Source organism: Bacteroides ilei, from assembly GCF_900128495.1.
GTDB classification, from domain to species: Bacteria; Bacteroidota; Bacteroidia; order Bacteroidales; family Bacteroidaceae; genus Phocaeicola; species Phocaeicola ilei.
Window position 1 is genome coordinate 3,672,366 of the sequence record NZ_LT635801.1, and the last position, 115,343, is coordinate 3,787,708.

Genomic DNA, 115,343 nt, shown 5'->3' on the forward strand with positions numbered 1-115,343 from the left:
GCCATGTACATGATGACAAACAGAACGAACAGGGTGAGCAGTCCGCCGGCGAAGATGAACAGGTACTGGCTTTTCAGCCCCTTGAACTCAGGGCTGCGGCCGATTCCCTTGTTGATAGAATACTCCGCCATAATCAGAGGAAGAATGAGCGTAAGATGGTGGCGGCCACGATTAAAAAGATGCAGGCGCCGAACCAGCTGGCTGCCGTCTTGGAGGTGTCGGGATCTCCCGAGGAAAACTTGGAATAGACCTTCACGCCCCCGATAAGGCCGACCACGGCTCCGATGGCATAAATCAGTTTGGTTCCCGGATCAAAATAGGAAGTGACCATGTTGGTGGCTTCAGTGATGCCGCCGATACCGTTACCCTGGGCGAAAGCCCCTGTCGTTGCAAGCAGCGCCATGGCTGCAAAAAAGAATCTTTTTTTCATGTGTCGAAACTTTTAATTGGTGAGACAAAAAATGATTTCGACCACGAATATATAATACGTAATTAATTGATTTACAACACTGACGATGCGTGACATCGGGTGTCATTACGTTACATCGGCAAGGGGATTCCAGCAACGGAAAAACAGTGGAAAAACGGCTTTTGATCCTTCCGGCGAAGGTAGCTCGTGCCTTCGCTACTTCTCGACATGCGACAGCCGGAATAGCAGAGAATCATAATCCGTACATACGACGGATTTCATAAAGGACAAACGGTATGTAAAAGGAGATAAAAAGGGACGCATTTCCCGATAGCTGAAACAATGGCTGATACAGGAAAATGCGGACTAAAAAAACTCTGTGAACTAATCAGGAATAAGGTCATAAAACACTTGGTCATCAAAAAGAAATCCGATAATTTAGGGACGTATTTTGATTTCTTGAAGTGCTAATATGAATTTTTGTTAGAAACTTTCAAGGAATATGTGTAAATACGAATATATAAACATACATAAGAAAATATAATGCTTTTGTAAAATGACTTTTATATGAAAATGGATACATTTAACACATATATGTCCAACATACCTACTGAATTTTTTAAGAGCTTATGCCTAAAATATGGAAGCGCATATACCTATAAAAAAGGGGAATATATCTCAAAAGAAGGAGAGATATTTCCTTATTGGGGATATATAGAATCAGGTATCATAAAATACACTTGCTACAACGTGACAGAAAAAAAAGAATATAATACAGGATTTTCCTTTGCAGGTGAATTTATGGCTGACTATCCCACATGTCTTTATAATATCAAGTCTGAGATTTCCATACAGGCTTTGACAACCTGTAGAATATATATTTGCCACTCTGATAAACTAAAAAAAGAATTTGAAAGAAGCATAGAAAATCAATATATAGCACGTATCGCAGCAGAACAAATGTGCTTTCAAACCTATTCAAGATATACCGACTTTTATAGACTGACCCCTGAAGAACGGTACAGACAACTTATTAGAAGAAGCCCGGATTTACTTCAACTCGTTCCCCTAAAGGAGATTTCTTCTTACTTGAGAATAACCCCCACCCACATGAGTAGAATAAGAAAAATGGCAAGTTTTGACAAGTGAATCTCAACATATGTTGAGATTTTGATTTGTAGCCTGCAATTGAATAAGATATATTGTTCTCTATAAATATTTTATAGTACCTTTATGTATTAAAAAAACAATAGTTGTATGAAGACAATAAACTTATATGGAATACTGATGCTGTTCCTTTGTGTATTTAGCTTTTATAGCTGTAAAGATGATGACCAAACACCACAGTTTGAATTTACACCGGAATCATTAAATCAAACGGTCTGGAAAGGTAATATAACTGATCCAACCTATAATGGAGAAGTTGGTATAAATTTTGAGACTAAAGAAACAGGAGTAATAAATTGCGTAGATCCAGAAAATCCGGAATATACTATGGTGGAAGGTTTCACGTATGAGATAAAAGGGAAGTACATTTACTTCAAGAACTCTATTATACTTAAAAGCCAACCATGGAGTTTGATAGAAATATCTAATGACAAAATGATACTCAAATACAATCTGGTTGATATAAAACCTCAATATCAGTCAACATTAGAACTTACAAGAATTGATTAGTTAATCTGACAAGAAAAGCGGCAAGAAATAACTTTGTCGCTTTTTTATTCCAATTCCTATTTAAAACCAAATGCGTCTATCAAGACATAATCATTAATAAAAAGCTTATGGGTACTTTAGGTTGTATAAATGATATGATGCGGAGGGACAAAGAAAACCGAGAACTTCGCAAATTAAATAGGGAGAGAATTAAAGAACACCATAAATATCTTATGGGAAAAGGGAAAAATGTTGATTTACCGAAGATGTCAGTTGAAAAGTTAGAGGAAATACATAAAAAAACTTTAGAAAAAGAGAAATTGGATAAAGCCAGTATATTCAAGGCTAAACTTGTGATTTTAACAAGTACCTTGTTTTTATTTTTATTATGCTGGATTTTATATCAATGTTTTTTTTAATAAACCTAAATTCCGCAGCATTTTAGTTTAACTTATTTTATAAGTACCTGAGCAACAAAAAGTTGCTCAGGATTTTGCCATGTCAGATTTTTCACCTATCTTAGTGTTGCAAATCAAAATATGTATCAAACCCGACAGACATGGCAAAGGTAGCAATAAAATCTGAGAAACTCTCTCCTTTTGGAGGAATTTTTTCAATAATGGAGCAATTTGACTCCAATCTCTCATCTGTAATCGACTCAACCCTCGGTATGAGATGTAGGCTGTATGGTTATCAATACAGCGAAATCATCCGTTCGCTTATGAGCGTTTATTTCTGTGGCGGCTCATGCATAGAGGATGTCACCACTCATCTGATGTATCACCTCTCGCTTCATCCGACACTTCGCACATGCAGTGCCGACACGATTCTCAGAGCCATAAAGGAACTGACCCAGGATAACATTTCCTACACATCCGACACTGGCAAGACCTACGACTTAAACACGGCAGACATGCTGAATACACTGCTCCTCAATTGCCTATTGTCCACAGGGCAGCTGAAAGATGGCGAGGGGTATGACGTTGACTTCGACCACCAGTTCATAGAGGCTGAGAAGTTTGATGCGAAACCCACATACAAGAAGTTTCTCGGATACCGTCCTGGCGTGGCGGTTATTGGCGACTTGATTGTCGGCATTGAGAACAGCGACGGCAACACAAATGTCCGTTTCCACCAGAAGGACACGCTGAAGAGGTTCTTTGAAAGGTTTGAAAAGAACAAGCTTATGATCAACCGTTTCAGAGCTGATTGCGGCTCGTGTTCTGAAGAGATAGTGGAAGAGATTGCTAAACACTGCAAGACCTTCTATATCCGTGCCAACCGATGCAGTTCGCTCTACAATGACATCTTTGCCCTCAGAGGTTGGAAGAAAGTGGAATTGGGCGGCATTGAGTTTGAGCTGGCCTCCATTCTCATCGAGAAATGGAAAGGGAAGGCATACCGTCTTGTGATTCAAAGACAGAAGCGGATAGACGGCGAACTCGACCTGTGGGAAGGAGAATACACCTACCGCTGCATCCTTACAAATGACTACGAGTCTTCCGAGAAAGAGATTGTCGAATTCTATAACCTCCGTGGAGGGAAGGAACGCATCTTCGATGACATGAATAACGGATTCGGCTGGAACAGGCTTCCAAAATCCTTCATGGGAGAAAACACGGTGTTTCTTCTGCTTACGGCACTCATACGCAACTTCTATAAATTCATCATGGCGAGGCTTGACGTGAAGAGGTTCGGACTCAAAGCAACAAGCCGCATCAAGGCGTTTGTCTTCAAGTTCATCTCTGTGCCAGCCAAATGGGTCAGGACATCAAGGCAGTATGTGCTGAATATCTATTCATGCAACAACGCTTATGCTGATGTGTTCCAGAATGACTTTGGATGACACCGACAACTTATGGTCGTGATTTTGCGTATTGCCTCAAGTCGCATGGTGGGGTAAGGGGATTTAATGCGTCTTTGTGGCGATTTTTGCTGCGTTGCACCCTCTTTTGCCACAGTGTCGCTACCTTTTTGACCTCTGTGTCATCTTATGAGGGCGGTTGCGGATTTGAGGATAAACAAACTTCTATAAAAGCAATATGAAGACAAAGAATCTATTTGGAATACTTATGCTATTCCTGTTGACATTCACCTTTACCAGTTGTGATAAAGATGATCTGACAGACAAAGTAGAAATTGTAACAATGTATGTTTCTGCAGAAACAGATACTTATACACCTTGGGGAAGTGAGACTCCTATAGAGTGTATGCTTGTTAAAGAAGAAGGAAATGCAAGCTATTCAAAACTTCCTTTCAGTGGTATAGATGGATTTGTTTATAAGAAAGGGACTGAATACACTCTTAAGGTTGAAAAAACGATCTTAGCAAATCCTCCTGCTGATGATAGCAATGTCAGATATAAACTGATAGAGATTTTAACAGAACAAGAAAAATGAGGTAATAATACATAATTCTAAATCATAGTGATGTGGATATAAAACTTATTACTTCTAATAAGAAACAATTCTTGGATTTGCTGTTGTTGGCAGATGAGCAAGAGAGCATGATAGACAAATACCTGGAACGTGGTGAAATGTTTGCTCTTTATGATAATGATCTTAAGGCGGTCTCTGTTGTTACATGTGAAGGAAGGAGTATCTACGAAATAAAAAATATAGCCGTTTATCCCTCTTCCCAACGCAAAGGATACGGGAAACGGCTCATTGATTATCTTTTCGAATATTATCAGGGGAAATGTTCCATCATGTATGTCGGTACGGGAGATACGCCTTCCGCTCTCTCTTTCTACGAGCATTGTGGCTTTCGTATCTCACATCGACTGAAAAACTTCTTCTTAGACAATTATGTTAAACCTATTTATGAAGACGGAAAACAGCTTACCGACATGGTGTACTTACGAAAAGACTTCTCTTGATTCATGTCTGATAAGTAATTCTCTACATATGTTATGAAATTGGTTAATAGTCTGTAATTGAATAAGATCTATTCCCTACTATAAAAACTTTATTATACTTTTGCTATAGTTTGTATAACGAAATCAAAATTCTTCAGGTGTATAAAGATAAAGAACACAGGGGACTTGATGAACAAAAGACTTTCGAGAAAATACACGTGAATACGGAACTATAAATCAACGCAATATGAGAACAAATATCATCTTATTCAGTCTTGTATCACTTTTATTCTTTACGCCAAGAATGAAAGCACAATCAAATACGGCTAAACATGATTTTACACATAAAGAAAACGGCTGGTATCTTGTATTAAGAACAGACAGCATATCTGCTAAACCAATCATAACGGTAAAAGATATAGTTGGATTAAAACTTGAAAAGGACTATTACGGCAAATATGCCATTAGCGGACGAATTAGCAAGCATAAGATCAATAAGTGGGCAGATGCTACAGAAAAAGCAATAGGGAAACAGATTGCATTCGTATATAACGACTCCATTATCTCAGATCCACAGGTTAATGGCAGGATAGAAAGCGGTGCATTCATGATAACGTCCCAATCAGACCAGAAACTGCCTGAAATCTATAAAGGCATAATGAAAGAAAAATCAGACTCGATTGAAGTCATTTTCGATGGCTGGGAAAAAGATTCTCTATACTATGAACTATCCTCTGAAGAAAGAGATTCTATAAATATGGGTATAGACTATTGGGAGGCGAAGGCATGGGTAGATATGTCTTCAAAGCCTGATGAGCACTACTGGTACAACATAGAGGATTCTTCTGAATATGTGAAACTGGAAAAGGCTCTGGAGGATGAGCTTGATAGAACGAACTACAACAGCAACTCTTCGGACTATATGAAGTCTGAAGCCTACAAAGCCTACAAACAATATCTGCACGAGAACAAAGACTATATAAACCTGATGTTCCAAGGCTTTCTGTTCAATAACCTGAAGGGACTGCATGCCTATCTGGTTGATGACATAATACAATCCAAGTATCCTTCTGCGCCAAGTATAAGAAGCTATATTGACAAAACAGACAATGCGGATGATGAGAGGTTTGCCGTATATGAATGGCAACGGAAAGTCTGGTTTCTGATGAACACGACAGGAGAAAACAATACAGTAATGTCTGATGACCAGAAAGCAAGGAAAAGAATTGATAAGATGATGGAGAAGGCAAACAGGTATAGAGAATCCATTACCGATACTACATATCTGCAAACTACTGTTGAAATGTCGTATTCTGCAATAGACGCATTGAATGCTGACGGTTATAATGACGATTATCTATATAATCAGGTAGCATATCTCGCAGCCTTAGACAGAGCAAGAAAATACCTGTCGGAAAAGGATGGAAAACTGATATGCTCATTGTCTTCACCGGAAGACATTAATGTACGAAAGGACTTGTATGACTTTATTTTAGATTTATTCCAGCAATGGAATGAAATGCTTGATTCGGGAAACTTCAAGATTATAAAGGACGAAAAAGGGTTACTAACAGTTGTTTATAAAGATTATGGAAATAAATAAAATTATCAATGATATTTTCAAGATAGTTCTGAATATCATCCTAATAACTATAGCGGTATCCTGTTTGGTTCAGGTATTTTCAGGTGACTTTACCTCAATCGGTATATTATACCGATTAGTAATAGTGGGCTTATGCATATTTACCATATTCAATAAGAAGTACAGATACTTTGGTGCTTCTTTATTGTTGTTACTGATATTTATCGCATATATATTTCAGCAAAATAACATACCAGGTTGAAGGAAGCCGTTTCTACTTTTCTTCCGAATGTGCACGTAAACCTCATATACAGCTCAATTGCTGTACAGGGAGCTTGAATGGCCAGCAGAGCTTCATTGGTAACAGCATATTGGGACAACGTATGCAACAGAGGCACATATTATACCGTGAAAAATGCTATGGAAACCAGACGAAAGGTCACCAATCTACATACAGGAGAAATGATAACTGTGGACTCATTTAAGGGAAATAGCAAGACTGTCATAAAAAATGAACTATGTCCACAGAGGGCAAACAATTCCATTGGAAGCATCATGCATACAAAAGTTGAATAACTTACTGAATAGTAAATTATAAACTTTCCTTTAACCAATCAGTCTGTCTTTTCCCCCTTCTTAAAGAATATGGGTGTTGTCCATACAGAATTGCGATATTCCCCTTTGCCATAATAATTGATAGTGGCGTCCAGCGAGGCATGTCTTTGATTATTTCCAATACTTGATTATCCCATTCCTGTATTCCACAACTTCGCACAACATCAGCCTCATATACTTCTCAACACCTCATGTTACATCATAAGGAGGACGTTGACGGATAAACTCACCATAAACCCGACCGACAAGCGTGTATTTTGCAGAATCACCCTTATCATGCGTTATATCTTCCTGCAAAGGCATAACAAAATTCCGATATTCCATAGTGTACTTCCCATTGATAAAAAACACCTCCCAGGGATAAATGGATTTCAGCGTTTCTTTGAGGGCAAGAGCCAGCGGATGATTCCCGTCATTTATCATTTCCTGCGAAGAACGCAGATAAATGAAACGTACGTCACAGTCTATAAAGTGACCGTCGGCTGTCAATTGGATATCACTTAGCGAAAAACGAATCCGTTCTCCACGGTACTCAGGAAACCGCTCCCAAGGAAACCGACGCACAATCTCCCCATATGCCTTTGTCAAATTCATTCCGGCTCTCCGGTAATTATGATAAGTCTGCGTTTCCAGCACTTTACCGTTCCGGACGGTCAGTACCTGTTCCGTTTCCATGTTACGGTCGAAACCGTCATGCACGTATCTCACCAAATCTCCTTTTCCGGCCCGAAGTTCCCCACTGAACCAGCGGGCTTGAATCGTCCCCGCCCGACAATAGGACGCAAAAATCGGCTGCAAGTCCTTCACCTCATACACCCGTGTAGATTTCTTCTTACCGACCTCTTCATAGACATCCGCCTCTACCCGTTGCAGGCAAAGATACCCGTCACGCACCTCCCAGAAAGCGGTATATCCGCTATAATTACCCGTGGACCGACTGACATTTTCTGGAAGAAAATCTCCCATCCGCCTGCGCAGCAGGGAGTCGTATCCTATGGGCTTTGCCATCAAGACCCATTCCTTTCCTTCCAGGCGAATCACATCGCCCGATTGCCCTGTGGCCTTAAGCGGCAGCACGGCGAGCCACAGCAGGATACACAGCACCATCTTTTTCATACGCATCTGACTGTAAGGTAAATCTTGTCCTGAAAGATACGAAAAAGAAACGGTTTTTCAAAGCTGTGGAAGAAATTGGCCAGACGCCTCTTCGTTTTCCCGGGAACATCCTTCTGATATGTACGTCTCCCTTCCCGGAGACGTATGTTTCCCGAGGCAGAAACGTACGTTCTACGGCAGGGAAACATACGTTTTCCTTGTGGGAAACATAGAAAACGCCTTGAAGAATTCCTCACTCCTTCAAGGCGTTTCCAGCTTATCCGTAACACGGAGAGAAGCCCTTTAATAACCGAAAGGAACCCATCAAGAACTCGTGAACAAAAGCTTGTGTACAAAAAACGATACTTGCAAGATGGATGAAAAACTTTTGGCCTTCAAAAATAAAATAGATAATTTAGGGGCGAATGATTGAGTGTCAAAGTGACAGAATTAATGATTTCCATAAACATGCTAAAAATCTACTTTCTAAAATATCAATCATCACCATTCCAACAGTATTCTCATCACCTGGCAGCACAATCTGTTTCAAGATGCTTTTCACCTGACCAATCAGTCTGTCTTTTCCCCCTTCTTAAAGAATATGGGTGTTGTCCATACAGAATTGCGATATTCCCCTTTGCCGTAATAATTGATAGTGGGTGTCCAGCGAGGCATGTCTTTGATTATTTCCAATACTTGATTATCCCATTCCTGTATTCCACAACTTCGCACAACATCAGCCTCATATACTTCTCCATACGAATTGATTCGTATCGTATAAAGTCCTCTTATTTGCTGTTTGTCGCCCAACAATGAAGGGTCATACACCAGGCGTTGAGTGATGTAATCTTGTGCGGCCCCCGGTTTACCATCTTGAAAATAAGACACGGCTTCCCATTCTACAAAGCTCTGTTTTGCATTTTCTTCTGCAATACTGTCTGCCTTTACTCTGTCTCTATAATGTTGTGGCAGGAATGGAACATATACCGTGTATAGACATTCCATGCGTTTGCCGTTCTTGTCCCTGCATGGCAGACAGTGTGGAAGCTCCTTAACCAATCTGATTACTTCCTTGTCAAAGTCTTTATGCCTGGTTGTCAGAATACTGACATTATGAGGCAGGCCTAAAGTATCAAGAGAGAACATGACGATGGAATATCCGGCCTGGTTCTTTGTCAACATATGTTTGGGATAAACCATCCGGGAAGTAAAATATTTCTCCAGATCATAACCCCATACTGCCCATCTTGGAGATTCGATTACGGACAAGTCTTTAAATGGTTTTCCCGATATGTCCAAAACGCCCAAATTCCAAATGTTCTCTGCACGCCAAATACTGTCCAGACATTTTTCTTTCATCCTTTCTTCCTGCATCTTGCTTGCCGACAAAACGGATATATCAGCAAAATGGTTGTTCTGGGCAGAAAGTCCGTTCACTACAATCCACGAAAGCAATATAAACAAAAGCGTCTTCATAACCAGTCATAATAATGATACTCAAAAATAAGAAAAAGAAACAACCTGACTAATTATCAGACTATTCCTTTTCTGTTAAGTTTAAGACAATTAACTCTTATTGTTTTATCTAAACTGTTTTGATTCCACGACAATACAATTCATTTAACTACAATTTCTACAGTACTTTTTACTTCACTTATAAAAACACTTCCTGCCTGTGTAAACCGGATAAAGGCTTCATATCCCTATTCATGAAATACCCCCACTTCTCCCTAAATACGAAAAGGGGAAGCAGGGGTATGAAACCAAAGTTTTCATATGCGTATCACTCTTTCAGATTCAACCTGTATCTCCTTCAATGGTTTGACAGTTTCAGGCTGGCCACTTTTGAACTTCTTGATCACGCATACTTATCTATATCGAAAGGCTCATCTTCCTTACTGCCTTTTCTCCCTGATACGCCCCTCCGGTTTCCCAGATACTTGTCAAGCAAACCGTTCACCTTCTCCAAGTTGCTCAGCTTGTCGGTCAGGAAAGCCAATATCTCCGTTTCACTCAGTTTGTAATGGATGGTTCTTGCGGCACGCAGGGCTTTCTGGTCATCAACAATCCCGGAAGTAAGTACTTCCGCTACGTTGTTTATTTCCTCGATTGTCAATGCCGTGTTGAAATCCGGGTCGGGTTCGGTATCTACGGGAGCCATCAGTTCCTCACGCTCTTCTTCCGTCAGCCCTTTGTTTTCCTGCTCCACATCATCAGAACCGATATCCTCGTCTTCCTCCAATGGAATTTTCTCCATCGGCTCGGAACGGGTTGGAGTCATCCTTGCAACTTTCGGGTCTTCCAGATAGATGACCTTTGTCTTGCCTATCACATCATCGTCATCCGAAGAAGAGGACGGAACAACCGTTTCGGTTTTTCCTTTGGAGTTATCCGTTTCCGGCTTTCTGCGCCTTGCCTTTCTGCGGGCACGACGCTCCGCCTCTTCCTTGCGTTGTCTGCGGTATCTCCACACTCTGACACGGGCAATCCGCATCAGTCTTAAAATGCGGTCCCATATTCCGTACATACGTCTGTGGAAAATGAATGTCCACAAATGGCACAATATATAGACAGCACATACTGCCTTTACGGTAAAATAAAATATCTCAGTCATAATTATAAAGGTTTGGTAATACATTCCATGTACAGCTTTGACATCTCATGCTCGTACTTCTTCAAATGTTCATCTATAATCCTGTTTACAAAACCGGAAATAGAAACCTCGGGAGCGGTAACTGCCAGAAAACGCTTGATGTAGGCATAACTCTCCCGGTTGATATATACTTGTATCCGGTTGCCTACAGGATAACTTACCAGATAGGAGAATTTATAAGAACCAGTTCCCGGAGACTTGAAAGCGGATAGGTTTTCCAGTACCTCAAATGTTATTTTGGAAGCATCATCATCCCCATTGTCATGTCTTTTGATGTCTGCCGTTTCAACAGAAACGTCACGGACATCCTTTCCGCTTTTCCTGCCCTTGAACAGCCTACGGAAAATAAACAAAGACAATCTGTAAACAGAGTAAATGCAGCAACAGGCAACAATGGCCTGAAAAATAATCTGTGTCATAATCAAAATGGTTTTAATGGTTTATAATACTCTTTGTTATACAATTCGTTGATTTCGTCCCAGTGTTTCTGCAGATGGTCCACAAGGATATTGCTGATAAAGCCGGATATGCTCATCTCCGGGGCGATGACAGGCAGTACCCGTTTGATGCACTCGGCCACTTCACGGTTGATATACACATGGGAACGGTTTGAAGCGGGTATATTGACCAGAAACCTTTCCCGGTATCCGAAGGATTCATCCTTTTTCCTTTTGGGCTTCTCCGCGGCGGGCTTTTCCGCTGGAGCATCTGCCGGTACGGTTGCGGCAGGGCTTTTCGCTTCCTGATGTTCCACTGACTTTTCTTTCGGGGCGGGGCTGTCCTTGCCGAAAACAGGTATGTCGCCGACGATGATATCCTTCAGGACATCTTCGTCCACCTCTACGATTTTCTTTTTCATGACTGTCCGAGTTTAAGTTTGACAATAAGCTCTTCCGCAAGTTCCACCAGTCCGCTGCCTTCCAGTTGCCTGGCCGGAGGTGGCATCAGCGTGCAACGGAAAAAAGCACGCTTGGCATGGGTAATCTCCTTTTCATAACGGCACAGGTCAGGAAGCGTGCTGTCAAGGACTGTCAGATGCAGCTCCCTCATGACTTCCGAGTATGACCTGAGAATCTCCACATTGGTACGTTTTTTCAATTTGTTCCAGAAAAAGAAGATGTCCTTGAGCAACGGGGTATTTTCCATCTTCTTGATGTGGTCAAGCACGGTCGTGGCAAATGCCAGCGTACTCTGCATCACAATCAGGTCCGGAACGGTGGGAGTAAGCACGTAATCCATATTGACAATCGTACGGAATACCCCGGTGGACTCGACCGTTCCGGGAAGATCCACAAAGATGAGGTCGTAATCTCCGCTTGCCGCAATCTCATCAGCCGCCTCCCTTGCCTTTTCAGCGGTAGAACCTACAATGGGATAGGCCTTTTTCTGCACTTGGCTCCACTGCTGTTTGATCAGCTGCCGGTAATAGGCACTGTTGGAAACAGCCTTTTTGTCACGCTCCCTCATACGTACGAGACTGTGTTGGGGAGAGTCACAGTCAACGATGGCCACATTCAGCCCCTTCTCGAAATGGAAGTAACTGGCAAGCACTACGGACAGGGCCGATTTCCCGACCCCTCCTTTCTGGTTGCTGATCGCAACGAACAAAGTTTCTTTACTCATAAGTCTTTCTTTTTAATTGTTATTGAATAAATACCGGTGTCATCCACTAATCCGTGAATCCGCAGACGTTTCTTTCCAACCATCCGAATCCGCATCCGTTAACGGTATCATCCGGTGTCATAACCTTTAATGCGACTGTTACCGCATCTTTCCGACATCGCTTTCATCCGCGGTCTGTCTGTTGGTCATGACAATCCGTCAACAGTCCCGTCCGATATTGCTTCCATCATCCCGACCGTTACCGGAATCATCGGATAATATGACCATTATTCCGCTATCAGAAGGCCGGTCGCAACCGTCCGCACTGCAAATAAAAGGGGATTTTCTCGAATAACCACCATCATCTAGGGACGGTGACGACTCTTGTCACCGTATGACATCTTGTTACATATAATCAACTGTTTTACAGATAGATATACCATCGTAACTTTGCCACCGACAACGGAATGGATGCCGGATGGAGCTATCCCGAAGCCGAAGAATGAGGCTGAAGGTCAAACCTCAATTTGACTTCAGGCAAATTCATGTTCAAGCGAACATAGCAAGTTGTGTTTTGAGGCACCCGAAATAAATTCGGGCACTCAAAACAAACTTGCCGCTCGCCTGAAGGCTCGGGAGGGATTTCCTCCAAAGTCGGAAATCCATGACGGAAAATCAGCAACAGAAAATCTCAATGCGTATGGAAGAAAACAGTAAAAGAAAGACAAGAAAAGGTGCGGGACGGAAACCGAAAACAGACCCGGCGGTACACCGCTATGTGGTACGGCTGAACTCGGAAGAGAACGGCCACTTTGAAATCCTGTTCCAGAAATCTGGACTGAAACAGCATTCCAAGTTCATCAAGGCGATGATTTTCGGACGCGAAATGAAGGTGGTCAGAATCGACAAGGCGGCGATGGACTACTACATCAGGCTGACAAATTTCTACCACCAGTTCCAGGCCATCGGCAACAACTACAACCAGACGGTGAAGGCTGTCAAGTCCAATTTCGGCGAGAAACGGGCATTCTCCCTGTTACGAAATCTGGAGAAAGCTACCATTGACCTGGTGGTACTGAGCAAGCGGATTGTCATGCTTACCCGGGAATTCGAGGAGGAATACCTGATAAAAAGAAGGAAGGAGGAACAGTAGAATGGTGGCTAAAATCAACCGGGGTGTATCGCTATACGGGGCGGTCATCTACAACCAGCGTAAAGTGGACGAGGCAACCGCCCGTATCATCGCGGGCAACCGCATGATTACCGACCTCAGCGGAAATCCCCACAATGTCATGCAGCAGACGCTGTGGGCTTTCGAGAGCTACCTCGCCGCCAACAGAAACACGGAGAAGCCGGTACTGCACATCTCCCTGAATCCTTCGGTGGACGACCGCCTCACGGACGGGCAGTTCGCGGAACTGGCACGCGAGTACATGCAGAAGATGGGCTACGGCGACCAGCCCTACATCGTCTATCTGCACGAAGACATTGACCGCAGGCATGTCCATATCGTCTCCACCTGCGTGAAGGAGAACGGCGAGAAAATCAGTGACGCATACGAATGGAACCGCTCGATGAAAGCCTGCCGGGAACTGGAAAACAAATTCGGGCTCAAACCTGTGGCAGACAAGCGGAACGAACTGCTGGCACCGTATCTAAAGAAAGCGGACTACCGGGACGGGGACGTGAAACGTCAGGTCGGCAATATCCTCAAGAGCGTGTTCACCGCCTACCGCTTCCAGACATTCGGGGAGTTCAGCGCCATGCTCTCATGCTTCAACATCGAGGCCAAACAGGTTCGGGGAGAATTTGAAGGTTCACCATACAACGGTATCGTATATACCCTGACAGACGATACGGGCAGGCCGGTATGCACGCCTATCAAATCTTCGCTCATCGGCAAGCGCTTCGGCTACGAAGGGATAGAAAAAAGGATTGCCGTCAATGTCCGTGACTTCAGGAACCGGAAGTGGCAGCCGAAAATCCATGACACCGTCGCACTGGCCATGCACGGATGCCGTGGAAACCGGGAAGACTTCATCCGGATTCTCGGGGAAAAGGGTATCGATGTGGTGTTCAGGGAAAACGAGGAAGGCCGCATCTACGGCGTGACTTTCATCGACCACAAGAACCGTGAGGTATATAACGGCTCCCGTCTGGGCAAGGAATTTTCCGCCAACGCCTTCGAACAGTTTTTCAGCAGGCCGCAGGAATTTCCGGAACAGGAAGCTCCCGGACAATATGCCGGCACCCGGGAAAGCCTTTCCGACAGCATGGAAAGTACCATCGAGCAGGCTTTCGGGATATTCAGTCCCGACATCAACGATCCTGACCCACAGGAAGAGGCACTCGCCCGCAAACTGCAACGCAAGAAAAAGAAGAAAAAACGCCGTTCACGCGGCATATCCTGATTGTCAATTACCAACCATCAAAATTTTTACAGTTATGCAACAAGAAGATGATTTGAGAGGACTGGCCAAGGTCATGGAGTTCATGCGTGCCATTTCCATCGTGTTTATTGTCATCCACGTCTACTGGTTCTGCTACGGGACATTCGTGGACATGGGTATCAACATTGGAGTCGTGGACAGAATCCTGCTGAACTTCCAAAGGACGGCAGGACTGTTCAGCAACCTGCTTGTGACGAAAGTGTTTGCCTTCATATTCCTGGGCCTTTCGTGCCTGGGTACGAAAGGGGTCAAGAACCAGAAGATGACGTGGCGGAAGATATACGCCGCCTTCCTCGGCGGCATCGTCCTTTTCTTCATGAACTGGTGGATGCTCGACCTGCCGTTCAACCCGACGGTGAATGCGGCCGCATATACGCTGACGCTCACCGCAGGCTACATTCTCCTGCTCATGTCGGGAATATGGATCAGCCGTATGCTGAAGCACAACCTCATGGAGGATGTGTTCAACACCGCCAACGAAAGTTTCATGCAGGAAACCAGGCTTATGGAAAACGAGTATTCCGTCAACCTGCCCACGAAATTTGTCTATCAGGGCAAGGAATGGGACGGCTGGATTAACATCGTGAACCCGTTCCGAGCCTCCATCGTGCTGGGAACCCCGGGCTCGGGAAAGAGTTATGCCGTGGTGAACAACTACATCAAACAGCAGATCGAGAAATCCTTTGCCATGTATATCTACGACTACAAGTTTCCTGACCTCTCGGAAATAGCCTACAACCATCTGCTCAAACACAGGCAGAGTTACAAGGTCAAACCGGAATTCTACGTCATCAATTTCGACGACCCCAGACGCAGCCACCGCTGCAATCCGATCAATCCGAGATTCATGGCAGACATCAGCGATGCCTACGAATCAGCCTACACAATAATGCTCAATTTGAACAAGACCTGGGTGTGACCTGGAAAGTCACGTAATTGATTGTTAAACAACAATGTATATTGTAAGATTTAACCCGCTGTTCCGTCAGCGGTAGCCTACTATAAGGTGCATCTCCAGTGATGGGTTGTGCCAAGCTTATAGGACAAAGTACACTTTCCGAAAGGACAAGACTGAACCGTGAGGGAAAGTCAAGGGTGGTTAGTATCATACTGCCAAGTGGCGAGGCTGGATAGCATGGTTAACGTAAGTGAACTGACTTTAGCCGTCGTAAGGTTTGAAGGAGCGCAAGATACTTTAGCTCTCACCAAAAGGTAAGCAGTCGGATAACCCTTGCCCATGTTAGGGTTACACGGACATAGAACTGCCGGCGGACTTGGCAGAACCTAAACTATCCGTTTGTCAATTACGTGGAACAGGGCAAGCCTGTATCTCTCTCGTAAGAAAACGAGTAAGCAAACCGCAAGGCAAGCCGAATGGGGTGCAGGTATGAGATAACGGAAAAAGCGAACGCCATCCTGTAATGGGGTGGATACGGATTGAATCGACATCACGGGTTGCTGTTGGTGACATCATCCGACACGAAAGTGGGCAGACTTCCGTATATGGTAACTCTTTACAAGATAACTTATAGAACTTTCAAAAGGAGGAAAGCAAATGAACGAAACTAAAACATCGTGTGCGCCTGCTGACAACAGGAATCAGACTTGGGACGGTATGGACTGGTCCAAGTGTGAAACCTATGTCCGAAAGCTACAAGCGCGTATTGTAAAGGCTCAGAAAGAAGGCAGACATAATAAGGTAAAAGCCTTACAATGGATGCTTACTCACTCTTTTTACGCCAAGGCATTGGCGGTAAAGAGGGTTACTTCCAACAAAGGGAAGAATACGTCTGGAGTAGATAAACAGCTTTGGGATTCTCCCAAGCGCAAGTACAAAGCAATTGATGAACTCAAACGCCGTGGTTATAAACCTCAACCGCTCCGTAGGGTTCATATCAAGAAAAAGAACGGCAAACTTCGACCGTTGGGAATACCGACAATGAAAGACAGAGCGATGCAAGCATTATACCTAATGGCTTTGGAACCGATAGCCGAAACGACAGGCGACCGTTTTTCCTATGGTTTCCGCAAGAAACGCAGGACAATGGACGCTATCCGTCAGATTGACACGGTTCTAAACCGCCAACATTCCCCCGAATGGATTTTGGAGGGAGATATTAAAGGCTGCTTCGACCACATCAGCCACGACTGGCTTCTTAATCATATTCCTATGGATAAGACGATACTCAGAAAATGGCTGAAATGTGGAGCTGTATTCAATGGCAAACTGTTCCCGACAGAAGAAGGTACACCACAAGGAGGTATCATATCACCGACACTTGCAAATATGGCACTTGACGGACTTCAACCACTCTTGGCCGAAAGATTCAAAAGACGTTTCATCAACTATAAGACATTCCACTACAAAGTGAATCTTATCAGATATGCGGACGATTTTATAATCACTGGTCGGGATAAGGAGCTTTTGGAAAACGAGGTCAAACCTATAGTAATAGAATTTCTCAAAGAACGAGGTCTTACTTTATCCGAAGAGAAAACTACCATTACAAACATACACAACGGTTTTGATTTCTTAGGTTTCAATATAAGGAAGTTTGGCAAAAGGCTATACACGTCACCGTCAAAAGAGGCACAGAAACGCTTTAGAGCTAAAATCAGTGACATCGTTAAAGGACATAAAACGTGTAAGCAGGAATCACTGATACGAATGCTCAATCCTGTAATTACAGGCTGGGGAAATTACTACCGATATGGTGCATCAACCGCTGCTTTTCATGATTGCGACTACCACATTTATAACCTCACGAAACAATGGGCTTTACGCCGTCATCCGAAGAAACGCATAACCTGGGTGGCAGACAAGTATTGGCACGAAGTTCGGGGGCGTAAATGGACATTTGCATGGAAATATGAATCAAAGAACAAGAAAGTAAATTACTTGACTCTTAAAAGGTTGTCGGATATACATTATACTCCGTATAAACAAATCAAGGGTGAAGCAAATCCTTTCGACCCTGAATATGATGATTATTTCTATCAGCGAAAGGAACAACAAATGCTGGAATCTCTCAAGGGACGTAAGTCTCTCTTATATTTATGGAACAAGCAGAATCGGACATGTCCGTTATGTGGAAAAGTTATAGATTGTACAAAAGCATGGAACGTCAACGAAATACATGTTAACGGTTCGATTGTACGACAACTTGTCCACAACAACTGCTACAAGCAAAATAAACGAAAATGTTGAAAGTATGAGCCGATTTCTAATAACAAATAGGAATATTGAGTTGCTTGAGCCGTATGAGGGGAAACTCTCACGTACGGTTCTTAGGGGAGGAAGAGGCAGCAATGCCTCTGACTTACCCGATATACAGAAACAGGGTGACTTTTTCGTGGAATCCCCGATTATTCTGCTCGCTGCAATTATCTGGTATTTACGGATTTATAAGGACGGAAAGTATTGTACGTTTCCTCATGCAATCGAATTTCTTAACAAGCCGTATGCGGATATTTTCACGATTCTGACCTCGTATCCGTCCCTCGAAAACTACCTTTCCCCATTTATGGACGCATGGCAAGGCGGAGCTCAAGATCAGCTCCAGGGCCAGATAGCAAGTGCGAAAATCCCGCTTTCACGCATGATTTCACCACAGCTTTATTGGGTGATGACAGGGGACGATTTCACCCTTGACCTGAACAATCCCGAACACCCCAAAATCCTCTGCGTGGGTAATAATCCTGACCGCCAGAATATCTATTCTGCGGCATTGGGACTGTACAATTCCCGTATCGTGAAGCTCGTGAACAAAAAAGGACAGCTCAAGAGTTCCATCATCATCGACGAGCTTCCGACCATCTATTTCCGCGGTATCGACAACCTGATTGCGACCGCCCGAAGCAACAAGGTGGCCGTCTGTCTTGGCTTCCAGGACTTCTCGCAGCTGGCACGCGACTACGGCGACAAGGAAGCGAAGGTAATCCAAAACACGGTGGGCAACATCTTCAGCGGACAGGTGGTCGGAGAAACGGCAAAATCATTGTCGGAACGGTTCGGCAAGATACTCCAGCAGCGGCAGTCCATATCCATCAACCGTCAGGACACTTCGACTTCCATCAATACGCAGCTCGATTCCCTGATACCCGCCTCCAAGATAGCCAACCTCTCGCAGGGCACATTCGTGGGTAGCGTGGCAGACAATTTCGGAGAAGAGATAGACCAGAAGATTTTTCATGCCCGCATCATCGTGGACAGCGCAAAGGTATCGGAGGAAATGAAAGCCTACAAGAAAATCCCTGTCATCAACGAGTTCAGGGACGCGGACGGAAACGACATCATGCAGCAACAGATTGACCGCAACTACTCGCAGATAAAGGCGGACGTGTTGCAGATAATAGAAGAAGAGATGGAAAGAATAAAAAATGATCCGGAACTGAGACACCTCATCCCGCAGCAAGAGGGAGAGGGAAACAATGACGGTGAATAGACGAAAGCGGAGACCGCTGTTTTATTTCCGCCTGCAAAGGTCGTCCCGTGCCCGCTGGATCGCGCAAGGCCGGGCCCCTCCGGGGTTTGCTGAAAAAATCATCCTCGCCCGAGTGCTCCGGTATTTTTTCGCAAAGCCTTGCACAATCCGGCACGGGACAGAAAGGCAGGCAAGAAATAAAATACCGGCTTGACAAGCCGCAAATGTCTAACTCAAAAAAATGAAAGATATGAGCAGAAGCAACTTCACCCCGATGGAAAGATTCCATGAGATTCTAAACGGACACGAACTACAGGCCATGAACGTGGGTATAAACCATATCCGCATCTTCAGGGACGGCCGGAAAATGTTCGATTACTATCCGCTAAGAATGAAACTCTTCGACTACCACAACTGGTACCAGCTTACCTATCCATCCTTCGGCAATGGCGACGGGAAATGGGAACAGGAACTTCAAGAGATAATCGGCAGACTTTCCGCCGCATAAACGGTATATTATGGCAGCGCACATGAAACAGACGGAATGGGACAACATCCCCGAATGGGCCATATATGCCCTGGAATACGGAACGGAAGAGGATGGCAGCCTGAACGAAGAGGAACGGGCTATGATTGATAAGTTTGTCGGCACACATTTCCCGAAAGGATACACGATGAGCGTGGATTGGAACGCCTGCAACGAGTTTGACCGCTATCCCGCATTTGGAGAGCCTTGCAAGACCTGCAAGGTTCTTTTTGTTTCACCATAAATAGACAGAAAGATGAAAAGAATGACACTGAGCGAATATCTCGCAGTCCCGGAGGATTACCGGGGAGTATGGACTACCGAACGATGGGACATTCCCGATTGGGAGACCAAAAGAAAAAGCCACATGGGAAAACGTACACTGATGGTATATGACAGAGGCACGTGCCTGCTTGTCGAGGGACTGAGCCTTGAAATTGTGGACGACAGTGCCTGGAAGAAGCCGGAGGAAATCAAGAAGGAAATCCGTGAAAAATATCAGGAGTACCGTACTGAAAAAGGACATGAACCGTATTTTCTCGAATGTGTCATACGCTGGAATGACACCTTGGAAATGCTGGAGGCAAGAATCGTCCTGAACATGGATTCCGACACGAAAATGGATGGTGAAGTCTTCTTCTACTGCGATACTTTGGACAGCCTGCTGTCGCTGGCTGACAAAAGCGGGGAAGATTTTGTCATAGCAGGATGTTTCGGCTTCGGTGAATATGAAGAACTATACAGGCAAAATAAAAAGAGAGGGTGCATCAAATATATTGCAATTTGATACACTCTCAAAATTCAGAGGTTGAAAATGCGCTCTTATTGTTAACAATCAATTAGGAAAAAGAATTTTCCTCTTAATGCATATGGAATGATAACAGTTTTATAAAGTATAACATAAAAAAGTATCCCTCCAATTACACTTATCGGTAATATGCTATATATTACATAGTTATGTATTGTTCTATTGTATTTCGAATGTTTGTACTTTTCTAATATAGAATTGGTTTGCCTAATATACTTTATCAATGAATGCATAAGCATTAAAATAGCATATACTAAATATAACATTAAAGTCATATTATTTTTGTCACTCTCGAAAAATGCTATTACAATCCCCATAATGGGGAAACACAAAAAGAATTTAACAGAAGTTATAAATAATATACTATTTACTATGGCACAATCATTTTTTCTCTTGTACCATACATACATTCTATAATATATATAATCCATTCTCACCACTTTAACAAAGCTCCGTTATTTTTATCAAAATTATCATCGATATAATAATCTAAATGTTCACCTATAGAATTACCCGTAAATAATGTCACCATTCTTTGAATGAGTAACTTCCAAATGAGAGAACCGCATTAACAGTTTTTCCAAATCTTTTTTATCCATGATTATTCTTTTATCTGACGGTTAGTACTATTCTTTCCGAGTTATCGCCAAAGATACTGTAAATCAACGGCTATCTACAAAGATATGAAACATTCCATATAATCTCTCATAAAAGACAGACTATCTTTATAATGATTGGAAATTATTCAGAATCACATATTTAGTTGAATCTTCTACTCGTATTTATGGGGAAATAATGGTATTACTGTGTGCTGGAAATCTTAAGTCCTTGTTTATAGAAATATATCAAATTAAATATAGCTTGTCCAAATAGAATATAAATCAAAGCCGAAAGGAAGATTGTCAATAATTTTATACTCATTCATGAATTATTGCTTTTATCTTGTTACGCTCCAGTGCCTTTAATAATGGAGTTGTGGCTGTCGTAAGTCATTCTATGGCACCTGTTCCGTCCTCGGGTGATACTGGTAACACGTTCCATAACGTCATACTTGAATAATAGAGAATCACAATTTAAGAAGTTGTATAATTGCACTGTTATAATCGCAAATATCGAAAAAAGCTTTTATTTTAGTATCTGGAAATACGCCTTTTTGCGTATACACATATGGTGTAATAATTATTTTATTTTCAGTTAAGGACAAACTGATTATTTTATACGTTTTATACAATGTATTCCAACTTTTAATGTGCAATTCTTTTAGGACATTTTTTTGTATCTCATTTGTAATTTGTAGCCCTGAATTACTATATTGTAAAGCTCCATTAATTATATTCTCAATATTATGAATTTCACAATTCGATGTAATAAAACAAGGTGTATGCGCAACCCATAATCCTATTTCATTTTTCGATTCTGGATAAACAATAAACTCTGTTGCCGATTTACATATTGTTATTTGTTTATTTATAGCCATATATAATTTTATAATTGATTAAAATCCTGTAATTTGTAAATAAACACTGGAATAATAGGCCCGTACCGTCATTGAATAATCTGGATTGGTATTATCATATACAATTCGTACAGAATCTCCTGGTAATATAGTTGAGTTTCTATAGAAAATATCATGTCCTTCATATTCTTTTCCTGAAACTTTGAATTTATAAACATAATAGTTTCGGCCTTTTACCATGAAAGTTTCATCTGTAATAATAGCAGTCGTATAGACCTTGTTCTTTCTTAAAGAATTAATGGGGGCTATGCCTTTCGTATAACCCACATAATATACAGTCCATATTGCTATCAATATGATGAAAATAAAAGCAATTTTACCTTGGTTCATTATTTTCATATTCCTTTATACTCTAAATAATGAAAAATATCTTCAAAACGGTCATAATAATCCAGTATATTGGGTTCTTGGTGTGCGTACATTTTTTCAACATGAGACAGTATAATCTGTTTCAACTTGTCAAAATTGGCGGGAGCAACCAATTTGCACAAAGCCATGTCTATGAATATCCAATCAGCTCCTACATCAGGAAGTCCAGTCTCTCCATCCAATACAGGCAAGATAGTCTTATTGTACAGTTTATCAAGCGACGAATATTCGGAGAAAACATATTCTGCACATTTTAGAATGATTTGAAAGTTTTCGAATTCATTCGAATATCCGTCTCCATTTGTATCAAAATTCAATTCATCCTGCAGCCCCAACATACTACCTGAAAAGCTGATGCTTGCCCTGTCTCTTTGATCTTGTAAGGTCTTCACGCTGAATTTTTCAAACCATTTATGGAGAACATCAAACCTCACACCATAGATAGGATATATGACGAGTGACGATGTTGTGTCTCTTTCTCTCCAATGGTCTAACTCAATAAACTGCTTCCCACTTTCTGTTTTGAAGAAAAGAGAATAGTCTCTTTTTCTGAATTTATACCCAGAGAAAAAATCAAGTTGAGCTAAATCATTTACTATTTTATCGAAAGTAGTAATCATAATTTTTGAACTAACTAAGTTTTATCTACCTTACAATCTGTCACTTTGCAAAATTTACTCTATCTCTCTTGTAGGAGAATCTTGACCATATCTAAGTCATCAATTTGTTTGGCAAAATCCAATGGGGAACGTCTTGCTTTATTCAAATGGTAAATATTTGCATTGTACTCGATGAATAGTTCTACCATTCGATAGTCTCCTCTTGCATTAAATACCGCAGTCCACAAGGGATTATTGCCGTAGGCATCCTCAATATTTATATCCGCATTTTTGCTTAGCAGCAGCCTTGCTATCTCAATATTGAGGTATTGGGCACAGTAATGCAAAGGTGCTTGCCCATTTGAATCCTGATGATTTAGGTCTATATTCCTATTTATTAAATCTTTTGCTATGTCATTCTTGCAGGCGGCAATAGCCTCTTGCAGCAGATTTTGCTTATACTCATTAAAGCAATCAATATCTACCCCAGCAATACTTTTTTCATACTGTTCGTATGTACCAATTCTAATTATTGAGAAGATTTCATTATAGCTCATATTTATATCTTTAATTTGTTGTTTCAGATTGATGTTACGATTATTGTGATTCTTATTTTTTAAAGGATCATCTCTTTTTAACAGCTTGAACATCAGGATTATCTTTTAATTTCAAAATCGAAATTATGAAATAAAATCCTTTTTCCGGCACAATCTCCATAAGTATAATTAAGAGTGATGCGAATATAGTGTTCAACCATAAAAGTGTCTTTTAGAAAACCAGTCAGGTCAATCACACATCCATGATTTTCAGCCACTTTCATCAGCTCAGGAAACGTGAATTTAGATGGTAAATCATTTTTTATTCTTTCCAGGTCTTGAATTGCCTTCATTTTTATGTCTGGAGATATCTCGTACTCTAATAATTCCCATCCTTTCATTTCTTGGGGATTTTCTAAGAATTTGACAAATGAGGCATATTCTTTAGGATTGTCTTTAATGCTTCTTTGCAGCACTCTTTTGAGTTTTACATTCATTGGACTACACCAACTCATGTTGAAAATCTTACAGCGATTTCGCCTTATAAGATGTCCGTCAAAATCACAAAACAATTTATATTTTACTGCAGATAACTTATAGTCTCCTACTTTTTTATTTTGAGGAATATGGTCATATTCCTCAAAATAAAAATTATACACTTTTTCAGCAATGGCAAAGCCTTGAACAGCGCAAAACCATTCGCCTTCCTTTATTAAATTCCTTTGATCTAGATTTTTCTCAGAATCCATATAGTTAGCATTAACTGGTTAAAAGCTTCATCCCCTTAAATTAAACTCTTCACATTAATCTTATGAATAAACCTTCATCTATATTACAACCGGCGTTGTAGGAGCCATTCTATTGAATATTCGCCCATCCGTATCAAATAGACTAAATATCCTTTCTATTTCAGAAGTAATCATGTCTGATAACGAATCCCATGATTTAAGCGGAGTCGCATCATAGCGGTCACAATAGTATATCTTATTATCCGATGTATTAAGATAAAGCTTTGAACAGTCATAATTATAAGAAGCAAAAAAGAACATCTCCTGTGTGGCATTTTTAGGCCGCTCATATTTCTGAATATCTTCAAGATTAAACGGATACCATGAATCCAAATCTGCCCTGTTATATGATGTCCGGCAGCCATGCAATGCCAATGTGCAATTCATTATATCAAAGCCATTGGATACATTCATCAGAAAATCCTTGTAAACTTTAGGAATAGCGCATCCCAATCTTTTCTCCAGATCGTAGATCTCAGTTTCGGTAGCACATGGATACATAACATTAAGCCAGGCATATTCAGCAATATGTGGAGCTTTTCCAATCAATAATGCGCCATTCTTTGAATGAGAAATTCCCAAATGAGAGAATCGCATTAACAGTTTTTCCAAATCTTTTTTGTCCATGATTGTTCTTTTGTCTGACGGTTAGTACTATTATTTCCGGATTATCGCCAAAGATATTGTAAATCAATGGCTATCTACAAAGATATGAAACATTCCATATAATCTCTCATAAAAGACAGACTATCTTTGTAATGATTGGAAATTATTCAGAATCATTCAATTAACTTCTCTTTTACGGTGTCGTTTGAATACCTCTGATTTCCACGACAGACTAAATGAAATGACAGACAGATAGGCTTCTGCAATCCTTATTCAAAAACATACGGTCATAAGCCCCGCTTCACTTGATAAGTCCCTTCAGAGAAGTTAACTCGGAGGGCGAATACCTCCACGTTCAAGCCTCCGGTTTTCGGGACACAAAATTCCCTGCGGTAATTTTCCGCCCGAAAAAACGCTCCGGTATTGCCGTCCGAGTTGAGGAAAGGACCGGGACTTAGCAAGCGAAGCGACCTACGACGCATAGATACAGGTCAACATAAAAAAGAATCTGGCGGGAGAACCATGCTCCCGTATGCCTTCCCAATGGATTACGCGATCCGATTATTCCCGTAAACAGAAATCCGCCTCCTGTCACAAAAGGACACATCAATGGGGGACAAAAGCAGCTCGCTCCCAACTCTGCATAATTACAGTTTTTCCTTTTCTTCCGTGCGGTAGTGCGTACCGCCACGCCCGTGTCTGTCCGGCATGTTCCCGTCTTTTCCCTTTCCTTTTCCGTCCCTTGTTTTTCTTCCTTTCCTGCCGTTTTCTCACGCATTTTCGCTCCGTTTTCTCCGGCCTGCGGTGTAATGTGATGACACATGATGTAATGTATATCCTAACGCATTGCAAATCAATTATTTATCAAATTTTCTCCTATATATTTGCAGTGACAACATGAGTTATCAACACTAAAAATCAAATGTTATGGCAAAAAAAAATGCAAGGGAAGAACCCCCGAAACCGCAGGTCACCGAAAATGAGCAGATGAGTGACATCGTGTTCATCCTCGACAAGATGGAGCTGATTCTTGAAGCGGTATCTCAAATCGGAAAGGACGGAAAATTCAACACGGTAGCCGCCGACAAGCAGCACCGCAATTCCTTCCTGAAGATTGACCGCTATGCCGACGCCTTCGAGAACTTCATCAAGAACTTCTGGAGCCAGTTGAAAGACCCGACACGCTTCGGAATCCTCTCCGTCAAGGAAGACAGGCTGGACGACCCTGCCGTGCAGCAGGCCATCGAGGACATCGCCGCAGGAAAGAAGACAAAAGCCGTGGAGGAATTTCTCAAGCAGTACGAGATTGTTCCGCGCAACAAGGAAAACCAAAGTTTCAACCAAAAAAATCAAGAAGAAATGGCAAAGAAAAATGAAACCCAGCAGCAGGCTGCCGCAGCCGACAGCCAGCCGCAGACCCAGTCCCCCCAGTACCGTTACAACGAGTCCATGATCAACTGGGAACAGCTCAAGAATTTCGGAATCTCCCGTGAATACCTCCAGGAACGCGGACTGCTCGAACAGATGCTCAAGGGCTACAAGACCAACCAGGTCGTGCCCATCAGCATGAACTTCGGCTCGGCCGTCCTGAGAACGGACGCACGTCTGTCCTTCCAGCAGTCCATGGCGGGCGAAGTGGTGCTCGGCATCCACGGTATCCGGCAGAAGCCCGACCTTGACCGACCGTACTTCGGACATATCTTCTCCGATGAGGACAAGAAGAACCTGCTTGAAACGGGCAACATGGGGCGTGTCGTGGAGCTGAAAGGACGCAACGGGGAATACATCCCTTCCTTCATCAGCATCGACAAGCTGACCAACGAGGTGGTCGCCATGAAAGCGGAGAATGCCTTCATCCCGAGGGAAATCAAGGGCGTGGAACTGACCGAGCAGGAGCAGAACGAACTGCGTGAAGGCAAGAAGGTCTATGTCGAGGGCATGATCGCCAAGTCCGGCAACGAGTTCAACGCCTTCATTCAGGTGAACGCAGAGCGCAGGGGTGTCGAGTTCATCTTCGAGAACGACAAGCTCTTCAACCGCCAGACACTCGGGGGCGTGGAACTGACGCAGAAGCAGGTCGAGGACCTGAACGCCGGAAAAGCCATCTTCGTGGAAGGCATGCAGCGCAAGGACGGCGAGGTGTTCTCCTCCTACGTGAAGCTGGACGAGGCGACGGGCCGTCCGTCGTACACCCGCTACAACCCGGACTCACCGGAAGGCGCACGCGAAATCTATATTCCCAACGAAATCAACGGAGTGAAGATTACGGCGGAGGAACAGCAGCAGCTCCGTGAAGGCAAGGTGATTTTCCTCAACGACATGGTGAACCGCAAGGGAGAGGAATTCTCCTCCTTCATCAAGGCCGACCTGGAGACGGGACGCCTGAGCTACTCCCGCACACCCGACGGATTCGAGCAGCGGGCGGACTTCAAGATTCCCGACAAGGTCTGGGATGTGCCACTGACCAGAAAGCAGCGTGCCGACCTGCAGAGCGGAAAGGCCGTGCTGGTGGAAGGCATCAAGGGCTATGACGGGAAGACCATCTCGCAGTACGTCAAGGCCAATTTCAACCAGGGACGCCTGGACTTCTACAACGAGAATCCCGACCGCAAGCGTGACGCCTCGCAGCGCAACGTGGTGGCCAACAATCAGCGACAGGAACAGGGCAACCGCAAGTCAAAGGGAGCCAGCATCTCCTGATGGCAGGCAACTGAAAAATGAATGTTGAATCAAAAAAGAAAGAAATATGAAAAAGGAAAACGGAAACGACATGCCTTTCAAGGCAGGAGACGTGAACTGGGACGAACTGCACGACATCGGCATCATGAAGGACGAGCTGGAACTCTCCGGCGAGCTGGACACCCTCCTCAAAGGAGAAAAGACGAAAGTGATGCCCCTGAAACTGGTGCTCCTCGGCGTGGACGTGGTGATGGACGCCACGCTCCAGCTGGTCCGCAAGGGCGAGGCGCCGCTGCTGGAGATTCAGGGCGTGACGCCGCTGGGCAGATAGCCTGAAAACATTTATCAAGTAAACCGATGTCTTACCGCCGTTTCCTGTCTTCCCATGGAAAACGGGAAACGGCCTTAATTTTATCCGAACATTATGATAGCAATCATCGCAGAAAAACCGAGCGTAGGCTTGGACATAGCCCGTGTAGTCGGGGCTGATACAAGAAATGACGGCTACTGTTCCGGCAACGGATACATGGTAACCTGGGCGTTGGGACACCTCGTGTCGCTGGCCATGCCGGACGTTTACGGTTACACGAAAACGACGGCGGAGGAGCTGCCGATGCTGCCCGTACCGTTCCGCCTGGTCTCCCGCCAGATACGCACGGACAGGGGCATGGTCACGGACATCGCCGCCACGAAACAGCTGAAGGTCATCGACAGCGTGTTCTCCAAGTGTGACAGCATCATCGTGGCTACCGATGCCGGTCGCGAGGGGGAACTTATCTTCCGCTGGATATACGCCTTCCTGGAATGTACGAAACCGTTCTGCCGCCTGTGGATCTCCTCGCTGACCGACGAGGCCATACGGAAAGGGCTGGAGGAACTGAAAGAAGGTACGGAGTACGACAGCCTGTATGCCGCCGCCGACAGCCGCGCGAAGGCCGACTGGCTGGTGGGCATGAACGCGAGCCGTGCCCTGGCCATCGTCTCCGGCTCGTCCAACAACTCCATCGGACGGGTACAGACGCCGACGCTCGCCATGATATGCAGCCGCTACAGGGAGAACCGGAATTTTGTCTCCACACCGTACTGGCAGCTGCACGTCACCCTGAAGAACGGGGATTCGCACCGCCGCTTCTTCCACACGGCGAACTTCAGTGACCGGCAGGAGGCTGAGACGGCCTACCGCCGTATCTCTTCCGATTCCCGGGCGACGGTCACGAAGGTGGAACGCAGGAGAACCCTGCAACAGCCGCCGCTGCTCTACGACCTGACGGCACTCCAGAAGGACTGCAACGTGCATCTCGACCTGCCCGCGGCAAAGACGCTGGACATCGCCCAGTCGCTCTATGAGAAGAAACTCATTTCCTACCCGAGAACGGGAAGCCGCTACATCCCGCACGACGTGATGGCCTGCGTGCCCGGACTGCTGGAAAGAATCCTGGTCATGCCGGGATTCGCCGCCTGTGCCGGAACCCTCGACCTTGCACGTCTCAACACCCGCAGCGTGGACGACGAGAAAGTGACGGACCACCATGCCCTGATTACGACCGGCATCGCTCCCGAAGGGCTTTCTGAGGCGGAGACCGCTGTCTATACGCTGATAGCCGGACGTATGCTGGAGGCGTTCTCGCCCTGCTGCGAGAAGGAAATGCTCCTCATGGAGTGCCGTCTGGAGGGGATGGACTTCCGCTCGAAGGGTTCTTCCGTGGTCAGCCCGGGATGGCGCGGCATCTTTGGCCGGAAAGAGGACCGGGAGGATGACGAGCCGGAAACCGACGAGGGTACGGCCGTGTTTGCCGAAGGGGATACGGTCCCGGTTTCAGGCCACGGACTGGCCCAGAAGAAGACCATGCCCCGGCCGCTCTATACCGAAGCCACGCTGCTGGCGGCCATGGAGACCTGCGGCAGGGAGATAGCCGACGAGCAGGCACGGGAGGCCGTGAAGGAGTTGGGAATCGGAACGCCCGCCACGAGAGCCGCCATCATTACCACCCTGTTCAAGCGCGACTACATCGCCCGATCGGGCAAGAGCATCGTCCCCACGGAAAAGGGGCTGCATATCTACGAGGCGGTGAAGGAGATGCTTGTGGCGGATGTCTCCCTGACGGGAAGCTGGGAAAAGGCTCTGCTGCAGATCGAGCGGCACACGCTCACGACCGAGGCTTTCATGGCTTCCATCACGGACTATACGCGCAAGGCCACCCGCGAAATCCTGAACCTCAGCCTTCCGGCAGCAACCGCCCGCACGTTCACCTGTCCCAAATGCAAGACCGGGCATATCATCGTCAGGGAGAAGATTGCCCGCTGCGACAATAAAGGTTGTGGACTTACCGTGTACCGCAGGTTCCTGAACAAGGAACTGACGGACCAGCATCTGGAACAGCTCTTCTCTTCCGGTTCCACACGGCTCATCAAGGGATTCAAAGGGAAGAAGGGCGTGGCTTTCGACGCTTCGGTCACCTTTGACGCCGGCTTCACCCTGACACTCTCGTTCCCCAAAAACGGGAAAAAGAAGAAATGACGGAGCCATCCCGATTCGCGGGGCAAAGGTCGCAGCCCGCCCGTTTCCACCGGCAAGGTCGGGCCTGGCGGTTTCTGGGAAAAATCATCCTCGCTGCGCTCCGGTATTTTTCCCGAAAACCTTGCCTGTGGAGGCGGACTGCAAGAAGGCCCCCGAAAACGGGAATGGCATTCCCACTAAAACATGAAGATTATGAAAGCAAAAGAACACATCAAAAAGATAGCGGGCAGCAGATGGGCAAGAACCCTCGCGCTGGCCGTCACGGCAGCCGTCATTTTCAGCTGGCTCTATACACACGGCATATCTCCCGTATGGACTGCCGTAGCCATCATCTGTTTCAGGGGATTCTTCAGGTTCCTCTACCGTGTAGCCTGCCTGCTCGTGGCACTGGCCATCCTCCTGTGCATCCTGAGTTTTCTGGTCTTCTGAAATCTGACAGCATGGAACATACGCGGATTTTGTCATTGCAGCATAAGGGAGCTGTCCGGAAACGGGCGGCTCTTTTTATATCCGTCACACCCGGAAACGATGCACCAGAAAGAGAGAAAGGACGGAAAACACAGACATTGGCACTCCGGAGAACTACAGGGCAAAGTTGGCAGACGCTTCTTGTCGGACGGCAAGGTCAGGCCGCAAGCGGTTTCGGAAAAAATCATCCTCGCCGGAGGCTCCGGTATTTTTCCCGAAAACCTTGCCTTTCCGGAAGCGTCTGCCGTTGGGCCCTTGTAGTTCAGCGGGCTGCCAAAGCCCGAGTATTCACACTTAAAAAATAAAGAGTATGCAACAAGCGATCATCACCAGACAGTCACCAGCCCCGATAGGGATGCCCGTGACAAGAAGACCGAAAGTACACGTTCCGCAGCCCTCCATCAAACTGCCGCCGAGAGGAACAACCGGTCCGGTTCACATCTCAAAACTGCTGAACCCCATTCAGGAAATATGCAGACATCCGGACAGGAACAGGCTGCTGGCAGAATTCTTCAGCGAATATTGAAATTTATCGTCTAATCATTTAATATCTGAAATTATGTTTTTTACAGCAATCCACCAGATGATGACGGAAAGCGTGGACCTCACGATCGTCATCCGCAAAACAAATGGACAACTGACCGTTTCCACATTACCAAAATCGAACGGACTCAAGGACGAGGCCCAGAACCACATCGTGCCGCTGACCGTCACGGGTACACCGCAGGAACTCGACACGGGATTCCTGCAGGCCATAGCAAGACCGATACAGAAGACATGCGGACTCCTCTCCAACATGGCACAGTTCGAGGCACAGGCGGACAAGGCCGCAGCCAGCAGCAAGGCCGCCAAGGAAGCGAAATCCAAGGAGACGAAGGAGGAGCGCGAAAAACGCGAGAAGTACGAGAAACTGATGAAGAAGGCCAATGAACTGATGGCCACAAAGAACTTCAGGGAAGCCGTCAGCATGCTCACACAGGCAAAAGCCTGCGCGGACACCGCCCAACTGAAGGAAATCGAGGAGAAGATAAAGGCGGCCGATACGGAAATGAACAAGGGAAGCCTCTTCGGACTGATGGAGCAGGAAGCGCAGCCGGAACCGGCACCACAACCGGAACAACCCGTTCCACAGCAGCCTGCATACACGCAGCCGCCTGTGACGGAACAGCGAAAGCCGCAGGTGCAACGTCCACAGCAGCCGGCATACAACAGGGCACCACAGCCACCGGCACCGGGACAGGTACGGCCTGCACCTCAGAGACCGCAACAGGCATACACGCAGCATCCGCAACAGCCCGGAATATGGCCGCAACAGCAGGCTCCGCAACCAGGACAGCCATTGCCGCCACAGGCGCAATACCTGAAGCGGACAACCGGACAGCAGCCTCCCCAGCCACAATATCCGCCGCAGCCTGAAATCAGGGACTGGCAGGAAGAGAGATTCATGCAGGAGGAGGAACAGCAGCAGGCGTATCTGGACGACCCGGAATCCCCGACATATAGTGAGAAGGACTACGAGGAATATGTTGATTTCCCGCAGTCCATGCTGGAACCCAAGTATTCACCTTATCATACAGTTTAAGCCATGGCACTCGAAATTAAAGGAATGACACGCTCATTCAGATTCAAGAAAGGAACAGAGTATATCACCCTCCAGGACCCTGATCCGAACATCTCGCCGGACATGATCATGAGTTACTATTCCAACCTGTATCCGGAACTGACGACGGCCACCGTACACGGTCCGGTCATCAGGGAAGACATGACGGTATATGAGTTCAAAACCACCATCGGGACAAAAGGATAAAAGGATATGGCAAAGAACAACGGAAAAAAGAAGGAATCATGTGTACGATTGGACGGATATCAGGCGGAACAGCTCGCGAGACTCATCATTGCGGAAACCGAAAGGAAAGTGCATTACGGCACGGAAAGGAAGAAACGGATTGCGGCACCCAGCGGTGCCGTAATTCTTTTCTGAACGCCACATTCCTGCCGATGTCTCCGCCGGAACTGTTCATTGACGGTACTGACGGGAAACCGCACAATCTCATCACGCAGGAAAACTACAAGTTCCTGCGTGATTCCTTTTTCAGGTATGCAAGCCTCATGAAAAAGGAGGCGGTACATGTTCCGGGGCGTACGCCCGGAGAAGGCATCGCCCGACTGCACGAAGAGATGTGCAATCTTGTAGGCAGTGACATGAATGTCAACATCGAACAGGACGGGGAAAGGCTGCTGTTCTGCCTGTGGAAATGCCACCAATGGGGAGAGTTCACGCTCTATTACTTTCCGACGAAGTTCCTGGAAAGGCTCGGGCCGGAACTGAGACGCATATCCGTCACCTTCATCCACAACCTGATGCGGGCGAACGGGATAAGTACCGTACTGGACGAGGATGACATGGACTATGCCCTGACACTGATGTCGGAGGTGGACCCGGGAGAAACGGCATCCGACCGGAAAAAGAGACGGCGGCTCCTGCACTCCTATGAGGAAGGCAGGATACACGCACTGCTTCGCAGGGTGGAAAACAAATGCTATTACAAGAACCTGCCGAAAGTGCTCGACCGGTATGAGCCGAAGGACGGATACGAACAGTCACTGGTCTCTCTTATGAAGGAAGGACTGGAGTTCCTGACGCCCGAACACGGCATCATGGAATACGGCTACGACCCATTCTACGAGGAGGAACCGGACTTCCTGCCCATGTATCTCAGCAAGCAGATCCGGGTCGTCTATGACTGCACCGACATGATAACGGAATATCTCTCGGACTATTACAACTCCTACAGCCAGGAGACATACGACATCATTCCGATCACCACCTGTGAACTGTCTCCGGAAACGGAGGAGCTGTTCCATATGGACGACTACCCGGAACGCTTCTTCAGGTGGGCGGAAAAATTCATCAACATCACAGTATAAACCAATCTGAACGGATATGATAGACAGCAACGAACTGACCAGAAAGATCAAGACGCCGCTCAACCCCAGGGCGGCACTCATAGCCTATGCCTCGGAGGGGGACAAGAACTTCTTCCTTGAAATCCGGGGTATTGACGAACGGGGAAACATGACCGAAGGAAGACCGGTGACCATAGATTTCATGAACGCGCTGGTGAAGGGATACTCGGAAAGGCACAGCACCACTCCGTATGGCAAGATACCCTCCAATCTGCTCTATTGCGACCCGCGCAAGGGAAGCGAGAGATACGTGTGGTACAATCCTCCGCACAAGAGGATGATGTTCTTCAGCCCCGCGCTCAAAATAGAAAACGCGGAATATTTCCTGCCGGGAGTGATTTACGAGGCCGGTGAACACGGAATGAGAATCTATGCCTACAAGGGAAATGTTCCAGGTCCCGATACCGAGCTGTACGCCGCGCCCTTCTTCAACGTGACAGGTTCCAGCGTATGCCTGGGAAATCCCAGGATAGAACTGCCGAAGGACCTGACCTACGAAAGGCTGCTCATGTATTGGGAGAAGAAATTCTGGCTGACGGAATTCACACACTTGGGAAGCAACGGGAACCCGACAAAATCAAACCTCGTACTGGTAACAAAGGCGGCACGGGACAGAGACTTCAACCTGGACGAGCTCAAACCGCTGAACAACATGAAACTTAAAGACATACTGAAATGAAAAGGGTACATTACATCGACAACTATCTCATAAACCCGCAGCATCCGGTAACGGTAAACCTTATCGGAGCGGGAGGAACAGGCTCGCAGGTACTTACCTGCCTGGCCAGGCTTGACACGGCACTAAGGGGACTCGGACACCCCGGACTGTTCATAACCGTGTATGATTCCGACATCGTGACGGAGGCCAACATCGGGCGGCAGCTCTTCAGCCCCTCGGACATCGGCCTGAACAAGGCTCAATGTCTCGTCACACGTATGAACAACTTCTTCGGCAACGACTGGAAGGCGGTACCGGACATCTATCCGGCAGCTCTGAAGGACGCCAGACGGGATAATCTGGCCAACATAACGATTACCTGCACGGACAACATCAAGTCCCGTCTCGACCTGTGGAACATCCTGAAAGCCGTGCCGGTATCGGAATACAGAAGCTACGAGACACCCCTGTACTGGATGGACTTCGGGAATACGCAGGATACGGGACAGGTCGTCCTCGGAACCGTACCGAAGAAAATCAAACAACCGGCATCCAAGCTGTACGAAACGGTGGAGTCACTGAAAGTGATTACCCGCTACGTGAAATACGCGAAAGTAAAGGAGAAAGACTCCGGGCCGAGCTGCTCACTGGCAGAGGCTCTGGAAAAGCAGGACCTGTTCATCAACTCCACACTGGCACAGCTCGGCTGCAACATCCTGTGGAAAATGTTCCGCAACGGCATGATCGAGCATCAGGGGCTGTACCTGAACCTTTCAACCTTGAAAATGAATCCGATACCTGTCTGAACGCGGCTTTATGGCCTATAACATGTTAAAACTTGTTTGAAATCAAGACAAACATATATTAACTTCATTGCAGTTAGAGACAAATGTATATATTTGTATTTTGGAATATTATACAATAGGACAGCGTATTGTCTTGCCGGAACTTCCGTAATTCAGGCAAACGAAAACAGGGTCATCCGCGTTTCCACACGGAACTATAACAGGGGGCCTTATTTTTTCCTGCATCGGGAAATACGGAGAAACAGAAATATGGACTGACTGTAAAAGATAGAGTATGGACAAGATATTGGATACCCGAACCAGAGAATCTTCTGCCGACAGCTGCCGGCAGAAAGGAGAATCATGCGGGCAAACCGTCGCCCGCCAAGGTTATAACAGGCCGGAGTGCATTCTGTGTACGACGGGATAGCGCGTCGGGGTGACATCCAAATTACTCACGTCCCGGAAGACTGCGCCCCCACAACCTTCCGGGATTTTTTATCATAAGGCGTATGAGGAAGCTAAGTGGAATTTCATTGCAGACAAAAATCATAGCTGGTTATCTGATATTGCTGGCAGTCATCGGAAGCATGATTGCCATACTGCTCCATGAGCGCAAAAAAATGCATGACATAGCAAACGGAACCGCAGAAATACGTGAGATCCGGAATGAAGTCAACGCCATACGCCGCCACATCGTCGGAATCGCATTGCTGGGGGAATCCGCCATCGGATGGGACAGCGAGGACTTCTCGGCATACCGGAACAGGCGCCTGCACATAGACAGCCTGCTGGAACGGATGAAAGACAACGGCCTGGATCTGGTAAGCCACGAACAGATAGACACATTGCGACGGCTGCTGGAAGAGAAGGAAAGCCGCCTGTACCATCTTACGACGGTTTTTCAGGAGCAGAGGACCTCAGACAGCCTGCTCTACAACCGTCTGCCCGAGGTCATCAACAAGAGTACCCGTACACGCACAATCACCCGCCGGAAAAACGGCATAGCAGGTTTCTTCGGCAAGAAGGAAACCGTACAGGTACCGGCTTCCACGACAGAACTGCGGCAGCTCAACCGCCAGCTGATAACCATGCAGGAAGAGCATGACAGACATATCGGACTCTATGTTGACAGCCTGCGTCTGCAAAACCTGAAACTGAACAAAAGACTGAACTCCTTCGTCACCGCCCTTGACGAACAGGTCCAGGCCGCTTTCCAAAACCGGGAAACAAGGATTGCGGAGGCAAAGGCACTTTCATTCAAGCTGTTTGCGGCCACCATCATAGTTGCCATTGTCCTGCTGATCATATCCCATCTTGTCATACAGAGGGACATACGGCGCAAGGAACATGACCGCAGCAGACTGGTGGATACGCTCAAACAGAACCGGGAACTGTCCGAAATGAGAAAGCGTATCATCGTAACGCTATCCCATGACATAAGGGGACCGCTGAACGCCATCTGCGGCAGTGCGGAACTGGCCATTGACACCAGGGAAAGAAAACGCCGCAACACCTACCTTGACAACATCATCAAATCCTCACGCCATATCACAAGACTTGCCAACAGTCTGCTTGACCTCTCCAGGCTGGACGAAGCGAAGGAATCACTGAACAGGATACCTTTCAACCTGAAAGCCTTCGTCGATGACATCAACGTGGAATACACCTGTGCGGCCAATGACAAGGGGCTGGTCTTCAAAACGGAAGCAGAGGACACCGACATCGTGGTATGCGGAGATGCGGACCGCATCCGTCAGGTGGCGGACAACCTGCTGACCAACGCGCTCAAGTTCACCCGCAACGGAACAGTCTGTTTCCGGGTAAGCTACAAGGACGGGGTAATGACCATGGAGGTGGAGGACTCGGGCATCGGCATGGACAAGGAGACGGTAGAACGCATATTCCGGCCGTTTGAGCGGGCGGCGCCAGACATTTCACCGGAAGGATTCGGGCTCGGCCTCCCGATAACCAAGGGACTTTTGAACCTTCTCGGCGGCAGCATCTCCGTATCGAGCCATGTCGGGAAAGGCAGCCTGTTCCACACGGAAATCCCCCTTGCCATTTCCACTGAACCGGTAAAGAACAGCGTCATGCCGGCCGTGAGAAGATACAGCCTTCCCAAACGTATCATCCTGGCGGACGACGATCCGATACAGCTGCGCATCGTCATGGAGATGCTGGAGCGGAACGGAGTATCATGCCGGACCTGTGTCGGGGCGAAGGACGTAGTAAGCGAACTGCGGAAAGAGCCGTATGATCTGCTGCTGACCGACATCCAGATGCACGGTACCAGCGGTTTTGACCTGCTGTACCTCCTGCGTCATTCCAATATCGGAAATTCACGCACCATCCCGGTTGCCGCCATGACCGCCCGCAACGACGTGGACGAGAGCCGCTATACCGAAGCCGGCTTTTCCGGGTGCATACGGAAACCGTTCTCCATGAATGAACTGCTGGCTTTTCTTTCCTCCATAATGGAAAGGTCGGGACAGCAGCAGGAGCAGAAGGCGGATTTCAATGCCCTGGCCGCAGACACGGGGGACATGGAATGGATGCTCAATGCTTTCATAAAGGAATCGCTCGACAACAGGACGGAACTGAAGGAAGCCCTTGAAAGCATGAAAACGGACACGGAGCGTATGAAAAACACCCTGCACCGCATGTATCCCACCTGGGAACAGCTGGGGGTGGCCTGCGAACTGGAGACATACAGCAGAATCCTGCATGACGATACTTCCGATGACCTGACCATCAGTACATATACAGAGGCCGTCATCGGAAGAATAGACCGGCTGGTAGGCGACGCGAAGAACCTGCTTTCGGAAATCAGAAGACTTGACTTAAAGAACTATACAGATGAAACACAGAATACTCATAGTTGAAGACAACATCCTGCTGGCCGGACAACAAAAGAAATGGTTCGAGAAATCCGGCTATGAAGCAGTGACGACGATAGACGAACCCGGTGCAAGACGGCTTCTGAAAAAGGAGCCTTTCGATCTTGTCCTTTCCGATGTCCGTCTTCCGCAGGGGGACGGCATATCGCTGCTCGAATGGATGCAGAGAGAACGGATAGACGTTCCCTTCATCATCATGACCGGATATGCTTCCGTGCAGGATGCCGTCCGTGCCATCAAGATGGGAGCAAAAGATTATCTGGCCAAGCCTGTTCAGATGGATGAGCTGCAAAGTCTGATAAAGAACATCCTGCATCCACGCTCAGTCATATACGGAAAGGACAAGGGCATCCTTCCCAGGAACAGCCGGCAGATGAAAGAAGTGGAAAATCTGGCGCGTACGGTTGCTCCATTCGACATTTCAGTACTGATTCTTGGCTCGAACGGTGCAGGCAAGGAATCTATTGCGCAACGTATCCATTATTCCAGCGAACGCAGGGAAAAGCCATTTCTGGCAGTAAACTGCGGGGTCATTCCCAAAGAGCTTGCGCCCTCGCTCTTTTTCGGGCATGTGAAGGGGACGTTTACGGGGGCGGACACAAACCGTGAAGGCTTTTTTGAAACGGCCCGTGGCGGGACCCTGTTCCTTGACGAGGTGGGAACATTATCCATGGAGGTACAGAGCATGCTCCTGCGTACCTTGCAGGAAGGCACCTATATCCCTATAGGCAGCAATCGTGAGAAACACTCCGACGTAAGGATAGTAGCGGCAACCAACGAGGATCTTCAGTTGGCCATCAGGGAGAGACGCTTCCGGGAAGACCTCTACCACCGTCTGGGGGAATTTGAAATCGTCCTGCCGGCCCTGCACGAATGCCCGGAGGACATACTTCCGCTTGCCGAACATTTCAGGGAAAAGTTCTCCAGGGAACTCAAACGGCAGACCGACGGATTCAGCCGTGAGGCGGAACAACTGTTGCTCTCATACGGCTGGCCGGGAAATGTGCGGGAATTGCAAAACAAGGTCAAACGGGCCGTCCTGCTGTCCAAACAGCCGATAATCGAGTCAGCTTGTTTGAACATAAGAATCGAGGATGAGGAAGAGGGAATCTTCCTTTTTCCGGAAAATGAGACACAGGAAAAGCTGTCCATCATCAGGGCCTTAAAAATATGCACGGGCAACCGGAAACGGACGGCGGAGATGCTGCACATTGATCCGTCCACGCTGTACCGGAAAATGAAGAAATACGGACTGAACGACAAATAAAGGCAATATAGACCGGAGATGTTTTCCAGTCTGGAATAAAATGCCTACTTTTGCATAAGTCTGGCAAAATGTGGAACACATACTGCCAGCAGGAACATAAGAAAATACCGGCAGGGCTGACAGCCTCGCCGGATATTATACATAAGTCGCAAGACGTCTCAGGTAGGAATCTGGTAAATTTCAAATTGTAGAGACTTTTGCGTGTTGCTTATGCTATGCCTAATAGCGTGAGCTCATGCATGACTCTACAATGGGCTTACCAGAGCCCCTACCTGATAATGCGTGAGTCTCACGCTTTTCATTTGGAATATCAAGGTATGGCAAAGTTACAGGTTCTGATAGCAATGACATTGAACGGTTCCGTCCCCGCACGGAACGATTCCCTGCTGCAATGGATACAAAACAGCAATGACGGTTTCCCCTGCTGGCGGGACCGGTACACCCGCATGCTGTATCCGGGCTATCCGCTGGTCGACCTCATCTGTGACAAGGAACAGTCTGCACCCTCTGACATATATCTGGCTGAAATCTATGACGACAGCAGCGCGGAACTGCTGCGGGGACTGTCCCTGTACCACCTGATAGATGAGATGGTCATTTTCCTTCTTCCGGTAATCAGTTCCGAAACGGTTCCCGTATCAAAACATATCTCCACGGACAAATGGGAACTGGTCAGGGCAAAAACATTCAAAAACGGAATCTGCCGCCTTACTTATCGCAAAACATTGCAATAAGAGATTGCACGCTCTTGCATTTGCAATACCCCAATCAGCCCCGATTTTTCGCGGCTGATTTTTTATTTCTCTGTTTTTCAGCAATTTGCCGTATCATTATGTAGCAATATGCTCCGTTGGTCCACGTTTTGGCCTATATCAAATGAAACCTGTTGCGCAACACGGTGTAAATAACGGAATTATTACACTAAAAACAGAATTCATTATGATACAGATAGACAGGGAGACATTCCAGATGATGCTCCAGAAGATAATGGAACGATTCGACAGAATCGATGACAGGCTGAACCGCATGAACCGGCAGACGGCCGCCCTTGAAGGGGACAAGCTGCTCGACAACCAGGACATGTGTGAACTGCTTGGCGTTACAAAGCGTACCCTTGCCCGTTACCGCCAGAAGAAACTGGTTACCTATTACATGATTGACGGGCGGACCTACTATAAGGCTTCGGAGGTGCAGGAGTTTCTTAACCGGAAAGGGAAAGTCCTGCCCCTAAGAATAAAGAAAGAACTCGGTATTCAACCCTAATCAGATGACGGTATGGAAATTATATGTATAGACAAGCGGATTTTCGACGAGTTGATTGTCCGGCTCAGTGAAATAGAGAAAAAAGTGACCCGCCTGTGCAGTCCGGCAAGAGATGCGGGACTGAAGAAATGGATGGACAACCGGGACGTGTGCGAGGTTCTCCGCATATCCAAACGCACGCTTCAGGTCTACCGTGAAAAGGGTCTGTTGCCTTACACCCGAATCAAGAACAAGATTTTCTACAGGCCGGAGGATGTGCAGAAGCTGTTGGAATCAAGTGATCACCCTCAAAGAAAAAAGCCATGAGTTACGATCTTATTAACAAGCAGGACCCGCGGATTGATGCCATTTTCGAAAGTCTGGAAAAGATGGAGCAAATGATTGATGGACTACAGACGGCACCAAGGCCGGCATTTCACGGTGATTATTTCCTCACGGACGAGGAGCTGTCGAAAGTATTGAAGGTCAGCAGGCGTACCCTGCAGGAATACCGTACCCTCGGCGTGATACCTTATTACCTTGTACAGGGAAAAGCCCTTTATAAAGAGTCGGACATACAGAAAGTTCTTGACGACGCTTATAAAAGATGCAGGGAAGAACAGCGATGGGTATGATAAAACGAAAGAGACCGTCTCCAAATCACTTCACTTCGAGACGGTCTTTTTCGTTTCCGCACATGTTGAGTATTGAAAAATACTAAAGTATATAAGCAACAGAAGCTCCTAATGTTCTGTTCTTAGGACTTCCATAAATAGGATGTACAGAATTTATACCAAGTTCATAGGAACATTTAAGTCGAATCTTTTTGTATTGAACATTTAGACAGAATATAGGACCTGTATCAATCCTATTGAATGGTCTGTACTGACTTATACTGGGTGCTGAAAAGATGTCTATACCCATTGTATAGGGCTGATTATAATTGTCTATACCGGATAGTTGTCCGCTTCCTTGAACTCCAATATTTAGAAACCATCCTATTTGTGGAATGAATGATATTTTGTTTTTTATATCCACTTTGTACCCAACAGATACAGGTATATTTAGATAATCAGCATGTGAAACCTCAATTTTTGAGATTTTTTGAGAAGCTAAATTATTACCCTCAAGCTTTCCACCTTTTCGTTCATATGCTATTCCTGTTTCAATTAAAATGTTACTTTTAAAATTATAATCAATAATTCCACCTACTTTGAAACCGCTTTGAGGATGTGAATCAAGGCCCTTCGTTTGGAACTTATTATTAGTATATCCAACTTCTATGCCATAGTTCCAATGCTGGCTATAGGCGGATATACACCAAAATAACATAGCGATAAAAAAAAGATTTTTCATATTCATATTGCTGTATTAATTAAATAGAATCAATTTACTTTTAGAGACTGACAAATGTGTCCTTCTTTTTCACAACAACTAAACTCGATTGCCACTATAGCAATAGCAGGATAAAATAATTCTTTCATTGACTTCATATTTTAAAAACGTTTTTATTTGAAACGCAGAATACCATTGATACCCCTATTTCGTAATGTTAAAGCATCTGAATTAATTGTTAATTTAGAACTAACTCCATCCTGGAAATACGATAAGAAGTCTCTGTCATTATCCGATCTGTATTCCAAGGTCGAAAACTGTTCATGACAATAATAATTTGCTTCATGCCATTTCAGGGTAAAACAAAGGACACTTCTTTTACAGGACATCTCCTTTATTTGCAGACAGCCATACCTTTTTCTGTCTACGTTTTCCGGTGTTTGTCTCTTCTTCATAAAGGTCAAGATTCGTGTTCACCCCGGATTTTCTCAGACGTCTCATATCTTCGTCCACTTTCTTATCGGTTACATGGGCATAAATCTGCGTTGTGTCAAACCGGCAATGTCCCATCATCTTACTGACAGTTTCAAGAGGCACTCCCAGTGAAAGGGTGACATGCGTCCCGAAATTATGTCTTGCCTGATGGAATGTCAGATCAAAGCCATAGACTTTGCCCAATTCTCTCGTGAGCAGAATGGTATACTCACGTTTGTACAAATTGAAAACTTTATCACCTTGACGTTCTCCACGATATTTTTCTATTATCTTCAACGGAATGTCCAGTAGACGGACAGAAGAAAGCGTACCGGTCTTCTGACGATGGATATGGATCCACCAGGAGCCGTCACCTGACTGCGTAATGTCATTTACCGTCAGTCTTTTCAAATCCGCATAAGCCAGTCCTGTAAAAGTGGAGAAGATAAACATGTCACGGACAAATTGCAACTGCGGTTTTTCCACAGGAGTTGCAAGCAATGTCTTCAAATCCTCCAGTTTCATGTGGCGGCTTTTCCGTTTGGGCAGTTCCGGATGCAGACGGCAGTACGGGTCCCGTCGGATTGTACCCTGGCTTACGGCACGCATGGTCATCTTCTTCAACCTGTAAAGATGTTCATGCACGGTTTTTAAACTTAGATTGCGGTCTGTACGCAGAAAAAGTTCAAAATCATCATAAAACACACGGTCAAGATTCCGGAGCATGACATCTTCAACGCCACGCTTCTGCTGGACGAAAGCCGAAAGATGCTTGTATGAGCGTAAGTAAGAGTCATACGTCTCTTTTATCCTGTCTATGCCAACACGTTTTTTGAACTCCTCATTATGCTCCCTGAAAAGAGCCAGAAGTGTAAGGGGCTTTTGGCCGACACCCATCACGGCATTCTTCACTTGTTCGGCCGTGATAAATCCAAGATTGCTCTTTATACGTTGATAATGCCCTTTGATTTCTTTAGTTAGATCGTCTATAGCTCTGTTGACGATAAGAGCATTTCCACTACGCCCGTCAGCCCGTCCCTTTTCAGGGTTCCATATGGCCGGGTTGACAGATACCTTTGTACCTATCTGTACCCATTGAGCATCTATGCTTATCTTGCACAGCAATTGACACGTTTTATCCTTGCGGATTTTAGTGCGGTTTATATAAAACAGTATCGCAAACGTACTGCGACGCTTGATTTCCGTATTGTCCGTATTCATTTTCATAATCTTCATTCTTTAATAGGGTTATTAAATGACCACTGAAAAGCGTTCTGCAATCTTTTCGTTCAGGTTTCTCGTATCCGTATCAATCTTGTCATCAGTAACTTTGGCATAGATTTGGGTTGTCTTGATTTGTCTGTGTCCCAGCATCTTGCTGACTGTCTCAAGTGGAACTCCATGAGAAAGTGTGATTTCCGTCGCATAGGTATGACGGGCTGCATGAAAGACCAGCTTACGCTTTATACCGCAAATTTCAGCAATATGCTTCAAGTGATAATTCAGCACACAGTTTGAATACATCGGAAGCAGTTTTCCTTCAGGGGCAATATCCCGATATTTCTTTAAGATACGAAGAGGTAGTTCCATCAGCGGTATTTCAAAATCCACTCCGCTTTTTTTACGTGCGCTCTTAATCCACCATACACCGTCTTCTGCAAGAGACAAGTGTTCATTTGACAGAAGACACATGTCTATGTATGAAATCCCCGTGAAACATGAAAAGAGGAACAGATCACGCACATGATAAAGAGTCCGGTTATGCAAAGGCGTAACCATAATACGATGCAATTCTTCGGACGTGAGATATTTCTGTCTTGGCTTTGGACGAGCCAGCTCATAACCGATGAACGGATTTGCCGTAATTATACCGTCGGCGATTGCTTCGCCGACTACCGTCTTCAACCGGACGGAATGATTGACAATAGTAGACTGTGAGAGATTGCATTCTGTACGTAAATACAACACATACTTCTCGATAAATGAACGGTCCAGAGCCGTAAACGGAAGGTCTGTTACCTTGTATTGCATTTGTAAAAAGACGGCAACATGATTGTAGGAATTACGATAAGCATATAAAGTTTTTTCTGTTCGGTTAACACCTACACGTTTCTCAAAATTCCTCATGAAATATCTGTAATAGCTCAACAAGGTTTCCTGGCCTGAAGCCATACCCAAAAGCTGGTGCTTCACTTCCTCCGCTGTCACATCTTCACGGACTGCGGACATTTCCGCATAAATGCCGAGAGCTGTCGCTCGGATTTCATCAAGCTTGCTGTTGATTTCCCTGGCCGCAACACTCTTTCCACACGCCCGTCCGGATGACCATAATGATTGTGGCACACGCAGCTTTACACTGAAAGCCGTTTCAGAGTGTTTGCCGACAATGAGCCGTGCCATCACTGGACAGTTCCCACTGGCATCCGCCTCGCTCTTTTTAAGGTAGAACGAAACCTTCACATCTTTCTGATTCATAACCTGTTCCATTGTTTGCAAAATTAATGGAGACAGAGTTGATCATCGGCATGTTAAATATCGTCAGACATCGACAAAGCTATCATCATTGACTTACAGAACCTATATTTTTCATATTTCAAAAAAAATAAGTACCTTCGTTAAGCCAAAATGATGAAACTGCGTTCTTTACGGTTGGAACAGGAAGGATTTTCAAACAATTCCATGCAACAGGAATGGGCAACGGATAGGTAGCAATTTTTCTGCTTAACTATTCAAAAAACGGCTTCAAAGCACACTTTTACGAATGTAGAATAATGCTACATAAATCCCTGAAAACCCAATAGTTTACATTATTCTTCTTAAATCCATCCGAAATCGGGCGAGTTTCTCTATATTTGTAGGTGATTCTAAAAATAAAATATTTACTATGAAAAGACATTTGCTTGTTTTGGGGATGTTGATGATGGTTTTATCCGTATCGGCATCTTCTGTGAAACGTCTGTTCAATGACGGATGGATGTTCTGGCTCGGTGATACCGTGGAAGCCAAAAATGAGAGTTTCAAGGATGATTCGTGGAGGCGTCTGACTTTGCCGCACGACTGGAGTATCGAAGGGAAATTCGATAAGGATGAACCGGCAGGGAATGACGGTGGTTTTCTGCCGATGGGCATCGGTTGGTATCGGAAAACATTCAGTTTACCTAAGGGAGCAGACGGGAAAAAGCTCCAGCTTTATTTCGAAGGAGTATACATGAATTCGGATGTCTATGTTAACGGGCAGCGTGCCGGTGGACACCCTTACGGCTATTCTTCATTTTTTGTTGATATCACCCCTTATGTCAAGGCCGGGAAAAACACCCTTGCAGTACGGGTCGATAATTCGAAGCAGAAGAATTGCCGGTGGTATACCGGTTCTGGTATCTATCGGAACGTATGGTGGATAGAAAAGGAACCGATACACATTGCCAACTGGGGAATTCAGATCCAGACTCCCGACTTGCATACTGCAGTGGTGAAGGCCGATGTGGTAAATGAGACCAAAGAGGCAAAGACGGTTGAGGTCAAGATTGAAGTGGCCGGTCAGGTCAAGGAAAAAGCTTATGAATTACAGCCTGGAGCAAAGATTACTGCCGAGCAGACACTGGAACTTGCAGATGCGAAGGCATGGACACCCGAGAGTCCGAATTTGTATACGGCTCATGTTACGGTAGCCGAAGAGGGAAAGGTGCTGGATTGTACAGACGAGACTTTCGGGTTCCGTACAATTGCCTATTTTGCAGAAAAGGGATTCCTGCTGAACGGCAAACCGATATTGCTGAACGGTGGATGTGTACATCATGACAATGGTATTCTGGGAACTGCCGCATTCGACCGTGCGGAATGGCGCAAGGTTGAGCTGATGAAGCAGGCCGGATTCAATGCGGTACGTACTTCACACAATCTTCCTTCCGAAGCATTCCTTTACGCTTGCGACAAATTGGGACTTCTGGTAATAGATGAGGCTTTCGATGGCTGGCGCGATTTGAAGAATACCTATGATTATCATACTTTGTTCGATGAATGGTGGGAACGCGATCTTGAAGTGATGTTGCTCCGTGACCGTAATCATCCCAGCATTTTCTGTTGGAGTATCGGTAATGAAGTTATTGAACGTAAGAAGATCGAGGCTGTGACTACGGCGCGCAAGCTTGCCGGATTGTGCCGGAAAATTGATCCTACCCGTCCGGTTACTTCAGCGCTTGCGGCATGGGACCGTGATTGGGAAATATACGATCCACTGGCCGAGGCTCAGGATATTGTAGGATATAATTATATGATCTTTAAGGCGGAAAGTGACCATAAGCGTATCCCTTCACGGGTGATGATGCAGACAGAATCATTCCCGAATGGTGCATGGCAGAATTTCCGGGCTGTGAAGGACCATTCATATGTAATCGGTGATTTTGTATGGACCGCAATCGACTATCTCGGTGAATCAGCTATCGGACGTTGGTATTACGATGGTGATATTCCCGGCGAGCATTATCAGGGTCTGATGTATCCGTGGCATGGAGCATATTGCGGCGATGTTGATCTTACCGGATTGCGTAAACCTATCAGCCATTACCGTTCAATGCTTTGGAATGAAGACGGGGATGAACATCTGTACATTGCTGTAAAGGAACCGGATGGTTACAAAGGAAAGATACATACTACCGCATGGTCTACCTGGCCTACATTTGAAAGTTGGACCTGGCCCGGACATGAAGGTAAATCCATTGAAGTGGAAGTGTACTCTCATTACCCGGCAGTCCGTCTTTACTTGAACGACCAGCTGATAGAAGAAAAACCGGTTGAACAGATGAAAGCGGTTTTCTCTCTGCCATACAAACCTGGGGTATTGAAGGCAGAAGGTGTACGTGATGGAAAAGTGGTAGAAACTACTACGTTGTCGTCGGCTGGAGATCCGGTTTCTATCCGTGTTACAGCTGATAGAAGTCAGTTGGATGCCGATGGCGGAGATCTCTCTTTCCTGGTGATAGAAGCTGTAGACAAGGCCGGCAATGTGGTTCCTTTGGCCGATAATATGCTTTCTGTTTCTGTAAAAGGAGCGGGATGTCTGCAGGGTTTGGGTAATGCCGACCTCAAGGATGAAGATTCATATTCCGACAATACGCATCATCTGTGGAAAGGCCGTGCGCTTGCTGTAGTCCGTTCTAACGGCAAGAAGGGAAGTGCCGTTGTCCGGATCAAGGCAGAAGGAATTAATAATGGAGCGGATGTAGTGAAAACTGTCCGTCTCCGGTTCAAATAATGGGTCTGTAGATTGAAATTTTTTCTATTGCTGTTCCCGGCTGTTCGTGTGATAGTTACATAGAACAGCCGGGAACAGATTTTTTATAGGGCGGATGTCAGATGATTCCGAAATGTTTCAGGGCATTCCAGATACCGTTATCATCTACCGAGGTGGTTACATATTTGGCCGAAGCCTGTATTTCGGGAGCCGCGTTTCCCATGGCTACTCCCAGGCCTACATGCTGCAGCATCGGGATATCGTTTCCGCCGTCGCCGAAAGCCATTGTTTCGTCCAGGTTGATGCCGTAGTATCGGATTACCTCGTCGATGCCATGGCTTTTGCTGTTTCCCCGGGCGATGATATCGGCAAAGGATGGGTGCCAGCGCATCGGTTCGCAATGGGTCAATATCTTGCGGAATACTTCCAGGTCGTCATCCTGTGTGAAATACCCCATGATCTGCAGAATTTCTTTTCCACGTGCTTCCTCGATGGGTTTTACCGGAGGAATTGAGATTTCGATGAGTCGGGCTACCTCCCGTACGGCATCGTTTACATTGGTTATGAACCATTGGTTGCCGTGTACGAATACGAAGGGAGTGTCGGGATGTTCTTTGTGATAGGTAATCAGCCGTTCTATATCGTCTTGGGGGATGGTACCTTTATAGATATTTTCATGGCTGGCCGTAAAACAGCAGGCGCCGTTCAGGGTGATGTATCCGTCGAAGTCAAGGTGTCCTACGGCATGCATCATCAGTGATTCGGGGCGTCCGGTTGCAATGAATACCTTGATTCCTTTTTCACGCAGCAGTTTCAGTGCGTCGAGGGTAGATTGCGGTATAGTATGGGTCTGGAAAGAGACCAGTGTTCCGTCGATATCGAAAAAGATAGCTTTGATCATAGTCTGTGAACGTTTTTGTTTAAGCGGTGCAAAGTTACGCAATTTTGCATGAATATGAAGTTTCAAAAGTTTGTCAAATGGTGTTTTTATAATTTATTGGACGTATTTCGGTCTTGTTTGCCGTAAAGGTTTATCTTTGCGGAATGAAATAAAATGAAAGTGGATATGGCGTTTCAGTTTACAAAAGTAGCGGTGAAGGTAGGAAGCAATGTCTTGACACGTAAGGACGGTACGTTGGATATTACGCGTGTTTCGGCATTGGTCGACCAGATAGCCGAACTGCATAAGGCAGGAGTGGAGGTGGTACTGGTTTCATCGGGTGCCGTTGCTTCCGGAAGGAGTGAAATCAAGGTGTCGCGTAAGTTGGACAGTGTCGACCAGCGTCAGTTGTTTTCGGCGGTAGGGCAGGCCAAGCTGATCAACCGGTATTATGAGCTGTTCCGGGAACATGGCATTGCCGTAGGGCAGGTCCTTACTACGAAAGAAAGTTTCGGTACGCGCCGCCATTATCTGAATCAGCGCAACTGTATGCGTGTGATGCTGGAAAACGGAGTGATCCCGATAGTCAATGAAAATGATACCATTTCGGTTACCGAACTGATGTTTACCGATAATGATGAGCTGTCGGGTATGATCGCTTCCATGATGGATATGCAGGCATTGGTGATCTTGAGTAACATTGACGGGATCTATAACGGCTCTCCTTCACAGCCGGGAACATCGGTTATCCGGGAGGTGGAGCAGGGCAAGGACCTGTCGGATTACATCCAGACGGAAAAGTCGGGATTCGGACGTGGCGGAATGCTTACCAAGACATCCATAGCCCGTAAGGTAGCCGATGAAGGCATCACCGTTATTATAGCGAACGGAAAGAAAGACAATATCCTGATCGACTTGCTTCAGCATCCGGAACAGACGGTCTGCACCCGTTTTATTCCGGCACCGGCACCCGTGTCCAGTGTAAAGAAATGGATTGCACACAGTGAAGGGTTTGCCAAAGGAGAGATTCATCTTAACGGTGATGCTGTCAAGGTCCTGAAAGGGAAGAAGGCGGTGAGCCTGTTGCCTGTAGGGGTTACCCGTATTGAGGGAGAGTTTGAGAAAGACGATATTGTGAAGATCATGGATCCGAAAGGGAAACAGATAGGAGTGGGCCGTATCGGTGTCGATTCGGAAGAAGCCCGCCGGATGTTGGGAGTTCACGGGCAACGTCCGTTGGTGCATTATGATTATTTGTATCTGGATTAAAGTTTCCGGTAACGGTTATAAAAAAAGAGACCGCCTCGGGAGAATGTTCCATTCCGAAGCGGTCTTTTTCTGTTTGTATATGTGGCTTATTCGAAGGCTACCACGTGCTGTACCGGTGTCATGATGAAGGTGAATTCATAATCCTGGTATGGCAGCATGTATTCTTTGTTCGGACGGGCGCCCCAGCTGTTGACACAACCCAGTCCCATCTGTGCCTTATCGATCAGCAGGTTGGTCAGGTTGTCTTCTTCCAGTTCGAACGAATGGCTCTGTCTCTTGTTGTCGCCGTCGTCGAGGGTCGCGATGCTGTAATGCAAGGCCGATGCCGAGAAGGGAGCTTCTGATATGAACTTCAGTCCCCGGTTGCTGCTGTCGGTAAGATCCCACCAGCGGATGTCTGTCTTGGTTCCGGTTTCCTGCGGGCGGATATAAGGGTAGAACTGGTCGGTGACGGTCTGCCGGTAGATACCCAGATCGGTGCAATGGTTGCGGTCACTGTAGTTCTCAACCGGTCCGCGTCCGTAGTAGGTGATCTTCTCAAAGGATTTCGGCATGACCATCTGCATACCGAAGCGGAACATGTTCGGTACCTTGACATTCTTGTCGGCTACCATTTTCTGGGTTACCTTGACGCTTCCGGTATTATTGATTACGTAAGTGAGGTACAGTTTGGCCGATACGTCGGGCATGCTGTAGGTTGCCGATACGATCTGCTGCTGGTCCTTTTCTTCATTCTTCAGTTCTTCCAGTTTGATTTCCGGATTCTTCCAGACTGCATATTCGTTCTGCAGCCTTGCGCCGAAATCATTGTCGGTAGGTGCACGCCAGAAGTTCGGGGTAAGGGCTCCACCCTCCTTGATCATTTCCTGTCCGTTTACGGCATAGTAGCTGATAAACCCGGTATAGCGGCTGAAATTGATTTCAAAGTTGTTACCGGTTATTACCAGATAGTTGGAATTCCATCCGTCGGCTTTCGGAGCTTCAACGGCTATGTTCATGTCCTGTTTGTTCTGCAGTTCCATGGACGGAGCCTGATAGCCGGTGAGGGCCAGTTGGTCTTTGGCTACTACATGTCCTGACGGGATGACACCTTCACGTTCTTTCTGTACGTATTTTACGTTCAGCAGCCATTCGCCGTCATTGTCTGTCTGCCCGATGTTCAGTTTGATGTTTGCAGTCTGTTGCGGGGCGACAGTCAGGTTTTCGATCTCTCCGTTACGTACAGGCTGTCCGTCCTTCAGCAGTTCCCACTCCAGGCGGTAGGCCGACAGGTCGCGGAAGAAGTTCTCGTTATAGATACTGATTTCACCGGTCGACGGGTTCTTCAGGGTAGTCCAGATATTCTGGTAATAATATCCTACCTCATACATGTGAGGGTTCGGAATACGGTCGGGGCTGATCAGACCATTGTCGCAGAAATTGTTGTCGCTGGCGTCGAAACGGTTGAAATCGCCTCCGTAAGCGTAGATCATCTTTCCGTTCTTGCCTGTCCAGCGTACAGACTGGTCTACGAAGTCCCAGATAAATCCACCCTGGTATTTCGGATATTTACGGATAATGTCCCAATATTCCTTGAATCCACCTTGTGAATTACCCATGGCATGTGCATATTCACATTGGATAAGCGGTTTCTGTTTACTGTCGTCTTCACTGTATTTGATGCAGTCGTAGTAACTGTAGTACATCGGGCAGAAGATATCTGTTTTTCCATTCTGGTGTGCCTGCTCGTATTGTACCGGGCGGCTCGGATCCTCGGCCTTGATCCAGTCGTAGGCAGCTTCAAAGCTAGGTCCGTATCCGGCTTCGTTTCCTAATGACCAGAAGATGATGCTCGGATGATTGAAGTTGCGCTGTACGTTGCGCTGGTTGCGCTCCATGTGCGCTTTCTTGTAGGATGCGTTTCGGGCCAGAGTAGATTCACCGTATCCCATACCGTGAGATTCGATGTTTGTTTCGGCCACTACGTACAGACCGTACCGGTCGCATAAGTCATACCAGAAATTATCGTCGGGGTAGTGGCTGGTACGTACGGCATTCAGGTTGAATTTCTTCATGATCTGGATATCCTGTATCATGCGTTCACGTGAAACCACGTAACCGCCGTCGGGATCCATTTCATGACGGTCGGCTCCTTTGAAGAGGACGGGTTGTCCGTTGACCAGGACTTGTGCGTTCTTGATTTCAATCTTGCGGAACCCGACTTTTACCGGAACCACTTCCTTTATCTTGTTCCCTTGTTTGACTGTAGCGCGTAACGTGTACAGATAAGGGACTTCGGCACTCCATTTATGAGGGCTTTCAACAGCCAGTGCAGCTGTTTTTGTGCCCGAACCTTTCACTTCGGCTGAGGCTACGCATTGGTTCTGGGCGTCCATCAGCTCCAGGGATACGGTGTTGTTGCCTTTCAGGTTCATGCTGATGTTCAGTGTACCGTTCTTGTACTCATTGTCCAGATCGGGTGTTACACGGATATCATCGATGCGTTGCTGGTTACGTGCGTAAAGGTAACAGTCGCGTGCCACTCCGGTAAAACGGAAAAAGTCCTGGTCTTCCAGATAGCTTCCGTCGCACCAGCGGAACACCTGGAAAGCAATCAGGTTTTTCTGTCCGGGTTTCAGGTAGGGAGTCAGATTGAATTCGGCTTCCAGTTTGCTGTCTTCGCTGTATCCTACAAACTTCCCGTTGACCCACAGGTACATGTTTGAACTTACAGCACCGAAATGTGCGATGATTTCTTTGCCTTTCCATTCGGCCGGGACCATGATTTCTTTACGGTATGAACCTACATGGTTGTTTTCTGTCGGAACCAGGGGAGGATTGTTCCGGTACTGGTTACGCCATGCATAACCTACATTTACATAGATCGGGTCACCGTAACCGTTCAGTTCCCATACGGCAGGAACTTTGAGGTTATCCCAACCTTTGTCGTTGAAACCGGTTTTCCAGAAATCTGTGGGGCGTGCGTCTGCATCCTTGACCCAAAAAAATTTCCAGTCTCCGTTCAGTGTCATAAAATTCTGAGATTGTTCCTTGATGCCTTTCGATGCCAGTTCGTCGGTTTCGTAAGCGAAAAAGTGGCTGTGCATCGGATACCTGTTTACTGCATTGATTTCAGGGTCTTTCCATTCGTTGAAAGTCTGCCCCTGTGCAAGCGAGAAGACGCTTCCCAAAATGCCTAGCAAAAGAAGTTTTTTCATGGTAATAAATAAAGTTATTTTTGTTCTTGTAAATGAAACCGGATGTATTCCGTGTTTTCTCTATTGATAAATGGATTTCAAAATTAATGAAAAAATGTATCGGTATACGTATATATGGAATAAAAAGTGGCAAATAATCCGGAAATATGTTTGTTTTTTTGTCAGATTATGTAAATAGCTGTGACTTTTATATATTTGTAAATGTAAATTTGGAAGATATAACTATGAAAACATATAAATTAAGAAGTCTGTTACTGGCCTTGATGGGCTGGGGGATGGTAACGGCTGTTTTTGCCGGGACCGGGAATGTGACTGTAGAGCAGGATTTCAGAAATCGCATGGATTCTCTTTCTGTATATATCCCGATATTCAACCAGCCTCTTTCTAACGAAGAGCGGGAAGCCCTGATGTTTCTGTATGCCTATATGCCTTTACCCGATCTGACAGACTATACAGGAAAGTTCTACAAGGAAAATGTTGACTATTCCTTGAAGGCACGCAGAGAGATGCCTTGGGGAGCAATCGTTCCGGAACGGGAGTTCCGGCATTTTGTATTGCCGGTGCGTGTCAATAATGAAAATCTGGACGAGAGCCGTAAAGTATTTTATGAGGAGCTCAAGGATCGCGTAAAGGGACTTTCCATGTACGACGCTGTATTGGAAGTGAATCATTGGTGCCATGAAAAGGTGACGTACAAGCCTTCCGATTCGCGTACCAGTTCACCTTTGGCTTCGGTACGTACCGCATATGGGCGGTGTGGTGAAGAGTCTACCTTTACGGTTGCGGCTTTACGTGCAGTGGGGATTCCGGCCAGACAGGTCTATACTCCCCGCTGGGCTCATACCGATGACAATCATGCCTGGGTGGAAGCGTGGGTAGACGGCAAATGGTATTTCCTGGGAGCCTGTGAACCGGAGCCCGTGCTGAATATGGCATGGTTCAATGCTCCTGCATCTAGAGGAATGTTGATGCATACCAAGGTGTTCGGCCGTTATGGCGGACCGGAGGACGTGATGAGTGTCAATCCCTGCTATACTGAAATCAACGTTACGGCCAATTATGCTTCTGTTTCTCCGGTACAGATTACAGTCATGGATAAGGATGGAAATCCGGTACCTCATATACCTGTACATTTCAAACTATATAACTATGCCGAATTTTATTCGGCTGCCATCCGGACAACGGATGCAGGAGGGAAGGTCTCTTTTTCGGCCGGTCTGGGCGATTGTCTGGTCTGGGCGGCCAAAGACGGGTATTTCGGATTCGTAAAATGCAGTATGGGGAAGGATAACCGGCTGATCTTGCGGCTGGAGCACCAGAAGGGATATTCGGGAACATTGGAACTGGATGTGGTTCCGCCGGCCGGAGGCGACAATACTCCGGTGGTAACGGAAGAGCAGGTGATGCGGAATAAGGAACGGTTTGCCTATGAGGATTCTGTACGGAATGCTTACGTGGCGACTTTCCCGACTGAAGAGGAAATCAGAATATGGGCCGATTCATTAGGGCTGGAGGCAGAGAAGTCGGTGGCTTTGGTCATCGCGTCAAGGGGAAACCATGAGGCAATCATGAAATTCCTGGAAGAGGCGGAAGGAAGGCGGGACGACGCATTGTCCTTGTTGCAGGTACTGGCAGAAAAGGATTTGCGTGACACGCCGGTGAATGTATTGAAAGACCATCTGTACAATACGTTGCCCGCCGACAGGAAAGATGAGTTTTATTACAGGTATGTCATGAATCCGAGGGTAAGCAATGAGATGCTTACTTCCTATAAGGCTTTTTTCCAGGAAGTACTGGAACGTGATCTGGAACGTATGCAGGCCGATCCGGAACAATGGATAACGTTCTGTAAGAAAAATATCCGGCTGGATACGGACTGGAATCCGCAGAATCTGTGTATGAATCCCGACGGGGTATGGAATTTACGCCGTACCGATGCCCATTCCAGGGATATCTTTTTCGTTGCCGGGGCACGTAGTATGGGGATAGCCGCGCGTATTGATGAGGTGACCGGAAAGGTCCAGTATTATGCCGGAGGTGCATGGCAGGATGTAGACCTTGACGCAGAGAAAGCCCGTGTTTCTGTTCCCCGTGGAAAGTTGAAGCTCACTTACAGGCAGGTAGGCCGTCTGGAAGATCCGAAGTATTATACTCATTTTACCGTAAGCAAGATAGAAGATGGCATGCCGGTATTGCAGAACTATCCGGAGTCGGGGACATGGAAGAATCTGTTCAAGGAAGGTGCCGATATGGATGCCGGTGATTATCTGTTGGTTACCGGTACCCGTATGGCCAGCGGAAAGGTGCTGTCGACTTTAAGCTTTCTGCAGGTAGAGGCGGGAAATACAGTTTCGGCTGCATTGGCGATGCGTGAAGACAAGAATGATGTCCAGGTCATAGGTAGCTTCAATTCGGAAGACCTGTATTATGATATACAGGCGGAAAAGCAGAAATCGGTCCTGTCGACAACCGACAGAGGCTATTTTATCATAGGTCTGCTTACCCCGAATACGGAACCTACCAATCACGTCTTGAATGACATTGCGGCCTGTAAGGAAGACTTTGAGGAATGGGGACGTTCCATTATCCTGCTCTTTGCTGATGAAGATGATTACCGGCGTTTCCGTGCGGACGATTTCAAAGGGATGCCTTCCACTGTCAGCTATGGAATAGATCCGGGTGGAAAGATAGCCGGAGAGATTTGTGAAGCGATGAATCTGAAAGACAGGACTTCGCGTCCGGTCTTCATTATAGCCGATACATTCAACAGGGTCGTTTTCGTATCACAAGGATACACAATCGGGTTAGGTGAACAGCTGATGAATGTAATAAGCAAGTTGCAGTGATGGTCTAGGCCTGGCGGAGAGCATGTAGAATAGCCGAGACTTTTGCAGGATCGGTTTCTTTACGTGCGTATTCGTCGGTATCCGCCTTACCCATGGTTACGTTATTCCTGTGGAATTCCATCCGGCTTTGAAATACGCTACTGGCCGATGTGTGAAATTCCCGTGCTCCGGTACTGGCCGCTATTCCGGCTATATTGCCGGCATTGATACCGCCGCCTGGCATGATTGTCAGGCGCTCTCCCGCTTTTGCCACCAGTTGCTTTAACAGCGCTGTTCCTGCTTCGGCCGAGGGTGCCTGGCCGGAAGTGAGCAGTCGATGACATCCCAGACCGATAATGGTTTCGAGGGCATCCATCGGATCACGGCATAAGTCGAAGGCACGGTGGAAGGTTATGTCCATTCCTTCGGCTGCGGCTATCATCTGTTCCATGGCAGGTACGTCGATATCGCCTTTGGCTGTCAGTGCACCGATAACAACCCCTTCCACTCCGATGTGCCGTGCCATGAGGATGTCTTCCGTCATTTGTTCCGTTTCTGCTTTGCTGTAGAGGAAATCACCCCCACGGGGGCGGATGAGGATATGTACTTTCAGTCCGGCTATCCGGTGGGCTTGTATCATGGCTCCATACGATGGAGTGATTCCACCTTCCGGAAGGGCCGAGCACAATTCAATGCGTGATGCACCTCCCTGTAGGGCTGCATATGCGCTTTCTATGCTTCCTGCACAGATTTCCAATATATAGGGTCGTTTCATACTGTGGTCATGTCTCTGGTACAGATCATTTCATTGTCAGTTCGATAATGTAATCGGTCGACTGGGGAATTTCTCCCAATTTGAGAAGCAGTCCGTCCTTGGTCTGTTCGAAAGAGACCGGTTTACGTGTGTCGAAGACTACAGCTTTCTTTACCTTGGAAGTAACCGGCAGAAACAGACTGTTATCCTGTAAAGATAAGATATGTACATATTGCTTGTCGCCTTTCCGGGTCGTTACTCCCCATGGCCGTGCCGGAACGTCTCCGGCAGTTGTCCCATAAATGGTTTCTCCATAAACTTTGAGCCATTCTCCCATACCTTTCAGACGTTCCAGGGCAGCCGACGGCAATTCCCCGTCGGGTTGTGGACCGATGTTCAGCAGGAGGTTGGCTCCTTTCCCTGCGGCGCTTACCAGATACTGTATCAGAGTTTCTACCGATTTGTAGTTCTGGTCGGCTATCTTGTATCCCCACATTCCGTTCATGGTCTGGCAGGTTTCAAGCGGCAGCCTGCTGATAGACTGTCCAGAGAGTCCGGCTGTATTTTCACCCGGCAGGTCACGCTCGAAAATCTGGATATCTTCACCTGCGAATGGGGTTACATGGTGATTGTTGCCTATCAGGCACTCCGGTTTCAGCTTATGGATCATGGAATATTGTTCTTCCAGGTGCCAGTTGAAAGTATCGGGCTGGTCCCAATAGCCGTCGAACCAGATGGCATCGGGATCGTAATTCGTTATCAGTTCGGTAAGCTGGTTATTCATAAAGTTGAAATAGGAATTCCAGTTGGCCTTGGCCGGGTCTTTCCCTGTCTCCCGTCCGGTTCTCCCTGCCGGGTAATCGTCGCGTGTCCAGTCTATATGGGAATAATAGAAATGGATTTTTAATCCCTGACGTTTACATTCATCCGTAAGTTCTCGCAGAATATCTCGTTTGAACGGAGTTGCATCTACAATATCATAATCGGAATATTGCGTATCGAACATGGAAAATCCGTCGTGATGGCGGGTCGTGAAACAGATATATCTGGCGCCGGCCTCTTTAAAGGCCGATACCCATTCTTTGGCATTGAATCTGGCCGGATAGAATCCCGCAGCCGCCTTTGCATATTCCTTGTTGTCCAGATTAAGGTTGTTCATGTACCATTCCCCTTGGGCGAACATGCTGTAGATTCCCCAATGGAGGAATATGCCGAATTTGTTGTCGGAAAAGGTCTGCCGGGCCTGTAGGTTCTCTTGTGTAGGCCATTCTTGCGCTTCCGCCGGACTGGCCGACAGGAATGAAGCCGACAGGAAAAGGCTTATGAATAGGTTGTACAGTTTCATGGTTCGGAAATTATGTTCATAAAGTTTGTTGTTTCTGGTTTAGCTACATGTAAAATTACATCGTGCAGCTTCAGGGCCTTCTTGATAATGTCGGGGTATGGCAGCGTCGCCGATGGCACCTCCAACCAGCGAGCCTCTGATTCTGTCTTTTTGTGTTTTTCCATCCATGGTGAATGCTGATATGTCCGTTACCAAAGATACAACAATATTTTGATATTTCCAGTTATCATTCTTTTATCTCCACCTTTTGCTCCACCTCGAACGGTAATATTTTGCCGTTTTTTTGCGTGCCGGGGGAAAATAAAAAAATCCCGATTCCGCTTGGAAATCAGGATTTTACTATCTTTTTATTTTCTTCAAAGTGGTGCCACCAGGAATCGAACCGGGGACACAAGGATTTTCAGTCCTTTGCTCTACCATCTGAGCTATGGCACCATTTTGTTATGCCTTTGCATACGTTGTTTCTCGTTTGCGGTTGCAAAGGTATTTAAAGTTTTTGAAACTGCAAATTTTGACTGGAAAAAGTTTGAAAAAATAAATTTATTGAAAAAAGTTCAGGTTTTATTTTGTCGGTATCAGAAATATATCTACCTTTGCAACCGCAAACGAGATAATTCGGGAGCTATCGGAATGTAGCGCAGTTGGTAGCGCACTACGTTCGGGACGTAGGGGTCGGGCGTTCGAGTCGCCTCATTCCGACAAAAGCTGAGGGTTGTTTTCAATCCTCGGCTTTTATTTTTATTCTATGACCCATCTTTTATCGTGAGGAATGGTTATGCGTGGGTTGTAATGCATTCCTTTCTCATCGGGTATACGTATATAATAGACTTTGCCTGCATGGATGTTAAGTGAACTGCTTCTTATCCAAGGGTTCATGTTGCGTAAAATGGCATAAGTCGTACCTTGGCTTTTGGCGAACCGGGGCAGATTTGTTATGTCGTTTTCAACTTTCACTTCCCGGTATGGAATGGCAGGATATAAGTCGCTGGCTCTTAAGTAGAAACCGAAAGCTTGTGGATTGGAAAACATGATTTTGGCTGCCATGATCCGGTATACGTACCGTGCCGTTTCTTCCACCAGTTGCAGGTCGAGGGCATTTTCTTCGAACTGTTCTGCCAAAGACTTGGAGATTCGGCCTTGGCCGGCGTTGTATGATGCTGCCACACTGACCCAACTGCCAAAGCGTTTATAGGCTTGTTTTAGGTATTTGCAGGCAGCACGTGTCGATTTTTCCACATCGTACCTTTCGTCAATGGTATGGCCTACAGCCAAGCCGAATTCGCGTCCGGTAGCAGGCATGAATTGCCATAAGCCGGCAGCTCCGGCTCCGGAACGTGCAAAGGGGTTTACATTACTTTCAATGGCCATCAGATACTTGAAATCATCGGGGACTCCATTTTCCTTTAAAATCGGTTCGATTACTGGGAAGTAACGGTTGGCGCGTTTGATGATCTGGATAGATGTACTATGCATATAACTGAATGCCAGAAGTTCGCGGTCCATTCGTTCACGCCGGTCGTAACGGGTCAGATCGACTGTTTCACCACAAAAGATGAGGCTGTCTGGAACCGGAACGCAGCTGTATATTACTTCCGGGACAGGCTTATCGGCAGAGACTGGATCTTTTAGCTGGATCTGTGCAGAAAGATTGGCTGATGACAGGGATAAGATGAAGGAAGCTGTTATGATTGTCTTATGAAGATAACGGGAGTTTTTGTCTTTTTTATTCATTGTTGTGTGGTTTAATAAATTCTCCCGAAAGTATAAAATAAACCCCAATGCAGGACGGATTCTTAATGTAATTTCACACTAAAATGGTAGGGGAAACCATAATGATTCCCTGCATTGTATGGCATATTACAATGCAGGGAATGGAGGAAGTGGTTAGGATATTAGGTTATTCTTCCAATCTGAAGCTTTGCAGGATCTGACCGGGAATACTGTCATTCTTCTGGTTATAGACGATTGACACGTAAAATCCACTGCTGTCGTCTTTGCTGAGCAGGAAACAGTAAAGGCATTGTGAATCGCCTTCGCAGTTTCCCTGTAGTTGTGCACCATAGAATTGGGAGAGTTCGAACGTTTTGACAGGAGTCTGGTTAGTCACTTCATCATCGTTCGCGATATTTTTCAATTCTCCCGAAAGTTCGGATTTTTTTATACCTTCACCTTCCAGTAGCTGTACGGTTATAAAATAGGCCGGCGTGCTGATGATATATCCTTCTTCCGAATCATCTTCTACATTAAATCCTTCCGGAGCCTTGAAACTGATTCCGTACGAGTTCCATGTGGTAGTTTGCAGATTCTGTGCATCTATATCCATACCGAATACAGAAAAAAGCAGGACAGTCAATGCCGTGAGGATTCTATTTTTCATACTTTTCTTTGAGCTACTATTTTTCTTGCATACACTTCTTCCTCTTTATTAACCATTACCAATACTTGCCCGCCCATAGTAGAGTATGGGGAAGTTACTGCAGACAATGTCTCGTCTTTGATCATTGCTTCAACTCCGGCTGAATTAAGCAGACCTTTTATCAATTCGGCTTCCCAAAGTGTTCCTTTGAAAACTTCAACCAATGAACCGTAACATCTTGTATCCATAGTCTTAATTTTTAGGGGTTAATAATTAAGGATAAATTCTCTCAGTTTGTTATTATCAAAGATAAGGATTTATTTGAAATATTCTAGGATTATCGGAGAAAAAGAATAGAAATAACAGAAATAATTCTATTTTTGCATTATATCATCATTTTGTGTGGGTTGGGGGTATCCCCGATACCTATTTGTCAGTAACATGAATTTATTATGGATATTATAGAAACCTTAAAGGCTGTACGCCAGGCATCCCGTAAACTGGCACTGGCGGATGAAAGTCTTATTGATGAAGTATTGGTGGCCGTAGCCGATGCTGCCGTGGCACATTCGGATGAAATTTTGGCTGCCAATGCTAAAGATTTGCAACGGATGGATCCTGCAAATCCTAAGTACGACCGCTTGAAACTGACGGCGGCACGTCTGGAGGGTATTGCTTCGGATACACGGAATGTTGCTGCTCTGCCTTCTCCTTTGGGACGGATACTGGAAGAAAGGGTACGCCCGAACGGATTGAAATTGAAAAAGGTAAGTGTCCCTTTCGGGGTTATCGGTGTGATTTATGAAGCCCGTCCGAATGTCAGTTTCGATGTCTTTTCGTTATGTATAAAAAGTGGAAGTGCCTGTGTGTTAAAGGGGGGGAGTGATGCCGATGCGTCTAACAGGGCAATTGTGAAGGTTATCCACGAAGTGTTGGAACGTTATGGTATGGATCCCCATATCGTAGAACTATTGCCTCCTGGCCATGATGCCACTACCGGATTGTTGCATGCCGAAGGATTGGTAGATCTGGTTATTCCCCGTGGAAGCAGCCGGTTGATTGAATATGTGCGGAAAGAGGCTACAATACCTGTGATAGAGACAGGTGCCGGTATCTGCCATACTTATTTTGATTTGGAGGGTGATGTAGAGAAGGGAGCGGCCATCATCAATAATGCAAAGACCCGTAGGGTAAGTGTCTGCAATGCATTGGATTGCCTGTTGGTTCATTCCGGACGTCTGGATGATCTGCCCCGTCTGTGCGCGCCGTTGAAGGATAGCCGGGTATTGATTTATGCCGATGAGCCCGCTTATGAGGTATTGGAAGGCCATTACCCGGATGAACTGCTTTGTCATGCCACGCCCGACAGTTATGGTACGGAGTTCCTTGATTATAAGATGGCTGTCCGGACGGTACGAGATATAGACGAAGCTTTATCGCATATTTATACGTATAGTTCCAAGCACAGTGAGTGTATCGTGACGGAAAACAAGGAGGCTGCCGCTTATTTTTCGCGTGCAGTCGATGCGGCTTGTGTATATACCAATGCTCCGACTTCGTTCACTGACGGTGCTCAGTTCGGACTGGGGGCGGAAATAGGTATAAGTACTCAGAAACTGCATGCTAGGGGGCCTATGGGGTTGCGTGAAATTACAACATATAAATGGTTGATTGAAGGGAACGGACAGATAAGGAAGTGATTTGCCCGGGTACCTGGAACCTGAGCGAGTTGGTATTGTTCCGTTTTGCTCTTTTGAAAGTTTTTCGGTTAAAATATTGGCTTGTTGTATTTTTATAGTATATTTGCCGTGAAAAATAAATTAATATACAGTTTGTCCTATGAAAACTTACACGAATGTATTTGATCTTGGTGATTTGAAGACAGCTTTGGCTGAGGCTTTTGAGATTAAAAAAGATCGTTATAAATATGAAGCGTTAGGCAAGCATCGTACTTGTCTGCTTATTTTCTTTAACAACAGTTTGCGTACCCGTTTGAGTACCCAGAAAGCTGCACGTAATCTGGGTATGGATGTGATTGTACTTGATGTGAACCAGGGGGCATGGAAGTTGGAGACAGAGCGTGGAGTGGTTATGGATGGCGACAAGAGTGAGCATCTGCTGGAGGCTATCCCGGTTATGGCCTCTTATTGTGATATCATCGGTGTCCGTTCGTTTGCCCGTTTCGAAAGCCGTGAAGATGACTATACGGAAAAGATTCTGAACCAGTTCATCAAGTATTCCGGGAAACCTGTGTTTTCTATGGAGGCAGCTACAGGGCATCCGTTACAGGCATTTGCCGATTTGATTACAATAGAAGAATATAAGAGAAAAGAACGTCCGAAGGTTGTATTGACATGGGCTCCTCATCCACGTGCTTTACCTCAGGCTGTACCTAACTCCTTTGCAGATTTCATGAATGAAGCCGATGTGGATTTTGTCATAACCCACCCTCATGGATATGAACTGGATCCGAAATTTGTCCGTGGAGCGAAAGTGGAATATGATCAGATGAAGGCTTTTGAGGGAGCCGATTTCATTTATGCAAAAAACTGGGCTTGTCCGGGAGTGACAAATCCGGATGATTATGGGAAGATACTGAGTAAAGACATGAGCTGGACTGTAGATACTGCCCATATGGCTGTAACTGACAATGCTTTTTTCATGCATTGTCTGCCGGTACGGCGTAACATGATTGTGACAGACGATGTTATTGAAGCTCCTACTTCTTTGGTTATTCCGGAGGCGGCCAACCGTGAAATTTCGGCAACTGTAGTATTGAAACGGATGTTGCAGGATCTGGACAAATGATGTTTGGATAGCGTTTAAGAAGAGTTTATAAGGCCTATAAAGCAGACGGGGAAACAGATGGATAGTGATTGGCAATCTGTTTCCCCGTCTTTATTTGATGGCAGGCAATTATAATTCTATATCCTTTCCGTTCTCTTTCCAGTTGTCGAAACCTTTGTCCAGATTATATACTTTATATCCTTTCTTTACCAGCAGACGGGCTGCATTACGGCTTCTACGTCCGCTTTTGCAATACACCGCTACGGGTTTTCCTTTGTCGAGCAATTCGTCGGCATCCGCTGAAAATGAATCATCCAGTACGTTGATGTTCAGACTACCAGGTATATGTCCCTGACTATATTCGGCGACTGTACGTACGTCTACACGCTGTACGTCCTCGTCTTCAATGAGACGTTCGAATTCGTCGGCCGACAGGTTCTTGAATTTGTCTTGTGACTTGGCGCTGCATGCAAAAAGTCCGAAAAGTGCAGCGCATACAAAAAACATGAAATAGATACTTTTTATCATATCAGTTCTAGGCTTGCGGTTAATAATCGAATTCTTTCTGGATAACCCCTTGGCTGTATGTATTGACGTAGAAACGGATTTTGTCTCCTTTATTCAGTTTCTCCCTGTATGATTCCAAAGGGATAGACAGATAAGCTTTATGTGTATAGGCTTCGTAATCGTCTTGACTGTCATGGTAAAGGCGTATTTTCAGAACCTGGCAGTCTTTCTCTTTTTCTATACCTTCGTCAATGAAGTGATAGGTATGTTTCTTGTCTTTTATCCTGACATCCAGAACCATATTGATATATTCTCCAGATCTCCAGATGCGTTCTATGTCGGCGGGATCAGTCTTGATTCCGTCCTTGAATGAGGAGGAGGGAACAGGGGTAGGGGCAAGAATGAATTGACATTGGTACAGTTTTACCATGTTATTTTCTGTACCGTCTGTCAGTGGTTCGTAGATTGAGACCGACCGGTAGAGTGTATCGGCTGACAAACCGCTCAATCCGTCACGTGGCTGTATTACATATGTTTTACCATTGTCGGTTATCAGGTGGCTCAAGACTCCGTTTCCGTCTGTCTGTGCATTGATGAATTCCGTGAGTACACTCGGATATACATAGTCGTTTTCTTTGCATGCCCCGCATAGGGACATGCAAAGAATGGCTGTGTATAGGGTCAGTTTGTTCATGCTTCGGTTGCTTTCAAGTAATTTAAAGCAGGATTTGCATACATTGTCAGAATGCATTTCTTCAGGAACGATTCATCTTTGCCGGGTAATTGGATAAGATCAAGTTTTTTCTGCAGATAAGCTTCGAATCGTATCTTTTCTTCTGCAGAATATTTACCGGTGAACCGGGATGTACCTTCCAGCATGTCGCAGGCAATGTAGTTCCCGGGATAAAGACGGTAATTGCTATGGATATGCTTGTCGATGATGGCTGAAATATGGACAAAGATTTCGCTTTTAGGTAATCCTCTAAGCGATTCCAATTCTGCATTGATGCATGGGCCGGTCTGGAAGTGTACTCTTCCCTTATATCCGAAAATTCCAGTCTTCATGTTGTTCAGATCATCCTCCTGGCTTTTCTTGAAGCCTTCGATATCCCGTTTCTGCTGCATTTCCATTGCTTTGAGGAAGTCGCATGGATCGTACTCGTACGATAATGCCGTGGGCACAATGTTCAATGACTTCAGACGGTCGATGGTGTCGCCTTCTCCTCCCATTGCCAGCATTTTCAGCACACTTTCCTGGGTGCGGTCATTTGAATCCTTGGCACGTCCTTCCCGTTGGGCGATCCAGATGTTTTCTTTCTTTTCACTGATTGCAAAATGAATATAACGTGACATGCGTAACGAGGATTCCAGCATCTGGCGCATGGTCAGCGCTCTCTGTACGATGAATGCTTTGTTGATGCGTACGAGTTTTTTGATCCAAGGGTATATCAGCAGGTTGTCTCCGATAGCAATCTCTACGGTATTTGGGAAATTGTTGTCAAGCAGTCCTACCGACAAGAGTCCGGAATCAAGTACGATATCCCGATGATTGGATATGAATGTATAATTTTTCTGTTTATCTGCCAAAGAGGTTGTATCCATGTCGAATCCGTCACTGTATTTCTTGATGATGTCTTTCAGCAGTTCATAGAAGAAGGCTTTCTGTACATCCAGATTTGTTTTACAGCTACGGAACTTGGCGGCGATCATTTCGATAGGTACACCCGGCATGACCACGGAAATGACTTCCTGAAACGAAGGATCAGCTAAAAGTTCGTCGGCAACTTGTGGAAGCTCTTCGGGAGTGTACGGTCGGATTTCATTGAATTCGGCAGGTATGTTCATGGTAATGTTATTTATTTAGATAGTCTAAATATAGCGATTATTTAGCAATTATCAATTGAAATGGTCTTCAATAATGTCTGTCATCACATCTTTTATATCAATCCCCGCCGCGCGGACCTGCTGCGGGATGAAGCTGGTGGCTGTCATACCCGGAGTAGTATTGATTTCGAGCATATTGATTTTTTCACCTTCGGTGATGATATAGTCTACACGTACAATACCTTTACATCCTAATATATCATAGATGGCGGATGTGAGTTTCTGTACGCGTGCGGTAAGTTCCGGTGTCAGGCGGGCTGGAGTGATTTCGGTTACTTCGCCGTTATATTTGGCATTGTAGTCGAAGAATTCGTTTTTGCTGACGACTTCGGTTATCGGGAAAACGACCGATTTTTTCTTGGTCTTGTAACATCCGTTGGCCAGTTCGGTTCCGTTCATGAATGCTTCTATCATGACATCGGAAGATTCCTTGAAGGCTGCTTCCAGGGCCGGCTGGATCTGTTCCTTGGTCTTGACTTTGGTTACACCGAAACTGGAACCGCTGGCATTAGGCTTGATGAAACAAGGCAGTCCGATTTTGTCTATCACTTCTTCATCAGAGATGCCGTGACGTTTGTTGACAAGCATTGATTCTGCCACTCGTACACCGAACCCTTTCAGATACTGGTTTAAAGTGAATTTGCTGAAAGTCATGGCCGAAATCAGGACATCGCAGGTTGAATAAGGGATACCGATCAGTTCAAAATAACCTTGCAGTATACCGTTTTCTCCGGGAGTTCCGTGGATGGTGATATAGGCGAAATCCGGTATCACTTTCTGATTGTTATGGCAGAAACTGAAGTCGTTCTTATCTATCGGGGCACGACTTCCGTCCGGCAGAAGGGCTTCCCATTTCTGTCTGGTCAGCTCTACAATGTATAATGTGTATTTGTCTTTATCTATGAATGAATAGATTCCTTCTGCACTGCGCATGGAAACATCATGTTCCGAAGAGTCTCCTCCGGCTACGATAGCAATGATACGTTTCATAATTCTTCTCTGTTACTGATATAATTTCTCCATTTTTCCAACAGACGGGTCATGTCTTCCGGAAGTTCGGAGGTAAAGAACATCTCCTTACCGGTGCGGGGGTGTACAAAACCCAGGGTTTTGGCATGAAGGGCCTGTCGGGGACAAATGTCGAAACAGTTGTTTACAAATTGTTTGTATTTACTAAAATGAGTTCCTTTTAATATTTCATGTCCACCGTATCGTTCGTCATTGAACAGTACGTGGCCGATATGTTTCATATGTACCCGGATCTGGTGTGTGCGTCCGGTTTCCAGTACACATTTGACTAATGTGACATAACCCAGTCGTTCCAGTACCTGGTAATGGGTAACGGCGTGTTTGCCTTGGGTCGGGTCGGAAAGAACTGCCATCTGCATGCGGTCTTTCGGATTCCTTCCTATATTACCTGTTATGGTTCCTTCATCTTCATCAATGATTCCCCATACCAGGGCGTTGTATTCCCGTTTGGTTGTCTTGTTATAGAATTGTAGCCCCAGACTGGTTTTCGCATCCGGGGTTTTGGCCACGACCAATAATCCTGAAGTATCTTTGTCGATACGGTGCACCAGTCCCACTTGTGGGTCATTAGGATCGTATGTAGGGACGTTCCGTAGATGCCAGGCAATGGCGTTGACCAAGGTTCCGTGATAGTTCCCGCATCCCGGATGTACTACAAGTCCGGCCGGTTTGTTGACAACCATCAGGTCATCGTCTTCATATACGATATCTAACGGTATGTCTTCCGGTATGATGTCGTTTTCGTAGCGTGGACGGTCCATCATAACCGTCAGAACATCCGACGGTTTGACTTTATAGCTGCTTTTGACCGGTTTGCCGTTAGCCATTACAAAGCCGGCATCGGCCGCGTTCTGGATGCGGTTCCGGGAAGCATTGACAATACGTTCGAACAGATATTTGTCGATACGTACAGGGGCCTGTCCCTTGTCGACAACAACCCGGAAATGTTCATACAGTTCTGGAGTCTGGTTTACGGGCTCAATGTCGTCCAATGAGTCCTCCAGTTCGTCGTCAATATAATCTTCAGTCATTTGCTAAGATAATAATAGCGTTTTTAGGACTTAAAACCATGAATCATCTACTTTGGGAGCGCTTTCGTCATCCCCGTCTTCCGGAAGAATATCCATGTTGTTAAGGCTGTCCATACTCAATGAGTCTCTCAATTGCGTACTGCCGATACATAAGGTAAGCAATGCTTCGTGTGGAACCTTGTCGCCAGCCATCAGGCTTCTTCCTTTATATTTGATTCCGTATACCCAGTCTTGTTCTCCGCTGACAAGTTCTGGTTCGGTCAACTGGAAATCCATGGCTCTAAGCTTGGCTTCAGCCTGACGTGCAGAGCTGTTGTCTATGAGGTCTGGTATCTTGACCAAGGGAACCCTGTTGGTATTTATGGTAAGATAGATGGTACGTCCTTCCTTTACACGCATTCCGCCGGCTGGAGTCTGGTCCAGAATAATTCCGAAAGGCATGTTCTTGACATAGCTTGAATCGACCACAATTCCCTGCATATGTTGTTCTTTCAATAATATTTCGGCTTGGGCGACTGTCTTGTCTTTTACGTCGGGTACAACATAGGATTCACCGTGATGTGTATAACGGTCAAGCCAGAAAAGGGTACCCATAACAATGGCAAAGACTGCAACAATCATGCCGATGATGTTCAGCCAGAAAAAGCGGTTATTCTTGAATGAAAAGAATTCTTTAAAAGTTACCATATTATATATGTATATAGTTTCGGCAAAGATACAATTTTTTCAGATATAATTCATTAAAGGACAGGTTCAAGAAAAGAAAAGCCGCAAAACACTGCCATAACAATGTTTTGCGGCTTTCTTAATTCTTATTTCCAACGCACGGATTATGCCTTCACGCCGTTGTATTCGTCAGAGATAGTCAATTTTTTACGACCTTTGGCACGACGTGCAGCCAATACTCGGCGACCGTTTGCAGTAGCCATTCTTTCGCGGAAACCGTGTTTGTTTCTTCTCTTTCTGTTAGAGGGTTGGTAAGTTCTTTTCATTTTCGTATATACTTATTATGTTATTATTCCATTGCGTTCGGGCTGCAAAATTAGTGACTTTTTTTAAATAAACCAATAGCTAAGTCATTTTTAGACAAATCTTTTTGCGTTTTTTCGTGATTTCAATTAATTTTGCAGTCGGATTTCCAGAAGGACGAATTAATAATCACATATAATATAAAGAATTTAGTTATGATTAATGCTCAAGACATTAAGATTGGAACAGCTATCCGTATGGACGGCAAATTGTATTTCTGTATTGACTTCCTGCATGTAAAACCTGGTAAAGGAAACACTTTCATGCGTACCAAACTGAAAGATGTTGTTGACGGTTATGTTTTGGAACGTCGTTTCAATATCGGTGAAAAATTGGAAGATGTACGTGTAGAACGTCGTCCTTACCAGTTCCTGTATAAAGAAGGTGAAGACTATATCTTTATGAACCAGGAAACTTTCGAACAGGTTCCTATTGCCCGTGATTTGATTGAAGGTGTTGATTTCTTGAAAGAAGAAATGGTGGTTGATGTTGTGTCTGACGCTTCTACCGAAACTATCTTGTTTGCAGAATTGCCGGTGAAGGTCCAACTGAAGGTTACTTATACTGAACCGGGACTTAAAGGTGATACTGCTACCAATGCAACTAAACCTGCAACTGTTGAAACCGGTGCTACTGTACGTGTTCCTCTGTTCATCAATCAGGATGAAATCATTGAAGTGGATACACGTGACGGCTCATATGTAGGTCGTGTAAAGGCTTGATTTATACTTGACGGCTTTTGTCCGGTATATTATAAATGACGCAGAAGCGGGATGTTCCAGTCCCGGTTCTGCGTCATTTCTTTTTTTATGTCTTTTATCCGGTAAAATATTTCTGGGGCAAGGTGATTTATCAGAAAAGAAGATTTATATTTGTCTGTATAAATAAAGAACAGGTATGCGATATTCTCTGATAATTCCCGTGTATAATCGTCCGGATGAAGTGGATGAACTGTTGGAAAGTCTGACAAACCAATCTTTCAAGGATTTTGAAGTGATAGTGGTTGAGGACGGCTCTTCGGTGCCTTGTAAAGATATTGTAGAAAAATATCGGGACAGGCTTGATGTGCATTATTACAATAAACCGAATTCGGGGCCCGGGCAGACCCGTAATTACGGCGCGGAAAGAAGTAATGGAGAATACCTGTTGATTTTGGATTCCGATTGTGTGATACCGGAAGGATATCTGGATGCAGTTGAAGCGGAACTTTGCCGTGAGCCGGCCGATGCTTTTGGTGGTCCCGACCGGGCACACGATTCGTTTACGCCTGTCCAGAAGGCAATCAATTATGCTATGACCTCATTCTTTACTACGGGAGGAATCCGTGGCGGGAAAAAGAAAATGGACAAGTTTTATCCGCGAAGCTTCAATATGGGGGTAAAGGCCGATGTCTATAAGGCGTTAGGAGGCTTTTCACGGATGCGTTTCGGGGAAGATATCGATTTCAGCATACGTATATTTAAGGGTGGATACCGTTGCCGTCTGTTCCCGGAAGCGTGGGTATGGCACAAGCGTCGTACTGATCTGAAGAAATTTTTCAAGCAGGTACATAATTCTGGCATAGCGCGTATCAATCTATATAAGAAATATCCGGAATCATTGAAATTGGTACATATGCTTCCTGCCATGTTTACGGTGGGGGTTGTACTGGTTATTCTGTGTTCATTCATTTGTATATGGAGCTTATTGTTGTTGGCTGCTTTTGCGGCTATAATATTTGCTGATTCTTCTGTTCGGAATAAAAGTGTGAAAATCGGTATACTTTCTGTCGTTGCAGCGTTTATACAGTTGACAGGCTATGGAAGTGGTTTTCTTGCTGCATGGTGGAAACGCTGTGTGTTGGGTAAGGAAGCTTATTCGGCTTTTGAAAAAAACTTTTATAAATAGTATCCGGCATTTTTGCCGGTCGTCTGGTTTGTTAGTGACATGGCAGAAAAATTGTCGATCAATCAATGGGCGGAGGAGGACCGTCCTCGGGAACGTATGATGCAATATGGGGCATCAACGTTAAGTAATGCCGAATTGCTGGCCATACTTATCGGGTCCGGTTCTTCCGGAGAATCGGCCGTAGAATTGATGCGCAAAATATTGGGAGCGTATCAGAACAGCCTTTCATCCTTAGGAAAGGCATGTATAGAAGAGTTGTGCCGTTTTAAAGGAATCGGGACGGCTAAGGCGGTTACTATTCTGGCAGCGGCCGAACTAGGTAAGCGCCGGATGGAAGAAGAACCGTTGGAGCGGAAGAGTGTACGTTGCTCGAAAGATATCTACATGTTGTTTTATCCGCTGATGTGTGATCTGCCGGTGGAAGAATGTTGGATACTTTTATTGAACCAGTCATCGAAGGTTATCGACCGTCTGAAGGTGAGTATCGGAGGGCTGGCTTCTACCCAGGTCGATATCCGCTGTATACTTCGGGAAGCCCTTTTGAAACGTGCCGTATCTGTTATTCTTTGTCACAATCATCCTTCCGGTAATGTCTCTCCCAGTAGAGATGATGATCGTTTGACCGAAGCCTTACGTCGTGCCGGTGAGGTTATGAATATTCGTCTGCTTGATCATATTATAATAACCGACGGTACGTATTATAGTTATTCCGATGAGGGAAGAATTTGACGAAGTTTCGGTTATTCTATTTTTTTATTACATTTGCATATCTAAGAATTAATACGAGAATTTATGGATAACGAAACTAAGTTGAGGATAGAAGAGAGAATTGTCGATATGCTGAAAACGGTATACGACCCTGAAATTCCCGTCAATGTATATGATCTTGGTCTGATTTATAAAATAGACTTGCAGGATGATGGTGAGGTAGTGATTGACATGACATTGACAGCCCCCAATTGTCCGGCGGCCGATTTTATTATGGAAGATGTCCGTCAGAAGATAGAATCGATTGACGGAGTGACTTCCGCAACGATCAATCTGGTGTTTGAACCGGAATGGGATAAGGATATGATGACGGAAGAAGCAAAACTGGAATTGGGATTCTTATAAAACAGATCTGATTATGGAAGGGATGAAGAATGTATATTTTTTGTCGGACGCTCATTTAGGCTCACGTGCTATCAGACATGGCCGTACTCAGGAACGTAGACTCGTGAATTTTCTGGACAGTATCAAGCACAAGGCTTCTGCCGTTTATCTGTTAGGTGATATGTTTGATTTCTGGTATGAATTCAAGTTGGTAGTGCCTAAGGGATATACGCGTTTCCTGGGAAAACTTTCCGAGTTGACCGATATGGGGGTTGAAGTACATTTCTTCATCGGAAACCATGATATCTGGTGTGGGGATTATCTGGAAAAGGAATGTGGCGTGATTCTCCACCGGGAACCACTGACGTGTGAAATTTACGGGAAAGAGTTTTTTCTGGCACATGGCGACGGACTGGGAGATGACGACCGTAAATTCAGATTCTTGCGCACGGTGTTTCACAGTAAGACCTTGCAGACGTTATTCTCTGCCCTACATCCTCGTTGGAGTGTGGAACTGGGGCTGGAATGGGCCAAACATAGCCGTATGAAACGTGAAGACGGTCGGGAACCGGATTATATGGGTGAGGATAAGGAACCGCTTGTCTTGTTCTCCAAGGAATATTTGAAGACTCATCCGGATATCAATTATTTTATATTCGGTCATCGTCATATCATGCTTGACTTGATGCTGACCCGTAATGCCCGAATGATGATTCTGGGAGATTGGATTACGGAATTTTCATATGTGGTATTCGACGGAGAGAACCTCTTCCTTGAGCAGTATATTGAAGGTGAGACGATTGTCGGGTAAATTCCTGACATTCTGATATAATGGAACGGTTGCAGTGGTTATGGAAAAGTGCCCTGCAACCGTTTTTCTTTATCGGGCAAGTTCTCCGGCTTCGTGCAGTGCCAGCAGACTTTCCACTTCCGATTTCTTGACCATGTTGCTGTCGCCTACGATGGTATTTTTCAGAACGGCCGCTGCAGTTGCGAAATCTACACGTTTCTGGTCGTTGTCATAGGCGTGATGAGCATAAAGCAATGCGCCGCAGAAGGCGTCACCTACACCCACGCAGTCGATTACATTTTCTATATCGAAAACACGGCTGTATTTCAATGTATCGTTGGAATATAGGATTCCGGCGAATGTGTGATGTTCTGTGCTCATTACATTACGTAAGGCAATATAGATGTATTTACATTCAGGAACCTGTTTCTTGATTTCTTTGCAGAATGTTTCATATGCCTTGACGTCATATGGTTCGTTGGCTTTGGTGGCCTTGAAGCCTGGCCCTTTCAATCCCATCAGCAGGTTGTATTCACCTTCACTGCCGAACATGATGTCACTGTAGGCCATTAGCGGACGTAACACCTCTTGTGCAGTCTTTCCATAGTTCCACAGGTTTTTCCGGTAATTGATATCGTATGAAACCATCAGTCCCATATCTTTGGCTGTCTGGATGGCCTCCTTACACACTTCAGCCAATCCGGGGGTCAGGGCTGCGTCAATACCCGACCAGTGGAAAATTGCGGCATCCTTAAAGATTTCTTTCCAGTCAATCATTCCAGGTTTCAACTCCGAGAAGGCTGAAAACTCACGGTCGTATATTACTTTTGAGTTACGCATAGCTGCGGCTTTCTCCATGTAATAGGTACCCAGACGTCGTCCTCCTATCAGGATATGGCTGGTATTGATATTGTGTGAACGGAGTTCTGAAATGCAGGTTTCGGCCAGTGCATTGTCGGGAAGGCGTGTTATGTAATCGACTTCACCTCCGAAATTCGCAATGGAAATGGCTACGTTGGCTTCACTGCCACCGTAATTGACCATAAATTCTCGGCTTTGCTGCAGACGGAGGTTATCTGGAGTGCTGAGGCGGAGCATAATCTCGCCGAATGTTACAATTTTCTTTTTCATAATGATTTGGGCTTAGTTGTATATATAATAAAAAGAGGATAGACCCGGCAAGTCCCTTTCTCTCTTTTGTTTCAAAGATAGTGAACTTACGAGGAATATCCTCTTTTTTTAATCTATATTAAATATCTTATTTTTTCAGGCCGCTTACAATATCCATTGTATCCGATGCAATCATCAATTCTTCATCGGTTGGGATAACTACAACTTTTACCTTTGAATCGTCTGTAGAAATGATGGCTTCTTTGCCGCGGACTTTGTTTCTTTCTTCGTCAATCTTGACTCCCAGGAAGCCGAGGGTCTTGCATACTCCGCTGCGGGCTGTAGCCTGGTTTTCACCTACACCGCCTGTGAAGAGGATGACATCAACGCCTCCCATGGCTGCTGCATATGCTCCGATGTATTTGGTGATACGGTAGAAATACATTTTTTCTGTCAGGATAGCACGTTCTTCACCTCTGGCAACCGCATCTTCCAGTTCACGCATATCACTTGATTTCTCGAAGATACCCAGAACACCGCTCTTCTTGTTCAGTAATGTTGACATTTCATCCGGTGTCATGTTTTCTTTCTTCATCAGGTAAGTGATTGCTCCGCCGTCGATGTCACCGCTACGAGTTCCCATCATGAGGCCTTCAAGCGGGGTGAGTCCCATCGTTGTATCAATACATTTTCCATCTTTTACAGCTGCGATAGAGCCACCGTTGCCGATGTGACAGGTAATGATGCGTGAACCTTCCTGAGGGATGTTCAGGAATTCGCAGACACGTTTTGATACATAGCGGTGAGATGTTCCGTGAAAACCGTAGCGACGGATACCGTATTTTTCGAAATATTTGTAAGGGATGGCATACAGATATGCATAATCGGGCATGGTCTGGTGGAATGCTGTATCGAATACGGCTACCTGAGGAACTTCAGGCAACAGTTTCTGTACGGCATAGATACCTTTCAGATTGGCCGGGTTGTGTAGCGGACCCAGGTCGCAACATTCTTCAACTGCAGCGATGACCGCATCGTTGATCAATACTGAACCGCTGAATTTTGTTCCTCCATGCAGGACACGGTGACCTACGGCATTGATTTCATGCAAGTCTTTTACTGCTCCATATTCGGCATTTGTCAGTGTGTCGAAAATGAACTGTACACCGGTTGTGTGCTCCGGAACGTCTTTTTCAATGATCTTTTTTTCGCCGTTAGGTAAGGTCAGTTTCAGGAAAGAGCCTGGCAGACCTATCTTTTCGATTCCGCCCTGTGCAAGGACTTCTTTGGTAGTCATTTCGAACAATTTATATTTGATTGAAGAGCTACCGCAGTTGAGTACTAGAATTTTCATATATAAGTTTTATTGTTTTAATGTCGATGAATAAAAACAGAAGTCATCCAGGCAATTTTGCCTGAATGACATACTGTTATAATAAGTTCTTGGCTTACTGGGCTTTGGCAGCAATAGCCTGATTAGCTGTAATGGCGATCATCTTGTAGACATCGTCGATAGAACAACCGCGTGACAAGTCGTTGACCGGACGGGCGATACCTTGCAGGATAGGGCCGATGGCAGTTGCATGTCCCAAGCGTTCTACCAGTTTATAGGAAATGTTACCAACTTCTAGGCATGGAACAACCAGTACGTTTGCTTTGCCTGCGATTTCAGAACCTGGAGCCTTGCTTGCACCTACCTTTGGAACCAATGCTGCATCGGCCTGCAGTTCTCCGTCAATCTTCAAAGTCGGATCCATTTCTTTTGCCAGCTTCAATGCTTCCACAACCTTGTCTACCACTTCGTGTTTGGCGGAACCTTTGGTTGAGAAACTCAGCATGGCTACGCGGGGATCCAAACCGGCAACAGCTTGAGCAGTACGGGCTGTACAAACAGCGATTTGAGCCAACTGACCGGCATCAGGAACCGGAGTAACGGCAACGTCGCCCATTACCAATACACCGTTATCGCCACATTCAGGAGCATGAGTCAGCAACAGCATGGCACCTGAAACGCAAGTGATACCTGGAGCTGTCTTGATGATTTGCAATGCCGGACGCAAAACGTTACCGGTTGTATTGCGGGCACCGGCCAACTGGCCGTCAGCATCGCCCGACTTGATGATCAGACATCCTAAATACAAAGGATCCAGAACAAGTTTGCGTGCTTCTTCGATAGTCATGCCTTTTTTCTTGCGAAGCTCGCACAACAGCTGTGCATATTCTTCTTTTTTCGGATGATTTTCCGGATCAATGATAGTAGCTTTATGGATGTTTCCCAAGCCCCATTCTTTAGCAAGTCCGTTGATTTCATCAGGATTACCCAACAGAATCAAGTCTGCTACTCCGTCTGTCAATATCTGATTGGCAGCTTTCAATGTACGTTCTTCAGTTCCTTCCGGAAGTACGATGCGCTGTTTGTTAGCTTTAGCGCGTTCAACGATTTGACTAATTAAATCCATGATTTATATATTAAATATGTTGTATCTCTTTTACCTCATCGTGTACGATAACAGAACTGCTTATCCGCACTGCAAAAATACTCATTTTTGTAATATATGGTTTGCAAAAGCAGGATTTTTTTCGGATAAAGTATACAAAATTTATATGTTTGACAACATCATTGATAAAATAGGATATCACAGTGGTCACGTTGCTTGTCAGATATGTAACTTTGCGACGGTTTTTAATATTAGTTTTTTAAGGTATGATACGTCAATGTTCCATCCTTTTCGGATGTTTGGCTTTGGGTGAATTGATTGTTTATCTGACGGGAATCAAACTTCCTTCAAGCATTATTGGAATGCTTCTTCTCACCCTGTTTCTCAAATTGGGTTGGGTCAAGCTGCACTGGGTGCAGGGCTTGTCCGACTTCTTGGTTGCAAATCTGGGCTTTTTCTTCGTGCCGTCGGGGGTAGCCTTGATGCTTTATTTTGATATCATTACGGCACAGTTCTGGCCTATCGTCATTGCGACGTTTGTCAGTACGGTGCTGGTATTAGTAGTAACGGGATGGGTTCATCAATTAGTGCGGAAGTATGGATTATTTAGAAAATGAGTTCTTTTTACTGGCCATTACGTTTGGCTTCTTTTTCTTCTCCAAGCTGTTACAGAAAAAGACGGGATGGGTGATTCTTAACCCGATTCTGATAGCGATCGCTTTGCTGATCTGTTTTTTGAAATGTACGGGTATTTCGTACGAGAAATATCATGAAGCCGGTTCGCTCGTGGAATTTTGGCTGAAACCGGCTGTCGTTGCGTTGGGGGTACCTTTGTATCTGCAGTTGCGTATGATAAAGAAGCAGCTGATGCCTATCATTGTCTCCCAGTTGGCGGGATGTATCGTAGGATTGGTATCGGTTACGATTATAGCCAAACTTTTGGGGGCTTCTCCCGAAGTAGTAATGTCTTTGGCTCCGAAATCAGTGACAACCCCGATTGCCATGGAAGTGTCGAATGCTGTGGGAGGTATTCCGTCATTGACGGCGGCAGTGGTGATTGTGGTAGGATTGTTCGGAGCAATCTGTGGGTTCAAGGTCCTGCAGGTCGGACGTGTAGGAAGCCCGATAGCACAGGGATTGTCTATGGGTACGGCTTCCCATGCGGTAGGAACTTCAAGGGCGATGGAAGTCAGCGGTAAATACGGTGCCTATGCGAGCCTGGGACTGACATTGAACGGTATTCTTACCGCCTTGCTGACACCGACTATTTTACATTTGCTGGGATTATATTAACTTTGCAATTCCGATAATTTAAAGAGGCGGGGTATATCCGCCCGGAATCATGGACAGGTGCGCCGATGATGTTCGGGTGAATATAGTCCGCTTTTTCATTAAAGCATAAATTGTTATGATCGATTTTCAACCTATAGATTTAGAGGATAAGGATAGGGTACAGAGATACACAATGCATGGTAAGCGCCGTAATTGTGATCTTTCGTTTGCCAACCTGTACGGATGGCGTTTCCTTTATCGCACGGAGATTGCCGAACTGGACGGTTTCTTGTTGTTCCGTTTTTACGTAGAGGACGAGCGGGCTTACATGATGCCGGTAGGAACGGGTAATGTGGCTCCGGTTATTGAGGCATTGATAGAAGATGCAAGACAGGATGGTGTACCTTTCCGTCTGTTGGGTGTGTGTACAGACTTGTGCGCTGAACTGGAAGAGGCTTTTCCGGGACGTTTTACTTTCACTTCCGACCGTGATTATTCCGATTATGTTTATCTGCGTTCGGATCTGGCTATGCTGCATGGCAAAAAATTCCAGCCTAAACGGAACCATATCAATAAATTTAAAACCTCCTATCCGGATTATGAATATAAGCCGCTGACTCCGGATCTGATACCGGAATGTCTGAGGTTGGAGTCTTTGTGGTGCAGGGCCAATGACTGTGCCGAAAACGAGGCTTTGCAGGATGAACGCCGTTTCATGACGGTAGCGTTGAGTCATATGGAGGAACTTGGACTGACGGGAGGTGTACTGCACGTGAACGGCAGGATTGCCGCATTTACTTTCGGGGCCCCCATCAATGATGAGACGTTTGATACTTGTGTGGAAAAGGCCGATACGGATATTGAAGGTTCATACACCATGATCAATTATGAGTTTGCCAATCATATTCCTGAACAATATATATATGTAAACCGCGAAGAAGACTTGGGATTGGAAGGCTTGCGAAAGGCCAAACTGTCTTATCAGCCGGAAACCATACTTGAAAAACATATAGTTGAATTACGATGAATATAAAGGAACAGACACGCCGGTTGTGGAAAACCTGCTTTGATGATGATGACAGGTTTGTGGATCTTTATTTCAGCAGACGCTATCGGGAAGAGATAAATCAGGTGATAGAAAAGGACGGAATGGTGGTTTCTGCCCTGCAGGCTATTCCTTATCCGATGACCTTCTGTGGAGAAACGGTACCGATGTCGTATATTTCCGGAGCCTGTACACTTCCCGGTTACAGAGGGCACGGGTTGATGAGGGACCTGTTGGCCCGGACACATAGGGCTATGTATGAAGATGGAGTCCTTATGGCTACCTTGATTCCGGCCGAAGAGTGGCTGAAAAATTATTATGCATTATCTGGTTATGCCGTCTGTTTCCGCTATGCTCTGAAAGTTATCAACAGTTGTAAACAGCCTGTTGATAACTTTCATAATGATTTGGCTATCAGGAATATAGATCTGTCAACTCCTGTGGGTAATTCTCTCTTTTCCTTTTTTAGTGAACAGATGTCTCGCCGTTCTTGTTGTGTACAGCATGACAGGGACGATCTGAACCTTGTTCTTGCCGATTTGCAGTTGAGTGGCGGTTCCTTGTGGGTGGCACGTAAGTGCGGCAAGCTTGTCGGCATGTTCTTTTGTGTTCCCAAGGGAGAAATTCTGTCGGTAAAGGAAATGCTTCTGTCCGACGGCTTGGATGCATCTGATGTATTGATGTACATCCTTCATCTTCAGGGGCTTCATCAAGCCGAATGTATCGTGCCTTCCTGCAATGCTTCCGAAGAATTGGGTATGGCACGTCTTGTTGATGTGGCAGGATGTTTGCGTCTGTTGGCTGCATCACAATACAGGCGGGAACTTGATATTGACATACAGGTGGAAGGCGATGGTGCCATTCCTGAAAATAACGGGTATTATTCGTTGCATGGAGGAGAGCTGTTCCATAGATTCCGGGAAGGTGTTTCTTATATCCGGATGAATATTCATGAGGTGACCGCCTGGGTCATGGAAAGGCTGCATCCTTACATGAGTCTGATGTTGGACTGATTCAGTCAGGCCGTTTCTTTCGGTTCCGGTTCGTTGGTCAGCATACGTTCCAGTTCTTCGGCGCTCAACCGTAGGTAGAATTCTCCCTGATATGCTATGGATATGCCTCCGGTCTCTTCGGATACGATGATGGACAGGGCGTCCGTCTCCTGTGAAATACCCAGTGCCGCGCGGTGGCGCAATCCCAGTTCTTTGGGGATGTTCAGGTTATGTGATACCGGCAGGATGCAGCCGGCAGCCTTGATCCGTTTGTTGCTGATAATCATGGCGCCGTCGTGCAACGGGCTGTTCTTGAAAAATATGTTTTCGATAAGACGCTGGTTGATATTGGCGTCGATGATATCGCCTGTCCGGGCGATGTCGTCCAGCGGGAATGATTTCTCGATTACGATCAAGGCTCCTACTTTCCCTTTGCTCATGTTCAGGCAAGCCATGACTATCGGCATGATCTCTTCTTTCTGGTTCCCTTCTTTCCGGTTCCCTTTCAGAAATCTGAAGAGGCTGTTGCTGCGGTGTCTTGATCCCAAGGTGAGCAGGAAATGACGGATTTCGTCCTGGAAAAGGATAATCAGCGCAATGACTCCTACGCTGACCAGTTTGTCGAAGATGGAGCCCAGTAGCCGCATCTGGAGGACCTGTGAAACAATTACCCAGATGACAATGAAAATCAGTATTCCGGTAAATACGTTGATGGATCCCGATGATTTCATCAGCTTATAGGTCTTGTAGAGCAGATACGCTACCAGCAGGATGTCAATAATGTCTTTTATGGTCAATATGGAGATATCAAAGGGCATGGCTTAATCGTTTTGTTTCAATCCTTTCATGGTTGCTATGATCTTTATGGCTTCGGTTGCGGCTTTTACATCGTGCACTCTCAGGATATCGGCTCCTTTCATAAGGGCGACGGTATTGATTATGCTTGTTCCGTTCAGGGCATCTTCCGGACCGCCTCCCAGCAGACGGTATATCATGGATTTCCGTGAAACACCTACCAGTAACGGAAGGCCGAAAACCGAAAATTCCTCCAGCTGGTCCAGCAATGCATAATTATGCTCCAGTGTCTTTCCGAATCCGAAGCCCGGGTCGATGATGATGTCCTTTACTCCCAGTTCTTTAAGTTGCTGGACTTTTTCGGAAAAGTAATAGAGCACTTCTTTCAGGATATTGCTGTAATGGGGATTTTGCTGCATGTCTTGGGGAGTACCCTGCATATGCATGATGACATAAGGTATGCCCAGACGGGCAACGGTAGAAAACATCTGCTTGTCCATATTGCCGGCTGAGATGTCATTGATAATGGCCGCTCCATATTCTTCCACGCACATGCGGGCTATGTCGGCACGGAAGGTGTCAATGGAAAGGACTGCATCGGGATATTCACGCCGGATGATGTTCAGTGCATTACGCAGGCGTGACATTTCCTCTTCCGGAGTGATGTGTCCGGCATTCGGTCGTGAAGAATAGGCTCCCAGATCGATGATGCTTCCTCCTTCTTCCAGAATTTCGCGGACGCGTCGGATTATTTCTGTTTCAGTCTGTTTCCGGCTGTCTGCATAGAAAGAGTCGGGGGTCACATTCAGGATACCCATAACCCGTGGATAGGCCAGATCCATCAGCTGTCCGTTTACATTGATAAGTTTCGTGACTGTTGTCTCCATGTTCGCAAAGTTCCTCTTGGTGTTGCAAATGTACATACAATAATTTGTTTTTTACCGTTACTTGAACGTATTTTTAATTTATCTTTGTGCATGGTATAAAAAAACTTGAAAATGGGAATAGATGAGTTATATAAACGCTTTCTGGAATGTGGAGTCGTAACGACCGACAGCCGCAATTGTCCGGAAGGATCCATGTTCATTGCGTTGAAGGGAGAAACTTTCAACGGCAATACTTTTGCGGCACAGGCGTTGGAACAGGGATGCCGTTATGCCGTGGTGGATGAAAAGGAATATGCCGGAGATAACATTTTTCTGGTGGACGACTGTCTGAAGACCTTGCAGCAGCTGGCGAATTACCATCGCCGCCGTCTTGGAACCCGTATTATCGGGATTACGGGAACAAACGGTAAGACAACCACCAAGGAATTGATATCCGCAGTATTGAAAGAGAAGTATAATGTGCTTTATACACAGGGAAATTTCAACAACCATATCGGTGTACCGTTGACCTTGCTGCGTCTGACCGACAAGCATGATATGGCTGTGATCGAGATGGGGGCCAACCATCCCGGTGAAATCAAGACGTTGGTGCATATAGCTGAACCGGATTATGGCATCATTACCAATGTAGGTAAGGCACATCTGCAGGGATTCGGTTCTTTCGAAGGTGTGATCCGGACGAAAGGAGAACTTTATGATTTCCTGAGGGAAAAAGGAAATTCCACTATATTTATCCAGAATGAGAATCCTTATCTGAACGGAATCGCCCATGACTTGAACTGTGTACGTTACGGACAGACCGAGGGCTTGTTTGTGAGCGGCAGAATGGTTTCCTGCTCTCCTTTCCTTGCATTCGAATGGACGTCTGCCGGACAGACTCACCAGGTGCAGACACATCTGATAGGTTCCTATAATTTGGATAATGCCTTGGCCGCAGCTGCTATAGGCACTTATTTCGGGGTGGATGCAGCCCATGTATGCCACGCTTTGGAGGGTTACGTTCCGCAGAACAACCGTTCCCAGCTGGTGGAGACTGCCTATAACAAATTGATTGTCGATGCCTATAATGCGAACCCTACCAGCATGATGGCGGCTTTGCAGAATTTCCGGCAGATAGAGGCTTCACCTAAAATGGTTGTGTTGGGTGATATGAAAGAGCTGGGGCCGGGAAGTTGTGCCGAGCATCAGAAAATAGTGGATTTTCTGGATGAATGTAAGTTCGACCGGGTACTTCTGGTAGGACCTGAATTCGGTGCGGCCACTACACATTATGAACATTTCGGTGATGTCGAGGCTGTCATCAAAGAAGTGGAGGCTCATCGACCCGAGGGGTTCTATATCCTGATAAAAGGTTCCAACAGCATGAAATTGAGCCGTCTGCCCGAATATCTTTAATCTGGAGGAAATGCCCTTATCCGTTCCTTGGCCGGTACGGATAAGGGTGTTTCTGTTTTGTATTCCTTTGTTACCTTTGTTATGAAGCATCTTTTTTTCTGTCATTTATTTCTTGTTCTGGTCTTTTGCGGCTGGTATAGCCTGGCTTGGGGGCAATTGGTTGAAGTGGGTTATGGATATAGCGCTACTTCGGTCAATACAGCTGTGTTCAGGAACAGTTCCTTGGTTACCGATGGTAATATACAGTATATTTCCTATTATGATCCCGACGGTTATCTGGTTATGGGTAAAAGATGTCTGGGTGGTACCGTCTGGACTTTGCAGCGTTCCCGGTACAAGGGGAATGTTGCCGATGCCCATAATGTAATCAGTATGGCTGTCGACGGAGAGGGATATATCCATGTGGCTTTCGACCATCACGGAAGCCGGTTGAATTATTGCCGTAGTCTGGCTCCCGGTTCTCTGGAACTGGGCGATAAGGAACCGATGACTGGAAAAGACGAGCATGATGTGACTTATCCGGAATTTTACAGGATGCCCGACGGTGGTCTGATATTTGTTTACCGTTCGGGTATTTCGGGCCGGGGGAACTTGGTGATGAACCGGTATGATATCGCAAAGCACCGGTGGAGGCGTGTACAGGATATTCTAATTGATGGTGAAGGACAACGCAATGCCTATTGGCAACTGTACGTGGATGAAGCAGGGGTAATCCATCTTTCCTGGGTGTGGCGTGAAACCTGGATGGTGGAGACGAACCATGATCTGTGTTATGCCTGCTCGCCCGACGGAGGTGAGACCTGGTACAAGTCGACCGGCGAGAGGTATGATCTGCCTGTCAGAAAGGATAATGCAGAATACGCCTGCCGTATTCCACAGAACAGTGAACTGATAAACCAGACCAGTATGAGTACGGATGCAGAGGGGCATCCGTATATCGTGACCTATTGGCGTGATGCTGGAAGTGATGTCCCTCAATACCGCCTGGTATGGAATGACGGCGACCGGTGGAATGTACGGCGCATCATGGACCGTAAACTCGGGTTTTCACTGAAGGGGGGAGGTACGAAAATGATTCCGGTAGCCCGTCCGCGTATTGTCGTGGATAAAGACAAGGCATATTTCATTTTCCGTGACGCGGAAAGGGAAAGCAAGGTTTCGATGGCTTATACCGATAATCTGGAAAAGGGAATCTGGCAGGTGAAAGACCTGACTGTTTTCCCGGTAGGAGCCTGGGAGCCGAGTCTGGATACGGAGCTATGGAAACGGAAAAGACAGCTTCATCTGTTTGTCCAGACTTCCTGGCAGGGGGATGGTGAAAAGGTGGTGGCTGGCAGCCAGCCGACCTTGGTCTATGTGTTACAAGTAGAAATTTAACCTTAAAAATAGAAATGACATGAAACAGATTTTGAAATGGATGGCCGTGTGCCTCGCCGTTTTATTGCCTGTAACGGCTGGTTACGCAAAACCGTCTGAAGCGGAGCGGGTCCGCAGGATGATTGATAAAGTGAACCGGCATTGGCAGGAAAACCATACTCCGGAGGTCAGGGCCTTTTGGGATCATGCCGCTTACCATACAGGGAATATGGAGGCGTATTTCCTGACAGGGAATGAGGATTACCGGGCTTATTCGGAAGCTTGGGCCGAATATAACGGATGGAAAGGCGCTAAGAGCGACAACCGTTCCGAGTGGAAATATTCGTATGGTGAATCGGACGAATATGTATTGTTCGGCGACTATCAGGTCTGTTTCCAGACGTATGCCGACCTGTATCAGCTTGATCCCGACGACAGGAAGATCCGCCGTGCCCGTGAGGTGATGGAATATGAGATGAGTACCCCTAACCGTGATTACTGGTGGTGGAGTGACGGGCTTTATATGGTAATGCCTGTCATGACGAAGCTGTACAAGATTACCCGGAACAGGCTTTATCTGGACAAGCTTTATGAATACATCACTTATTCAGACAGCATCATGTTCGACCGGGATGAAAACCTGTATTACCGTGACGCGAAATATGTATATCCGAAGCATAAAAGCCTGAACGGGAAAAAGGATTTTTGGGCAAGAGGTGACGGTTGGGTCCTGGCCGGTCTGGCTAAGGTCCTGAAAGATCTGCCTTCCGATTACCGGTATCACCGCTTTTTCGCCGATAAGTTCAGGAAGATGGCGAAGGCTGTTGCGGCTATACAGCAGCCCGGAGGTTACTGGACCCGTAGCATGATGGATCCGGAACATGCGCCGGGACCGGAAACAAGCGGTACAGCTTTCTTTACCTATGGATTGTTGTGGGGAGTGAATAACGGTTATCTGGATGAGGCTGTCTATATGCCTGTAATCAGGAAGGCATGGAATTATCTGTCTGAGACGGCCCTGCAGAGGGATGGCTCGGTAGGTTATGTTCAGCCGATAGGTGAAAAAGCTATTCCTGGACAGGTTGTCGATGCCGGATCGACCGCTAATTTCGGAGTAGGAGCTTTCCTGCTGGCTGCCTGTGAGTACGTACGTTATCTGGAAGGCGGTATCAGCAAGGACCGGGCGTATTGGTGTAGGCTGGCTTACCGGATGGCCGAACCGGTATTGAGCAATATGGCCAAAGGGGAACTGCAGAAGAATATGCTGGTGGAAGTGAGTCCTACGTGGGACGGTCGTGACAAGAGGGTTACTTACATGGAAACTTTCGGACGTTTGATGGCCGGTATCGCTCCGTGGCTGGCTCTGCCCGATGATGATACTGAAGAAGGGAAGATGCGCCGGCAGTTGCGTGAATGGGCGTTGAAGAGTTATGTGAATGCAGTTGATCCGGATTCTCCCGATTACCTGTTGTGGCGCAACGAAGGGCAGCCATTGGTCGATGCCGCTTATGTGGCCGAAAGTTTCCTGCGTGCGTTCGACCAGCTCTGGATGCCTTTGGATGAAACGACGAAGAAACGTTATATTGAAGAATTTACCCAGTTGCGGCGGATCGACCCGCCGTATACGAACTGGCTTCTGTTCTCGGCTACCATTGAGAGTTTCCTGGCCAAGGCCGGAGCACCTTTCGATGTATACCGTATCAATTCGGCTATCCGGAAGGTAGAAGAATGGTATGCAGGTGACGGATGGTATGCCGACGGCCCTTCCTTTGCTTTCGACTATTACAGCAGTTATGTGTTCCATCCCATGTATTTGGAAACACTCGACGCCCTGGTGGATGCCGGTGTCCGCACGCGCCTCGATTATCCGAAGTATTATGCCCGTGCCTTGAAGCGTGCACAGAAATACAGCCTGATATTGGAACGTTTCATTTCGCCGGAAGGCACATTCCCAGTGTTCGGGCGTTCCATTCCGTATCGGATGGCTACCATGCAGCCGTTGGCCTTGATGGCATGGTATAAGGAACTGCCGGCTGGAGTTACCCTGGCACAGGTGCGCTGTGCGTTGACTGCTGTCATGAAACGGATGTTTGCCGGTGATGACAACTTCAATGAAGGTGGTTTCCTTACTATCGGGTTCTCCGGACGCCAGCCGAATATTGCCGACTGGTATACCAATAACGGCAGCCTTTACATGACGTCGCTGGCTTTCCTGCCTTTAGGCCTTCCTGCAGCCGATCCTTTCTGGACGGATGCTCCCCAGGATTGGACCAGCAAGAAGGCGTGGAGCGGGAAACCTTTCCCGAAAGATCACCGTTGGGCGGATGATATCCAGACTTGGGACTTGTATTGATGATGTAACCGGTTATGAAGACAGCTTTTGTAATGTCATTACTGGTCTGGCTATGGATGGCCGGACTTGCCGTTGGTCAGGCACAGACCCGGCTGGAAATGACGGTTTCGAATAATTGGGATATGGAACGTGACGGGGAACTGCTGGAGGTCCCTGTGTCACGTCTGGAAGCTTTGCATCTGTCTGCGGAGCGGAAATTGGTGGTTTACGACAGCCGAGGAGTACAGGTGCCATATCAGATTACACATGACGGTTTTCTGCTTGTGCCGGTTACGGCAAATTCCCGTTCCCGGACAAGGTATACGCTGGCTGCCGGAACTCCGGATTCCATGCAGGTCTATGCCTGCGGAAAATATTATCCTGAGCGTATGGATGATATCGCATGGGAGAATGATAAGGCGGCTTACCGTGCCTACGGTCCGGCTTTGCAGAAGTCGGGTGAAAAGGCTTTCGGCTATGACATCTTTACCAAATCGGTCCCTTATCCGGTGGTGGAAAAAAGATATGCCTTGCAGTTGGATTCCCTCTCTTGGGCTGAAGTGAACCGTTTGAGATCCGAAGGCAGGAATGTAGAGGCCGACAGCCTGTATAGTACTTTCTGTTATCATGTAGATCATGGGAACGGGATGGACTGTTACAGTGTAGGTCCTACGTTGGGAGGTGGAACCAATGCCTTGCTGTTTGATTCGGATATCATATACCCCTATTGTTATCAGAGTTTCGAGATCCTGGATAACGGTCCGTTGCGTTTTTCTGTCCGGCTGACTTTCCGGCCGTTTACGTTGAAGGATAGTAAGTCGGTAGTGGAAACACGCGTCATATCGTTGGATAAGGGGTCTTATTTGAACCGTACCGAGGTGACATATGCCGGATTGACGCATCCGGTATCCGTTATAGGAGGCATTGTGATCCATCCGCAGAATCCGGACGGATATTGTTTCGATAAGAAAGCCGGTTATATCGCTTATGCCGATTCTACGGATAATGTGGATAATGATAACGGCATTATCTGGGTAGGAGCTGTATTCGGTGAGCCGTTGACAACGGCCGGGGTAAGATGGTTCCCGGCAGAAGAGCGGAAGCAGAGGAACGGTGCCTTGGGGCATGTTGTGGGAGAGACGGTTTATCACCCCGGAAAGAGTCTGGTCTATTATTGGGGGAGCGGATGGAGCAAGGCCGGTATTCCCGATATGGAGGCCTGGAAAACGTTTCTGTTGCAGTTCCGGAAACGTTTGGAAATGCCGTTGGAATTTGATATTAAGGTCATTAAATGATTGTATTGTTATGTATTTTATCAGAATAAGTGTATTTTTGCCATTATACTGATAAAAAATATGGACTTAAATCTTCTTGTTATATGAAATGGAAACACATGGCTGCCTTGGGGGTGGCATTGGCTGTTTTGCCGGTCTCTGTGCCGGCACAGAATCTTGTGAATCGTACCGATTCCGTATATCTCTTTTCGTATGCGACTGTCCAGGATGTCGGACGTAGCGGACTGCAGTTTGCCTGGAGCCGTGATACCCGGCAATGGTTCCGTATCGGTGGAGGATATGTCAGATGTGATTATGGTACATGGGCTGCCGAGAAGCGCATGATCAAACCACACCTGATGCGTGCTGCTGACGGTATGTGGCATTGTGTATGGCAGCTGAATGACAAGGGGCTTGAGATGGGGCATGCCGCGTCGGCCGACTTGTTGTCATGGAAGCGTCAGACGTATTTTCTGAAGGGACAGACCGAGGGAGAACAGTCTGCTCCGGATTTCACCTCCCTGAATAAGGAAAAGAAAGTTTCGGCCCTGGTAGACGGTGCCTTGTACGAAGGATATATGCAGAAAGTGGCTTGGCCGGAAGTAGACCGGATGTTGGAATATGCCGGTTACCGTGCAGACAAGGGGAGGCTGGATGCGGAGTGTACGGCGCAGGATGCCGAACGTTTTTCCGGGTTGAAAGACGTGAATATGCAGTTGGATGTACGTCCGGGCGACGCTTATCCTATCAGTGATAAGCTGATCGGTGTATTTTTTGAAGACATCAATTACGGAGCCGACGGTGGCTTGTATGCCGAACTGGTGCAAAACCGTGACTTTGAATATTCGGCAGCAGACCAGTCGCGTGAAAGATGGGATGGATCGTATGCGTGGAGTGTACAGGGCAACGGCGGACGCTTTTCGGTCGTGGAAGGAGATGATCCGGTGCACCCGAACAATCCTCATTACGCAGTCTTCGACGTACAGACTCCGGGTGTGATGCTGAAAAACGGAGGTTTTGACGGCATTGTACTCAAAAAAGGGGAGAAATATGACTTTTCCCTGTTCGGCAGGATTCCTTCCGGCTATAAAGGCGGCAAGGTGGATGTGCTGCTGCTCGATAAGGAAGGCAGGAAAGTGGCCGGTACTTCGGTGCGGATCACTTCGGACAGATGGAAAAGGCAGAAGGCTGTGTTGAAGGCTGAGGCGGATGTGAGTGCGGCTTCTTTGGTCCTTGTGCCCCAGACAGCTGGAAAATATGAGTTTGATGTAGTCTCGCTTTTCCCGCAAAAGACATTTAAGGAACGGAAGAACGGTTTGCGGGCCGATTTGGCTCAGGCTATTGCCGACCTGCATCCCCGTTTCATGCGTTTTCCGGGAGGGTGCGTGGCTCATGGTGACGGCATAGACAACATCTATGACTGGAAAGGTTCAATCGGACCGCTGGAGACACGAAAGCCGTTGCGTAACCTGTGGGGTTATCACCAGACTCGCGGATTGGGCTATTTTGAGTATTTCCAGTTTTGTGAAGATATGGGGGCCGAACCGGTACCTGTCCTCGCTGCCGGTGTTCCGTGTCAGAACTCGGCTTATGAGCAGGATAAACTGTTGAGCGGAGGTCAGCAAGGAGGAATCCCTATGGAGCAGATGGATGCCTATGTGCAGGATGTCCTGGATTTGGTCGAGTATGCCAACGGTGACCCGAAAACCAGCAAGTGGGCGAAGATGCGTGCGGATGCGGGGCATCCGGAGCCTTTTAATCTGAAGTATATAGGTATCGGTAATGAAGATCTGATAACAGATGTGTTTGAAGCACGCTTCAGTAAGATATTCAAGGCGGTGAGTGAAAAGTATCCCGATATAACTGTCATCGGGACTGTAGGTCCGTTCTATGAAGGGACCGATTACGAAGAAGGATGGGATCTGGCTACCCGTTTGAAGGTCCCGATGGTCGACGAGCATTATTACAATACGCCGGGGTGGTTTGTCAATAACCAGGACTTCTACGACCGTTATAACCGTTCCGGTTCAAAGGTTTATCTGGGTGAGTATGCCGCCCATCTTCCCGGGCGTCCCAATAATATTGAGACAGCTTTGTCCGAAGCTTTGTATCTTACGTCGGTAGAACGTAACGGCGATGTGGTAGCCATGTCGTCATACGCTCCGTTGCTGGCCAAAGAGGGACATACCCAGTGGAACCCCGATCTGATTTACTTCAACAACGGGGAGGTAAAGCCTACGGTAGGATATTATACCCAATTGCTCTTCGGGCAGAATTCGGGAGATACTTATCTGCCTTCCGACCGTACTACGGACAATAACCGTACCGATGTAAACAGGCGTATCGCTACGTCCGTTATTAGGGACAGCCGCAGCGGAGATGTAATTATCAAGCTGGTAAACCTTTTGCCGGTAGCAGTAAAGACGGAAATAAATTGTCCGGGCTTGCCGGAGGGTGAAGCTGTGCTGAATGTCCTTAAAGGTGATCCTTCCGACAAGACGGCCCGACCCGTGGAACAGACTCTTCGGGTAGGAGAACGGTTCGGTTATGAATTGCCGGCTTATTCGTTGAGCGTTATCCGGGTGGCCGGTTCGGCTCCGTCTGTAAGGTGATATGGAGGTGGCTGAAAAAAGAACTTGAACTTTTGGCAAAAGAACTTGGAATATGTGCCGGAAGAACTTGATGTGTGAGAGAAAACATCAAGTTCTTCCGGCTTGTTTTTTAGGACGTATTAAATGAAGTATCCTATTGGTAAAAACGGTTTGTGTAAATAGATATTTTTCCTTAATATTGCAGGCAATTGAAAAACACGGTGATATGGTAATGAGAAAAATTATTTTGCTGTTATGTTGCCTGTTGGGTATTTCCGGTATGGCTCAGGCAGAGGGAGGAGCTTATCTGTTTTCGTATTTTATAGGGGATAGCCGTGACGGGCTTCATCTGGCGTATAGTGAGGACGGACTCACGTGGACACCGTTGAAGAACGGTGAGTCTTTTCTGAAACCGACTGTAGGGAAAGACAAGCTGATGCGTGATCCCAGTATTTGTCAGGGGCCGGACGGAACGTGGCATATGGTGTGGACTTCAAGTTGGACGGACCGGATTATCGGTTACGCCTCATCCAAGGATCTGGTCAACTGGTCGGAACAGAAGGCTATTCCAGTGATGATGCATGAACCCACCGCTCATAACTGTTGGGCTCCCGAACTGTTCTATGACGAACCAAGCCAAACATTCTATATTATTTGGGCGACAACCATTCCGGGCCGCCATAAGGAGGTGCCTGTCATTGAAAGTGAAAAAGGACTGAATCATCGTATCTATTATGTTACGACCAAAGATTTCAAAACCTTTTCTGAAACCGGCATGTTCTTTAATCCGGATTTCAGTGTGATTGATGCCGCCATTGTCCGTGATCCGAAGGTCAAGGATCTGATTATGGTCGTGAAGAATGAAAATTCATTGCCTGCCGAAAAGAATCTGCGAATCACCCGAACAAAATCAATAACCGATGGTTTCCCGACTGAGGTCTCGGCTCCTATTACCGGAAATTATTGGTGTGAAGGTCCGGCGCCTTTGTTTGTCGATGGAACGTTATATGTGTATTTCGACAAGTACCGTGAACATAAATATGGTGCAGTGCGCTCGGCCGACGGCAAGAGCTGGGAGGACATATCCGATAAGGTTTCATTCCCCAAAGGAACTCGTCATGGAACGGCTTTTCCTGTCGATAAGGAAACCCTGGAACGTTTGAAGAAACTTTGAAAACCTCCGGGTATGTAAGGGGAAAAAGCGGACTATTGTTTCCTTTGGTAGATCCGTGAAAGGCATCTTGTACTTATTTCTAGCTTTTCTGTACTTCTTTACATGACACTACGGATTGTTTCAGTTATTTTTGTGTCGTGCTTATAATGGTATTGAAATCTGTTAATGATATAATATTATGAAGAATAAGTGTCTACTGTTGTTGGTGTTGCTGGCCTGTTTCTTTGTTTCGGAATCATGGGCAGCGACCGATAGAGTGAAGTACAATTTCAATGGCGGATGGCTTCTGAAAGTGGGAGATATGAAGGAAGCCTCACAAACAAAGTTTGCCGATCAGGACTGGAAGAAGGTGACATTGCCTCATGCCTTTAATGAAGATGAAGCCTTTAAGGTGGATATCAAAGATCTTACCGATACCATTGTGTGGTACCGCAAGCATTTTGTATTGCCTGCCGGGACCGGTGACCGTAAAGTGTTCATTGAGTTTGAAGGTGCCCGCCAGGGAACGGATGTCTATGTGAACGGAAAGCATGTAGGAATGCATGAAAATGGAGTAATGGCTTTCGGCTTTGACTTGACGCCGTATGTAAAGCCGGGCAAGGAGAATGTGATAGCAGTGCGTATTGATAATGACTGGGATTATGCCGAACGTGCTACGGGAGTGAAATACCAGTGGAGTAACCGTAATTTCAATGCCAATTATGGGGGGCTGCCGAAGAATGTATGGCTGCATGTGACCGGTAGGATATATCAGACATTGCCGTTATATAGTAACCTGAAGACAACGGGAGTATATGTGTATGCACAGAATATCCGTGTGAAGGCAAGGAAAGCCTTGATTCATGCAGAATCGGAGGTGAAGAATGAAACAAAGAAAAGTCAGACTGTCGGGTATCGGGTGGAAGTGATTGATCGGGACGGGATGTCTATGGCGGTCTTTTCCGGTAAAGAGAAAGTGGTAGAACCGGGACAGACGGCCGTATTGTCGGCTGAACAGGAAATCGGTGGCCTGCATTTCTGGAGTTGGGGATATGGTTATCTGTATACGGTAAAGACGGCTTTGGTAATTGACGGTAAGAAAGTTGATGAGGTCTCTACCCGTACCGGTTTCCGTAAGACCCGTTTTGCCGAGGGGAAAATCTGGTTGAATGACCGTGTATTGCAGATGAAAGGTTTTGCACAGCGTACCAGCAACGAATGGCCGGCGGTAGGAATGTCGGTTCCGGCCTGGTTGAGTGATTACAGCAACGGTTTGATGGTGGAAGGGAATGCCAACCTGGTACGCTGGATGCACGTGACTCCCTGGAAACAGGATGTGGAGTCATGCGACCGGGTAGGTCTGATCCAGGCTATGCCTGCCGGGGACGCTGAAAAAGACTGCCGTGGACAGCAGTGGGAACAGCGTAAGGCATTGATGCGCGATGCGATTATCTATAACCGTAACAATCCGAGTATCTTATTCTATGAATGTGGTAATGAGTCGATTACACGTGAACATATGTTGGAGATGAAGGAGATCCGTGACAAGTACGACTATTATGGAGGCCGTGCCATCGGTTCGCGTGAGATGCTGGATATCCGTGATGCGGAATATGGAGGTGAAATGCTTTATATAAACAAGAGTGCCCATCATCCGATGTGGGCAATGGAATATTGCCGTGACGAGGGCTTACGTAAATATTGGGACGAATATTCCTATCCGTTCCATAAGGAAGGCGAGGGAAATACTTCCTACCATTCGGCTGCGAGCAACAAGACTCAGAAACATGCCGATGCCGGAGCGTATAACCATAATCAGGATATGTTTACCAAAGAGAATGTAATCCGCTGGTACGACTATTATCGTGAACGTCCGGGCACAGGGAGACGTGTCAGCTCGGGAGGGGTGAAGATTATTTTTTCGGATACCAATACCCATTTCCGTGGGGTGGAGAATTACCGCCGTAGCGGTGTGACCGATCCGATGCGTATCTTCAAGGACCCGTATTTCGCCCATCAGGTAATGTGGGACGGCTGGGTTGATATAGAAACCCCGCGTCTGCATATTGTAGGTCATTGGAATTATGACAAGTCGGTTGTCAAGCCGGTGTATGTCGTGGCAAATACAGACAGTGTAGCGTTGTTCTTGAACGGAAAACTTTTGCCTGCCGGGAAGCGTGAATATAATTTCCTGTTTACGTTTGATAAGGTTGCTTTCGAACCGGGTATATTGGAAGCTGTAGGATATAATGACGGCAGGGAAGTGACCCGTGCACGGATTGAGACGGCCGGTGAGCCGGCGGCCTTGAAACTTTCGCTGATACAGAGTCCGAAAGGCTGGAAGGCCGATGGGGCCGATCTGGTCCTGGTGCAGGTTGAGGCAGTAGATGCCCAAGGTCGGCGTTGCCCTCTGGCGAATAATATGGTACATTTTACGTTGGACGGACCGGCCGAATGGAGAGGAGGCATCGCCCAGGGTAAGGATAATTACATACTTTCGAAAGATCTGCCTGTAGAATGTGGAGTTAACCGGGCGTTGATCCGTTCGACTACAGCTTCGGGAAATGTTACGTTGAGGGCAGAATCGGAAGGATTGAAAGGTGCAGAGTTGACATTCGCTTCGGTTCCGGTCGATATGAAGGGCGGATTGAGTACTTATATACCGGGTGATGAGTTGGAAGGACGTCTGGATAGAGGAGAAACACCGGATACTCCGTCGTATAGAGTGACAAAGGTTGATGTAGGCATCTTGTCGGCTGAGGCCGGTTATGATTCGGAGAACGCCTATAAGAGTTTTGACGACAATGAATTGAGCGAGTGGAAGAATGACGGAAAACCGTCGACGGCATGGATTACTTACCATCTGGAACGCAAGGCGGAAGTGGATGAAGTCTGTCTGAAACTTACTGGCTGGCGTATGCGCAGCTATCCTTTGGAAATCTATGCCGGCGACGAACTGGTATGGAGCGGAGATACCGACAAGAGTCTGGGATATATCCATCTGAAAGTAAAGCCGGTTCCTGCAACCGATATTACAATCCGTCTGAAAGGTTCCAGTAAGGAAGGGGATGCATTCGGACAGATTGTGGAGGTAGCCGCTCCGGTTGCCAATGAACTTGACCTGTTCAAGGCGAAAGACGGGGCGAAGACTGGTCATGAGTTACGCATCGTAGAAGTTGAATTCAAGGAAAACCTGGATGAATAGTCAGAGTACATGTTAAAGGAAAAGATATATATTGCCTGTCTGGCATGTTGCTTGGGCACTGCGGCATGGTCTCAGAAAGAGTTCAACCCGATTATTCCGGATAATCTGGCCGATCCGTCGGTCGTGAAGTTCGGTGATACATTTTATCTGTATGGTACGACAGATATAGATCAGGGTTTGTCGAAAGCCGGGACTCCGGTAGTCTGGAAATCGAAGGATTTTGTAAACTGGAGTTTCGACGGGTCCCATATTGAAGGTTTCGACTGGAAACAGGGCTATCCGTATACCGATACAAAGGGAGAACATACCGGATATTTCCGTTATTGGGCTCCGGGTAAGGTGATTACGAAAGACGGACAATATTATCTTTACGTAACATTCGTTAAGCCGGATGAGGATGCAAAGACCTATGTATTGCTGTCTGAAAATCCGGAGGGACCTTTCCGTTTTGCCGGTGCCCGGCCGGGGAATGCAGATCCGCTTTCCGGGTTTGAGAACTCTGTCATCGCCCCGGACATTGACGGAGAACCGTTCATCGATGATGACGGCCGGGCGTATCTGTTCTGGAGACGTCGTCACGCTTCGCGTATGCAGGCCGACTGGCTGCATCTGGAAGGGAGGACGGTAGATATACAGACTGCCCGTCAGGGATATTCCGAAGGGCCGGTTATGTTCAAGCGGAAAGGTATCTATTATTACATCTATACCTTGCGGGGTAACCAGAATTATGCGAACGCATACATGATGAGCCGGAAATCGCCGTTGGAAGGTTTTGAAAAGCCGGAGGGGAATGATATCTTCCTGTTCTCTTCCATTGAAAATAATGTCTGGGGGCCGGGGCATGGAAACGTGTTCTACGATGAAGAGAAGGACAACTATTATTTCGTGTATCTGGAATACGGTGACGGAGGTACTACCCGCCAGGTTTTTGTGAATAGGATGGAATTCAATGATGACGGTACGATCCGTACCTTGATTCCTGACAGGAAAGGTGTCGGATATTTGAGGGAGCCTCAGGAAAAGCGTGAGAACCTAGCCTTGCAGGCTGATTTCCGTGCATCGTCGGTGCGGGAACCCCGTTCGTCGGAAGTGGTGATCGAAACACGGCCGAACAGTCCCTTGCCGGATAAGGCATCGGAAAAGTCCGCCAGGCGTACCCGCCTGTTTGAGGCCGCTTTGGCCGGGGATGATTCGAACGGAACGTGCTGGAGAGCGGCCGGAACAGACGGGACTCCGTGGATTATGGTGGATCTGAAGCGTCCGGTCTATGTAGATGAGTGCCGGATGGCATTCGTTCATCCTGCCGAAGGGCATTGCTGGCATGTGGAAAAATCACTGGACGGGGAAAATTGGGAGGCCTGTGCTTCCCAGAAAGTGCAGAAAGCCTGCTCACCCCATATTGCCGGCATCAAGGATGAAGTCCGCTATTTGCGTCTGACCATTGATAAAGGGGCGGCCGGATTGTGGGAGTGGAAAATTTTCAGATAGTGCGTGTGTCGGCTCCCCACATCATCTTCTCATGTAAGGTATTGAAGAATGAATGGTGGCAACGTTTTACGATGCGGACAAAATAGTCGGCCCTGCGTATGGTCAGCCGGGTTCCTTCCCGGCAGGTCTCACTACGTCCGTCGATCGCTACCAGAAAATTATGGCTCCGGCTTTCTACGTCGAGTGTGATTTCCCAGTCGTCACGGATTACGATAGGACGTACATTGAGGCTGTGCGGTGCCACGGCCGTAATGCTGAATGTACCGCTTTGAGGTACCATGATAGGGCCTCCTACGCTTAAGGAATAGGCGGTAGAGCCCGTAGGGGTCGCTACAACCAGTCCGTCGGCCTGATAGGAACAGAGCAGTTCGTTGTTGATGTAGGCCCGGATGGTTATCATCGAGGAGCTGTCACGTTTCAGAATGGCTATTTCGTTGAGTCCGTAAGGATAGCCCTTCAGTATATGCTGGTTGTCGCAGGTGAGATGAAGCACCCGGCGCGGTTCTGCCAGGTATTTCCCTTCGTAAATTTCATCGAAGGTTTCTTCCATCTGGTTGGGAGAGATATCTGCAAGGAAGCCCAGGCGTCCGGTATTGATGCCCAGAATTGGAATTTCCTTTTTTCCTACCCGGCTGGCTGCCCGCAGGAATGTACCGTCACCTCCGATACTGAGGACCATATCGGCATTGAAGTCATATCCCTGGAATACTTCCAGGTCTGTAAGGTTGGCTTGGGTGTGCTGCTGCAGGAAATAATAGAAATCGTTGCTGATACATATCTGTGCGTTTTTCCGGCGCAATATATCCAGCAGGTGGGTTACATGAGCCGATTTATGTTCCTGATATGTATTTCCAAAAAGGGCAAATCTCATTGTCTGTTGCATCTCTTGTGACATTTTTATCATTCTTTGTTATGTAAAAGTGTAAAGTTTATCATAAAACCTGCTAACTTTGCACATTGTAGATACAAAGATATAAAAATATATGCAATATGACTAAATTAAGTGTGAATATAAACAAGGTGGCCACTTTGCGTAATGCACGTGGGGGGAATAATCCTGACGTTGAAAAGGTAGCGCTGGATTGTGAGAGATTCGGGGCCGAAGGTATTACAGTCCATCCTCGTCCGGATGAACGTCATATCCGTTATGCAGATGTGCTGGCACTGCGTCCGATTCTTCATACCGAGTTTAATATAGAGGGTTATCCGTCAAAGGAGTTCATTGATCTGGTATTGAGGGTAAAGCCCCATCAGGTCACTTTGGTTCCGGATGCTCCGGACCAGATAACGTCCAATGCCGGATGGAACACGAAAGAGCATTTCCCGTTCTTGAGCGATTTGATGGAGACATTCGGAAAGGCAGGGGTACGTACATCCATTTTTGTGGATGCCGATCCGGAGATGGTGGAATATGCGGCCAAAGCGGGTGCCGACCGTGTCGAGCTGTATACAGAACCATATGCTTCCGGTTACGCTTCAAACCGTGAAAAGGCGATAGCACCCTTCGTTGAAGCAGCCAGAGTTACCCGCCGGTTGGGAATGGGACTGAATGCTGGTCATGATCTGAGTCTGGAGAATCTTTCTTATTTCCATGAAAACATTCCTTGGGTAGACGAGGTCTCTATCGGTCATGCCCTGATTTGTGACGCATTATACCTGGGATTACAGAAAACTATTGAAGAATATAAAAAATGCCTTCGTTGATTATGATGACAATGATGTTACAGGCGGCTGTACAATCGGTTGCCGACACGATGACCGGAGCAAATCCGGTGCTGACTCCGGTTACCTCGGGTGAACCGGAAATGAATCTTTGGGATATGGCCTGCAAGGGTGGCTGGATTATGATTGTATTGGCTTTGATGTCGGTCATTGCTTTCTATATCTTTTTTGAACGTGCGGTGGCTATCCGGAAGGCCGGTAAGGAAGATCCGCTGTTCATGGACCGTATACGCGACTACATCAAGACCGGGGAAATCAAGTCGGCCATCAATTATTGCCGCATAGCCAATACGCCTTCCGCCCGTATGATCGAGAAGGGTATCACCCGTATGGGGCGTCCTGTAGCGGATGTCCAGGCAGCCATTGAAAATACCGGTAACATTGAAGTGGCCAAGCTGGAAAACGGGCTTTCCATTATGGCTACCATTTCCAGTGGGGCGCCGATGTTGGGATTCCTGGGTACGGTTACAGGTATGGTTCGTGCCTTCTGGAATATGGCGAATGCAGGTAACAACATTGATATTACCCTTCTTTCAAGCGGAATTTATGAAGCGATGATCACTACGGTAGGCGGTCTGGTGGTGGGTATCGCTACGATGTTTGCCTATAATCACCTGGTGTATCGTGTCGATAAGGTAGTCAGCCAGATGGAGGCACGTACCATCGCCTTTATGGATTTGTTGAATGAACCGAGTGAGAAATAACGGATTAAGCTTATGGCACTGAAAAGAAGACAGAAAATATCACCCAGCTTCAGCATGTCGTCTATGACCGACCTGATCTTTTTGCTGCTGATATTTTTTATGATTACTTCTACCATGGTTTCGCCGAACGCCATCAAGGTCTTGCTTCCGCAAGGCTCTGAACAGACTTCAGCGAAGCCGATGGCTCGTGTAATTATAGATAAGGATTTGAATTACTACGGGGCGTTCGGCAATGAGGATGAGATGCCGTTAAGTATAGATGAAGTGCCCTCCTTCCTTCGGGAGTGTGCTGCCAAGGAGCCGGAAATGTACGTGGCCCTTTATGCCGATGAATCTATTCCCTACCGCGAGATTGTCCGTATATTGAACATTGCCAATGAGAACCATTTCAAGATGGTACTGGCAACCCGTCGCCCCGATAAGAACTAATCATTTGGAATTGTATGAAGAAAAGTAAGATAGCCGGAATTGTAGGAACGGTACTGTTGCATGTCTTGGTGTTGGTACTGCTGCTGGTTTTGACGCTTACCCGTCCTGAGAAACAGGAGGAGGGAGGTGTTCCGGTTATGCTTGGAAATATGGAAATGGCGTCTGGTGATGCAGATCCGTATATGATGACAGAAGTGGATGTAATGCCGGCGACCGCCAGTGAGCCTGAGTCGGAAATAACCGGCACAGACGTAGAGCAGCCGATGATTACCCAAAATGATGAGCCTTCTATCCAGATGAAGAAGGAACAGCCCCGGAAAGAGACTGTGAAGAAAGAAAATTTTCAAAAGGAGGAAAAGAAAAGAGAATCTGTACCGGTCAAAACTGAAACTGAAAAGCCCAAAGAAAAGACGGAGGCTGAGCTCCGTGCCGAGGCGGAACGTGCGGCGGCACAAGCTGCGGCCAGTAAAGTGGCAGGAGCGTTTGGGAAAGGAACCCGGATGGGTAGCAAAGGGAACGCTTCATCGGGTGAGGGTATCCAGGGAAGTCCTACCGGAAACAGCAATACCGGAAAGACTTCGGGAATCGGAGGTTTGGGAACATTTGATCTGAACGGGCGTTCGTTAGGACCGGGTGGTTTGCCCATGCCGGTCTATAATGTCCAGGATGAAGGCCGTGTAGTGGTAACCATTGTGGTCGATCCGTCGGGCCGGGTTATCAGTACCAGTATCAACAAGCGTACCAATACGGTCAATCCTTCTTTACGGAAAGCTGCATTGGATGCTGCGGCCAAGGCCCGTTTCAATTCAATCAGTGGCGTGAATAACCAGAGCGGTACCATTACTTACTATTTTAAATTGAAATAGGAACTGTTGATGTCGACCAAGGAGATGATAATTCCCAAGGAAGACATTTAAATCTAAATAATGATCATTATGAAAGCAATTTGTATCTTTTTAGCTGAAGGTTTTGAGGAAATGGAAGCCATGTTTCCGTTGGACGTGATGCGTCGGGGTGGCTTGAATGTAAAGACTGTATCTGTAACAGGGGAAAGAACGGTTGTCAGTTCACATCAGGTACCGGTAGTGGCCGATATGCTGTTTGAAGACTTGAAGGAAGAGGATGTTGAAATGATTGTACTGCCGGGTGGTCTGCCTGGAGCTACCAATCTGGACGCTCATGCCGGTCTGGATAAGCTGATTATGGATTTTGCCGCAGGAAAGAAACCGTTGGCAGCTATTTGTGCCGCTCCTATGGTATATGGTAAGCGGGGACTGTTGAAAGGTAAGAAGGCTACCTGTTATCCAGGCTTTGACACGTATCTGGAAGGTGCGGAATATACGGGTAACATGGTAGAGATTGTCGATAACTTTATCTTGGGCAAGGGTCCGGGAGCCGCTCCTGAATTCGCTTTTGCATTGTTGGAAAAGTTTGCCGGTGCCGAAAAGGCTTTGGAAGTCAAGAAAGGTATGTTATTAGCCTGATGAAAGAATATGTCATTATCGTTGCCGGCGGTAAAGGGCTCCGTATGGGAGGTGATATCCCCAAGCAGTTTATTCCGATAAAAGGGGAACCTGTCCTGATGCGGACTATAGAGGCCTTTTATGCTTACAGCAATCAGATAGAGATAATTCTGGTCCTTCCGGTAGACCAGCAGGCCTACTGGAGGACTCTTTGTGAACATTGTCGCTTTACGGTACCGCATCGGGTAGCTGACGGTGGAGAGACCCGTTTCCATTCGGTAAGGAACGGACTGGCCTTGGTAGAATCTGACGGGCTGGTAGGTGTTCATGACGGCGTGCGTCCGTTTGTTTCGACGGAAGTTATCAGGGCCTGTTATGCTGCGGCTGCCGGAAAGCTGGCTGTTGTCCCGGTAATTGATGTCGTAGAGACCATCCGGCACCTGACCGTTGGCAACAAGAGTGAAACTGTGCCCCGTGACAGTTATAAATTGGTACAGACTCCGCAAGTCTTTACCGTAGATCTGTTGAAGAAGGCTTACATGCAGGAATATACCTCCCGTTTTACAGACGATGCTTCGGTTGTCGAGGCTTTGGGTTATCCGGTATTTCTGGTACAGGGAAACAGGGAGAATATAAAGCTGACAACGCCATTCGACCTGAAAGTGGCGGAAGCCTTGCTGTAGACTATGAATTTCTTTGGTGTCAATCATACATGTTCGATTTATCTACACGTGATATAAAGTATTTGCAGGGGGTGGGCCCTCAGCGTGCTTCTATTCTGAATAAGGAATTGAATATCCGGTCTTTCCGGGATCTGTTGTATTATTTCCCTTATAAATATGTTGACCGGAGCCGGTTGTATTATATTCATGAGATAGACGGTAACATGCCTTATATCCAGCTTAAGGGAAGAATTCTACATTTCGAGACAATGGGGGAAGGCCGTCAGCGGAGGCTTGTCGGGCATTTTTCGGATGGGACAGGAGTTGTTGATCTGGTCTGGTTCCAAGGACTGAAATATATTATGGGTAGGTATAAGGCAAATGAGGAGTACATTGTATTCGGTAAGCCTACGGTGTTTAACGGCCGGATCAACATAGCTCATCCGGATATTGATCCTGCCGATGACCTGAATCTTTCTTCGATGGGTCTCCAGCCTTATTACAATACTACCGAAAAGATGAAACGGAGCAGCCTGAATTCACACGCATTGGAGAAATTGATGAAGAATCTGTTTGTTTCCCTGCAGAATGAACTCTTTGATGAGACGTTAAGTCCCCGGATCATCTTGGAGAATCATCTGATGTCTTTGACGGATGCCTTATATAATATTCATTTTCCGCAGAATCCAGATTTGTTGCGTAAGGCACAATACCGTCTGAAATTTGAAGAGCTTTTTTATGTACAACTGAATATACTCCGTTATGCCAAAGAGCGTCGGAATAAATTTAAAGGGTTGGTATTCAGTAAAGTCGGTGAAATATTCAATACTTTTTATGAGAAGAATCTTCCGTTCCAGCTGACCGGGGCGCAAAAGCGCGTGATAAAGGAGATGCGTCGTGATATGGGTAGCGGGAGGCAGATGAACCGTCTTTTGCAGGGCGACGTGGGAAGTGGCAAGACACTGGTGGCGCTGATGACTATGTTGATAGCTCTTGATAACGGTTTTCAGACTTGTATGATGGCGCCGACCGAAATTCTGGCAACCCAGCATTATGAGACGATCCGGCGCTTCCTGCAGGGAATGGATGTGCGTGTGGAATTGCTCACCGGTACAATAAAGGGAAAACGTCGTGAAAAGATTCTGCAGGATCTGCTGACCGGAGATGTGCAGATTCTGTTGGGAACACATGCCGTGATAGAGGACTCGGTAAATTTTTCTTCGTTGGGGCTGGTCGTTATAGATGAACAACATCGTTTCGGTGTGGCCCAGCGTGCCAAATTGTGGGCTAAGAATACCCGTCCTCCGCATGTGTTGGTGATGACGGCTACACCTATTCCCCGTACCCTGGCTATGACCTTGTACGGTGATCTGGACGTTTCGGTCATTGATGAACTTCCACCGGGACGTAAGCCGGTCCGGACGGTCCATCAGTTTGACAACCGTCGTGCTTCCATGTATGCCTTTATCCGTAAGCAGATACAGGAAGGCCGTCAGGTCTATATTGTATATCCGCTTATTCAGGAAAGCGAGAAAATGGATATCAAAAACTTGGAAGAGGGATATCTGCATGTATGTGAAGCCTTTCCGGAATATAAGGTCAGCAAGGTTCACGGCAAGATGAAGGCTGCGGAGAAAGATGCTGAAATGCAACGTTTTCTGGCAAATGAAACTCAGATAATGGTAGCTACTACGGTTATAGAAGTGGGTGTGAATGTTCCGAACGCTTCGGTTATGGTGATTGAAAATGCCGAACGTTTCGGCTTGTCGCAACTGCATCAGTTGCGGGGTAGAGTAGGACGAGGGGCAGACCAGTCGTATTGTATTCTGGTAACGGGATATAAACTGACGGAAGATACCCGTAAACGCATCGAAATTATGGTACAGACGAATGACGGGTTCGAGATAGCGGAAGCCGATTTGAAGTTGCGTGGTCCGGGTGATCTGGAAGGAACACAGCAGAGTGGGGTAGCCTTTGACCTGAAAATCGCAGACATTGCACGTGACGGACAGTTATTGCAATATGTCCGTGAGATAGCCGAACATCTACTGGATGAGGACCCGGATGCCATGAATCCGGAGAACGTAATAGTATGGAAGGAATTGAAGGAGCTTTGTCGGAAGAATGTCAACTGGGCTGTAATCTCTTGAGTTTATACTTATTATAAAAACCGGAGCCTTACTATATTACTAATAGTAAGGCTCCGGTTTTTATAATTCTGAATATTCAGATTATTTCTTGATACGGTTATAACGGCTCATGAACTTATCAACACGACCTGCTGTATCTACCAATTTAGATTTACCAGTGTAGAATGGGTGAGAGCTGCTGGAGATTTCCAACTTAACACATGGATAAGTTTCGCCTTCGAATTCTACAGTGTCTTTTGTAGCACAAGTTGAACGAGACAAGAACATATCACCGTTTGACATGTCTTTAAATACTACCGGACGGTAGTTTTCTGGATGAATACCTTTTTTCATTTTTCAGTATATACTTTATTGTTATTATTTGCTATAGTGGTAACACCAAAAAGAGTGTGTAATGGTTTGTATTTCGGGTTGCAAAGATACAGATAATCTTTTAAATAGAAAAAAGAATTCGGCCTTTTTTTGTTTCGGATACCTTTTATTATATAGGTAATGGGATGTAATAATGTCTTTTTTATTGAAAACAGCTTCGGTTTGTCTTCTGTGGCGGTATATTACGGTATCGTCGGATAGTTTGGGATGTGGTCATTTTGTATGATGATTCCGGACGGACTGTTTGATTGTAACATGTACTTTGCATCTTTGTTGTTCTTTTGCGGAGACGTATTAATTTTCTTTGAAATCTTTTTATAAAAGGGTAAAATTTTAAAATGGAAGAAGAGCATTGATTCTTTTATTCTTATTTTTGCAGTGGAATTTAATCACTAACAATTATAAAACTTATAACAATGGTTAATTACAAAGATTTAGGCTTGGTAAACACTAGAGATATGTTTGCCAGAGCAATCAAAGGTGGATACGCTATCCCTGCATTTAACTTCAATAATATGGAACAGTTGCAGGCTATCATTAAAGCAGCTGTTGAAACGAAATCTCCGGTTATTCTTCAGGTATCTAAAGGTGCCCGTAACTATGCAAACCAGACTTTGTTGCGTTACATGGCAGAGGGTGCTGTAGCATATGCAAAGGAATTGGGTTGTGCGCATCCTGAAATCGTATTGCACCTTGACCATGGAGATTCTTTCGAATTGTGCAAATCTTGCATCGACATGGGATTCTCTTCTGTTATGATCGATGGTTCTCATCTGCCTTACGAAGAAAACGTAGCCTTGACCAAGAAGGTTGTTGATTACGCTCATCAGTTTGATGTAACTGTAGAAGGTGAACTGGGTGTATTGGCTGGTGTTGAAGATGAAGTTTGCGCAGAACATCACACTTATACTAACCCGGAAGAAGTTATTGACTTTGCAACTCGTACAGGCTGTGATTCATTGGCTATCTCAATCGGTACTTCTCACGGTGCTTACAAGTTCAAACCGGAACAGTGCCATGTTGATCCGGCTACAGGTCGTCTGGTTCCTCCTCCTTTGGCATTCGACGTATTGGATGCTGTTATGGAAAAACTGCCGGGATTCCCTATTGTTCTTCACGGATCTTCATCAGTTCCTCAGGAAGAAGTTGATACAATCAATAAATATGGTGGCAAGTTGGACGCTGCTATCGGTATTCCTGAAGACCAGTTGCGTAAGGCTGCTAAATCTGCAGTTTGTAAGATCAATATTGACTCAGACTCTCGTCTGGCTATGACTGCTGCAATCCGTAAGGTATTGGCTGAAAAACCGGCTGAATTCGATCCTCGTAAGTACTTGGGTCCGGCTCGTGACAATATGGAAAAGATGTACAAGCATAAAATTATCAATGTATTGGGTTCTGACGGTAAGTTGGCTCAGTGCTGATATCCAGGCTTTATACACCCTTTAAACAATATGAAGGCATCCTGATTTCAGGATGCCTTTTTTATGTGTTCCATTGTCATTCAGGGTCATCGTTTTGCCATTTTTCATAGAGTATGATTTATGTTTTTCCTATGTCCATGCCTTTGGTGGTATAATGTGCTGTAGATGGCTTATGCCACCCTTATATTTTGATAATTTTTGTCTGTCATTTTCTGATTTTTGATTTTAGCACACATTTTCTTTATATTAAAAGCAATGGCAAAGAAGGCAAAGTCCATTGTGACCTTGTCTTTTCCAAAATGCCTGAACCTTTTGTATCCCATGTCGTATTTGATTTGTCCAAAGACGGCTTCAGGCTCTATGCATCTTTGCCCTCTATGTTTGATACCTTTCTCTGAGGTAAGCCTTTCACGCGCTTTTTGTTTGTATTCTTTCAGCCTTTGATTGACTTCTATGGTACGTCTTGGTGACTTTGAGCTGAAACACATACATCTGAGAGGACATCCCTCACATCTGGCAGCCCTATAGGCAATGCTTTCTGTAATATATCCACTTTCAGTTTTAGAATGCCTTACACCTGTCCGCTTCATATGTTGCCCCATGGGACAAACATAATAATCTTTCTCCTTGTTATAATATAGGTTTTCCTGTTTGAAAGGATTTGTCACATATTTGTCTGCTCTTTGCTCCTTATGAAAGAAATTGTACTTGACATATGCTTCTATTCCGTTTTCTTCCATAAAGCTATAGTTCTCCTCCGAGCCATAACCGGAATCGGCAACCTCTTCTAATGGGAAACGGTTATAACGTTCATGAAACGAATTTTCAAAAGGAATCAATGTAAGAGTGTCTGTAGGATTAGGGTAGAGTCCAAAATCGACCATAAACTGGTTTTCGGTTCCGATTTGTAGATTATATCCCGGTTTTAATTGCCCGTTTCCCATAGGGTCTTCCTTCATATGCATAAATGTAGCATCAGAATCTGTTTTGGAGTAGGAATTTCGTTGGCCGAGTATTCTCATGTGCCTGTCATATTCGGCAAGTTTCTCACAGTGCGATTCCAATTGCTTGATTTGCTTTACCTTTTGTTTCTTAGCTTTCTTTTCTTCCTTGTCCGATGCGGCTGGTGCATTTTCAAGGGAGGCTTTTAACTCTGATATCATATCCGCCAGCATGGAAGGGGTAAACTCGGTAGCGGTATTTTCAATACCGGCATTCTCCTGTGCTACGACCTCATCAATCTGCTGTAGAAGAATACGTATCTTCTCAAGAAGCCTGGCACGGTTACGTTCTACGTTCTTACGCCATACGAATGTGTATCTGTTGGCTTTTGATTCAATTTTTGTACCGTCAACATATTCAACGTCAAGGCTTATGAATCCTTTGGATGCCAGAATGAGGACTATTTGTGTGAATATTCCGTTTATCTCATCCTTAACACGGTTACGGAAACGGTTTATAGTCCGGTAATCCGGCTTCTCATAACCGGCAAGCCAGATGAAATGAATATCCCGCAGCAAGGACTTTTCTATCTTACGACAGGAATAGATATTGTTCATATAGGCATACAAAACAGCTTTGAGCATCATTCGTGGGTGATAGGGAGAACGGCCGAACTCCTTATACAATTTATGGAACGAACTAAGGTCAAGATTGTCAACCATAGCATTCAGAATACGTACAGGATCGTCCGATGGAATATTTTCATCTATTCTTTGTGGGAAAAGGACGATTTGATTGGGATTGTAAGAACGAAAATGTATCTTTGCCATATTACTTTGCTTATGCTTAAAGATACAAAATCTTTAGGTAATAACAACGCCTCGGCTTGGGAAAGTCGGGGCGTTGTCATAAAAAAAGAGGGTATGCATTTTGACACACCCTCTTTATGATAACAAATTAATTGGTTATTTTGAAGCAAGGAACAAGGATCCGTTTTGAGCTGCACGGGCTGTTGATAATCCGAACATATCTGGTGTTACAGTCATTGGAGTACCATCCTTTTGCTTGAAAGTGATTGTTCCGTCTTCGTTCATGGTTATCAGTTCATAGGATTGCCCTTCTGCTATAGCGTTCCAAGTCCGGTTTTCCGGGTTGTAAACTAAATCAAGTGGCCTGTTTTCCTCTCCTTCCTTTATAATGGTATAGCCGTTTTCGTTGGTTTGTACAATGTAGTCTCCACTTTCACCATGAATAGTTTTGACTGTACCTACTTCTGCTACAGGGTTTGAACCACTCCAGAATTCAATGGAATTCAGTACCAGTATATCGGCCAGATAAGCGACTTCATATACCGGAACGATGTGAAAGGCAAGAAATACGATTTCGTTGACAAACTTATTCCCGATACTGAGGTTCCAATCTTTCAGTGTATTCCATAAGCCGAAAGAACCGATGCAGGATGAAAATAGCAAACTGCCACTTAGTATGGCGCATAATGCTGTAACTTTTGTTTTTTTCATGGCTTTTATTGCTTTAAAAGTTATAATAGTTATTCTATAGTTATGTCATAGTTCTATAGTTGACGTCTTTGAAGTCAGCTATTAAGTGTAATAAGTACTCTTCTAAGCATTACATTTTGATACAAAGTTAGAATAAATTTGGAATTGTGAAATAAAAAGACGTAAAAAAAGAGTATCTTTGTCGGAATTTTTGGCAAATGTATTTAAACTGTAATAATATCACAAATGAAAGAGCAAATTCAGAAAAAGCTGAGTGATTCAAAAGCGGCCCGTTGGACGGCCCTGCTGATTGTATCATTTACTATGATGTGCGGTTATTTTTTGACCGATGTAATGTCGCCACTGGAGAATCTGTTGACAACGAAAGGTAAGATAGTCTATTTTGCAGACGATACTTCTATGCCCGCCGACAGTCTGATTGCTAAAGTGAAGATGTTTGCTGTGGCCAACTCATTGTCTACGCCTTCTCTGACTGAAGAAAAACTTCAGGTTGGAGCTGAATATCAGTATATGGAATCTGTTGACGGGCAAACAGTGGTTGTTAACAAGAAGGTTAATTCAATTGCATCGGGCGAAGGTTGGAACAGTACGGAATATGGTTTCTTTTCAGGAGCTTATGGGTTTATCAATGTCTTTTTATTGATGTTGTTTTTCGGTGGCCTGATCCTTGATAAGATGGGAATTCGATTTACGGGTCTGATGTCGTCTAGCCTGATGGTATTGGGGGCTTTGATCAAGTGGTATGCGTTGTCTCATGACTTTGGGGAAGCTGTTCTTTGGGGGATGGATATGCAGGTACTTGTCGCTTCTCTGGGTTTTGCTATTTTTGGTGTAGGAGCAGAAATTACAGGTATTACGGTTTCTAAGATTATCGTGAAATGGTTTGCCGGTAAAGAATTGGCTTTGGCTATGGGCTTGCAAGTGGCAATGGCACGTATTGGTACGGCTTTGGCTCTGGCTGTCAGTCTGCCTGTTGCGCGTATGATCGGCAATGTTGCTGCACCGGTGCTGATAGGTGCTATCGCATTGTGTATCGGGCTTGTATCTTATCTGGTATATTGTGTATTAGACCGTAAGGAAGATGCGGCTGTGGCTGCCGAGCATAAAGAAATCGGAGTATCGGAAGAGGAAGGTTTCAAGCTCAGTGACCTGAAACTGATATTCTGTAGTAGAGGATTCTGGCTGATTACTTTACTCTGTCTGATGTTTTATGCGGGAGTATTCCCTTTCCTGAAGTTTGCTACAAAGCTGATGATCTTTAAATATGATGTCCCGGAATCTTTTGCGGGATTGATTCCCGCTTTATTGCCTTTCGGTACTATTTTGCTGACTCCTGTTTTCGGCTCGTTGTATGACCGTATCGGGAAAGGTGCTACATTGATGCTGATAGGTTCTGTTATGCTGACTGTAGTACACGTTTTGTTTGCATTGCCTATAATGAATTATTGGTGGTTTGCCGTATTGATAATGATTGTATTGGGGATTGCATTTTCTTTGGTACCGAGTGCTATGTGGCCATCAGTGCCTAAGATTATTCCCATGAAGCAGTTGGGATCTGCGTATGCCATTATTTTTTATATTCAGAATATCGGATTGTCAATGGTTCCGTTATTGATAGGGTGGGTTATCAATGATTTTGCGACCCAGTATGATAAGGCCGGAAGCGTTATTGGTTATAATTACAGTGTTCCAATGGCTGTTTTTGCTGTATTTGGTTTATGTGCAATCTTTGTAGCACTTTTGTTACGTGTGGAAGATCACAAGAAGTATTATGGACTTGAAGATGCCAATATCAAGAAATAAAGTATACAAGTGATAAAATAGAAATGGTGGAGATAAAATTTGTCTCCACCATTTCTGTCTTTACTGTTTGAGGACTAGTCTTTATCGATCTTTACGATTGCCCCTGTATTAGGATTGAATACGATACGGGTGTTTAACTTTTTGTCGAACAAGTCATCCATCAGTATTTCGGTCGTACCGAATTGGGTAACAGGGACTTCTCCTTTGAAGTATTGTTTCCCTTGATATTCTATTGTTATATTTCCTTTTCCCGGAATGTTGTAAATGACCCCGTCCTGTTTTTTCTTTTTCTTTTCATTTTCCACCGGAACGGGAGCCGAACTGTTTATTGTTATGTAAATAGGTTCTCCGGCCAAATCGTCGTCCTTTAATATACCCAGTTCGCGGGAAAAGCGGGCGGCTATTTTATCTTTTACATTATCTTGTGGCGTTACTTGGATGCTGAATATTTTGTCTTCCCGGTCTGTGGTGCCGGCAAACATCTCAGTAAGGGCTTTTTCCTGTTTGTCGAGATTGTCCATTATCAGTTTCAGAGAGGCACCGTCTTTCGGCATCGTGTCTGCTTGCCCACGGAGAATCAGATTCTTGCTTTCCCGGATATTATAGATTTCTTTTGCTGTAAGTTCCGCCATTTTTGCTGTAGAGCCCGCCATGAGAATTTCTTCAGTCATGTATTTTCTTGCATTCTCATGTGGCTGTACGGTTTCCAGTTCGTAGCTGATGTTATAGGTCCCTGTATTTGTCGTGTTTACAGCTTTGACAATTCCATCATTTGTCAGTTCTACGTTACTGGCTTGTGATTTGTCTTTCAGTTTGACCAGATAGATTTTTGTTGAATCGGGTATACCGACAGACTGCACGTCAATTTGTTTGATTTCCCAGTAATCTTCGGGTTGTGACTTTACATTATTGAGGCGGAGATATCTGTTCGCATATTGGCAGAGTTCTCCGGGTTTGTAGGTAATATGGGTCGCGATGACATTGATTTCCAGCGATGTCTTTGGTAAAAAATATACAATGCCCTTATCATCTGGAATATATGTACTGATATCTTGTGCTGAAATATACGCTGTACAACAGAGTAGTGTACTTAAAGCGAAAATTGTTCTCTTCATAAAGCGTTTCTTTATTTTGTTAACATTTTCCAGGCTTCCGGGAGTGCCGAAATGATGTCACTGGCCGTCAGGCTGATTTCTCCGACATGGCTGGCTGCAATGTCTCCTGCCAGTCCGTGTACATACACTCCTAATTTACATGCATCCTCTTGGGAATATCCTTGAGCCAAAAGTGAAAGTAGGATTCCGGTCAGGACGTCACCGCTTCCGGCTGTTGCCATACCAGGATTACCTGTCGGATTGAAGTGACAATACCCTTCTGGAGTGATAATGGCTGTATATGCACCTTTCAATATGATGTAGCATTGGATATATGAAGCGAGTTCTTTTGTCTTTGTCAGGCGCTCAAAGCTATTGCTACATCTCCCGATGATACGTTCCAGTTCACCTATATGGGGAGTCAGTATACTCCGTTTGGGTATCCGGTTCAGGTAATTGCGGTGTGAGCTGAATATGTTCAGGGCGTCGGCGTCCAGAACCAACGGTATGAAACATTCGCTCAACTGATCGAAAAGGGCGAAAGCCGTTTCTTCTTCCTGTCCGATGCCCGGCCCTATGGCCAGTGCCTGGAAAGCATCCAGATCAACAGGCTCGGCAAAATAGAGGTTGTGTACATCGTTCTGTACTATTGCTTCTGGAACGGCAGTTTGCAGGATGTCATGATTGCATACCGGGACGTGTACGGTCAGCAGACCGATTCCAGAGCGTATACAGGCCCGGGCTCCTAGAACAGAAGCACCTGCCATACCATATGAACCGGCTATGAACAGTCCATGGCCGAAATTTCCTTTATGTGAAAAACGGTTGCGTGGCTTGATCAGGCGTTGTATTTCTTCCTTTTCCATTATTTGGAATGGAGTTTCAGCCTTATTGATGTAGTCTTTACTGATTCCGATATCCAGTAGTTTCCATTCGCCTACAAATTCATCATTTTCTGGAAAAAGGAATGATAGTTTAGGCAGTTGGATGCTAAGGGTAAGGTCTGCCTGGATAATATTCTGGCGTACATTGTATGAATTATCTTCACCCATCAGTCCGGAAGGAAGATCTATGGATACTACTGTCGCTTGGGATGCATTGATGTATTTTACAACAGAAGCGAATCCTCCACTCAGAGGCTTGTTTAGTCCTGAACCGAAAAGTCCGTCTACCACAATATCATATTGGGTAAGTTTCGGTGGATCGAATGTAGTGCTGATTTCATGGTAGTCGGCGAATCCGCAGTCTTTTAGCCGCTTTACGTTAGTCATGCAGTCATCCGACAATGTACCTTTTGTATTGAACAGGAATACTTCCACTTTATAATTCTTGAGAAACAGCATACGGGCTACGGCTACAGCATCTCCTCCATTGTTCCCGGCTCCGGCAAAGATAATTATGCGGCGGGTGTGGTCCCAGCGGCGACTGATCTCTTCAGCAATCAGGGATGCTGCTTTTTCCATCAAATTGATGGATAATATGTTTTCATGGGCGATAGTGAAATTATCGGCCTCCTTCTGTTGTGTACAACTTAAAATCTTCATCTTTCTGTTTCAATAGCTATTTGTCGGTAAAAGTACGAAAAAAGTATAGAAATTTGAGGGATAATTCGTATTTTTGTCCCAATAAAATAAAGTTGTAGTAATATGGATGTAATTCAGATAAAAGATAAGCGTTTCAAGACATTTATTTCAGAAAAAAAGATCTTGAAGGAAGTGGAACGGGTGGCAGCGGATATCAACCGTGATCTGGCCGGATGCAATCCTCTTTTTCTGAGCGTTCTGAACGGCTCGTTTATGTTTACAGCCGATTTGATGAAGTGTCTTTCCATACCTTGCGAATTATCTTTTGTCAAATTAGCTTCCTATGAAGGGACCTCTTCTTCCGGGAAAATGAAGGAACTGGTCGGATTGAATGAAGATATTACTGGCCGTACGGTAGTTATAGTGGAAGACATAGTGGATACAGGCTTCACTATGCAGCACCTGATTGAGATGCTGAAAGCTCGTAACCCTGAACGGATTCTTATTGCAACATTGCTGGTGAAGCCCGATAAACTGAAGGTTGACCTGAACATTGATTATATTGCAATGAATATTCCGAACGATTTCATCGTTGGTTATGGCTTGGATTATGATGGTTTGGGACGTAATTATCGGGATATCTATACTGTGGTAGAATAATTCGTTTAATAAATAAACTTAAGGTAAAAACATGTTGAATATTGTAATTTTCGGTGCTCCGGGATCCGGTAAAGGTACTCAGAGTGCCCGTATTGTGGAAAAATATGGTTTGAACCATATTTCTACAGGTGATGTATTGCGTGCAGAAATTAAGAATGGAACAGAACTAGGAAAGACTGCAAAAGGTTATATTGATAATGGTCAGTTGATTCCCGATGCTTTGATGATTGACATTCTGGCTAGTGTATTCGATAGCTTTAAGGATAGCAAAGGGGTAATATTCGATGGTTTTCCACGTACAATTGCACAGGCTGAGGCTTTGAAGGAAATGCTGAAAGCACGTGGTCAGGAAGTTTCTATCATGTTGGATCTGGAAGTACCGGAAGATGAACTGATGACCCGTCTGATTAAACGCGGACAGGAATCAGGACGTGCCGATGATAATGAGGAAACTATCAAGAAGCGTCTGGTCGTATATCATTCCCAAACTGCTCCATTGATTGACTGGTACAAAAATGATGGTAAATACTGTCATATCAATGGTCTTGGAACAATGGAAGGTATCTTCGGTGATATCTGCACTGCTATTGATAAGCTTTAATTATAATATCGGGAAGAATGAGGAATCTTTGGACAAGTTGAAGATTCTTTATTCTTCTTTTTATGTATAGAAATCTGTTTTGTTTATATTTCGTAGGGATACGGATTAATAAAATAATATATTAAGATGGCTGAATCGAATTTTGTTGATTATGTAAAAATCTACTGCCGCTCCGGTAAGGGAGGACGAGGCTCGGTACATTTGCGCCGTGAAAAATATATGCCTAATGGTGGTCCGGACGGTGGCGACGGTGGTAGAGGAGGTCATGTCATTTTGCGTGGTAACCGTAATTACTGGACTTTGTTGCATTTGAAATATGAGCGGCATGTCTTTGCCGAACACGGAGGGAACGGCTCCAAGAACAAAAGTTTTGGAAAAGATGGTGCCGACAAGGTGATTGAAGTACCGTGTGGAACTGTGGCTTACAATGCGGAGACTGGTGAATATGTTTGTGATATAACGGAACACGGTCAGGAAGTGATTTTGTTGAGAGGTGGCCGTGGAGGATTGGGAAATTGGCATTTTCGTACAGCAACCCGCCAGGCACCGCGTTTTGCCCAACCGGGAGAACCAATGCAGGAAATGACTGTTATTCTAGAGTTGAAGCTGTTGGCAGACGTCGGTCTGGTCGGTTTTCCAAATGCCGGTAAATCTACATTGCTTTCTACTGTATCTGCTGCACGTCCTAAAATAGCAAATTATCCGTTCACGACATTGGAGCCTAATTTAGGGATTGTTTCCTATCGTGACGGAAAGTCTTTTGTAATGGCGGATATACCAGGTATTATTGAAGGAGCAAGTGAAGGAAAGGGCTTAGGGCTTCGTTTTCTCCGTCATATTGAGCGTAATTCGTTACTGCTGTTTATGGTGCCTGGGGATACGGACGATATATGTAAGGAGTATGAAATATTGTTGAATGAGTTGGCAAGATTCAATCCGGAAATGTTGGATAAGCAGCGCGTATTGGCAATAACCAAGTGTGACGTACTTGATGAAGAGCTGATTGAAATGTTAAAGCCGACATTGCCTAAAAATGTTCCCCATGTTTTCATTTCTTCTGTTGCAAATACGGGAATTCAGGAATTGAAGGATTTGTTGTGGACGGAACTGAATAAGGACACAAACCAGCTTGAAGGCTTACGTCAAGAATCTATCGTTCATCGTCCGAAAGATGTAAACAAACTTCAACAGGAGTTGAAGGATATGGGAGAGGATGAAGATTTTGATTATGAGTATGAAGATGATGTTGAGGATGATGATTTCGACTATGAGTATGAGGAAGAGGATTGGGATGATGAAGAACCAGACAAATGATGGATTGATATCAGATAATATTAGAATGTTGGGGTACGATTTGATGAAGTCGTACACCAACATTTTTTGTTTCTCGACTAAACGTCATGGCGGGTATAGTGAAGGACAATACAGTTCGTTCAATTGTAACGAATATTGTGGGGATCTTCCGGTTCACGTGGCTCGGAACAGGGATTTGCTTTGCCGTTTGATGCCGGAGTATCCTGATAAACTGATTATTCCGCATCAGACTCATCAAACGGTAGTACGTAAAATTGATGATTCTTTTTTAGCTTTGGCAGACGGTATGCAGAGAGAAAGATTGGAAGGTGTTGATGCTTTGGTTACGGATATTCCCGGATATTGTCTGTGCATTTCGACTGCCGATTGTGTTCCGGTTCTTTGTTATGATACACGGCATAAGGTTGTGGCGGCTATCCATGCAGGATGGAGAGGGACGGCGGCCCGAATTGTCGAAAGGACATTGGCTTTGATGAAAAAGGAATATGGTACTGAAGGACAAGATGTTGCAGCATGTATCGGCCCGAGTATTTCTTTAGAAGCCTTTGAGGTTGGAGACGAAGTTTATGACTTTTTTGAGAAAGCAGGTTTTGATATGTCTCGTATAGCCCGGAAATTCAGTAAATGGCATATTGATTTATGGGAGGCTAACCGGTTACAGTTGTTGTCGTCCGGCTTGTCTTCCCGTCATATTGAGCTTGCGGGAATTTGTACATGGAAGAATAATGAAGATTTCTTTTCAGCCCGTCGGCAAGGAATAGCTTCCGGACGGATTCTGTCGGGAATTATGTTGTTACATCCGGATCCTGTTTTAAATCAGAATAATAACGTATAAAAGAATTTTATATATGAAAATGTTGAATATTGTAGTTTCTGATGAGCTGAAATCGGCATGGCCTCAGTTCAAGGGAGCTGCCGTTTTTGCAGAAGTAAAGAATACTGCCTATAATGAGGCGTTATGGAAGAAGATAGAGAGTTTTACGGAATTATACCGTTCCAGATATACGGTCGATTCCATTAAGGAGATGCCGGCTATTCAGGCTACCCGCCAGGCTTATAAAAAATGTGGGAAAGATCCTAGCCGTTACCGTCCTTCTTCCGAAGCTCTTTGCCGCCGGATATTGAGAGGGTTGTCTTTATACCAGATTGATACGTTGGTTGATCTGATTAATCTGGCATCAATTAATAGCGGACATTCAATCGGAGGGTTCGATTTGGATAAGATTCAGGGAGATTCTCTGGTGTTGGGTATAGGTAAAGCGGGTGAACCTTATGAAGGTATCGGACGCGGTACATTGAATATTGAGGGGATGCCTGTTTACCGTGACGCTGTAGGGGGAGTCGGAACTCC

The 115,343-nt window shown here is 45.8% G+C and carries 110 protein-coding genes, 2 tRNA genes and 4 pseudogenes (2 of these 116 cut by a window edge); 70 read left to right on the forward strand and 46 right to left on the reverse strand.

From position 1 onward, the window contains the following. Both BQ7489_RS15825 and BQ7489_RS15830 read right to left on the reverse strand, forming a co-directional pair. Nucleotides 1–131, reverse strand: the 5' end (the start) of a protein-coding gene (locus BQ7489_RS15825; protein ID WP_072531851.1) for a DUF4133 domain-containing protein. Its footprint begins 202 nt before the window's first position; 131 of the gene's 333 nt are visible here — the first part of the coding sequence; it begins with the start codon at nt 129–131; its stop codon lies off the left edge, out of view. Nucleotides 132–133: 2 nt separating this feature from the next. Continuing rightward, on the reverse strand, nt 134–430 hold the full coding sequence (locus tag BQ7489_RS15830; RefSeq protein ID WP_072531852.1) for a DUF4134 domain-containing protein: 297 nt from the start codon (nt 428–430) through the stop codon (nt 134–136). A gap of 546 nt (nt 431–976) precedes the next feature. Between BQ7489_RS15830 and BQ7489_RS15835 the strand changes: the two genes are divergently transcribed. From BQ7489_RS15835 to BQ7489_RS15865, 7 genes are all read left to right on the forward strand, one after another. Continuing rightward, on the forward strand, nt 977–1,558 hold the full coding sequence (locus BQ7489_RS15835; protein ID WP_239496967.1) for a Crp/Fnr family transcriptional regulator: 582 nt from the start codon (nt 977–979) through the stop codon (nt 1,556–1,558). A gap of 108 nt (nt 1,559–1,666) precedes the next feature. Further along, a complete protein-coding gene (locus BQ7489_RS15840; protein WP_072531853.1) occupies nt 1,667–2,086 on the forward strand; it encodes a hypothetical protein in 420 nt (139 codons plus the stop codon). 107 nt (nt 2,087–2,193) lie between these two features. Next, nucleotides 2,194–2,484 (forward strand): hypothetical protein, encoded by a 291-nt coding sequence (locus BQ7489_RS15845; RefSeq protein WP_072531854.1) that lies wholly within the window; start codon nt 2,194–2,196, stop codon nt 2,482–2,484. A 140-nt stretch (nt 2,485–2,624) separates the two neighbouring features. Beyond that, a complete protein-coding gene (locus BQ7489_RS15850) occupies nt 2,625–3,911 on the forward strand; it encodes an IS1380 family transposase (protein ID WP_071147970.1) in 1,287 nt (428 codons plus the stop codon). A gap of 196 nt (nt 3,912–4,107) precedes the next feature. Then, nucleotides 4,108–4,464 carry a DUF4377 domain-containing protein gene (locus BQ7489_RS15855; protein WP_072531855.1) on the forward strand — a complete coding sequence of 119 codons (357 nt, stop codon included), beginning with the start codon at nt 4,108–4,110 and terminating at the stop codon, nt 4,462–4,464. A gap of 32 nt (nt 4,465–4,496) precedes the next feature. Next, nucleotides 4,497–4,943, forward strand: coding sequence for a GNAT family N-acetyltransferase (locus BQ7489_RS15860; protein WP_072531856.1), 447 nt, complete (start codon nt 4,497–4,499; stop codon nt 4,941–4,943). A 226-nt stretch (nt 4,944–5,169) separates the two neighbouring features. Then, on the forward strand, nt 5,170–6,525 hold the full coding sequence (locus BQ7489_RS15865; RefSeq protein WP_239496968.1) for a SecDF P1 head subdomain-containing protein: 1,356 nt from the start codon (nt 5,170–5,172) through the stop codon (nt 6,523–6,525). Between the two features lie 783 nt (nt 6,526–7,308). Here the strand turns inward: BQ7489_RS15865 and BQ7489_RS15875 are convergent. The 6 genes from BQ7489_RS15875 to BQ7489_RS15905 all read right to left on the reverse strand — a co-directional run bounded on the left by BQ7489_RS15875 (nt 7,309) and on the right by BQ7489_RS15905 (nt 12,490). After that, nucleotides 7,309–8,235, reverse strand: coding sequence for a hypothetical protein (locus BQ7489_RS15875; RefSeq protein ID WP_239496969.1), 927 nt, complete (start codon nt 8,233–8,235; stop codon nt 7,309–7,311). A 549-nt stretch (nt 8,236–8,784) separates the two neighbouring features. Next, nucleotides 8,785–9,690, reverse strand: a complete 906-nt coding sequence (locus BQ7489_RS15885) for an energy transducer TonB (RefSeq protein ID WP_072531859.1) — start codon at nt 9,688–9,690, stop codon at nt 8,785–8,787. A 382-nt stretch (nt 9,691–10,072) separates the two neighbouring features. Then, the gene (locus tag BQ7489_RS15890) at nt 10,073–10,828 is read right to left on the reverse strand and encodes a DUF4122 family protein (protein WP_072532245.1); all 756 of its coding nucleotides are present in this window, start codon (nt 10,826–10,828) and stop codon (nt 10,073–10,075) included. A 2-nt stretch (nt 10,829–10,830) separates the two neighbouring features. Then, complete coding sequence (locus tag BQ7489_RS15895) at nt 10,831–11,286, reverse strand: DUF3408 domain-containing protein (RefSeq protein ID WP_072531860.1); 456 nt, start codon at nt 11,284–11,286, stop codon at nt 10,831–10,833. A gap of 2 nt (nt 11,287–11,288) precedes the next feature. Next, on the reverse strand, nt 11,289–11,726 hold the full coding sequence (locus tag BQ7489_RS15900; protein WP_072531861.1) for a DUF3408 domain-containing protein: 438 nt from the start codon (nt 11,724–11,726) through the stop codon (nt 11,289–11,291). Then, on the reverse strand, nt 11,723–12,490 hold the full coding sequence (locus tag BQ7489_RS15905; protein ID WP_072531862.1) for a ParA family protein: 768 nt from the start codon (nt 12,488–12,490) through the stop codon (nt 11,723–11,725). The genes BQ7489_RS15900 and BQ7489_RS15905 overlap by 4 nt, the downstream gene beginning before the upstream one ends. Before the next feature lie 129 nt (nt 12,491–12,619). Here BQ7489_RS15905 and BQ7489_RS17870 point away from each other — a divergent pair, with 129 nt between their 5' ends. The 4 genes and pseudogenes from BQ7489_RS17870 to BQ7489_RS15920 form a co-directional block, all read left to right on the forward strand. Next, the gene (locus tag BQ7489_RS17870) at nt 12,620–12,748 is read left to right on the forward strand and encodes a hypothetical protein (protein WP_262483195.1); all 129 of its coding nucleotides are present in this window, start codon (nt 12,620–12,622) and stop codon (nt 12,746–12,748) included. Nucleotides 12,749–13,163: 415 nt separating this feature from the next. After that, a complete protein-coding gene (mobA, locus tag BQ7489_RS15910; protein ID WP_072531863.1) occupies nt 13,164–13,622 on the forward strand; it encodes a conjugal transfer protein MobA in 459 nt (152 codons plus the stop codon). 1 nt (nt 13,623) lies between these two features. Beyond that, nucleotides 13,624–14,880 (forward strand): conjugal transfer protein MobB, encoded by a 1,257-nt coding sequence (mobB, locus tag BQ7489_RS15915; RefSeq protein ID WP_072531864.1) that lies wholly within the window; start codon nt 13,624–13,626, stop codon nt 14,878–14,880. Between the two features lie 34 nt (nt 14,881–14,914). Continuing rightward, nucleotides 14,915–15,835: pseudogene (locus BQ7489_RS15920) on the forward strand (YWFCY domain-containing protein); the annotation flags it as partial. A gap of 384 nt (nt 15,836–16,219) precedes the next feature. On the opposite strand, the gene BQ7489_RS17605 reads toward BQ7489_RS15920, so the two are convergent. Then, a complete protein-coding gene (locus BQ7489_RS17605) occupies nt 16,220–16,393 on the reverse strand; it encodes a hypothetical protein (RefSeq protein WP_162617829.1) in 174 nt (57 codons plus the stop codon). 81 nt (nt 16,394–16,474) lie between these two features. Here BQ7489_RS17605 and ltrA point away from each other — a divergent pair, with 81 nt between their 5' ends. From ltrA to BQ7489_RS15945, 5 genes and pseudogenes are all read left to right on the forward strand, one after another. Next, entirely contained in the window at nt 16,475–18,127 is a 1,653-nt protein-coding gene (ltrA, locus tag BQ7489_RS15925; protein WP_072531866.1) for a group II intron reverse transcriptase/maturase, read from the forward strand. A 121-nt stretch (nt 18,128–18,248) separates the two neighbouring features. Beyond that, nucleotides 18,249–19,364 (forward strand): annotated as a pseudogene (locus BQ7489_RS15930) (TraM recognition domain-containing protein); the annotation flags it as partial. Nucleotides 19,365–19,593: 229 nt separating this feature from the next. Further along, the gene (locus BQ7489_RS15935; RefSeq protein ID WP_072532246.1) at nt 19,594–19,851 is read left to right on the forward strand and encodes a hypothetical protein; all 258 of its coding nucleotides are present in this window, start codon (nt 19,594–19,596) and stop codon (nt 19,849–19,851) included. A gap of 10 nt (nt 19,852–19,861) precedes the next feature. Beyond that, complete coding sequence (locus BQ7489_RS15940) at nt 19,862–20,113, forward strand: DUF6926 domain-containing protein (RefSeq protein ID WP_083580649.1); 252 nt, start codon at nt 19,862–19,864, stop codon at nt 20,111–20,113. A 12-nt stretch (nt 20,114–20,125) separates the two neighbouring features. Continuing rightward, on the forward strand, nt 20,126–20,656 hold the full coding sequence (locus BQ7489_RS15945; RefSeq protein WP_072531868.1) for a hypothetical protein: 531 nt from the start codon (nt 20,126–20,128) through the stop codon (nt 20,654–20,656). 1,087 nt (nt 20,657–21,743) lie between these two features. Here BQ7489_RS15945 and BQ7489_RS15955 read toward each other — a convergent pair. The 7 genes from BQ7489_RS15955 to BQ7489_RS15985 form a co-directional block, all read right to left on the reverse strand. Continuing rightward, a complete protein-coding gene (locus BQ7489_RS15955) occupies nt 21,744–22,154 on the reverse strand; it encodes a hypothetical protein (protein ID WP_072531870.1) in 411 nt (136 codons plus the stop codon). A gap of 18 nt (nt 22,155–22,172) precedes the next feature. Further along, nucleotides 22,173–22,532, reverse strand: a complete 360-nt coding sequence (locus tag BQ7489_RS15960) for a DUF3592 domain-containing protein (RefSeq protein WP_072531871.1) — start codon at nt 22,530–22,532, stop codon at nt 22,173–22,175. Next, nucleotides 22,529–23,182, reverse strand: a complete 654-nt coding sequence (locus BQ7489_RS15965) for a hypothetical protein (protein WP_072531872.1) — start codon at nt 23,180–23,182, stop codon at nt 22,529–22,531. Before BQ7489_RS15965 ends, BQ7489_RS15960 begins: the two co-directional genes overlap by 4 nt. 59 nt (nt 23,183–23,241) lie before the next feature. Further along, nucleotides 23,242–23,811 carry an ankyrin repeat domain-containing protein gene (locus tag BQ7489_RS15970; protein WP_204352757.1) on the reverse strand — a complete coding sequence of 190 codons (570 nt, stop codon included), beginning with the start codon at nt 23,809–23,811 and terminating at the stop codon, nt 23,242–23,244. A gap of 5 nt (nt 23,812–23,816) precedes the next feature. Then, a complete protein-coding gene (locus BQ7489_RS15975) occupies nt 23,817–24,446 on the reverse strand; it encodes a hypothetical protein (RefSeq protein WP_072531873.1) in 630 nt (209 codons plus the stop codon). Between the two features lie 78 nt (nt 24,447–24,524). After that, entirely contained in the window at nt 24,525–25,112 is a 588-nt protein-coding gene (locus BQ7489_RS15980; RefSeq protein WP_072531874.1) for an SMI1/KNR4 family protein, read from the reverse strand. A gap of 433 nt (nt 25,113–25,545) precedes the next feature. Next, complete coding sequence (locus BQ7489_RS15985; RefSeq protein ID WP_239496970.1) at nt 25,546–25,914, reverse strand: hypothetical protein; 369 nt, start codon at nt 25,912–25,914, stop codon at nt 25,546–25,548. Nucleotides 25,915–26,018: 104 nt separating this feature from the next. Between BQ7489_RS15985 and BQ7489_RS15990 the strand changes: the two genes are divergently transcribed. From BQ7489_RS15990 to BQ7489_RS16070, 17 genes are all read left to right on the forward strand, one after another. Next, on the forward strand, nt 26,019–27,791 hold the full coding sequence (locus BQ7489_RS15990; protein ID WP_072531875.1) for a DUF3945 domain-containing protein: 1,773 nt from the start codon (nt 26,019–26,021) through the stop codon (nt 27,789–27,791). Nucleotides 27,792–27,837: 46 nt separating this feature from the next. Further along, nucleotides 27,838–28,101: a DUF4099 domain-containing protein gene (locus BQ7489_RS15995; protein WP_072531876.1), complete on the forward strand. Its 264-nt coding sequence runs from the start codon at nt 27,838–27,840 to the stop codon at nt 28,099–28,101. A 93-nt stretch (nt 28,102–28,194) separates the two neighbouring features. Then, the gene (locus tag BQ7489_RS16000) at nt 28,195–30,288 is read left to right on the forward strand and encodes a type IA DNA topoisomerase (RefSeq protein WP_072531877.1); all 2,094 of its coding nucleotides are present in this window, start codon (nt 28,195–28,197) and stop codon (nt 30,286–30,288) included. A gap of 192 nt (nt 30,289–30,480) precedes the next feature. Further along, nucleotides 30,481–30,717, forward strand: a complete 237-nt coding sequence (locus BQ7489_RS16005) for a hypothetical protein (protein ID WP_029327266.1) — start codon at nt 30,481–30,483, stop codon at nt 30,715–30,717. A 349-nt stretch (nt 30,718–31,066) separates the two neighbouring features. Further along, nucleotides 31,067–31,282, forward strand: a complete 216-nt coding sequence (locus tag BQ7489_RS16015; RefSeq protein ID WP_005801817.1) for a hypothetical protein — start codon at nt 31,067–31,069, stop codon at nt 31,280–31,282. 33 nt (nt 31,283–31,315) lie between these two features. Then, nucleotides 31,316–32,338 (forward strand): PRTRC system protein E, encoded by a 1,023-nt coding sequence (locus BQ7489_RS16020; RefSeq protein WP_072531878.1) that lies wholly within the window; start codon nt 31,316–31,318, stop codon nt 32,336–32,338. A gap of 3 nt (nt 32,339–32,341) precedes the next feature. After that, nucleotides 32,342–32,563, forward strand: a complete 222-nt coding sequence (locus BQ7489_RS16025; protein WP_005801819.1) for a PRTRC system protein C — start codon at nt 32,342–32,344, stop codon at nt 32,561–32,563. A 38-nt stretch (nt 32,564–32,601) separates the two neighbouring features. Then, nucleotides 32,602–33,684 (forward strand): hypothetical protein, encoded by a 1,083-nt coding sequence (locus BQ7489_RS16030; RefSeq protein ID WP_072531879.1) that lies wholly within the window; start codon nt 32,602–32,604, stop codon nt 33,682–33,684. Nucleotides 33,685–33,700: 16 nt separating this feature from the next. After that, nucleotides 33,701–34,402: a prokaryotic E2 ligase family D protein gene (locus BQ7489_RS16035; protein ID WP_072531880.1), complete on the forward strand. Its 702-nt coding sequence runs from the start codon at nt 33,701–33,703 to the stop codon at nt 34,400–34,402. Next, nucleotides 34,399–35,187, forward strand: coding sequence for a PRTRC system ThiF family protein (locus BQ7489_RS16040; protein ID WP_005801824.1), 789 nt, complete (start codon nt 34,399–34,401; stop codon nt 35,185–35,187). The genes BQ7489_RS16035 and BQ7489_RS16040 overlap by 4 nt, the downstream gene beginning before the upstream one ends. 274 nt (nt 35,188–35,461) lie before the next feature. Further along, on the forward strand, nt 35,462–35,596 hold the full coding sequence (locus tag BQ7489_RS17875) for a hypothetical protein (RefSeq protein ID WP_262483196.1): 135 nt from the start codon (nt 35,462–35,464) through the stop codon (nt 35,594–35,596). Nucleotides 35,597–35,678: 82 nt separating this feature from the next. Beyond that, nucleotides 35,679–38,051, forward strand: coding sequence for an ATP-binding response regulator (locus BQ7489_RS16045; RefSeq protein WP_072531881.1), 2,373 nt, complete (start codon nt 35,679–35,681; stop codon nt 38,049–38,051). Further along, nucleotides 38,026–39,333: a sigma-54-dependent transcriptional regulator gene (locus BQ7489_RS16050; protein WP_072531882.1), complete on the forward strand. Its 1,308-nt coding sequence runs from the start codon at nt 38,026–38,028 to the stop codon at nt 39,331–39,333. Before BQ7489_RS16045 ends, BQ7489_RS16050 begins: the two co-directional genes overlap by 26 nt. A 317-nt stretch (nt 39,334–39,650) precedes the next feature. After that, on the forward strand, nt 39,651–40,067 hold the full coding sequence (locus BQ7489_RS16055) for a hypothetical protein (RefSeq protein WP_072531883.1): 417 nt from the start codon (nt 39,651–39,653) through the stop codon (nt 40,065–40,067). Nucleotides 40,068–40,272: 205 nt separating this feature from the next. Next, nucleotides 40,273–40,596, forward strand: a complete 324-nt coding sequence (locus BQ7489_RS16060) for a helix-turn-helix domain-containing protein (protein WP_005801830.1) — start codon at nt 40,273–40,275, stop codon at nt 40,594–40,596. Nucleotides 40,597–40,608: 12 nt separating this feature from the next. Continuing rightward, on the forward strand, nt 40,609–40,902 hold the full coding sequence (locus BQ7489_RS16065) for a helix-turn-helix domain-containing protein (RefSeq protein ID WP_055172714.1): 294 nt from the start codon (nt 40,609–40,611) through the stop codon (nt 40,900–40,902). Next, nucleotides 40,899–41,210, forward strand: a complete 312-nt coding sequence (locus BQ7489_RS16070) for a helix-turn-helix domain-containing protein (RefSeq protein ID WP_005801832.1) — start codon at nt 40,899–40,901, stop codon at nt 41,208–41,210. Before BQ7489_RS16065 ends, BQ7489_RS16070 begins: the two co-directional genes overlap by 4 nt. A gap of 82 nt (nt 41,211–41,292) precedes the next feature. On the opposite strand, the gene BQ7489_RS16075 is transcribed toward BQ7489_RS16070, so the two are convergent. From BQ7489_RS16075 to BQ7489_RS16085, 3 genes are all read right to left on the reverse strand, one after another. Continuing rightward, a complete protein-coding gene (locus tag BQ7489_RS16075; protein WP_229098612.1) occupies nt 41,293–41,937 on the reverse strand; it encodes a porin family protein in 645 nt (214 codons plus the stop codon). A gap of 351 nt (nt 41,938–42,288) precedes the next feature. Next, on the reverse strand, nt 42,289–43,611 hold the full coding sequence (locus BQ7489_RS16080; protein ID WP_072532250.1) for a site-specific integrase: 1,323 nt from the start codon (nt 43,609–43,611) through the stop codon (nt 42,289–42,291). 24 nt (nt 43,612–43,635) lie between these two features. Next, the gene (locus BQ7489_RS16085) at nt 43,636–44,859 is read right to left on the reverse strand and encodes a site-specific integrase (RefSeq protein WP_072532251.1); all 1,224 of its coding nucleotides are present in this window, start codon (nt 44,857–44,859) and stop codon (nt 43,636–43,638) included. Between the two features lie 409 nt (nt 44,860–45,268). On the opposite strand from BQ7489_RS16085, the gene BQ7489_RS16090 reads away from it, so the two are divergent. Beyond that, complete coding sequence (locus tag BQ7489_RS16090) at nt 45,269–47,635, forward strand: glycoside hydrolase family 2 TIM barrel-domain containing protein (protein WP_072531884.1); 2,367 nt, start codon at nt 45,269–45,271, stop codon at nt 47,633–47,635. A gap of 97 nt (nt 47,636–47,732) precedes the next feature. Here the strand turns inward: BQ7489_RS16090 and BQ7489_RS16095 are convergent, their stop codons facing one another. Further along, complete coding sequence (locus tag BQ7489_RS16095) at nt 47,733–48,515, reverse strand: Cof-type HAD-IIB family hydrolase (RefSeq protein ID WP_072532252.1); 783 nt, start codon at nt 48,513–48,515, stop codon at nt 47,733–47,735. 165 nt (nt 48,516–48,680) lie between these two features. On the opposite strand from BQ7489_RS16095, the gene proB reads away from it, so the two are divergent. Next, nucleotides 48,681–49,763, forward strand: a complete 1,083-nt coding sequence (gene proB, locus BQ7489_RS16100) for a glutamate 5-kinase (RefSeq protein WP_072532253.1) — start codon at nt 48,681–48,683, stop codon at nt 49,761–49,763. A gap of 86 nt (nt 49,764–49,849) precedes the next feature. On the opposite strand, the gene BQ7489_RS16105 is transcribed toward proB, so the two are convergent. Further along, nucleotides 49,850–52,960, reverse strand: coding sequence for a beta-galactosidase, LacZ type (locus tag BQ7489_RS16105; protein ID WP_072531885.1), 3,111 nt, complete (start codon nt 52,958–52,960; stop codon nt 49,850–49,852). A 224-nt stretch (nt 52,961–53,184) separates the two neighbouring features. On the opposite strand from BQ7489_RS16105, the gene BQ7489_RS16110 reads away from it, so the two are divergent. Continuing rightward, nucleotides 53,185–55,806: a transglutaminase domain-containing protein gene (locus tag BQ7489_RS16110; protein WP_072532254.1), complete on the forward strand. Its 2,622-nt coding sequence runs from the start codon at nt 53,185–53,187 to the stop codon at nt 55,804–55,806. A 4-nt stretch (nt 55,807–55,810) separates the two neighbouring features. Here BQ7489_RS16110 and BQ7489_RS16115 read toward each other — a convergent pair whose 3' ends face one another. The 4 genes from BQ7489_RS16115 to BQ7489_RS16125 form a co-directional block, all read right to left on the reverse strand. Beyond that, entirely contained in the window at nt 55,811–56,560 is a 750-nt protein-coding gene (locus BQ7489_RS16115) for a copper homeostasis protein CutC (RefSeq protein WP_072531886.1), read from the reverse strand. Between the two features lie 25 nt (nt 56,561–56,585). Continuing rightward, nucleotides 56,586–57,884, reverse strand: a complete 1,299-nt coding sequence (locus BQ7489_RS16120; RefSeq protein WP_072531887.1) for an alpha-L-fucosidase — start codon at nt 57,882–57,884, stop codon at nt 56,586–56,588. A gap of 39 nt (nt 57,885–57,923) precedes the next feature. After that, nucleotides 57,924–58,052 carry a hypothetical protein gene (locus BQ7489_RS17880; RefSeq protein WP_262483197.1) on the reverse strand — a complete coding sequence of 43 codons (129 nt, stop codon included), beginning with the start codon at nt 58,050–58,052 and terminating at the stop codon, nt 57,924–57,926. A 194-nt stretch (nt 58,053–58,246) separates the two neighbouring features. Beyond that, a tRNA-Phe gene (locus BQ7489_RS16125) sits at nt 58,247–58,319 on the reverse strand. Between the two features lie 191 nt (nt 58,320–58,510). Here BQ7489_RS16125 and BQ7489_RS16130 point away from each other — a divergent pair. Then, a tRNA-Pro gene (locus tag BQ7489_RS16130) sits at nt 58,511–58,583 on the forward strand. 39 nt (nt 58,584–58,622) lie between these two features. Here BQ7489_RS16130 and BQ7489_RS16135 read toward each other — a convergent pair. The 3 genes from BQ7489_RS16135 to BQ7489_RS16145 form a co-directional block, all read right to left on the reverse strand. Further along, entirely contained in the window at nt 58,623–59,615 is a 993-nt protein-coding gene (locus BQ7489_RS16135; RefSeq protein WP_072531888.1) for a lytic transglycosylase domain-containing protein, read from the reverse strand. A 166-nt stretch (nt 59,616–59,781) separates the two neighbouring features. Continuing rightward, nucleotides 59,782–60,261 (reverse strand): amidohydrolase family protein, encoded by a 480-nt coding sequence (locus BQ7489_RS16140; RefSeq protein ID WP_072531889.1) that lies wholly within the window; start codon nt 60,259–60,261, stop codon nt 59,782–59,784. Further along, the gene (locus BQ7489_RS16145; RefSeq protein ID WP_072531890.1) at nt 60,258–60,488 is read right to left on the reverse strand and encodes a DUF2007-related protein; all 231 of its coding nucleotides are present in this window, start codon (nt 60,486–60,488) and stop codon (nt 60,258–60,260) included. Before BQ7489_RS16145 ends, BQ7489_RS16140 begins: the two co-directional genes overlap by 4 nt. A 204-nt stretch (nt 60,489–60,692) precedes the next feature. Here BQ7489_RS16145 and BQ7489_RS16150 point away from each other — a divergent pair, with 204 nt between their 5' ends. Together BQ7489_RS16150 and BQ7489_RS16155 are read left to right on the forward strand one after the other, a co-directional pair. Further along, complete coding sequence (locus BQ7489_RS16150) at nt 60,693–61,940, forward strand: glutamate-5-semialdehyde dehydrogenase (protein ID WP_072531891.1); 1,248 nt, start codon at nt 60,693–60,695, stop codon at nt 61,938–61,940. Nucleotides 61,941–62,079: 139 nt separating this feature from the next. Beyond that, complete coding sequence (locus tag BQ7489_RS16155) at nt 62,080–63,048, forward strand: Rossmann-fold NAD(P)-binding domain-containing protein (protein WP_072531892.1); 969 nt, start codon at nt 62,080–62,082, stop codon at nt 63,046–63,048. A gap of 108 nt (nt 63,049–63,156) precedes the next feature. Here BQ7489_RS16155 and BQ7489_RS16160 read toward each other — a convergent pair whose 3' ends face one another. From BQ7489_RS16160 to rpmH, 7 genes are all read right to left on the reverse strand, one after another. Beyond that, nucleotides 63,157–63,555, reverse strand: a complete 399-nt coding sequence (locus BQ7489_RS16160) for a rhodanese-like domain-containing protein (RefSeq protein WP_072531893.1) — start codon at nt 63,553–63,555, stop codon at nt 63,157–63,159. A gap of 19 nt (nt 63,556–63,574) precedes the next feature. Further along, nucleotides 63,575–64,228 carry a NigD1/NigD2 family lipoprotein gene (locus BQ7489_RS16165; protein ID WP_072531894.1) on the reverse strand — a complete coding sequence of 218 codons (654 nt, stop codon included), beginning with the start codon at nt 64,226–64,228 and terminating at the stop codon, nt 63,575–63,577. Then, a complete protein-coding gene (locus tag BQ7489_RS16170; protein WP_072531895.1) occupies nt 64,225–65,379 on the reverse strand; it encodes an acyltransferase in 1,155 nt (384 codons plus the stop codon). The genes BQ7489_RS16165 and BQ7489_RS16170 overlap by 4 nt, the downstream gene beginning before the upstream one ends. Before the next feature lie 51 nt (nt 65,380–65,430). Further along, nucleotides 65,431–66,408, reverse strand: coding sequence for a D-alanine--D-alanine ligase (locus BQ7489_RS16175; RefSeq protein WP_072531896.1), 978 nt, complete (start codon nt 66,406–66,408; stop codon nt 65,431–65,433). After that, a complete protein-coding gene (locus BQ7489_RS16180; protein ID WP_072531897.1) occupies nt 66,405–67,478 on the reverse strand; it encodes an RluA family pseudouridine synthase in 1,074 nt (357 codons plus the stop codon). Before BQ7489_RS16180 ends, BQ7489_RS16175 begins: the two co-directional genes overlap by 4 nt. Nucleotides 67,479–67,508: 30 nt before the next feature. Further along, a complete protein-coding gene (locus BQ7489_RS16185) occupies nt 67,509–68,165 on the reverse strand; it encodes a PASTA domain-containing protein (RefSeq protein WP_072531898.1) in 657 nt (218 codons plus the stop codon). Between the two features lie 143 nt (nt 68,166–68,308). Continuing rightward, nucleotides 68,309–68,470 carry a 50S ribosomal protein L34 gene (gene rpmH / locus BQ7489_RS16190; RefSeq protein ID WP_022232036.1) on the reverse strand — a complete coding sequence of 54 codons (162 nt, stop codon included), beginning with the start codon at nt 68,468–68,470 and terminating at the stop codon, nt 68,309–68,311. A 192-nt stretch (nt 68,471–68,662) separates the two neighbouring features. On the opposite strand from rpmH, the gene efp reads away from it, so the two are divergent. The 5 genes from efp (at nt 68,663) to BQ7489_RS16215 (ending at nt 72,297) form a co-directional block, all read left to right on the forward strand. Continuing rightward, nucleotides 68,663–69,229 carry an elongation factor P gene (gene efp / locus BQ7489_RS16195; RefSeq protein ID WP_072532255.1) on the forward strand — a complete coding sequence of 189 codons (567 nt, stop codon included), beginning with the start codon at nt 68,663–68,665 and terminating at the stop codon, nt 69,227–69,229. Between the two features lie 175 nt (nt 69,230–69,404). Continuing rightward, nucleotides 69,405–70,394 carry a glycosyltransferase family 2 protein gene (locus BQ7489_RS16200; protein WP_072531899.1) on the forward strand — a complete coding sequence of 330 codons (990 nt, stop codon included), beginning with the start codon at nt 69,405–69,407 and terminating at the stop codon, nt 70,392–70,394. A gap of 39 nt (nt 70,395–70,433) precedes the next feature. Continuing rightward, nucleotides 70,434–71,123 (forward strand): RadC family protein, encoded by a 690-nt coding sequence (gene radC / locus BQ7489_RS16205; RefSeq protein ID WP_072532256.1) that lies wholly within the window; start codon nt 70,434–70,436, stop codon nt 71,121–71,123. 63 nt (nt 71,124–71,186) lie between these two features. After that, nucleotides 71,187–71,507: a metal-sulfur cluster assembly factor gene (locus BQ7489_RS16210; protein WP_072531900.1), complete on the forward strand. Its 321-nt coding sequence runs from the start codon at nt 71,187–71,189 to the stop codon at nt 71,505–71,507. 22 nt (nt 71,508–71,529) lie between these two features. Further along, nucleotides 71,530–72,297, forward strand: a complete 768-nt coding sequence (locus BQ7489_RS16215) for a UDP-2,3-diacylglucosamine diphosphatase (protein WP_072532257.1) — start codon at nt 71,530–71,532, stop codon at nt 72,295–72,297. Between the two features lie 69 nt (nt 72,298–72,366). Here BQ7489_RS16215 and BQ7489_RS16220 read toward each other — a convergent pair whose 3' ends face one another. From BQ7489_RS16220 to pta, 3 genes are all read right to left on the reverse strand, one after another. Beyond that, nucleotides 72,367–73,407 carry a sugar kinase gene (locus tag BQ7489_RS16220; protein ID WP_072531901.1) on the reverse strand — a complete coding sequence of 347 codons (1,041 nt, stop codon included), beginning with the start codon at nt 73,405–73,407 and terminating at the stop codon, nt 72,367–72,369. A gap of 127 nt (nt 73,408–73,534) precedes the next feature. Continuing rightward, nucleotides 73,535–74,740, reverse strand: coding sequence for an acetate kinase (locus BQ7489_RS16225; protein ID WP_072531902.1), 1,206 nt, complete (start codon nt 74,738–74,740; stop codon nt 73,535–73,537). Between the two features lie 94 nt (nt 74,741–74,834). Continuing rightward, nucleotides 74,835–75,845, reverse strand: a complete 1,011-nt coding sequence (pta, locus tag BQ7489_RS16230; RefSeq protein WP_072531903.1) for a phosphate acetyltransferase — start codon at nt 75,843–75,845, stop codon at nt 74,835–74,837. A gap of 245 nt (nt 75,846–76,090) precedes the next feature. Between pta and BQ7489_RS16235 the strand changes: the two genes are divergently transcribed. The 4 genes from BQ7489_RS16235 (at nt 76,091) to BQ7489_RS16250 (ending at nt 79,154) form a co-directional block, all read left to right on the forward strand. After that, entirely contained in the window at nt 76,091–76,441 is a 351-nt protein-coding gene (locus BQ7489_RS16235; protein ID WP_072531904.1) for a CidA/LrgA family protein, read from the forward strand. Then, the gene (locus BQ7489_RS16240) at nt 76,422–77,117 is read left to right on the forward strand and encodes an LrgB family protein (RefSeq protein ID WP_072531905.1); all 696 of its coding nucleotides are present in this window, start codon (nt 76,422–76,424) and stop codon (nt 77,115–77,117) included. Before BQ7489_RS16235 ends, BQ7489_RS16240 begins: the two co-directional genes overlap by 20 nt. A gap of 115 nt (nt 77,118–77,232) precedes the next feature. Next, complete coding sequence (locus tag BQ7489_RS16245) at nt 77,233–78,123, forward strand: DUF2156 domain-containing protein (RefSeq protein WP_072531906.1); 891 nt, start codon at nt 77,233–77,235, stop codon at nt 78,121–78,123. Next, entirely contained in the window at nt 78,120–79,154 is a 1,035-nt protein-coding gene (locus BQ7489_RS16250; RefSeq protein WP_072531907.1) for a GNAT family N-acetyltransferase, read from the forward strand. The genes BQ7489_RS16245 and BQ7489_RS16250 overlap by 4 nt, the downstream gene beginning before the upstream one ends. 5 nt (nt 79,155–79,159) lie before the next feature. Here BQ7489_RS16250 and cdaA read toward each other — a convergent pair whose 3' ends face one another. Both cdaA and folP read right to left on the reverse strand, forming a co-directional pair. Continuing rightward, complete coding sequence (gene cdaA / locus BQ7489_RS16255; protein ID WP_072531908.1) at nt 79,160–79,951, reverse strand: diadenylate cyclase CdaA; 792 nt, start codon at nt 79,949–79,951, stop codon at nt 79,160–79,162. Nucleotides 79,952–79,954: 3 nt separating this feature from the next. Further along, nucleotides 79,955–80,815, reverse strand: coding sequence for a dihydropteroate synthase (folP, locus tag BQ7489_RS16260; protein WP_072532258.1), 861 nt, complete (start codon nt 80,813–80,815; stop codon nt 79,955–79,957). A 111-nt stretch (nt 80,816–80,926) separates the two neighbouring features. Here folP and BQ7489_RS16265 point away from each other — a divergent pair, with 111 nt between their 5' ends. The 8 genes and pseudogenes from BQ7489_RS16265 to BQ7489_RS16300 all read left to right on the forward strand — a co-directional run. Further along, complete coding sequence (locus BQ7489_RS16265; RefSeq protein WP_072531909.1) at nt 80,927–82,210, forward strand: UDP-N-acetylmuramoyl-tripeptide--D-alanyl-D-alanine ligase; 1,284 nt, start codon at nt 80,927–80,929, stop codon at nt 82,208–82,210. A gap of 81 nt (nt 82,211–82,291) precedes the next feature. Further along, a complete protein-coding gene (locus BQ7489_RS16270) occupies nt 82,292–83,587 on the forward strand; it encodes an alpha-l-rhamnosidase (protein WP_072532259.1) in 1,296 nt (431 codons plus the stop codon). 40 nt (nt 83,588–83,627) lie between these two features. Beyond that, entirely contained in the window at nt 83,628–85,919 is a 2,292-nt protein-coding gene (locus BQ7489_RS16275; protein ID WP_317042554.1) for a DUF2264 domain-containing protein, read from the forward strand. A 14-nt stretch (nt 85,920–85,933) separates the two neighbouring features. Then, entirely contained in the window at nt 85,934–87,193 is a 1,260-nt protein-coding gene (locus BQ7489_RS16280) for a DUF4861 domain-containing protein (protein WP_072531911.1), read from the forward strand. A gap of 83 nt (nt 87,194–87,276) precedes the next feature. Beyond that, nucleotides 87,277–89,784 carry an alpha-L-arabinofuranosidase C-terminal domain-containing protein gene (locus tag BQ7489_RS16285; RefSeq protein ID WP_072531912.1) on the forward strand — a complete coding sequence of 836 codons (2,508 nt, stop codon included), beginning with the start codon at nt 87,277–87,279 and terminating at the stop codon, nt 89,782–89,784. 259 nt (nt 89,785–90,043) lie between these two features. Next, nucleotides 90,044–90,925: pseudogene (locus BQ7489_RS16290) on the forward strand (glycoside hydrolase family 43 protein); the annotation flags it as partial. Between the two features lie 190 nt (nt 90,926–91,115). Continuing rightward, complete coding sequence (locus BQ7489_RS16295; RefSeq protein WP_072531913.1) at nt 91,116–94,121, forward strand: glycoside hydrolase family 2 protein; 3,006 nt, start codon at nt 91,116–91,118, stop codon at nt 94,119–94,121. Nucleotides 94,122–94,202: 81 nt separating this feature from the next. Next, nucleotides 94,203–95,609, forward strand: a pseudogene (locus tag BQ7489_RS16300) (family 43 glycosylhydrolase); the annotation flags it as partial. Here BQ7489_RS16300 and BQ7489_RS16305 read toward each other — a convergent pair. Further along, nucleotides 95,602–96,492 carry an NAD kinase gene (locus BQ7489_RS16305; protein ID WP_072531914.1) on the reverse strand — a complete coding sequence of 297 codons (891 nt, stop codon included), beginning with the start codon at nt 96,490–96,492 and terminating at the stop codon, nt 95,602–95,604. The pseudogene BQ7489_RS16300 and the gene BQ7489_RS16305 sit on opposite strands and share 8 nt — an antisense overlap. 107 nt (nt 96,493–96,599) lie before the next feature. Between BQ7489_RS16305 and BQ7489_RS16310 the strand changes: the two genes are divergently transcribed. The 7 genes from BQ7489_RS16310 to recG all read left to right on the forward strand — a co-directional run bounded on the left by BQ7489_RS16310 (nt 96,600) and on the right by recG (nt 102,739). After that, complete coding sequence (locus BQ7489_RS16310) at nt 96,600–97,313, forward strand: pyridoxine 5'-phosphate synthase (protein WP_072531915.1); 714 nt, start codon at nt 96,600–96,602, stop codon at nt 97,311–97,313. A 2-nt stretch (nt 97,314–97,315) separates the two neighbouring features. Further along, the gene (locus tag BQ7489_RS16315; protein ID WP_072532261.1) at nt 97,316–98,035 is read left to right on the forward strand and encodes a MotA/TolQ/ExbB proton channel family protein; all 720 of its coding nucleotides are present in this window, start codon (nt 97,316–97,318) and stop codon (nt 98,033–98,035) included. Nucleotides 98,036–98,047: 12 nt separating this feature from the next. Then, complete coding sequence (locus BQ7489_RS16320; protein ID WP_072531916.1) at nt 98,048–98,464, forward strand: ExbD/TolR family protein; 417 nt, start codon at nt 98,048–98,050, stop codon at nt 98,462–98,464. A 14-nt stretch (nt 98,465–98,478) separates the two neighbouring features. Next, complete coding sequence (locus tag BQ7489_RS16325; protein ID WP_072531917.1) at nt 98,479–99,330, forward strand: TonB family protein; 852 nt, start codon at nt 98,479–98,481, stop codon at nt 99,328–99,330. A gap of 69 nt (nt 99,331–99,399) precedes the next feature. Then, nucleotides 99,400–99,948 carry a DJ-1 family glyoxalase III gene (locus tag BQ7489_RS16330; RefSeq protein WP_072532262.1) on the forward strand — a complete coding sequence of 183 codons (549 nt, stop codon included), beginning with the start codon at nt 99,400–99,402 and terminating at the stop codon, nt 99,946–99,948. Beyond that, complete coding sequence (locus BQ7489_RS16335) at nt 99,948–100,610, forward strand: 2-C-methyl-D-erythritol 4-phosphate cytidylyltransferase (protein WP_072531918.1); 663 nt, start codon at nt 99,948–99,950, stop codon at nt 100,608–100,610. Before BQ7489_RS16330 ends, BQ7489_RS16335 begins: the two co-directional genes overlap by 1 nt. Before the next feature lie 29 nt (nt 100,611–100,639). Continuing rightward, nucleotides 100,640–102,739: an ATP-dependent DNA helicase RecG gene (recG, locus tag BQ7489_RS16340; protein WP_072531919.1), complete on the forward strand. Its 2,100-nt coding sequence runs from the start codon at nt 100,640–100,642 to the stop codon at nt 102,737–102,739. An 81-nt stretch (nt 102,740–102,820) separates the two neighbouring features. Here recG and BQ7489_RS16345 read toward each other — a convergent pair whose 3' ends face one another. After that, complete coding sequence (locus BQ7489_RS16345) at nt 102,821–103,072, reverse strand: type B 50S ribosomal protein L31 (RefSeq protein ID WP_007571099.1); 252 nt, start codon at nt 103,070–103,072, stop codon at nt 102,821–102,823. A gap of 455 nt (nt 103,073–103,527) precedes the next feature. Between BQ7489_RS16345 and BQ7489_RS16350 the strand changes: the two genes are divergently transcribed. Further along, nucleotides 103,528–104,535 carry a class II fructose-bisphosphate aldolase gene (locus tag BQ7489_RS16350; protein WP_072531920.1) on the forward strand — a complete coding sequence of 336 codons (1,008 nt, stop codon included), beginning with the start codon at nt 103,528–103,530 and terminating at the stop codon, nt 104,533–104,535. 170 nt (nt 104,536–104,705) lie between these two features. Here the strand turns inward: BQ7489_RS16350 and BQ7489_RS16355 are convergent, their stop codons facing one another. After that, a complete protein-coding gene (locus BQ7489_RS16355; RefSeq protein ID WP_072530211.1) occupies nt 104,706–106,307 on the reverse strand; it encodes an IS1182 family transposase in 1,602 nt (533 codons plus the stop codon). Between the two features lie 135 nt (nt 106,308–106,442). Then, a complete protein-coding gene (locus BQ7489_RS16360; protein ID WP_072531921.1) occupies nt 106,443–106,997 on the reverse strand; it encodes a DUF3332 domain-containing protein in 555 nt (184 codons plus the stop codon). 225 nt (nt 106,998–107,222) lie between these two features. On the opposite strand from BQ7489_RS16360, the gene BQ7489_RS16365 reads away from it, so the two are divergent. Beyond that, a complete protein-coding gene (locus BQ7489_RS16365) occupies nt 107,223–108,800 on the forward strand; it encodes an MFS transporter (protein WP_072531922.1) in 1,578 nt (525 codons plus the stop codon). A gap of 74 nt (nt 108,801–108,874) precedes the next feature. On the opposite strand, the gene BQ7489_RS16370 is transcribed toward BQ7489_RS16365, so the two are convergent. Next, a complete protein-coding gene (locus BQ7489_RS16370) occupies nt 108,875–109,915 on the reverse strand; it encodes a DUF4831 family protein (RefSeq protein WP_072531923.1) in 1,041 nt (346 codons plus the stop codon). A gap of 11 nt (nt 109,916–109,926) precedes the next feature. Continuing rightward, nucleotides 109,927–111,438, reverse strand: a complete 1,512-nt coding sequence (locus BQ7489_RS16375; protein WP_072531924.1) for a bifunctional ADP-dependent NAD(P)H-hydrate dehydratase/NAD(P)H-hydrate epimerase — start codon at nt 111,436–111,438, stop codon at nt 109,927–109,929. A gap of 102 nt (nt 111,439–111,540) precedes the next feature. Here BQ7489_RS16375 and hpt point away from each other — a divergent pair, with 102 nt between their 5' ends. From hpt to BQ7489_RS16400, 5 genes are all read left to right on the forward strand, one after another. After that, nucleotides 111,541–112,077: a hypoxanthine phosphoribosyltransferase gene (gene hpt / locus BQ7489_RS16380; RefSeq protein WP_072531925.1), complete on the forward strand. Its 537-nt coding sequence runs from the start codon at nt 111,541–111,543 to the stop codon at nt 112,075–112,077. A gap of 31 nt (nt 112,078–112,108) precedes the next feature. Further along, complete coding sequence (locus tag BQ7489_RS16385; RefSeq protein WP_072531926.1) at nt 112,109–112,678, forward strand: adenylate kinase; 570 nt, start codon at nt 112,109–112,111, stop codon at nt 112,676–112,678. Between the two features lie 126 nt (nt 112,679–112,804). Beyond that, nucleotides 112,805–113,992, forward strand: a complete 1,188-nt coding sequence (obgE, locus tag BQ7489_RS16390) for a GTPase ObgE (protein WP_072531927.1) — start codon at nt 112,805–112,807, stop codon at nt 113,990–113,992. Beyond that, nucleotides 113,970–114,827 (forward strand): peptidoglycan editing factor PgeF, encoded by an 858-nt coding sequence (gene pgeF / locus BQ7489_RS16395; RefSeq protein ID WP_239496971.1) that lies wholly within the window; start codon nt 113,970–113,972, stop codon nt 114,825–114,827. The genes obgE and pgeF overlap by 23 nt, the downstream gene beginning before the upstream one ends. A 19-nt stretch (nt 114,828–114,846) precedes the next feature. Further along, nucleotides 114,847–115,343, forward strand: the 5' portion of a protein-coding gene (locus BQ7489_RS16400; RefSeq protein ID WP_072532264.1) for a B3/B4 domain-containing protein. Its footprint extends 169 nt past the window's final position; the window shows 497 of its 666 coding nt (coding positions 1–497); the start codon lies at nt 114,847–114,849; the stop codon falls past the right edge of the window.

Coding starts and splice junctions, on each gene's coding strand:
- BQ7489_RS15945 (WP_072531868.1), top strand. CDS start 20,126: ATGAAAAGAATGACACTGAGCGAATATCTCGCAGTCCCGGAGGATTAC.
- BQ7489_RS15940 (WP_083580649.1), top strand. CDS start 19,862: ATGGCAGCGCACATGAAACAGACGGAATGGGACAACATCCCCGAATGG.
- BQ7489_RS16280 (WP_072531911.1), top strand. CDS start 85,934: ATGAAGACAGCTTTTGTAATGTCATTACTGGTCTGGCTATGGATGGCC.
- BQ7489_RS16370 (WP_072531923.1), bottom strand. CDS start 109,915: ATGAAGAGAACAATTTTCGCTTTAAGTACACTACTCTGTTGTACAGCG.
- BQ7489_RS16305 (WP_072531914.1), bottom strand. CDS start 96,492: ATGCAACAGACAATGAGATTTGCCCTTTTTGGAAATACATATCAGGAA.
- BQ7489_RS16085 (WP_072532251.1), bottom strand. CDS start 44,859: ATGAATCAGAAAGATGTGAAGGTTTCGTTCTACCTTAAAAAGAGCGAG.
- BQ7489_RS16055 (WP_072531883.1), top strand. CDS start 39,651: ATGGCAAAGTTACAGGTTCTGATAGCAATGACATTGAACGGTTCCGTC.
- pta (WP_072531903.1), bottom strand. CDS start 75,845: ATGGATTTAATTAGTCAAATCGTTGAACGCGCTAAAGCTAACAAACAG.
- BQ7489_RS16360 (WP_072531921.1), bottom strand. CDS start 106,997: ATGAAAAAAACAAAAGTTACAGCATTATGCGCCATACTAAGTGGCAGT.
- BQ7489_RS15965 (WP_072531872.1), bottom strand. CDS start 23,182: ATGATTACTACTTTCGATAAAATAGTAAATGATTTAGCTCAACTTGAT.
- BQ7489_RS16165 (WP_072531894.1), bottom strand. CDS start 64,228: ATGAACAAACTGACCCTATACACAGCCATTCTTTGCATGTCCCTATGC.
- BQ7489_RS16335 (WP_072531918.1), top strand. CDS start 99,948: ATGAAAGAATATGTCATTATCGTTGCCGGCGGTAAAGGGCTCCGTATG.
- BQ7489_RS16065 (WP_055172714.1), top strand. CDS start 40,609: ATGGAAATTATATGTATAGACAAGCGGATTTTCGACGAGTTGATTGTC.
- BQ7489_RS15865 (WP_239496968.1), top strand. CDS start 5,170: ATGAGAACAAATATCATCTTATTCAGTCTTGTATCACTTTTATTCTTT.
- BQ7489_RS16365 (WP_072531922.1), top strand. CDS start 107,223: ATGAAAGAGCAAATTCAGAAAAAGCTGAGTGATTCAAAAGCGGCCCGT.
- BQ7489_RS16105 (WP_072531885.1), bottom strand. CDS start 52,960: ATGAAAAAACTTCTTTTGCTAGGCATTTTGGGAAGCGTCTTCTCGCTT.
- BQ7489_RS16155 (WP_072531892.1), top strand. CDS start 62,080: ATGAAAACTTACACGAATGTATTTGATCTTGGTGATTTGAAGACAGCT.
- BQ7489_RS16005 (WP_029327266.1), top strand. CDS start 30,481: ATGAAAGCAAAAGAACACATCAAAAAGATAGCGGGCAGCAGATGGGCA.
- BQ7489_RS16220 (WP_072531901.1), bottom strand. CDS start 73,407: ATGAAAAAGAAAATTGTAACATTCGGCGAGATTATGCTCCGCCTCAGC.
- BQ7489_RS16285 (WP_072531912.1), top strand. CDS start 87,277: ATGAAATGGAAACACATGGCTGCCTTGGGGGTGGCATTGGCTGTTTTG.
- BQ7489_RS16350 (WP_072531920.1), top strand. CDS start 103,528: ATGGTTAATTACAAAGATTTAGGCTTGGTAAACACTAGAGATATGTTT.
- BQ7489_RS16160 (WP_072531893.1), bottom strand. CDS start 63,555: ATGATAAAAAGTATCTATTTCATGTTTTTTGTATGCGCTGCACTTTTC.
- BQ7489_RS17870 (WP_262483195.1), top strand. CDS start 12,620: ATGCGACTGTTACCGCATCTTTCCGACATCGCTTTCATCCGCGGTCTG.
- BQ7489_RS17875 (WP_262483196.1), top strand. CDS start 35,462: ATGGACAAGATATTGGATACCCGAACCAGAGAATCTTCTGCCGACAGC.
- BQ7489_RS16020 (WP_072531878.1), top strand. CDS start 31,316: ATGTTTTTTACAGCAATCCACCAGATGATGACGGAAAGCGTGGACCTC.
- BQ7489_RS16145 (WP_072531890.1), bottom strand. CDS start 60,488: ATGGATACAAGATGTTACGGTTCATTGGTTGAAGTTTTCAAAGGAACA.
- BQ7489_RS16325 (WP_072531917.1), top strand. CDS start 98,479: ATGAAGAAAAGTAAGATAGCCGGAATTGTAGGAACGGTACTGTTGCAT.
- BQ7489_RS16175 (WP_072531896.1), bottom strand. CDS start 66,408: ATGAAACGTATCATTGCTATCGTAGCCGGAGGAGACTCTTCGGAACAT.
- obgE (WP_072531927.1), top strand. CDS start 112,805: ATGGCTGAATCGAATTTTGTTGATTATGTAAAAATCTACTGCCGCTCC.
- BQ7489_RS16315 (WP_072532261.1), top strand. CDS start 97,316: ATGATGACAATGATGTTACAGGCGGCTGTACAATCGGTTGCCGACACG.
- folP (WP_072532258.1), bottom strand. CDS start 80,815: ATGGAGACAACAGTCACGAAACTTATCAATGTAAACGGACAGCTGATG.
- BQ7489_RS16270 (WP_072532259.1), top strand. CDS start 82,292: ATGAAGCATCTTTTTTTCTGTCATTTATTTCTTGTTCTGGTCTTTTGC.
- BQ7489_RS16170 (WP_072531895.1), bottom strand. CDS start 65,379: ATGAACATACCTGCCGAATTCAATGAAATCCGACCGTACACTCCCGAA.
- cdaA (WP_072531908.1), bottom strand. CDS start 79,951: ATGCCCTTTGATATCTCCATATTGACCATAAAAGACATTATTGACATC.
- BQ7489_RS15835 (WP_239496967.1), top strand. CDS start 977: ATGAAAATGGATACATTTAACACATATATGTCCAACATACCTACTGAA.
- BQ7489_RS16275 (WP_317042554.1), top strand. CDS start 83,628: ATGGCCGTGTGCCTCGCCGTTTTATTGCCTGTAACGGCTGGTTACGCA.
- BQ7489_RS16095 (WP_072532252.1), bottom strand. CDS start 48,515: ATGATCAAAGCTATCTTTTTCGATATCGACGGAACACTGGTCTCTTTC.
- BQ7489_RS16330 (WP_072532262.1), top strand. CDS start 99,400: ATGAAAGCAATTTGTATCTTTTTAGCTGAAGGTTTTGAGGAAATGGAA.
- recG (WP_072531919.1), top strand. CDS start 100,640: ATGTTCGATTTATCTACACGTGATATAAAGTATTTGCAGGGGGTGGGC.
- BQ7489_RS16150 (WP_072531891.1), top strand. CDS start 60,693: ATGGATATTATAGAAACCTTAAAGGCTGTACGCCAGGCATCCCGTAAA.
- BQ7489_RS16035 (WP_072531880.1), top strand. CDS start 33,701: ATGATAGACAGCAACGAACTGACCAGAAAGATCAAGACGCCGCTCAAC.
- BQ7489_RS16320 (WP_072531916.1), top strand. CDS start 98,048: ATGGCACTGAAAAGAAGACAGAAAATATCACCCAGCTTCAGCATGTCG.
- BQ7489_RS16140 (WP_072531889.1), bottom strand. CDS start 60,261: ATGAAAAATAGAATCCTCACGGCATTGACTGTCCTGCTTTTTTCTGTA.
- ltrA (WP_072531866.1), top strand. CDS start 16,475: ATGAACGAAACTAAAACATCGTGTGCGCCTGCTGACAACAGGAATCAG.
- BQ7489_RS15955 (WP_072531870.1), bottom strand. CDS start 22,154: ATGGCTATAAATAAACAAATAACAATATGTAAATCGGCAACAGAGTTT.
- BQ7489_RS17605 (WP_162617829.1), bottom strand. CDS start 16,393: ATGATGTCACCAACAGCAACCCGTGATGTCGATTCAATCCGTATCCAC.
- BQ7489_RS16075 (WP_229098612.1), bottom strand. CDS start 41,937: ATGAATATGAAAAATCTTTTTTTTATCGCTATGTTATTTTGGTGTATA.
- BQ7489_RS16210 (WP_072531900.1), top strand. CDS start 71,187: ATGGATAACGAAACTAAGTTGAGGATAGAAGAGAGAATTGTCGATATG.
- BQ7489_RS16090 (WP_072531884.1), top strand. CDS start 45,269: ATGAAAAGACATTTGCTTGTTTTGGGGATGTTGATGATGGTTTTATCC.
- BQ7489_RS15990 (WP_072531875.1), top strand. CDS start 26,019: ATGGCAAAAAAAAATGCAAGGGAAGAACCCCCGAAACCGCAGGTCACC.
- BQ7489_RS15895 (WP_072531860.1), bottom strand. CDS start 11,286: ATGACACAGATTATTTTTCAGGCCATTGTTGCCTGTTGCTGCATTTAC.
- BQ7489_RS16385 (WP_072531926.1), top strand. CDS start 112,109: ATGTTGAATATTGTAATTTTCGGTGCTCCGGGATCCGGTAAAGGTACT.
- BQ7489_RS17880 (WP_262483197.1), bottom strand. CDS start 58,052: ATGGATGGAAAAACACAAAAAGACAGAATCAGAGGCTCGCTGGTTGGA.
- BQ7489_RS16080 (WP_072532250.1), bottom strand. CDS start 43,611: ATGAAAATGAATACGGACAATACGGAAATCAAGCGTCGCAGTACGTTT.
- mobA (WP_072531863.1), top strand. CDS start 13,164: ATGCGTATGGAAGAAAACAGTAAAAGAAAGACAAGAAAAGGTGCGGGA.
- BQ7489_RS16265 (WP_072531909.1), top strand. CDS start 80,927: ATGGGAATAGATGAGTTATATAAACGCTTTCTGGAATGTGGAGTCGTA.
- BQ7489_RS15875 (WP_239496969.1), bottom strand. CDS start 8,235: ATGAAAAAGATGGTGCTGTGTATCCTGCTGTGGCTCGCCGTGCTGCCG.
- BQ7489_RS16355 (WP_072530211.1), bottom strand. CDS start 106,307: ATGGCAAAGATACATTTTCGTTCTTACAATCCCAATCAAATCGTCCTT.
- proB (WP_072532253.1), top strand. CDS start 48,681: ATGGCGTTTCAGTTTACAAAAGTAGCGGTGAAGGTAGGAAGCAATGTC.
- hpt (WP_072531925.1), top strand. CDS start 111,541: ATGGATGTAATTCAGATAAAAGATAAGCGTTTCAAGACATTTATTTCA.
- BQ7489_RS15975 (WP_072531873.1), bottom strand. CDS start 24,446: ATGGATTCTGAGAAAAATCTAGATCAAAGGAATTTAATAAAGGAAGGC.
- BQ7489_RS16115 (WP_072531886.1), bottom strand. CDS start 56,560: ATGAAACGACCCTATATATTGGAAATCTGTGCAGGAAGCATAGAAAGC.
- BQ7489_RS16040 (WP_005801824.1), top strand. CDS start 34,399: ATGAAAAGGGTACATTACATCGACAACTATCTCATAAACCCGCAGCAT.
- BQ7489_RS16240 (WP_072531905.1), top strand. CDS start 76,422: ATGGATTATTTAGAAAATGAGTTCTTTTTACTGGCCATTACGTTTGGC.
- BQ7489_RS16030 (WP_072531879.1), top strand. CDS start 32,602: ATGTGTACGATTGGACGGATATCAGGCGGAACAGCTCGCGAGACTCAT.
- BQ7489_RS15885 (WP_072531859.1), bottom strand. CDS start 9,690: ATGAAGACGCTTTTGTTTATATTGCTTTCGTGGATTGTAGTGAACGGA.
- BQ7489_RS16225 (WP_072531902.1), bottom strand. CDS start 74,740: ATGAAAATTCTAGTACTCAACTGCGGTAGCTCTTCAATCAAATATAAA.
- BQ7489_RS16135 (WP_072531888.1), bottom strand. CDS start 59,615: ATGAATAAAAAAGACAAAAACTCCCGTTATCTTCATAAGACAATCATA.
- BQ7489_RS16180 (WP_072531897.1), bottom strand. CDS start 67,478: ATGACTGAAGATTATATTGACGACGAACTGGAGGACTCATTGGACGAC.
- BQ7489_RS15995 (WP_072531876.1), top strand. CDS start 27,838: ATGAAAAAGGAAAACGGAAACGACATGCCTTTCAAGGCAGGAGACGTG.
- BQ7489_RS15855 (WP_072531855.1), top strand. CDS start 4,108: ATGAAGACAAAGAATCTATTTGGAATACTTATGCTATTCCTGTTGACA.
- BQ7489_RS16025 (WP_005801819.1), top strand. CDS start 32,342: ATGGCACTCGAAATTAAAGGAATGACACGCTCATTCAGATTCAAGAAA.
- BQ7489_RS16120 (WP_072531887.1), bottom strand. CDS start 57,884: ATGAAACTGTACAACCTATTCATAAGCCTTTTCCTGTCGGCTTCATTC.
- BQ7489_RS15840 (WP_072531853.1), top strand. CDS start 1,667: ATGAAGACAATAAACTTATATGGAATACTGATGCTGTTCCTTTGTGTA.
- BQ7489_RS15845 (WP_072531854.1), top strand. CDS start 2,194: ATGGGTACTTTAGGTTGTATAAATGATATGATGCGGAGGGACAAAGAA.
- BQ7489_RS15830 (WP_072531852.1), bottom strand. CDS start 430: ATGAAAAAAAGATTCTTTTTTGCAGCCATGGCGCTGCTTGCAACGACA.
- BQ7489_RS15890 (WP_072532245.1), bottom strand. CDS start 10,828: ATGACTGAGATATTTTATTTTACCGTAAAGGCAGTATGTGCTGTCTAT.
- BQ7489_RS15970 (WP_204352757.1), bottom strand. CDS start 23,811: ATGTTCAAGCTGTTAAAAAGAGATGATCCTTTAAAAAATAAGAATCAC.
- BQ7489_RS15850 (WP_071147970.1), top strand. CDS start 2,625: ATGGCAAAGGTAGCAATAAAATCTGAGAAACTCTCTCCTTTTGGAGGA.
- efp (WP_072532255.1), top strand. CDS start 68,663: ATGATTAATGCTCAAGACATTAAGATTGGAACAGCTATCCGTATGGAC.
- BQ7489_RS16310 (WP_072531915.1), top strand. CDS start 96,600: ATGACTAAATTAAGTGTGAATATAAACAAGGTGGCCACTTTGCGTAAT.
- BQ7489_RS15980 (WP_072531874.1), bottom strand. CDS start 25,112: ATGGACAAAAAAGATTTGGAAAAACTGTTAATGCGATTCTCTCATTTG.
- BQ7489_RS16200 (WP_072531899.1), top strand. CDS start 69,405: ATGCGATATTCTCTGATAATTCCCGTGTATAATCGTCCGGATGAAGTG.
- BQ7489_RS16250 (WP_072531907.1), top strand. CDS start 78,120: ATGAATATAAAGGAACAGACACGCCGGTTGTGGAAAACCTGCTTTGAT.
- BQ7489_RS16045 (WP_072531881.1), top strand. CDS start 35,679: ATGAGGAAGCTAAGTGGAATTTCATTGCAGACAAAAATCATAGCTGGT.
- BQ7489_RS16050 (WP_072531882.1), top strand. CDS start 38,026: ATGAAACACAGAATACTCATAGTTGAAGACAACATCCTGCTGGCCGGA.
- BQ7489_RS16245 (WP_072531906.1), top strand. CDS start 77,233: ATGATCGATTTTCAACCTATAGATTTAGAGGATAAGGATAGGGTACAG.
- BQ7489_RS16185 (WP_072531898.1), bottom strand. CDS start 68,165: ATGGTAACTTTTAAAGAATTCTTTTCATTCAAGAATAACCGCTTTTTC.
- rpmH (WP_022232036.1), bottom strand. CDS start 68,470: ATGAAAAGAACTTACCAACCCTCTAACAGAAAGAGAAGAAACAAACAC.
- BQ7489_RS15905 (WP_072531862.1), bottom strand. CDS start 12,490: ATGAGTAAAGAAACTTTGTTCGTTGCGATCAGCAACCAGAAAGGAGGG.
- BQ7489_RS16215 (WP_072532257.1), top strand. CDS start 71,530: ATGAAGAATGTATATTTTTTGTCGGACGCTCATTTAGGCTCACGTGCT.
- BQ7489_RS16295 (WP_072531913.1), top strand. CDS start 91,116: ATGAAGAATAAGTGTCTACTGTTGTTGGTGTTGCTGGCCTGTTTCTTT.
- BQ7489_RS16375 (WP_072531924.1), bottom strand. CDS start 111,438: ATGAAGATTTTAAGTTGTACACAACAGAAGGAGGCCGATAATTTCACT.
- BQ7489_RS16070 (WP_005801832.1), top strand. CDS start 40,899: ATGAGTTACGATCTTATTAACAAGCAGGACCCGCGGATTGATGCCATT.
- BQ7489_RS16235 (WP_072531904.1), top strand. CDS start 76,091: ATGATACGTCAATGTTCCATCCTTTTCGGATGTTTGGCTTTGGGTGAA.
- BQ7489_RS16000 (WP_072531877.1), top strand. CDS start 28,195: ATGATAGCAATCATCGCAGAAAAACCGAGCGTAGGCTTGGACATAGCC.
- BQ7489_RS16015 (WP_005801817.1), top strand. CDS start 31,067: ATGCAACAAGCGATCATCACCAGACAGTCACCAGCCCCGATAGGGATG.
- BQ7489_RS15960 (WP_072531871.1), bottom strand. CDS start 22,532: ATGAAAATAATGAACCAAGGTAAAATTGCTTTTATTTTCATCATATTG.
- BQ7489_RS15985 (WP_239496970.1), bottom strand. CDS start 25,914: ATGTGTCATCACATTACACCGCAGGCCGGAGAAAACGGAGCGAAAATG.
- BQ7489_RS16110 (WP_072532254.1), top strand. CDS start 53,185: ATGAAAACATATAAATTAAGAAGTCTGTTACTGGCCTTGATGGGCTGG.
- BQ7489_RS15900 (WP_072531861.1), bottom strand. CDS start 11,726: ATGAAAAAGAAAATCGTAGAGGTGGACGAAGATGTCCTGAAGGATATC.
- mobB (WP_072531864.1), top strand. CDS start 13,624: ATGGTGGCTAAAATCAACCGGGGTGTATCGCTATACGGGGCGGTCATC.
- BQ7489_RS16060 (WP_005801830.1), top strand. CDS start 40,273: ATGATACAGATAGACAGGGAGACATTCCAGATGATGCTCCAGAAGATA.
- pgeF (WP_239496971.1), top strand. CDS start 113,970: ATGATGAAGAACCAGACAAATGATGGATTGATATCAGATAATATTAGA.
- BQ7489_RS16345 (WP_007571099.1), bottom strand. CDS start 103,072: ATGAAAAAAGGTATTCATCCAGAAAACTACCGTCCGGTAGTATTTAAA.
- BQ7489_RS15935 (WP_072532246.1), top strand. CDS start 19,594: ATGAGCAGAAGCAACTTCACCCCGATGGAAAGATTCCATGAGATTCTA.
- radC (WP_072532256.1), top strand. CDS start 70,434: ATGGCAGAAAAATTGTCGATCAATCAATGGGCGGAGGAGGACCGTCCT.